The sequence below is a fragment of the Pseudarthrobacter sp. Pseusp20 genome, from assembly GCF_059492155.1.
This window is the reverse complement of record NZ_CP168521.1, coordinates 2204410-2319752: the sequence shown is the minus strand read 5'-3', so window position 1 is coordinate 2319752 and position 115343 is coordinate 2204410. Positions and strand designations below refer to the sequence as shown.

The following is a 115343-nucleotide window of genomic DNA, read 5'->3' as shown; positions in this document are numbered from 1 at the left end:
ACGTCTGGGCTGCCGCGACAATCCTGCCGGTGGTCGGCAGCAGCGCATCCTGCAGTGCAGGCGCCGATGGCATGCGCACATCCGGGGTACCCACCCGCTGGACTGGAGCGGTGAGTTTCTCGAAGTGCAGTTCTGTAATCCTTGCGGCGACTTCAGCGCCGAACCCCCCACTGGTGTGGGCCTCATGGACGACAAGGATGCGTCCAGCAGAAGCACTGACTGCGCGGGCAATGGCATCCAGGTCCAATGGCCGCAACCATCGAAGGTCGAGAACTCCGGCGGAAATCCCGTCTCGTTCCAATTCCTCTGCGGCTTCCAACGCCAGGGAAAGTGTGCTTCCCCACGTGATGATAGTGAGATCCTTGCCGTCGCGGTGGTGACGGGCGCCCTCCGCACGTTCAACTACCCCACCAAAGTTCACCGGAGTGGAGACCTGATACAGCGCACGGTTCTCGAGGAGGATGGTTGGGTCTGGGTCTGCAATGGCCGCTCGTGTCATGTTGTATGCATCCTGCGGTGTCGCCGGCAGACCTACCTTGATACCCGGGATGTGGGCCAGGATCGCCTCTATGCTCTGGGAGTGTTGGGCACACGACCCCGGCGTGACGCCCTGCTGCATCCGAATGGTCAAGGGGGCATGGATGGCTGACCGGTTGATGTACCTGACGTTCGAAGCCTGGTTGATGATCTGGTCCAGAGCAACGAATACGAAATCAGCCCACATGATTTCCGTAACCGTCCGTACTCCCTCCATGCCGGCCCCGACGGCAGAACCGAGAATTGCGGACTCAGAGATGGGGGTGTCGAAGACGCGCTCTTCGCCATACTTCTTCTGAAGACCGCGGGAGACGCCGAAGATGCCGCCTGCAAACCCGACATCCTCGCCGTAGACCAGAAGGTCCGGCCTGCTGTCCAGTTCATCCGCGAGTGCCTGGTTGACCGCTCGCTGGTATGTGAGCTCTTTAGACTGGGTGTGCTTGGCATTGGCATCGAGTTCTACGGCGGCCCCGTAGAGGTGATCCTGCGCAGTCGCCGGGTTTGGAGCTGGCATAGCCAGAACGCTTTGCACAATTTCTTCGATTTCGGCTGCGATTTCGGCGTCAATTGCCGCGACCGCGTCCTCATTCAGCGCGCCGCTGGAACGGAGGCGGGTGAGCGGCTCGGTGTCGATAGCGTTCTGCTTGTCGGCCTTAGGGCGGTAGTGTTCGATGTCCCGGTTGTAGTGTCCGCTCAACCTGACGGTCTTGCACTCGAGCAGTACTGGGCCCTCGCCGCGCCTGCAGGTTTCTGCTGCTGCTGCGACTGCGTCGCGAACAGCGAACGGGTCGCCACCGTCTACGACGTGACTTTCAATGCCCAGGCCTTCTCCCCGCATGGCGAGATCGGGGCCCCGGGTTGTTCTGTCCTGCGGTGTCATCTCGGCCCAGCCGTTGTTTTCGCAGATAAAGATAACGGGAAGATTATTCGCAGCCGCGAAGATCATGCCTTCGGTGGTTGCGCCTTGGTTCATGGCACCGTCGCCGAAGGTGGTGACAACGACCCGGTCGGAGCCTTGAGTTTTGGCTGCCAGGGCGACACCAGAGGCAATGGGGGATCCGGCGCCCACAATGGAATTTTCCCCAAGGAAACCTACTGCCGGGTCGCTGAGCAGCGGAGAACCGGCACGGCCCCCATTAACCCCGCCTTCCCGCTGTGCGATTTCGGCGAGAACCCCGGTAGGGCTGCTGCCGCGAGCGATCGCCCACCCATGTCCTCTATAGGTAGCAAGAACGCGGTCGGCCGGCCCGAGCGCCGCCAAGGCTCCAACAGGAATGGCCTCCTGGCCGAGGCACAGGTGCACTGAGCCTGCTACGTGGCCGTCAAGCGACAACGCCAGTACACGTTCTTCGAATGCGCGAATGAGCGCCATCCGCCGGTAGGCCTCAAGGGGTGTCAATTCGCTGGAAATGGTCATTCTTCCTCACTTCGTGTTTACTTGCCGGACTGCGGAGCGCCGACGGATCTTGCGCAAGCCCACGCCCTCCAGGACTCCGCAATCAACAAGGTGCGGCGGATACGGGATGTTTCACGGAAGAGTCGCTTGCACGGACGGAAGTATGCAGAGGTGCCCTCGTTAGCGTGAACTTACCGAAGACCCTGCGGCTAAAAGTTGCCTCACCCCGGCTGACACGCTCACCGGCCTGTTGCAGCCAATTGCCTCTGCGAGGCCTGCAGCGGCGAGTGACGTCCGTCGGGCAGGACGCAAAGTCCCAAGCCGACGCGCAAGGCACAGCCGTGTGCCCGCCTGCCGCATGCTCCTGTTTCCATCCGACCTCGATGTCGTTCACCTTAGGAAGTCTGGCAGGGAGGCAGATATCTTGTCAATATCTTGAATCCTGTCAAGATAGTTATAGGAGCTTGGAGCCGGGGTGGACTAGCCTTCCCCTCGGTATTGCTATCTGAAAGTAATTTCATATATTTACAGTTGCAAGCGTTGTCGGCTATTCTTGCTGAAGTCCTAAGTCCGCCTGATTGACTGCCGCCCCAAAGCCGTGGAGGTTCCCTTATGCCCAGTATGTCTGCCATCGTGAAGCTCAGCCCGGGCAGGGGCGCTATGTTCCTGACAGAGGTCGAACGGCCCACTCCAGGACCAGGTCAGGTTGTCGTTGAGGTCTATGGTGCTGGACTCTGCGGTACTGACCTGCACATCATGGACGGAGAGTGGCCTACTAACCCTCCCGTCGTGCTTGGGCACGAAGTTGCCGGCATTGTCCGCCAGCTTGGTCCAGGCGTGGACGAAGCCTGGCGGGATTCCCCTGTCGCCCTCGAAAGTTTCTTTTCCACATGCGGGCACTGCCCATCCTGCCTGTCCGGTCACCGCAATCTATGTCCAGAGCGGGTCTCCATCGGCAGCCATGTCAACGGGGGCTTTGCTTCAGAAGTGCTCGTCCCCGTCCGAAACCTGCACCGCCTTCCGGACGGGATGGACCTGCACCATGCGGCACTGCTGGAACCCCTGGGGTCCGTGGCGAACTGCCTGTTGGATCCGCCCATCATCAACCCCGGCGATTCCGTTCTTGTCACGGGGCCCGGCACGATGGGGATTCTCGCGGCTCAGATCGCACAGTCATCGGGAGCCCAAGTAACCGTCGTCGGTACCGCCCGAGACGCCCAACGGCTGCATATCGCCAACTCCCTCGGTTTGGCCACGGCTACCGACGAAAGCTATAGGCCAGGGACACGCCCTGCCGACGTCGTTATCGAATGCTCCGGCCACCCTTCAGGTGCTGCTCTGTGCCTTGAAAACGTGGGACCCCGCGGAGCCTACGTTCAGGTGGGAGTATTCGGAAAGCCCGTGACTGTCCCACTGGACAAAGTGCTGATGAAGGAATTGACCATCACATCTGGTCTGGCCTCTCCGACCGCTGCCTGGCACCGAGCCATCGCACTGGTCACGAGCGGAAAAGTTTCCCTGGGGCCCCTCGTGACCGAAGTCGCCGGCCTGGGTGACTGGGAACGCATTTTCAAAGCCACCCGTGAGGGAGACGGGATGAAGTTCGTTTTCGATCCCCACCTGTAGGACTAAGTAACGACTAGCAGCTAAGAGGAGACCAGTGCGCATCCGTGTCATCGCCGACCTGAAAACAAGCCTCGGAGAAGGCCCGCTCTGGGACGCGGAGCAGCAGATGCTCTATTTCATTGACTCCGCCGACGGCCGGATTTTCCGATCCACAGCGGACGGTCAGCAAATCAAGGCATGGGATGTCCGCGAAAAGATCGGGTCCATGGCGCTCCGCGCGGACGGGCAGAGCGCAATCGTGGCTCTTCAGCACGGACTGTACAGTTTCGACTTCAAACACGACCGGCTCGAGCTGCTCCACTCCCCCGAGTCCGATATTCCGTCCAACCGCTTCAACGACGGCAAGGTCGATTCCCGAGGCCGATTTGTCGTCGGGTCAATGGACACTAACGAAAAGGCCGGCACCGGAAAGCTGTACAGCCTTGACCCTGACCTCACCCTCACCACCCTGGACTCGGGGATCGTCTGCTCAAACGGACCTTGCTGGAGCCCTGACGAAAAGACCTTCTACTTCACCGACTCATGGGGCAACGACATCTGGGCCTACGACTACGACCCGGAAACCGGAGCCGTATCGAACCGTAGGAGCTTTGTCGGCATGGACAAATCAGACGGTGGAGTCGCGGACGGTATGACGGTCGACGCCGAAGGCTATCTTTGGGAAGCTCATGTCTTCGGAGGCAAACTAAACCGCTACGCACCAGACGGATCCCTGGACCGCACCGTGCCCATGCCGGTCAAGAAGGTCACAAGCGTCATGTTCGGTGGCCCCAATCTCGACATTCTGTACGTGACGAGCATGGGCCGACCACCCCTGCCTGGGCTGCCCGACGACGGCCCTATGCGAGGCGCCGTTTTCGCTATTGACGGCCTCGGCGTTAAAGGCCTGCCCGCGCATCGTTTTGGTTCCTGATTCATAAGTGGACGACGGTTAACGGTAAAGCGGGCAAGAATTGAGTGCCGGCCGCAAATAGATCTTAAGGCTGAGGTTGCCGGAGTAATGCGTCTCGGCAGCTGGTATCTTGCGCCGTAAGCACCTCTCCTCTAAGTCCAGGCTTGAGGCCCCTCTTCCGTGTGCTCCCCCGGCCAAGTCATAAGTCACGGAATTCACCGAATTGGCCATCAGGCGCTGAGCGGGGTGCCCCGCAACGTCCATGATCCGCCCATGTACCACCTAGACTGGACCCGCTTCAAGCGGAAACCGGGCGGAGATGACCGCTAGCTTCCGGTGCTGGATAAGGTGTGCTTCTTAATGTACGGCTGACTCCCCCGATCCGGCAGCGCGGTTCGACATTTCCCATCCTCTTTCACCGGCTGATCATAATGAGAACGTCCCGGGACATCCTCCGCCTTTCCAGCTCTGCCGATTGCAGGCCCCTAAGGCGCTCAGGTTTCGTAGCAATGGAGCAAAGGCCCTAACGCTGCCGATCACGGAACGCACAAAGGAGATCGGCGCGGGCCCAGCCCACGCCGATCTCCTTCTACGTCAGCTGAGGCAGCAGCTCGGGTTCATTCAAGCCGTTGGCTGCGGATCAGCGTACCTTGGGCCGCTGTTTTCCTCAATGGTGCCCCGCCCCCCTCTGATGCCTGTCGATACACAATCTCTTGTCGTGCACCGGTTGTTGCTGATCGCTCGATGGCATCAGTAACCTCGGCGCAGCGGTATCCGTCCTCGAGGGAAGCACCATGGGGCCCGATCTCTGTGTCATCGGCGATGGCTTGCAGCAGGTGGCCGAGTTCGTGGACGAAGCTGTCCTCCCACCCGATCATGTGGCCATGTGGCCACCAGTGTTCCCAATACGGGTGGTAACTTTCGGAAACGAGAACCGTACGGAAGCCTTGTGCTTTCGGGCCTGGTGTCGAGTCGGCCAGGTGCAGTTCGATCTCGTTCATCCGTTCCTGATCGAAGATCACCGTGCCTTTCGTTGTACTGATCTCGAAGCGCATGTGATTTTTACGGCCTGGCGCAACCCGGGTTGCTTCCAAGGTGCCGAGAGCGCCGGTGTCAAAGGTGATGATGGCGTCGAACGCGTCGTCAACGTCCACGTGCCCGCCAGGACGGTCCTCCACAAACGTCTTCATGTTTGCTGACACGCTTACGGGCTCACCAACGAGATACCGGGAAAGGTCGATGATGTGGGCACCGAGGTCCCCGAGCGCTCCTGAACCTGCGATGCTCTTGTCCAGCCTCCATGAGGTAGGGCTCTTCGGGTCAACCAGCCACTCCTGGTGATACCTGGCCCGGAAATGGCGGACTTCACCCAGTGTCCCGTCGTCAAGCATCTCCTTGATCAGGCGGATTGCCGGAAAGAATCTGTAGTTGAAGGCGGTCATCGCCTTAACGCCGGTCTTCGCGACTTCGGTCCAGATCTCGTATGCCTCATCGGCAGTTCGACCGAGGGGCTTCTCACATATAACGTGCTTGCCGGCCCTGGCTGCGGCGATGGTTGGTTCCTTGTGCTGGTCATTCGGCCCGGTGTTGTCGAATAGCCCGATCGCAGGATCTTCGACCAGCTCGCGCCAATCGGTCGTTGACTTGGCATAACCGTATCGACGGGCTGCTTCATCGACCGCACTTTGGGTGCGGCCTGCGATTCCAACCAATTCCGGCTGCATCGGCGGCGGCCAGTAGGTATACGTGATCTTCTTCAAGGCATTCGTATGTGCCCTGCCCATGAACGAATAGCCGAGCATGCCGACGCCGATGGCCGGGACTTCCCGGTGATCATCTTTCATCAGCCCCTGGGTGAAAAAGGCTGGTAAATCCTGTGTCATCGTAATCTTCCCTTTTTCTTGTCTCAGACGAGCCAGAAGTGGTGGGCTTCGGGATCCATCGGCTCTTTCACGATGAGGGGACGCAGGTAGTCAATGGCCTTTTCGGCACCATCGCGTTCGCTCATTACCGGGTCCTCATGCTCGTAGGACATGACATAGTCGTAACCCACCTCCAGCAACGCAGTGATGACCCTCTTCCACGGCACCTGGCCCCATCCAACCACGCGGTACCGTGCTGCCCGGTGCATGTTCCGCCATGATCCGGTGGAGAGCACCCCGTCGCGTCGGATTTCGTCTTCCTGCACTTCAAAGTCCTTGGCATGTACGTGGAGGATCCGGTTGCCGAAGGTCTTAATGAAGACGACAGGGTCGATCTGCTGCCAGATGAAATGGCTGGGATCGAAATTGAAACCCCAGTCGTCACGACCAAGCTTCTCGACAGCAGTCTGGGCTGTGGTGATGTTGTAAGCGATCTCGGTCGGGTGGACCTCGTGGGCGAACTTCACCCCGAGTTTGGCGAATTCATCCAGGATGGGATTCCAACGCTCCACAAAGAGGTCCCAGCCTTCGTTGTAAAGCTCCAGGTGCTTCGGAGGCCAGGTGTACCAGGAGCCCCAGACGGTCGAGCCAAAGAAGCCGTTGACCACCGGGATTTCAAGATCTGATGCCGCTCGTGCGGTGTTCAGTAGGTGCTGCTTCCCGTATTCGAACATCTCCTGCTTGTCGGTTGTCGGCGACCAGTCATCGAAACTGGCGTCCTTGGGCGGAAGCACCTGCTGTGCTGACAGGTGGTCCGAGAGAGCCGAGATGGACAGTCCTCGCGAGTTCAACATCTTCTTCAAATTTCGGCTGTACTGCGGGTCTGAGATGGCCTGATCGAGATCGAAATGGCCAGAGCCTGCCCAGGTGGTGAGTTCGACCGCTTCGTAGCCGAGATCAGCTACATAATTTGCTACCTCGTCCAGCGGCTTGGCGTCGAACAGTGCGGTCAGGATTCCGATTTTCATTGCTTTACCTCTTCTTTGAGATGGGATTTTCAGTGGAACGGTGCGGGCGTGGGTCTTTTCAGAGCGCCCAGGTGCGAGAAACACTGGCCAACGCCTCGACGCGGGCCCAGTCCAGGGGAAGGTACAGACCTTCGTGCTGGGGCGGTGACCATTTGCCGTCAACAATGGGCAGATCCTCCAGAAGGAGGTCGACGATAGGGTCGGCTCCTACGTATCGGGGGATGGTTTCGATCATTGCGACACGACTTGAAGTGTGTGAGAGCGGGTGGTGGATATGGGGCCAAACATGAGGGGCGACCCAGGCTGCCGCGTCTTCCGCGGCGGCGACACTCTTCATAGCGGCGGTGTATCCGCCGGTGGCTGTCGCGTCCGCCCGAAGGTAACTGACGCCGCCGTCCAACAGCGCGCGGTGTGCCGCCGGGGTCATTACATCTTCACCTGCAGCGGCAGGTGTGCCTGCGGCTCTTGCGAAGGCCGACACCATATCGCTCTCGTAGCTTGGAAAGGCGTCCTCGATGAACCGGAGTCCGCAATCTGACAAGCCTTCGCTGTATTGCACTGCCTCGTCGACGGAGTGAAAGGCTCCATGGAAATCAGCTGCGAGCGTGACCCCGGATGGAAGGATCTGGTTGATGTCGCCGATCAGGTCCAGGTCGTGCTCCAGGTTATGGCCAGGGATGATGAGCTTGATGGTCGTGTAGCCCTCGGCGACAAAACGCTCGATTTCCTCCACAACGGCCGACTTTCCTCTGGCTTCCAGGAAATAGCCGGCGACCGCCATCAACGGGACGGGCTCGTTCCGCGTTCCCATGAAGTCTTCCAGCGATTGCTGTCTGGCCTTGGCATTTATGTCCCATAGGGCTATGTCGATCAGAGATGCTGCCCGGACGAGCGAGCCCCATCCAGGAGAGAAACGGCCTTTCAGGGTGCGCTGCACCTCGCCTGGCTCAAGTCCGAGGCCCTTTATCTGGGGGACCAGGATTTCGAGGGCTTCGATCAAGGGGGTGTGTCGTGTGTAGCCCACCGCCACACCCGTGAGCCCTGATGCGGTCGTCAACCGCAGGACGACGTAGTCGCGGGTTTTGTAGGTTATGGGCCCGAGCACCAGTTCGTAGGGCATGGGCAGGTGTACCAGCCATGCCTCGGCCGCGGTGATCCGGTCAGTCATGGTGCACCGTTCCGTCCTGATCCATGCCAATCACTGGCTTTTCTCCCCCAGGGAGCAGAGTCAGAGTGAACCAGGATGACTGCGCACCCCCGGGCCCGAGGGTTAAGGCCTGGCCGCGGTCGATCGCTCCTTTCAGCCCGTCGAAGGGCCAAGCGCGCTGGGGTTCAATCCCTATCATCCGGGCACGCCCGTACCAAGGGAACCCGTCAGCCCCGTCGAGAGTCCACAACCAAAGGTGTGGATACGCATTGACATCCCACGCCATCGCTATGCTTGGGGAGCCCGCGTCCGGATGACGAAGCGCCGCCCACCCTTCGGGGAGGTCCTGAAGGTACACCAACCGCTCGGTCTGCTCTCCAGGAGAACGGCTCAGGTCTTCCCACGTTCCGTCTTGGCCACTGAGTCGTGGCCACTGCCCGGATTGGAGCAGATGGCCCCCCGCTTTGCTGGGTTCCACCTTAACCGTCGATGGTGGCGCGTCAATCACGCTTCCTTCCGTGAGGGGAAACACCGGGTGATGGCCCCAGATAAAAGAGGCAGGCCCGATTCCTATGTTGTGGACTGCATCTTCGACCTGCACGGTAGGGGAATCTTCCAGGATCCGGACGGTTCTGGTCAGCTCGAGAGGAAGCCGGGAGCCAATCGATATTGTGCACGAGGTGGCGGTTTGTTCGATCACCTGTGCCCGGGAGATTGAGCCCTCCCCATGGAAGGCGACCGGGAGGCCGTCAACGAGGCATTCCGCTCCAGCATTCGGGAACAGCACCTGCCATCCGCCACGGTACCCGGCCAACCAGTCGAGTTCGGTGGATCCGTAACGGATATTTTGATCGGGCGGGTTCGGGGTCGTCCACGCATAGTGCGCCAGCCCGTTGGCTTCACCCGGGCGGGCGAAGCGTACTATTTCTCCTCCCCTTTCGGGATCCATCACCAGTTCTACGTGCTCATTTTCCAGAACTACGGTCATTTCGCCGGCTCCGCCGCGGCAAGTCGTTTGTGACCGACGGAACCGTTGAGCAGGAGGCCACCATCCACTGAAACCGTCTGACCGGTTACATATCGTGCCGCCTCGGATGCGAAGAACAAGGCGACATCGGCAATCTCCTCCGGGGTGGCGATGCGGCCCAGGGGAATACGGTCGCGATAGGTCGCACGCACATCCTCAGTCCAGCTATCGGTGTTCAGCGGCGTCTCGGTGGCACCGGGCGCGACAGAATTTACTGTCACGCCCAAGGGGCCAAGTTCGACAGCCAACGAGCGAGTCAGGCCCGAGATGCCACCCTTGGCGACCACGTATCCTGTCATTTCAGTGGGTGGTTGATCAGCCACTACCGAGCTGATGTTTACTATGCTTCCGCGCCCCGCCGGAACCATGACGGCGGCAGCCGCACGTGCACCTCTGATATACCCCATCAAATTCGAATTGATGATGGCCATCCAGTCGTCATCTGTCATAGACAGAAATGGCTGGACCAGAAGGGCGGCCGCGTTATTGATCCACACGTCGATGCCGCCGAAACGATCGGAGACAGCGTCAGCCAGGCGGTCGACATCCGATGTCGACCCGGTGTCGCCTGTCAAGATCAGCGGTGTGCCACCGGCTGCCGAGATTTCCGCTGAGAGATGCTCGGTAGCTTCCGGGTCACTTCCACGGTGGATGCCTGCCACGCAAGCCCCTTGGGCTGCTGCGCGCAGTGCGATAGCCCTCCCGATCCCCTTGGAGATCCCCGTGACCACTACAATCTGTCCCTCTTGCATCTGCATCCTTCCTGCCGACAAATGCGTCGTATCGTTGCTGCTTCTGGCGCCCAAAATTTCGGAGCGTTCGCGCAGGTGTGCTGATTTCCGCGCTGCTTTCGAGAATCAGGCAGCGTGTTCCCAGGACCAGCCCGGAGGGCGGCCCTGGCCAAGGAGTCCTCGCACAGAATCCTCTTGCCCAAGTCGGGGGTGTAGTTCCGACTGCTGGTCCCTGTTCGCAGCACCCTCGCACGGGAGGCCGTCCAAGTTAACTACGGCACGATATGTCAGAGGTCTAGTCATGGAGCATCATTGCTTTCTCAGTGACGGCAGCTGGCAGGATTGCGGGAGTAGCCTTGTCTCTATCTTGAATTCATTTCAAATAGTAGCGCCATATGCGCGACATGTGAACCGCAGCACAACGAAAAGGTGGAGCTGGGCGCGCGTAGCGGGGACGCTTGCCCACAGGGGGCGGTTGGTTTGCAGGCCCTTGTGAACCCTGTCGGCGACCCCTGCCCCGGTGAAGTGGCCAAGTTGCGGCGGCCGCAGCACAAGGGCTGCATGCGACAAGGCAGGAACCCGAACGCAGGGCGTCCAGACGGCACCACGGAACGGGACATGAAGCAATTCAATATAGTGAAAGGTACACTAGGGCTGTGGTTACAAATATGGGAGATCCCGACCTCAAAAGTCAGACCCGCATTCAGTCGGTTAGCCGTGCGGTGCAGATTCTGCTTGCTGTGGCTGAATCTGAGGGCCTTCAAGCCAAACAGGTGTCCGAGCGCTTCGGACTGTCCCTCCCCACTACTTACCACCTGCTCACCACGCTTGCGGCTGAGGGTATGGTGACAAAGGACGATCGGCGCTACTTCCGTCTTGGACCGAGGGCGGCGATCATCTCCGACGCGTATGCGCGGGCGGACGTTGTACCGGCCAGCTATGCACGGGCCATCAACTCCCTGGCGCAAAGCACTGGGGAAACCACCTATCTGAGCGTCTGGCGCGGTGGCGCTGTGAAGGTGCTGGCCACCGCAGAAGGTGCCCATGCAGTCCGCGTTGTCGGTTTGGACACCGGCTACTCCGACAATGTTCATGCTCGTGCCAGCGGCAAATTGCTGTTAGCTTTCGCACCAGTGGATGTCCGGGAGGCAGCAATAGAGCGGATGCGCTTTACGCCTCTCACCCCGAACACCATCACAAAGAAGAAAGAATTCCGCCAGGAACTCGAAGCAATACGTGAGCGGGGTTATTCTTTCGATCGACAAGAGTTTCAACTCGGAGTGGACTGCGTTTGCTTTCCGATCTTTCAGGCCGAGCACGTAGTTGCCTGCATTACGATCTCATCGCCTTCCACCAGGTTTGTGGATACGGAGCAAGACCTTATCGCCAAGCTCGCTGAAATTACCGCCACACTCAGCGTCAACTGAGGCGCACGTGCCCTATCGAGCCAACAGCAGTGGTGGGCCAGGGTTCTTGAAGCGTTTGTGCCCTTGCGGCCACCGCCAAACTTCTAGGGGCCAGTAGAGGTTTCTGCACGATGGAACCGATTTTGAAGAGTTTGGCCCTGCATTTTCCTTGCTGAGTAGCAAATGTATCCGTTACGCTGTGGCGCGGATGCGGTTGCGTCTGAGTGAAGCATTTATCGGAAGCCCTCAGCTCCTTTAGCATATACCCCCAACTCCCCGCCGACGGCATTGGGCGTTGGGGCGAGCTAAGTTGCGCATTTACCCGAAACTTGTTGTAAAGCATGTCCAGCCAGGCACTACGACCTGCGGCGAGGGCCAGTTGACCGGCAGTTAGCAACAACAGGCATAGCCCGACTCTGCTTCGATACTTTTCCGATTTGACGACAACAGCTTCCCCGATGGGTTCCGAACAACGCAGCCCACCCCACCAACTCCCCTATCCCTTAGCGCCGTCGGCGCAGGACCATAACGAGGAAAATTATGAGAGCAGCACGCTATTACGGCCGCGGGAATATTCAGATCGATGACGTTCCTGAGCCGGACGTGGCGCCAGGCACCGTAGGTATTGATGTCGCATGGTGCGGCATTTGCGGCACCGACCTCCACGAGTACCTTGAGGGACCCATTTTTTGTCCCCAGCCCGGTGAGCGACACCCTGCGTCCGGAGAATCTTTGCCTGTTACCTTGGGCCACGAGTTCGCGGGAACCGTATACGCAGTAGGTCAGGGCGTAGACGATGTTGTCCCAGGCCAGCGAGTCGCGGTGGAACCATATATCGCACGCGACGACATCAATACCGGACCTGACAGCACGGATTATCACCTTTCAGAAGGCTTAGGTGTAATCGGCCTAAGCGGCGGAGGCGGCGGGCTCGCAGAGAAAATCGCGGTTCCACGCCGCTGGGTGCACCCCATCCCCGACTCTGTCCCCCTTGACCACGCCGCTCTGATCGAACCGCTGTCCGTGGGATACCACGCCGTAGAGCGATCCGGGGCTAAAGCCGGACAGGTTGCCCTCGTTGGGGGCGCCGGCCCGATCGGTCTGCTGACGTCCGCCCTGCTAAAGGCTTTGGGCGTCACCGTCATCGTTTCAGAGCTCAGTTCCCTGCGCCGGAAGAAGGCCTCGGACGCGGGGGTCGCCGATCACGTTTTGGACCCGAGGGAGGTCGACGTAGCCGAGGAAGTGCGCCGGCTAACCAAGGGCCGGGGCGCCGACGTGGCATTTGAGTGCAGCAGTGCACAAGCAGTTCTGGACACCCTTATTGACGCTGTCCGCCCGGCCGGAACCCTAGTCGTTATCGGAATTTGGGGAAATCGGGCGGCCATCGACTTATTTAAACTTGTCGTAAAGGAAATCGATCTACGTGGTGCCTTCGCGTACGTCAATTCCTACCCCGCCGTCATCGAACTGCTGGGTTCGGGAAGGATTGACCTTGAGCCGTTCGTGACGCATAGGATCGGCCTTGACGGGCTGATCCAAGAGGGCTTTAACACCTTGATCCACCATGGCGAGACTGCCGTAAAGATTATTGTTTCGCCCTCGGGCAAGGGACTCTGACACCGCAATCCTGTTCCCTCCGCTGGTCCCGCAGAGCATCCCCATGCAGCCTAGGGCGTGGAGTTATACCACACCACAAATGTGGCTTTTGGTGGCGCACGAGCGTGTGAAAGCTAACGAAAATGGCGAGGCTGCTGGCGCATGCATCCGCATGGGAGGCACTCAAGGCGGCTTGAAGAGTCTCCTGCCAACCAAGTTGCGGCCCGTAACGCCTTGAGGTGTTTCCCAAGGCCAGGCGAAAATCTCCTCCGCCAGTGGAGAGTGATATGGGCCTTTTCAAGGCCCTGCCTGGCTCTTGCTGCATCGACATGGTCCGAACCGGTGACGGTGAGCACGGGCCCCGATACCGGGGATGGGCGCCGACGCCGATGAACCGGTCCGGGCAGCAGAAAAGGCGGCCTTCCCAGTTGTCTGTTCGACCTTCTCCCCCTCTCCGGTCCGGGTGGTCAGAGCTGGGCAATCCGTGCGGCTTGGAGCCCAAATTCCTTGCTTCGCAGGCAGTCGTATTTCATATTATGAAAGAGCTTCAAAATAGTGATTGTTATTACAGTCTTTTCCCAGTATCGTGACAGCACGAGGGCGCCTGCCCTGCACGTAGAGAGGATTCAATGAAGAACCTACGCTTCACAAAAATCGCCGCTAGCAGCCTCTCAGCGGTGTTTACCGCCGCATTACTTACGGCCTGCACCGGCGCCGGAGGCAGCGGCGGAACGACTGGCGACGTCACCCTTAATCTCGCCACGCCAAGCTTCTCCCAGATGAAAGACATGGAGAAGCTTGCTCCGGAATTTGAAAAGTCCCACCCGGGTATCAAGGTGAAATTCACTTTCCTCGAGGAGAGCGATCTTCGTGACGCCGTCACCAAAGACGTCGCCACGAAGGGAGGCCAGTATGACGTCGTCACGATCGGAGCCTACGAGACTCCAATCTGGGCCGCGAACGGTTGGCTCTCTGACATTGGCGCCCGCGCAGAAAAGACCGACGGCTACGACGTCAACGACATCTTCCAGCCGGTACGGGATGGCAGCTCATACGAAGGGAAAATGTACTCAGCCCCGTTCTACAGCGAGTCTTCCTTCCTGATGTATCGAAAGGACCTCTTCGAAGCTGCTGGCTTGACTATGCCTGCACACCCCACCTGGGACCAGGTTGCCAGCCTCGCCGCCACTCTGAACGACCCCGCCAAGGGCGTTTCGGGAATTATCCTCCGAGGCAAACCAGGATGGGGCGAGTCCCTGGCGCCCCTAAACACGGTAGTCAACACCTTCGGCGGTCAGTGGTTCGATAAAGACTGGAATGCCAAGCTCACCTCTCCAGCGTTCACCGAAGCGACGAAGTTTTACGTCAATCTGCTGAAGTCGGCTGGACAGCCGGACCCGGTCTCGTATGGTTTCGCAGAGTCTCTCAATCTTTTCACGCAAGGAAAAGCGGCAATGTGGTACGACTCAACGTCGGCCGGTGGAGTCGTTGAAGACCCAGCTACTTCAAAAATAGCCGGCAAGGTGGGCTACGTACACGCACCCACCAAAAAGACCGCCGAGTCTGGCTGGTTCTGGTCGTGGAATCTCGCTATCCCCGCAACTTCAAAAAAGCAGGATGCTGCATGGGACTTCATCTCATGGGCGACTTCAAAGGAGTACGTGAAGCTGGTGGGTGAAAAAATCGGCTGGACCCAGGCTCCTCCTGGAACCCGGGAATCAACCTACTCCATCCCTGAGTACCTCAAAGCCGCAGGTTCCTTCGCCCCGCTGACGAAAGAAGTAATGCTCAACGTCAACACGCTGCAACCCGGAACTGAGCCCCAGAACTGGGTCGGCGTGCAATACGTCGGTATTCCGGAGTTCCAAGACATAGGCAACCAAATCTCCCAAGGGTTCGCCGACGTTATATCCGGCAAGACTGATGTTGACACATTCTTGGCGAACTCGGAGAAAATCGCCCAAGCCGCGGGCGACGCCCACAAATAGCAATCGTGCGAGAGGGTCCCGAAGCATTCGGGACCCTCTCCAAAACCCTCGAAGACGAGACCAATGACTTCCCTTACTATCCCGCTCGCCGATCCTCCCTCTGAGGGCCCCGATGACGACAAGATCGTAGTTAAAACCCCTCGTGCTACCAGTAGGAGAGGTATCGGACTTGCTCGGGCACTGCTCTGGCCAGCCCTCACGGTGTCGATCGTTCTCACCCAGCTCCCTTTCCTGTTTACGATCTACTACTCGTTCCAGTCCTGGAATCTGCTGAAACCCACTCAGCAAGGCTTTGCGGGCTTCGCGAATTATGTGACCGTTTTCTCTAACGGCGTGTTTTTATCTTCGTTGTTCAACACAGCCCTTATCACGGCGGCTGCTGTATTGCTCTCATGCTTCTTCGGTCTGGTGCTCGCTGTGTTGCTCGATCGCCCCTTCCGAGGTCGAGCCTTAGCTCGTACACTCCTTATCACGCCGTTTCTTATCATGCCTGCCGCTGCAGCATTGATCTGGAAGTGGTCCATGCTTGAAGCAAGCACCGGCATAGTCAACTGGTTCACCGGGCTGGCAGGCATCCCGCCCGTAGCATGGAACACCGATATCCCAGTCGTTACGGTCATCATGGTGCTCGCCTGGCAGTACACGCCATTCTTCATGCTGATCATCCTTGCCGGGCTGCAGTCTCAGTCGAAAGAGGTGCTCGAGGCGTCAGCTGTCGATGGGGCCGGACCCTTCCGGACCTTTGCCTTCGTTACCCTCCCGCACCTCCGGCAGTACATCGAAATCGCTGTACTGCTGGGGTCGATCCAACTTGTGCAGGTCTTCGACCCAATCGCCATCATGACGCGTGGTACTGGCGGAACAAAAACCCTTGCGTATCTAATTTACGAGCGTGCATTCGTCGGCCTCGAAGTCGGTGAGGCCGCCGCGTACGGGGTTGTCACGGTCACAATCACCCTCCTCATAGCAAGTGTCGCCCTTCGCACGCTGTTTAAGATCTTCACGGAAGGAACGAAATGATATCCTCCGTCACTTCGACCAATGCACGCACCACTCGCGTCGTTGCACAGTCCGGCCGCGCCAAGAAGCGCATTCGGGGGTCGGCCGTAACTCTTATGACCTGGTGCTTTGTGATGCTCTTCTTCTTCCCCGTCCTCTGGATGATTCTCACGTCCTTCAAACCAGAGACCCAAGCCGCGACAAGCCCGCCTACCTTCTTTGCTGACTGGACGATGGAGAACTTCCAGGCCGTATTCTCCAGCGAAATGGCACCATATTTGATCAACTCGTTCAGCGCCTCGCTGGTATCGACCGTGATAGTGCTAATGCTGGCTATCCCTGCGGCCTACGCCCTGAGCATCCGTCCAGTGGTCAAAGTACGCGACGCTCTTCTCTTCTTCATTTCGACAAGATTCATGCCCGTCGCGGCATCCATCATCCCCGTATACCTGATCCTGCAGTCACTCGACCTGCTTGACAACATCACGGCCCTAAGTGTGCTCTACGTGGGTGTCAATCTTCCGATCGCGGTCTGGATGATGCGCTCCTTCTTCTCAGAGGTGCCAATCGAGATCGTCGAGGCTGGGCAAATTGATGGCGCCAACCTACGTACAGAGCTATTTAGGATTGTGCTGCCAGTCGTCCTACCTGGTGTGGCTGCGGCAGGCCTCATCTGCTTCATTTTCGCTTGGAACGAATACTTCTTGGCGAACCTGCTGACGTCCTCGATGGCCCGAACTGCACCCCCGTTCCTGTCGAGCTTCGTTGACGGACGGGGACTATTCCTATCCGTACTTTCCGCAGCTTCAACGGTGGCCGTCCTCCCGGTGGTCATCGCCGGTTGGTTCGCACAGAAGCAGCTAGTGCGCGGCCTCGCAATGGGAGCTATTAAATAAGGAGGCACACCCCCCCAAACGTCGTTAGGACACCAACAAGGAAATTTGCACGAAGGACATAGGCGGCCAACTGAGCTGAAACGGCTCATCCTGTATTCGGACCGGAAGTAAGGATTACAGCACGATGGCAATCAATGAAAACCTTATCCAAGGTCTCGTAAAGGCACTCGGCCATGGGGTGGACCAAGTGGCCCTTTTAGTTGAAGACCTGGATAGCTCCCTCGAACTGTGGACTGGCCTGGGCATATCTGACTGGCGTATCTACACCTACAGCCAGGACAACATTGCCACTCCGACGTACCGCGGCAAGCCAGGAGAGTTCAAGTTCCGTTTGGCACTCGGTGGCAGCTCTCCCCAGGTGGAGCTTATTCAACCGTTGCGAGGGCCGAGTATTTACCACGACTGGATCGCCGAACATGGATACGGGCTTCATCACCTAGGCTTCTTCGTACCATCGATCGAAAAGTCAATCGAAGAATTCGAAAACGCTGGTCTTGACGTCATCCAGTCGGGCCGGGGATACGGGGTGGACCTGGACGGAGGCTTTGCCTATATAGACCTTCCAGGCTCACCCCTGGTCTTGGAAGCGATCGAAGTACCAAAACGACGCCGGCCGTCGGAAAGCCTATGACCACGCAGTCAATCCCCTCGATTCTGCGGCTTGGAGCTGAACGTTGAGGACTAGGCACCAACAAATCGCCAATGGTCCCGGCTAACGGAGCCGTTCTTTGCGTCTAAAGAGCTTGGCGAGCAGGATCTGCCCGCTCTCCTGTTCCTTCGTCGATCTTGTCAGGTGGATCGTCTTCCGATGAACTCGTCACTGCTGCTGAGGGAAATTCCGTGTGATTCGACCCGGCTCCTGTAGGCAGGGCGCGGTTCAAAGGACGACAAAGTCGCCGCTGGTCTGGCATGCGTGGTGCAGGGGCCGGACCACGATTTCCGTGGCCGGGGCATGAGTCCGTCGAAGTTGGCCTCGTGGAGATTCGAGGAGATCGCGGCTGAGCGTTGTTTCTAGTAGGCGGCGTCCACGACTCTCCTGAGTCCTTTGGCGGCGTCGGTGCCATTGGGAGGAGCCCGAGGTCATCGACAACGACGAGTTCGCCGCGGAGGATTCCCGTTAAGGCCTTGGTGACGCTGTCGTCGGTGGGTGTGCAATTCTCGCTTCGGCTGGGGAAGTTCCGACGCTCGCGCTGCCCTGTGCCCAGCCGCGTCTGCTAGCGCGTGATGGAGCGAACCTGCCATTCGTCCAAGACAAGTCCCTAAACCTCAACTTTCACCAAATGAATTTAATTCCATATGTTGACTATAATCCTTGGTCCATGCGAGTATTGATTATCGTCCAATGAGGCACGTATTAGGGCCCTCAAGGATGAGGAACACAGAATGCCGCCCGCCGACGGACCCATTCGGTACTCCGCTTCTAGACCTACCCGTTAGCTGGTGTTTGCAAGCGGGCAAACGGAGGTCACGGGCGCAAAATCCTCGTCTTGTGCGCTAAGTCATGCCGTCCGAGGACTTTCATACCCGTGGAGAAATCAATGTCACGCAGCAAACCCCTGACCCCTGATGTGGAATGGCTCGAGTTGGCCACCACGGCCCAGGACTGGAAAAAAGCTGATCCGTCCTTGCTGAAAACGATGCTCGTACAAATGCAGATCATCCGATCTTTTGAAGAATCTGTGCTGGAGCTGGCTGCCGAAGGACTTGTCCATGGCCCCGCACACTCAAGCATTGGGCAGGAAGGTGGCGCTGTAGGCTCTGCAGTGATGCTGCGCCCCGGCGATGGCGTCAACGGTTCTCACCGCGGCCACCACCAGTTCCTCGCCAAAGGGCTTGCTTATCTGGCGCGCACCACCGGTGGCACCATGGATCCGGTGGACCCGGTAAGCGCAGAGGTCCAGGCATATCTTCAGCGGACCTTGGCAGAAATTCTCGGCCTTGACCAGGGTTTCAGCCATGGACGAGGCGGATCCATGCACCTGCAGTGGATGGAAGCGGGGGCGCTTGGCACGAACGCCATTGTCGGCGGAGGTGTCCCACTCGCGGCCGGTAACGCCTGGGCGCAAAAGCATTCCCCTACATCCGACGCAGGGACCGACATTACCGTTTCCTACTTCGGTGACGGGGCAACCAATATAGGTTCCGTCCTGGAAACCATGAACCTTGCAGCGGCCTGGAAGTTGCCCCTTTGCTTCTTTATCGAAAACAACCTCTATGCCGTGTCCACGCATGTTAAGGAAGTAACAGCCGAATCTCGTCTCTCCGGACGAGGCCCAGGTTTCGGAATCCGTTCCTGGCGTGTAGACGGTATGGATCCCCTGGCTGTGCACCTTGCGATGGAACAGGCCACTGAGCACATGCGCTCAGGTGGAGGTCCTACCCTCATTGAGGCCGAGGTCTACCGCTACTTCCACCAGAACGGCCCTTTCTCTGGCAGTGCCTTCGGCTACCGCACCAAGGACGAGGAGAACGCATGGCGTAAACGCGATCCCATCGTGCGCATGACGAAGGAAATGAAAAAGCTCGGATATCTCGATGATGCAGTCATTACCCAAATGACAGACAACATCAAACAAGCCTGCACCTTGGCTGTAGCGGAACTAACCGAACAGGACCCGGACGGCAAGATCGGAAAGCGACGCATCCGACCAGCTCTATGGCCTGACGCATCCTTCGTCGATATCGGGATCCGGAGCGATCTTTCAGAACTGGAATCTGCCAGGACGGAGGAAGAGTCCTCCTTCACCGGTGAGCTCGCGAAGGGCAAGTTCATTGATGCGGTAGCCGATGTCATGCAGGCGCGTATGGACGCCGACAAGTCGATCGTGGTCATAGGCGAAGACGTCCACCGCCTCAAGGGTGGAACCAATGGCGCAACCCGCGGACTCAAAGAAGCACACCCTGAACGGGTTTTGGGGACACCTATCAGCGAAAACGCGTTTGCCGGCCTGGCAGGTGGCATTGCTATGGACGGCCGATTCAAGCCAGTCATTGAATTCATGTACGCCGACTTCATGTGGGTCGCCGGCGACCAACTCTTCAATCAAATCGCCAAGGAAAGGCACATGTTCGGCGGCAGAGGTGAAATGCCCCTCGTCCTTCGCTCTAAAGTGGCCATGGGAACCGGCTACGGTTCACAACACTCCATGGACCCGGCCGGCATCTTCGCTACATCTGCCGGATGGCGAATAGTAGCCCCCTCCACGCCCTTCGACTACGTCGGGCTTATGAACGCCGCTTTGGCAATCAACGATCCAGTGGTGATCATCGAACACGTTGACCTCTACACCAGCACCGGGACAGTACCGGTCCAAGACTTCGACTTCCAAATCCCCTTCGGCAAGGCCGCCATCCGTCGGACCGGTAAAGCCTTGACTATCCTGACCTACGGTGCGATGGTCCACCCCACCCTTGATGCCGTCGGTGACACCGGAACGGACGCGGAGGTCGTCGATCTCCGCTGGCTCGACAAGGCAAGCATCGACTGGGACACCATTGCGGCCAGTATTAAAAAGACGAACAACATCCTTATTGTCGAGCAGGGCACCCGGGGGACGTCGTATGGCGGCTGGCTCAGCGACGAAATCCAACGACGGTACTTTGACTACTTGGACTACCCGATCCAGCGGGTCTCAGGCGGAGAAGCCTCCCCCAGCATCTCAAAAGTTCTGGAACGGGCGGCCTTCGCCGGACGACCCGAAATAGCTGCAGCCCTGAAGACCATCAAAAAAGACCAGAGCCTCTAAGCAGAGCCCCAAGAAATCACTGGAGAAAATAATGCCCGCATTGATGAATATGCCAGAAGTCATGGCGAACGCCACGGAGGCGGCGCTGTCCACTTGGCTGAAACGCGAAGGCGATAAAGTTTCCGTCGGCGAATCGATAGCAGAAGTGGAAACTGAAAAAGCCACCGTCGAAATCGAAGCCGAGTCCGAAGGAATTGTCGCCCGGCTGCTCGTGGAAGAAGGAACCAACGTCGACGTTGGTGCACCAATCCTCATTATTAGGGCTAGCGGGGACACCGACGCAGAAGTTGCTGCGCTCCTGGAGAGCGTCCAGAACCCGACCGACAGCACTGATAGCCCCTCCGGTACTGCCCCGCAAGTCCCAAGCGAAACGACCCCCGCTGAAGCGACAGAAACCAACACACCCATTGTAGAAAGCCCCATAACTCAAGAGCGAGATGTCACTCCTCCCCCTGTCAACACCGGCAACGTCCACGGGCGCATCTTTGCTTCGCCTCTTGCCCGGCGCGTTGCAAAGGACAACGACCTCGATGTAGCCTCCATCGCCGGAACAGGTCCGAATGGTCGAATCATACGACGCGACGTCGAAAAAGCGGTTCAATCCAAGACATCCCCAACAGTTGATGAGGGCGCGGGAACCACAGCTTCCCCCACGAGCACTGTGACCCCCGACGCCGCACCGCAGCATGCCGCAGCAGAGCAACCCCGCCCAGGAGCAGGACCCGTATCTGTCCCCCACACCAGGATGCGTCGAACCATAGCCCGGCGTCTCACCGAGTCGAAGAGCACCGTCCCCCACTTCTATCTCACCGCTGACGTCAAGATGGATGCTCTCCTGGCACTGCGGCAGCAGATCAACACCGCCGCCACACGGCGCATCACCGTCAACGACCTCGTCGTCAAGGCGGCCGGCCTTGCCCTACACGATGTCCCGGAGGCAAATGTCAGTTGGACGGAGGACGCCCAACTGCAATACGCTACCGCAGATATTTCCGTTGCCATCGCAGTGGACGGCGGCCTGCTGACGCCGGTCGTAAGGGCTGTGGAATCGCAGCCCCTCATCAGCATCAGCACCACCATTGGTGATTTCGTCGAACGGGCCAAGGCCGGCAAGATCCGCCAAGATGAACTGGCGGGCGGGAGCTTTTCGATCACCAACCTCGGCATGTTTGGTACCAAGCAGTTCTCGGCGATCCTCAACCCGCCGCAGTCAGCAATCCTCGCCGTGGGGGCGGCGGAACCCCGAGCCGTAGTCAATGATGGGGAACTGGTCATCGCCAACATTATGACCTGCACCCTTTCAGCAGATCACAGAGTCATCGATGGGGCCGTAGCGGCGCAATGGATGAACGCCTTCAAATCGCGCGTGGAAAACCCCTTGACGATGCTCCTATAAATCCGCCGTTGGACGGACGAAGAGGGTCAGTTCCACTAAATACGACACTTACTGCTCCCCGATTGGCCCCTGCCCAGGAGAATAAGATGAACAGCTTTACTGACAGCCTCACGATGAGTGGCATCATCTGCACCGGTCAACCCGTGCGCCGGCAGGACGAGGTGCTGACGCCGGAGGCCCTGAGGTTTCTGGCCGAGCTGCACCGGGCTACTGCTCAGCGTAGGCAGGAGCTGCTTGCGGCCCGTCCCGCACGCCGGGCCGCGATAGCGGCGTGGCAGGATCCGCGGTTCCTGCGCGAGACCGAGCACATCCGCAACGACCCGTCCTGGCGCGTCGCTCCCCCGGCGCCCGGCCTGGAGGACCGCCGTGTGGAGATCACCGGCCCGGTGGACAAGAAGATGACCATCAACGCCCTGAACTCCGGCGCCAAGGTCTGGCTTGCTGACATGGAAGACTCCTCCACCCCCACCTGGCGGAACGTCATCAAGGGCCAGCTGAACCTCACCGACGCCCTGGAACGCCGGATCGACTTCACCACCGAAGAAGGCAAGGAATACAAGCTGAAGGCGGACGGCGACCTGCCCACCATTGTGGTCCGCCCCCGCGGCTGGCACCTGCCGGAAAAGCACATGCTCATCGACGGCCAGCCCATCGCCGGCGGCATCGTGGACTTTGGCCTGTTCTTCTTCCACAACGCCCGCCGCCTCCTCGCCCAGGGCAAGGGCCCCTACTTCTACCTGCCCAAGATCGAGAACCACCTCGAAGCCCGGCTGTGGAACGACATCTTCATCCTGGCCCAGGACCTGCTCGGCATCCCGCAGGGCACCATCCGCGCCACCGTGCTGATCGAAACCATCACCGCAGCGTTCGAAATGGAGGAGATCCTCTACGAACTCCGCGACCACGCCTCGGGCCTGAACGCCGGCCGCTGGGACTACATCTTCTCCCTGATCAAGAACTTCCGCACCCGCGGCCCCCGCTTCGTCCTCCCGGACCGCGGCCAGGTCACCATGACGCAGCCGTTCATGCGCGCCTACACCGAACAGCTGGTCCGGGCCTGCCACAAGCGCGGTGCCATGGCCATCGGCGGCATGGCCGCAGCCGTTCCCAACCGCAAGGACCCCGAAGCCAACGCCAACGCCCTCGAAAAGGTCCGTGCGGACAAGACCCGCGAGGCCAACGACGGGTTCGACGGCTCCTGGGTGGCCCACCCCGACCTGGTGCCCGTCTGCCGCGAAGTGTTCGACGGCGTCCTCGGCAGCAAGCCCAACCAGCTGGACCGGCTCCGCGAGGACGTCACCCCCGATGACCGCGCCCTGATCAACGTCGCTGCCACCACCGGCACCATCACCGAGCAGGGCATTCGGAACAACATCGAAGTGGGCATCCGCTACATCGAGTCCTGGCTGCGCGGCAACGGCGGCGTAGCCATCCACAACCTGATGGAGGACGCCGCCACCGCCGAGATCTCCCGGTCCCAGCTGTGGCAGTGGATCTACGCCCGGGCCATCACGGACCACGGCGAGATCATCAGCCACGAATGGGTGGAGGAACTCCTGGACGAGGAATTCGCCCGGCTGGAGCGCTTCGACGGCGACCGCTTCGAGGACGCCCGGGACATCTTCGAGGAAGTCACCCTCAGCCGTGAGTTCCCTTCCTTCCTCACCCTCCCCGCCTACGCCCGCTACCTGACCGAGGCCCGCGAAAAGGCCACCGTCGAGGAACTCGCCGCGGCATAGCAGGAAATCACACTTCAACGAACCATGGACCGTGGCCGTGTGGTCCGTCCAGCAAAGGAGAAATTGTGTCCAATGCTCCGCTTCTCGGCTCGGACCTTATGTCGAACTCGGTGCTTCCGCTTTCCCTTGAAGTGATCGTGAAGGAGTCCGCAAGCAGGGATGAACAGCTCAACCGTGCCGTCAATGTGCTCATACCCGGCGCCCTAGAGCGGGGACAGGGCATTGCCGTGATACAACGCGACTATGACAAATACACCGTCCGCGTTGATGAGAAAGTGCCATGCGGCACGATACATGAATCACGTCAGTAGACCTCGAGGAACTTGGTGCCTGGTGAATGCATGAAATAGGTAAACCATATGAATGCGCCGCAAAACACCTTTCTTTGTTCGGCAGGCTCTCTAAACGTCGATTAACCCAAGAGGCTCATGAGATCGGAGTGCGCCCCTGATGAGCTACACCTCAACCCAACGTTATAGCGCCTGATTAGGACTGATTCGCCTGCGGTGGAGTCCCAGGCTGCTTGCCAGACAGGTGCAGGACCGCCAGAGTTGGCATGGCGGGGCCAGCCCCCACTGGTTACAGTCAAACCCCACACTTCGGCTATTTCACTTATGGCTTGGCGGGTTCACCCCTCAGCTTCCTGCCCCTCGAACTGTCAGTGTGGGATCTCTGAGAACAGTTGAGCGGCTGTCAGTGAAGCGGATTTGCACGCAATTCTGACGCAAACGTTGGCTCATCGAACGACATCAGGAAACCTCGCAGGGTACCGGCACGCACCTTTCGGCTAATTGACGGAATCTGCATTATCAGCCTTTGAAAACAGACAAGGGAGTGCTCGGTAGGGCTACTTCCGGCCGATATCGTGACGGTTTCTGCTCAAGCTCTCCCAGTCCAAACTGCCCCGCCCTGCGTCTAGCCGCCGGGCGGGGCCACGACCAGGCCGCGAAACGCTCCCTTTTGTTTATCAGGCCGGAATGAGGGAGGACATCTCGTCGAGGCGTTGGATTTCCAGTTCCGTGAGGGTCAGGGAGGCTGCTGCCATGAGGTCGGGCAACTGTTCCGCGGTGCGGGCGCTGGCGATTGGGGCGGCGATATTGGGTCGGGTGAGGAGCCATGCGAGAGCTGCTGTCGCAATAGTGGTGCCTCTCTCCTGTGCGATGTCGTCGAGGACGGAGATGACCCGCAAGCCTTCGGTACTGAAGTAACTGCCTGCCATCCGTTCTCGGGGTGTGCCTACGAGGTCTTCACGGGTCCGGTATTTGCCGGTGAGGAATCCGCTAGCGAGGGACCAGTAGGGGATGACCCCGAGCCCGTTGGCAGCAGCCAGTGAAGCGAGTTCGCCCTCGAAGCCGGTTCTGTGTACCAGGTTGTAGTGCGGCTGCAGGGCCACGGGACGGTCATAGCCGTTTTCGTCAGCGATCCTGATCCACTCCCTGATCCGGTCCGCGCTGTAGTTTGAGAGGCCGACGTGACGGATTTTTCCGGCAATAACGAGATCATCGAAGGCTCCGACGGTCTCCTCCAGAGGAGTGGTCTCGTCATCGAAGTGCGCATAGTAGAGGTCGATGTAGTCGCTGCCTAGCCGTCGCAGGGATGCTTCGGAGGCTGCCACGATGTTCTTCCGGGACAGGCCTGGAAAACCGGGGTGCTGGCTGACTTTCGTTCCGATGATGACCTGAGACCTGTTGGAGCGCCGTGCCATCCAGTCTCCGATGATCGTCTCGGATTCCCCTCCGGTGTTGCCCTCGGCCCAGGCCGAGTAGCTGTCTGCTGTGTCGACGAAGTTTCCGCCCTGCTCAGTGAAGGCGTCCAGGACAGCGCGGGACTCTGTTTCATTGGAGGTCCACCCGAAGGTGTTTCCGCCCAGGGCGATCGGAAAGATGGTCAGGTCGGAATGACCAACGGTAGGCATGAGATGTCCTTGAGGTGTCGGGGTCAGTCGGAGAGCGCGTCGATGGCTTCCATCTCGGCCGTGTTTAGGGTGAAGCCGTTCAAGTCGAGGTTCTGGACGATGCGTGCGGGATTGGTTGAACGCGGGATTGTCACGATCCGCTTTTGGAGCATCCAGAGAAGGACGATCTGGGCGACGCTGACGTCATGGTCTTCGGCCAGATGAAGCAGTGTCTTGTTTTGCAGGACGGGACCGCCCTGACCCAGCGGTGACCAGGCTGTCGTGACGATGCCGCGTGCGGTATTTTCCGCAACCAGGCTCTTGCGCTGCCGTAGAGGGTTTAGTTCGATCTGGTTTACCGCAGGGGTGACGTCCGAGTGCTGGGCCAGGAGGTCAAGATCGGCGGCTTCGAAGTTTGAAACACCGATGGAGCGGACGGTTCCGCGTTCCAGGAGCTTTTCCATGGCCCGCCAGGTTTCGGCGACCAGTCGGGAGTCGGGCTGGGGCCAGTGGATGAGATAGAGGTCGATGACGTCGGCATCGAGCAGGCGGCGTGAGGTGTCGAACGCTTTCAGGGTTTGAGCGTAGCCCATGTCGGCGCGCCATACCTTGGTGGTGAGGAAGACGTCTTCGGGGGTTAGCCCTGCGTCGCGGATGCCCTGACCTACGGCCTGTTCGTTCGCGTAGAAGGTTGCGGTGTCAAAGGCGCGGTATCCGGCGCGCGCGGCGGCGGCAATATCGGCGCGGGCGGTCTGCCAGCATCCGTATCCGACCGGTGGGATGCTCGCTCCGGTATTCAGCTGGATGCTTCCTGCGGTGGTCATGCTGTGATCCTTTTCTTGCCAGGGTTTGGTGTGGTGCGTTTCTGGTGCGTTGCGGACGCGAACCAGATAACGAGGGCTATGAGAACGAAGGCGCCAGCCTGCACGCCGACGAGGGGCATCCCTCCGGCGCTGAAGGCGACCGTGCCCGTAAAGGCTCCGGCTGAGCCGCCCAGGAACACTGCGAACATGAAGACCGTGTTGGCCTGGGCTGATTGGAACGGGTTCGCCGCCAGGGTCCGGGCCTGGTTAGCGGAGAGGATTGTCTGGTTGGCCCAGGTGATGACGAACATGCTCGCACCAAACAGGACGGCCGACGAGGGATCTATGATCACCGACAGCACGCCCAGGAGCAGGACCAGCAAGAACACGAGACCGACCGGAAGGGGCCCGAAACGGTCAACGAAGCGACCGCTGAATGGGGTAGCGATTCCGGCGGCAAGTCCGACGGCCCCGAAAAGGCCGGCCGAGAGGACGCTCCAGCCGAAGCCAGGTCCGGTGAGGTGCAGCACCGTGACCGTCCACAGGGAGTTGAAGGTGGCGAACACGAAGAACTGCATCAGCGCAGACTGGATCAGTTCAGGGCTCCGCCGGCTCAGCTGAAGGGTCGAGGCCAGCAGGTGCCGGTAATTGCCGCCGGCGGAGTGCAGCTCGAGCTCTGTGGCCAGGGCAGTGCGCAGGAACGGCAGCACGGCCAGGACCAGGGCGGCGAAAGACAAGACGACCCACCGCCATCCGATGGTCTGGACGAGCAGGCTTGCGATGATCCGGCCGCCAAAAATTCCGATCAGCAGGGCGCCGGCCACTGTTGCCAAGGCAGCGCCCTCCTTCCCTTTGGGGGCTAACCGGCTCGCGGCCGGGATGAGGATCTGGGCAATGTTTGCCACCAGGCCCACTGCCAGGAATCCCAATGTGACTCCCACAATCTCGGGCAGCACCGCCGTTACCGCAAGGGCCGCGGCAAGGAGAACCGCCTGAATCGTGACCTGCCGCCGGGGCTGAACGCGGTCAGCGAGGGGAACCAGCAGGAATATGCCGATGGCGTAACCGGCCTGAACGCTGGTCGCGATGACACCGGCCGCTGCCGGGGCCACGCCAAAACGAGCCGCCAGCACCGTCAGCATGGCCTGTGGCAGGTAAATAACGCTGACCGCTGTAGCTGCGGCGACCGCGAGAACGATCAGTCTGGCGGCCCAGGACCATTCCCGCGCATTTCCCATCAGGGCACGTACCTTTCTGATGACTGGCTGCTTAGCACAACGGGCGGAATGATCCGATCGGCCTCAAGTTCACGGAAGAGTTCCAGGAACCGGTCTTCGCTGTCGAGGCAGTCGGTGAAGCCGGCCTGCCGGGCCTTAATGGTGGAGGAGACGTTGTCGAACCCGGACCGCAGCAGGAAGTCGCCGAATTCCCATCCGACCAGGTCTTCATACGGAGTCGGGACCAACGAGTGCCGGGCCACCAGCCGCTCCCAGACGTTTTTGAGCTGAGGCATCGCCTCAGCCAGGGGCACCGGCTGGGGTTCGGCGTAATCCATGCAGAGGTGACGGGCGAAGGCCGGCCACAGCTGGCGCCAACGGAACTGGTCACCGTTGGTGATGTTGAAGACTTCGCCGGCGGCCTGTGGATCCGAGCCCGCCCATACTGTGGCCCGGGCAAGCAGCCCTGCATCGGTGACCTGATAGAGGGCGTCAAAGGCGGCAATCGTGCCGGGAAATCGTAGCGGCTGGCCCAGTTCACGACAGATGCTGGCGTAGACGGCGATTACCATCAGCAGGTTCATTGGGTTGCCGACAGCGTAGCCGACTACCCCTTCGGGACGCAGGATGGTCAGGTCAAAGCCGCGCTCCGCTGCGGTTTGACGCAGCAGGTCCTCCTGGTCGTAGTAAAAGTTCGGCTGCACGAGGCGCGGGTCCCGCTCCTTGGCCGGTGTGTTGAAGTAACCCAGATGCGCCCCGTAGGGCTTTCCGCCCTGATACAGGGTGACGTGACGCAGTGGGGCACCGGCGCTGTAAAGGCCATCAAGGGTATTGCGCAGCAATCCGACGTTGGTCTCTGAAAGTTCCCGGGACGTCGGGCGCTCGGCGTAAGCGCCGAAGACCAGATGCGTTGTGTCTTCGGCCTCAGCCAGACCTGAAGCGGAGGCTGCGGGATCGCTGAGATCTACCGACAAGTGGTCCCAGCCGGCGCCCTGGACGGGGCGCCGGCTGATGCCGCGAACCTGCCAGCCCTGACGTGCATACTCATCGGCGGCATGCCGTCCGATCACTCCCCCGGCCCCGGCAACAAGCACGCTGCCCTTCCGGCGGGGCTGGTCCGGATCCCTGAGGTGCTGCTCAGACAAGGCGGGCTCCGCCGTCAACGTGGTGGATTGTTCCGGTCGTGAAGCCGTTATCGATCAGGTGCAGGACTGTAGAGGCGAGATCCTCAGGACGTCCGATGCGGCCGGTCGGCAAGGATATGGCCTGCTGTTCAAAAGCTGCTGCCTTTTGGTCGTCGGGGAGGTGGGACCAGCCCTCGGTGTCGGTCATGCCCGGGCTGACGGCGTTAACCCGCACGGGAGCTAGTTCGACGGCGAGAGAGCGGGTGAGGCCTTCGACGGCGGCATTCACTGCTGTCACGGCGACCGTGCCGGGCGCGGGGCGGTCGGCGGCGACGCCGGAGAAGAAAGTGATGCTGCCGGTGTCCGGCAGCAACGGCCCGAAGACCTGGACGGCGCGGTAGTAACCCCAGAATTTTGCTTCGAAGACGTTCCGGGCGTCGTCGATGGCAAGTTCCCGGAAGGGGGCATAGTCCAGGGCGGCGGCGGAGAGGACCATGTGGTCGATGGGGCCTGTTGCCGCAGCGGCTGCCCGGATGCTGTCCATGTCAGTGAGGTCAATCTCGAGGCCGACGGCGCCGCCGCCAATGTCCCGGGCCGTGGCCTGCGCGCGGGATTGCGTGCGGCCGGCAACGATTACCGCGTCACCGCGTGATGCCAGCAGTTTCGCGGTGTCGCGACCTATGCCGGAGGTTCCGCCGATGATCAGTACTGTCTGCGAGGTGCTCATGCTGATGTCCTATGGGTTCGGGCCGCGAAGGCAAATTGGTCAGTTACGGGGTGGTGCACAGGGCGCCGGTGGAACCCGGATCCCTGGTGACGTATGACCAGGCATGGTTTTTCAATAGGCGGGCCGCCGCGGCGGCTTGACCCGCTTCGAGGGCTGCCATGATTGCGGCGTGTTCTTCCACCGAGTTGGGGAAGCCCACCTGGTCGTGGGCGGCGCCTACGAGGGTGAGCATTTCGATTCCCAGGGCGTTCCAGGCCCGGGTGAGTGCATCGTTGCCGGCGCTTTCAACGATGTGGCGATGGAAGCGTGTGCTGTGGAAGCACAGCCCGATGAGATCGCCGTTTTCCTGTGCGGCCCGCATTCCATCCAGCGCGCTGGCCAAGTCCGTTGTCTTGCCCTTCAGATGACGTGCAGCGGAATGTCCGGCGATTTCCTCGAGGGCGGCCCGGACGGGGTGGGCCTGTCGCAGGTCCTCGCTGTCCAGTTCCCGAACGCGGCAGCCCTTGTTGGGTTCGGACTCTACAAAGCCCATGCCCGCAAGGTCCCGCAGCGCCTCCCGCGCAGGTGTCTGGCTGGTGCCCAGGCTCCGGGCTATCTCCAGTTCTGTCAGGCGCTGGCCCGGGACATAGGTCCCGTCCACGATCCTGGCCGCGATGTGGTCGCGGACGCGGACGCGCAAGGGCGTGGCAACCAGGGGGGCCGCCGGAAGAGGAGTCCGGATCCTTCACGGTGGACTCCCCCGCTGTCACTGTCATTTGTTGCTTACTTCCCTTAGATAAGCCTTACCAACCTAGATACTACATTATCGATAATGGATAATTGATTTGTGACTAAAGAAGAGATCGATCCCACGCTCACCGACCATGGTCCCGCGCCTTATGTCCTGGACATCGAGAGTGCTACGGAGGCCAACGATGACTACCGAAGGACAATCTGGACGGGCGGCCGGCTACAGCTCACCGTCATGGCCATTGCCCCGGCGGACGACATCGGACTGGAAGTGCACCAGGACGTGGACCAGTTCCTGCGGGTGGAGAGCGGACAGGGCAAGGTCCAGATGGGTCCGGCAGCCGGGAACCTGATCAATGAATGGGACGCTCGGGACGGCGATGCGATCTTTGTTCCGGCCGGAACCTGGCACAACGTCACAGCCGTCGGCGCTGTCCCCCTTAGCTCTACTCGATCTATTCACCACCGGAACACCCGCACGGCACTGTGCAGACCACAAAATCCGATCCCGAATAACTGACCACACATCGAAACGGTCGGACGCCTGCGGCGGATCAACGTCCGACAATGCGGATCCCGATCCGAAAGGAACGCCGAGCTCATGTCTGAAAGAAGCATTTCCCGGCTGACGGCCGTGGCCGTGACCCTGGCTGTCGTCATGGACCTGCTGGATACCACCGTGGTCAATATCGCGGTGCCTACCCTTCAGGAGGAGTTTGACGCCGGCCCCGGGCCGGTCCAGTGGGTGATCACCTCCTATCTTTTGGCGATCGCGGTGTCACTGCCGATGAGTGGCTGGATCAGCCGCCGTATGGGCCAGGGCCGGGCATTCCTGATCGCGCTGGGAATCTTCGGGATGGCCTCGGCCCTCACTGCCTTGGCATGGTCCCTGCCGGTCCTCATCGCGTTCCGGGCTCTACAGGGTCTGGGCGGAGGTTTGATCCTCCCGATCGGCATGGCCATGCTTTTCGCCGCGTTCCCCTCCGACCAGCGGGCGAAGGCCTCCGCGCTCATTTCGGTGCCGGCGGCCCTCGCCCCGGTCCTGGGCCCGCTGATCGGTGGGTGGTTTGTGCAGGACATCGGCTGGCGGTGCGTCTTCTGGCTTAACGTGCCCATCGCCCTCGCCGCCATTCTGACCGGCCTGCGTTTGCCGGCGCAGCGGCCGGCCACCCCCGGTGCCCGGTTCGACGGCGTTGGCCTTGTACTTGTCTCGGCCGGCCTTGTGCTTTTGGTGCTGGGTCTTACCGAAGCCGAGAACGGATACCCCGCCGCTCTGCCCCTGATCGCCATCGCCACCGCAGTGCTGCTCCTGGCCGGATTCGCCGTGCGGCAGCTCCGCCGCGAAGATCCCCTGCTCAATGTCCGGCTGCTCGTCAAGCGGGAGATCTGGAGCAGCAACCTCGCCTTCCTCCTGACCGCCCTGTCCTATGGGGCGCTACTGTTCCTGCTCCCGCTGTATCTCCAGGGCCACAGCGGGATGTCCCCGCTGGACAGCGGATTCATGACAGCCCTGCATGCCGTCGGCATCCTGCTGGCCACCCCGGTCACCACGCGCCTTACCCGGCGCACGGGCCCGCGTGCGCCGCTGGCTGCAGGGTTGGGTCTCATGGCAGCGGGAGCGGGTGCCCTGTCACTGGCGGGCCAGGCAACGCCGGGGTGGCTGACGGCAGCCGCGATTCTGGTTGCGGGTGCGGGTTTCGGCACAACCATCGTCCCGCTGCAGACGGCTACCGTCACCGGACTGCACGGTCCGGAGCTGGCCGACGGTTCGACAATCGTGAATATGGCCCGGCAGATCGGCATGGCGGTCGGCGTAGCCGCCGCCGCTGCTGCCCTCAATGCCTTGAACGGCACCAACGGCCCCGGTTCCGGATATGCTGGCGCCTTTCTCCTCGCCGCGGCCCTGGCAGCGCTGGCCATTGTCCCCAGCCTGGCCTTCAGGGACCCCAAGCCCGCACCGCGAGATCCAGAACATGCCCCGAAACGGCCTGAACGGACGGGCGCCACGAGAGCATCATGAAAGACTGGGGAAATGGCGGTATCAGCAGCATTTGAGAACGAGAGCCTCTCGGAAAAGGTCAAGCGCACCATCGTGGACAGGGTCGTTGACGGCACCTACCCTCCCGGTATGCGCCTCGTGGAGCTCCAGCTCGCCAAAGAATTCGGCGTCAGCCAAGCGCCGGTCCGCGAGGCCCTGCGGGAGCTGTCCTCCACGCGGCTGGTCGAAAACATCCCCCGCCGCGGAACCTTCGTCCGGTCCGCCTCCCAGGATGACCTCGCCGAAGTCTACTTCGTCCGCCTCGCGCTGGAGGGAACCGCCGCCGCCGCCGCATATCCGGCACTGCATGCCGACCCGACCCCGCTGCGGGAGGCCCTGGCCGGCATGCGTGAGGCCGCGGCGACGAACGATGCCCACGGCATCGCCAAGTACAGTACCGACTTCCACCGGGCTGTTGTGGTTGCGACCGGGAACCGGCTGATGCTGGAGATCTGGGATTCCCTGTATGTCGAGGCCCGCACCATGGCCACCGTCGTGCGCGGCCACGTCGACCTGCACACAGCGGCCGAAGCCCACGTCCCGATCCTGGAAGCCTTCGAGAGCGGCACACCGGACCTCTGCACCAAGCTCGTCATCGAACACCAGCACGAGTACTCCATCCTCCCCCAGGAATAGGCCCCTTCCTCCTCCCCCGGAAGGGCCCGCACCCCACCCAATAAAAAATTATCGATAATCGTTTGTGATGCCAGTCACGATCGTGTAGAGTCGACCCATCAATTATCGATAATCGATTCGAAGGGGAATCACTTTGAAACTCGTTACTTTCCGCCACAACGGCACCCAGCGGACCGGCGTCCTCAACGAGGACGCCTCTACGGTGACTGCAGTACCGGGCGGGCAGGACCTGCTTTCGCTCATCGACAGTTGGGACAGCGCCGCGGCCCAGCTCGCCGCCGTGACCGGCGAAGCAATCCCCGCGACCGAGATTGAGCTGCTGGCCCCGATCCCGCTCCCCCGCCGCAACATCTTCTGCGTGGGCCGCAACTACGTCGAACACGCCAAAGAGTTCGCCAACTCCGGCTATGACGCCACCGCCAGCGCCACCGCGCAACCGGAATACCCGGTGGTGTTCACCAAAGCACCTTCTACCGTCATTGGCACCAACGCCGACGTTGACCCGCACACCGGCGTCACCTCCGAACTGGACTACGAAGCCGAGCTCGGTGTCATTATCGGCGCGGGCGGCCGGGGCATCAGCAAGGCGGATGCGCTGGACCACGTCTGGGGTTACACGATCATCAACGACGTTACCGCCCGTGACCTGCAGAAAGACCACAAGCAGTGGTTCCTGGGCAAGAGCCTCGACACCCACTGCCCCATGGGCCCCTGGGCCGTAACCCGCGATGAAGTCGGCGACGGTCCCCTGGACCTGCTCTGCACCGTCAACGGTGAAACCCGCCAGAAGGCCACGACAGCAGACCTGATCTTCGACATCCCCACCATCATCGAAACGATCAGCGCCGGCATCACGCTCCAGCCTGGGGACATCATCGCGACCGGCACCCCGGTCGGCGTCGGCATCGGCTTCACTCCGCCGCGGTTCCTGACCAGCGGAGACGTCGTGGAGATCACCATCAGCAAGCTCGGCACGCTGCGGAACCGGATCGGAGAAGGCCGATGAGCACCGCGACCATCCCCGCAGGACTGACAGCAGTCGGAACGAAACACCTGTTCGTCGAAACCACAGGCACCGGCGATGATGTTGTCCTGGTCCACGGATTGGGCGGCACCACCAGCTTCTACGAACCCCTCGTCGCCTCACTGGCCGAACGGTTCCGCGTCACCCGCTACGACTTTGCCGGGCACGGACGCTCGCCCCGCGAAGACGAACTGAGCCTGGGATCCCTGACCGCTGAACTGGCCCTGGTCATCGAAACCCAGACCACCTCAGGCCGCGCCCACCTCGTCGCCCACTCGATGGGAACCCTCATCGCCCAGCAGCTGGCCTCAACCCGCCCTGACCTGGTCCGGGAAATAGTCCTGCTCGGCCCGGTCCGGGAACAGGCCCAGGCGGCCAAGGACGCCACCCGGGCACGCGCGGCCCTCGTCCGCGAAAAGGGCATGGCCGCGGTCGCTGACACCGTCGCCAACGCCGCCACCGCCGACCACGCAGCACTGGCGAACCCGCTGGTGCGCCCCTTCGTCCGCGAACTGCTCCTGGGCCAGGACCCGAAAGCCTACGCCCAGGCCTGCGAAGCCCTCGCGGCCGCCACCAACCCGGACCTGGCCAGGATCCAGTCCAAAGTCCTGCTGCTCACCGGCAGCGAAGACAAAGTCAGCACCCCGGCCGCCAACGAGGCCATCGCCGCGGAGCTGGGCCAGGCCGAACTCCTGGTCGCCCCGGGCACCGGCCACTGGACCGTCCCCGAGGCGCCGGACTTCGTCACCGCCGCGGTCCTGGACTTCCTCACCGACTCCACGCTCAAACCGGAGACGAAGAAGACGTGCGCCTGCAGCAGCCCCAGCCCCGGCTGCCAGTCGCGCCGACAGCAGACCATCACCATGCAGATCCGCAAAGCCCCCTAACAACCGCACCACCGTCTCCATCTCAAGATAAGGACAACGAAGTCATGTCGAAAACCCTCTTCACCAACGTCAACATCCTCGACAGCACCGGCGCCCAGCCCTTCCTCGGCGAAGTGCTCGTCATCGATGAGCGCATCACCGACGTCCGTCCCGGCACGGGCAACCTGCCCCGCGAAGGCGCCCGGGTCATCGACGGCCGCGGCCAGACCCTGATGTCGGGCCTGTGCGACGCACACACCCACTTCACCTGGAACGATGGGGACCTCAACAGCCTCGAAACCATGAACGTCGAGGAACACCTGCTGCACACCGTCGAGTCAGCCAAGTACTACATCGACTACGGGTACACCATGTGCTTCGGCGCGGCCAGCGCCAAGAAGCGGCTCGATGTCGTCGTACGCGACGCCATCAACGCCGGCCGGATCCCAGGCCCCCGCTACCTGGCCAACGGCCAGGAAATCGCGACCACCGCAGGGGACCTCGTGCCCGGCATCACCCAGATCGCCGACGGCGTGGAGGAAATGCGCAAAGTGGTTCGTGAAACCATCGGACTGGGCGTGGACCAGATCAAACTCAGCATCTCCGGTGAGGAAATCACCGGCACCAAGGCAGCCACCGACACCTACATCACCGAAGAAGAACTCCAGGTCGCCGTCGACGAGGCGCACCGCCGGCACGTGCGCGTCTGCACCCACGCCCGCAGCCGCGACTCTGTGCTCATTTCCCTGAAAACCGGCGTCGACATGATCTACCACGCCTCCTACATTGATGACGAAGGCATGGACCTCCTCGAGGCCGCCAAGGACCGCGTCTTCGTCGCCCCTGCCATCAACTGGCTGGTCGCAACGCTCCAAGACGCCGAAGCGTTCGGCTACTCCCACGAGGCGGCCGAACAGGCCGGCTACGCCCGCGAACTCGACATCGCCGTCAAGGCAATGCAGGAGATGCGCCGCCGCGGCATCCGCGTGCTGCCCGGCGGAGACTACGGCTTCGCCTGGACGCCCCGCGGAACGTACGCCCGGGACCTGGACCACTTCGTGAAGCTCTTCGGCTACACCGAAATGGAAGCCATCATCGCTGCCACCGCCCTCGGCGGGGAACTCTTCGAAAAGCCCAACGAACTCGGCAAGGTCCTGCCCGGCTTCTACGCCGACATGATCCTCGTCGACGGCAACCCGCTCGAAGACATCACCATCCTGCAGGACATCAACAAGATCACCGCAGTGATGAAGAACGGCGAGTTTCACCGCGCACCGGTGGAACCCACGCCTGCGACTCCCGACAACGCGGACCCCGCCGACCTCGCCCTGACCCACCTCTAAAACACTCCCCACGTAGTACGGCCCCGGCGTCCTTGCCGGGGCCGTACCGCCAGATTCACCCGCACCCGAAAGAGCTAACACCCGCTCCGCGTTCTGCGCACTTCAGCGAAGCCTGCACATTCACACTCCCTCAGCTTTCCTTTTCAAAAAGACAATGACGCCATTTTGACCCTAAGGAACTACCCATGAAGCCCCTCGTCATCATCGGAATCACCGCCGGCATCCTCGCCGGGCTCTGGACCCAATTCAGCACACCCTTGGGCCTTATAACCTGGGTCGGATTCCTCTCCTGGGCATGCTTCTTCGCAGCCGGCGGAAAACGCGCCGCACTCCTCAAAACGATCCCTGCCAACCTCTCCGGAGTCCTCTGGGGCGCCATCATCGTCTGGGGAGCGGCGAACCTCCCCATCCCCGGCGCGCTCGGCATCTCCGTCGCCGTCGCAGCGTTCGCCATGTGCGTCCAGGCCCGCTGGAGCCTCCTGGGCTTCATCCCCGGAGCGTTTGCCGGATGCGCCGCCTACTTTGGCGCCACCTTCGACGTGGCCGGCACCTGTCTGGCCTTAATCGTCGGCGCCTGCCTTGGGTGGCTCTCCGAATACACCGCGGGGCTCCTCACCACGGCTAAAAAGGACCAGGCATCCGTCCCGGTCGCGGACACGCAACCCGTCGCCTGAACCACAGCAAGCCTGCTCGACCCGCCAACCCCTCTCAGGTGCCACCGGCCAGCTCCCCGGCGGTCGGTGGCACCTGACCCCACCCCTGCCCGCCGCCACCTGAGGAACCGTGATGAACGCACCAACAGCCCATGCTGCGGCCGGGTCCTTCCCGATCGAACGCAGAACCTTCACCCCCCACCCGCCACAGTCCTACCGGCTCGATGACTGGTTCCATCTCCCGACAACAGCAACAGTGGAAATCCGCCGAAACGGCACATACGTCAGAACCGCGCGCATCGAAGATGCCACCCCCGACTCCCGAATGCTGTGGCTCGCACCCGAAGGCGTCGACTCACGCATCCTCATCGACAAACTCGACGGATACGAAGTGTGGATTGACGCCGAGCAGCTCTACTACATCCAGCAACACCGGTAACCGAAGGAGGCAGCCATGACTATCGTTACCGAACGGCCCGGCACTCTCGATCCCACCCACGTGCGGGACACCATGTCCATGGTGCCCACCAGCGTCGCCGTCGTCGCCGGACAGTCTGAACTCACCGGTGACCGTGCCGCAATGATCGTCGGATCGTTCGTCTTTATCTCCCTGGACCCGTGCGTGGTCGGCTTCTTCATCGGCCACGAGTCTTCCAGCTGGCCACAACTCAACAAGGCCACCGTGCTGGGCATCAGCGCTCTTGCATCAACACAGGCGCAGTTCTGCCGCAAGCTGGGTAAAAGGACGCGGACCGCTTCGATGACAGCTTCTGGATCCAAGGAGCATACGGTGCCCCACTGGTCGCAGGCGCAGTCGCGGCCTTGGAATGCCAAATCGAGAACGTCACGCCCATCGGGGACCACGCCTTTGTCCTGGCCAGGGTCCTGGGCCTCAACACCGGGAACGCCAAAGATCCCTTGGTCTTCCAAAACCATGAATTCGCGGGACTCCTCCCCCGCTAAGGCCCTTTGCGTCCGCGCGCAGCAGCTTGAAATGCATTCACCTCGCACTAGGCCAGGGCACCGGACGCCGCCGGAGGGAAAGGCAGGGGCACGATGGTCCACACGATGGAAGCCGGCCTGAATGCCTGTGCCATCAGCATCGCCGGAAACGTCAACTAAATGCCAACGACGGATCAACTAAAATGGGACGCTCCCGCGTGTGGAGCACACCCCACCCTCACAACGTCTCCTGGGTCGTCGGATGTCAGCGAAGCCGGAAGGCTTCGACCATCCGGGCGACGTGAAGGGTCAGGTATGTCACTTCGTATTCGGTCAGTTACCCGACAATCCAGGCCGAGCTGTTCCCGGCCTCTGTCCGGGTCTCCGGAATCGGCTTCGCACACCAGATCGTCATCGCCGTCTTTGGCGGCACCGCACCACTGATCGCCGCCGCGTTCGTCGGCGCCGGACAGCCCATGTTCGTCGCGGTATACATGATCGCCATCGTCGCCCTCTGCCTCGTCGTTTACTTCACACTCCCCGAGACCGGCAGCCGGGGCGGACGTGCCACCGTCGCTCCGGCAGACCCCGAAGTGCTGAAGGGCGAGCACCTGCTCGCCGAGACTCCCCACAGCGGGATCCAGGCGCATAATTCCAAGCCGTAGACCTCCATCTCCTCCACAAGTCTGGACGTGAGGAAGGCCCTCGACCGACTCCGGTCGAGGGCTTTCCCCTTCCCCGCTAGGGCCGGCTCCAAGATGGAGTTAGACCCTAAGTTGACGTAAGGCCGCACGTCAGGCAGGGCTTGAATGAGGTGTGGTCGTTCATTTCCCACGTTGTCTTGGAAAAGCTCTTAGATCGAACCCTGCCACTTCTGTCTTAGCGCAACGTTGACCCCGCCGGGTCCCGATCACTGCAAACTGCAACGCGGAGTCTCTCGAGCCGGGACGACCGTAGGCCCAATCCCCGGCGCTTGGTCCAAGCACTCGGTGTGTCAGAAGGCCGAGCCCGTTCCTGGGCGTCGTAGTGGCCCGCTCCCCCACAATTTTGTGCGACCTGCAGCCAAGCCTGCTTCGCCTTTATCCTTCTGTTCTTCACTGGGCCGTTCCCCGCCGCAGTCAGGGCGGCACCTGGGGCCCTTGATCCGACATGCCCTTCCGTGCTCCTAGCCAGCAGGGACTCTCATAAAGCAGACGTAAGTGTGGACACTGTCCACACCCAATTTGGCAGGACAAATCGAGCGCATACGGCTCCGGCGGCGGTTGCAAGGAGCCCTTCAAGAAAATTGCCGTACCAACGGCGGCTACGTCATGTTGTACCCGCCACCTCGGACCATGAATAGGTGTTGGGCAACCACGCCCACCACACAGAACCGAAACGAGGAAGCATCTAACCGCACCACAGCAGGCGGAAGGCCCACCAGCTAGGGACTTGAACCCGCCACCCCACACACCTGAACAGGCCCCGCGGCGGCCAGGCACCAGCCCGCGACCCACCCGCCAGAGCGACGCGAAACAAGCTTTGTCAAGACGTCAAAGCAAAAAAGCCCCTGACGAGGGAAAACACTGTGCCCGAGGTGGGACTCGAACTACATTCCAGGCCCTGCAAACACGGGGAACCCGCGAAAACATGCGGAATCCGTGCCCGTTCGGAGACAGTACGGGCTAATCCGAGGCCAGGAGTGTGCACATTGTCCACACTCCTGGCTCGGGATTTCTTTGCTTGGTTTCCCTTACTTTGCGTAGGCGGCCGGGACCTCGTAGTTCGCGGCCAGCGGAGGGAGCTTCGGGACCGGGTGCGGACCGCTGGAAAGCCAATCGTTGCTGATTTCGGTGGCTTTAGCGGCGTGGAGGACGAGCTGTGCCGCGAGGGCAGAACCGGTGATTTTGGCGTAGGCTACGGCGGTCTCACCGACTGCCTCGGTGTGTTCGAGGAGCGGGAGCAGGTGTGCTGAAGTGACGTTGCTGAGTTTCCCAACCCGTTTGCCGTCGAGTTCGTACCTCGACCAGCGGGCGCTGTGTGCCGTTTTTCAACGTGTTGATCGCTTTGTGCAGGCTGACCAGCAGGAGGCCTCGACGGTCGGTTGGGACGTGGCTGGACAGCATGTCGAAGTGGTTCTCTTCCTTCAGGACCTGAATTCCTGATCCCCACGGCAAGAGCGTGCTCACGCCTGTGGGGGCCGCGTTGAGTGGAGTGATCAGTTCCGGTTCTGGCAGCGCAATGGTGACGCGTGCACGAAGCTGGGCGCCGTCGTCGTATCCCCAAATGCGAGCGGTAGTTGCAGCGAGCAGTCCGCTGGCGATGCTTCTCCTGATTGGTTGTTTATAGCGAAGCGCGTCCTCACGACTGAGATAACCAAGCACCCGGCCTCTCCACCGAACACTGATGGCATTAGCATCGTGCGGGTTGTCCGGCTCAGCAACCAACTCCACCTCAACACCTTCAACTTCACCGTCGGACCCGCGAATGGATATGGCTCCGTTGGCGAGGAGCGCGGTCTTGATTGCCTTAGCGTAGGCGTGCTCACCAACGACCTCCACGTTCGACCACGCAGCGCGACCAAGGGAAACAGGATACGAGCGCTTAGGGGAGGAAGAAGGCTGATTGACCGCTGCAATTGGTTCCAGTGGCACCGCGTACGACGAATCCTGATGAGGCGAAGCGGCATTGTCGGGCTGACTTTCGTGCTGCGAAAGCGCCGTCGTGACCGCCAGGCGTGGGAGGACGCCACCTATTCAGCCACTACTGAAGAATCTCTCAGGGTCCCTGGTGGCGGTATCGAAAACTTGGCTGATGACGCCGCGTCCGCCCGCGTTCAGCCTCGCCGGGCTTTCGCCGACGAAGGTAAGGAGGTTTGCTGCCTCTCGAATAGGAGACCCCAATCTTGGGGATCCTCACCGTAGTTATTGTGCGACGCATTGCCGACTTCGTGACCCGGAAGGGGCCGCCCCCCAACGCTTGCGCTCAATCCGCGCTTCGATGCGGTGATCCGCACCGGCCTGATTATGGCAGTTTGATTCAGGACCGGTGTGACGGCTTGAACCAGGACCACCCACGACTCGCCGGTTGCTTGTGACGGTTTGAGTCAGGACCACCCCCAGTGTTGTTTTCATCTGATGAAAGCGAGCATTGGGAGGTCCGGATGAGGGTGCGTATGGAGCTGTTCGCCAAGATCCGCAGAGACGCCCGCGTTGAGGGCCTGTCGATCCGTGGGCTGGCAAAGCGGTATCAAATCGGCAGGGACACAGTCCGGCAGGCATTGTCGGATCCTCTCCCGCCGGCGCGGAAGACGCCAATGAGGTCATCGCCCCGGCTGGACCCTTTCAAGACGGCGATCGATGCCATGCTGACCGAGGACACCACCGCGCCGAGGAAGCAGCGCCATACCGCCCGCAGGATCCTGGCCCGGCTCATTGAGGAGCACGGAGCGGCCGATCTGTCGTATTCGACGGTGCGAGACTACGTGCGGGTCCGCCGGGCGCGGATAGATGTCGAGGCCGGCCGCCGGGTGGAAGTGTTTGTCCCGCAGGAACACGCCCCGGGCGCGGAGGCAGAGGTGGACTTCGGGGAACTCTGGGTCGTCCTGAATGGGGTGAAGACCAAGTGCCACATGTTCGTCTTTCGGCTCTCGAACTCCGGCAAGGCCATCCACCGGATCTACCCGACGCAGGCCCAGGAAGCATTCCTGGAAGGCCACATCGAGGCGTTCAACGAGATCGGTGGCGTGCCGGTCCGGCATATCCGCTATGACAACCTCACCAGCGCGGTCACCGCGGTGGTGTTCGGGCAGGGCCGGCAGCGCCAGGAGAACGACCGGTGGGTTCTGTTCCGCTCCCACTACGGCTTCGACCCCTTCTACTGCCAGCCCGGCATCGCCGGGGCTCACGAAAAGGGCGGCGTCGAAGGAGAAGTCGGCTGGTTCCGCCGCAACCGGCTCTCCCCGATGCCTGTTACTGCATCCCTGGATGAGCTCAACAACCGAATCCGGGAATGGGAAGCGCAGGACGATGCCCGGCGGATCAATGACAGGATCCGCACCATCGGCCAGGACCTCGCCGCCGAGCGGCCGTTCCTGGCGTCGCTGCCGGGAGAGATTTTCGACCCGGGGCTCGTCCTGACGCCGCGCGTGGACAGGTCTTCGATGATCACGGTGAGGATGGTGAAATACTCCGTCCCGGCCCGGTTCATCGGCAGGAAAGTCCGGGTGTCCCTGCGGGCGTCCGAGGTCGTGGTGTTCGACGGCCGTGCCGTGGCCGCCAGGCATCCGCGAATCGTTGCCAAAGGTGGGCAATCGGTCCAGCTGGATCACTACCTCGAGGTGCTTAAGACCAAACCGGGCGCGCTGCCCGGTTCGACCGCGCTGGCCAGGGCACGCGAGTCCGGGGCGTTCACCAACGCCCATGAAGCGTTCTGGGCCGCTGCCCGCAGGGTCAACGGCGATGCCGACGGCACCCGTGAACTCATCGACGTGCTGCTGCTCCACCGTTCCATGGACGCCCGCGACGTCCAGGCAGGGATCGCGGCGGCGCTGGGAGTGGGTGCTGTCAGTGCCGATGTCGTCGCAGTCGAAGCCCGCAGACACGCAACGGTTGCTTCCGGGGGTGGGTCCGGTTCGGACCGTCATCCCGGTGCTCACGATGAAGTCAATGTGCAACGGGTTGTCAGTCTCACCCAGCGCCGACTCATGGACCCGGCCGCCGTCATCGCAGGGCTCCCGCCGGACACACGGCCCATGCCATCGGTCAGCACCTACGACGAGCTGCTGGCCAAACGCACCGAACATCCCGCAGGAATAGCGTCGAAGGAGAACATCTCATGAGTCCCACCGCATCGGCCGTCACCATTACCCCGACCCTGCGCCGGCGGCGCGGACTGACCGAGCAAGCCGCGGTCGCGGCCGTGGACCAGGCCTGCCGCCGGCTCCGCCTGCCCACGGTCCGGGCAGTCCTGGACGAGGCCCTGACCGTCGCCGGCAAAGAACAACTCAGCTATCAGGGGTTCCTGGCCGAGCTGCTGCTGGCCGAGTGCGATGACCGGGACCGGCGCTCCTCCATCCGCCGCGTCAAAGCCGCCAACTTCCCCCGGGACAAATGGCTCGGGGATTTCGACTTCGATGCGAACCCGAGCATCAACCCCGCCACCATCCACACCCTCGCGACCGGGGACTGGATCCGCAAAGGTGCACCACTTTGCCTCATCGGGGACTCCGGGACGGGAAAATCCCATCTGCTCATCGGCCTTGGAACGGCCGCGGCAGAGAAGGGCTACCGGGTCAAATACACCCTGGCGACCAGGCTCGTGAACGAACTCGTCGAAGCCGCCGACGAAAAGATGCTGGCCAAAACAATCGCCCGCTACGGCCGCGTCGACCTGCTCTGCATCGACGAACTCGGCTATATGGAACTGGACCGCCGCGGCGCCGAACTCCTCTTCCAGGTCCTCACCGAACGCGAAGAGAAGAACTCCATCGCCATCGCAAGCAACGAATCATTCTCCGGCTGGACCAAAACCTTCACCGACCCTAGGCTGTGCGCCGCGATCGTGGACAGGCTTACGTTCAATGGAGCCATCATCGAAACCGGGACAGACTCCTACCGTCTGGCACACACCATGGCCCAACAAACCGGAGGCTAGCCGGGTGCCCCTGGACTACTGATACGAACTATCCGCGAGTGGGATCCTCGGTAAGGTGCCGATTCCGCGACTCGATTAGCTTTTGAAGGTAGCGGGCCAGCACCAGCCTCTCCACCAGACGCCCTAGGGGGCCGAACGGTGCCGCGAACTCGATCCGATCAATCATCGTGGTGCCCGCCGCGTCCTGACTGAACTCATGGACGTGCCGGAACCGCCGAAACGGACCTTTGACCTGCTCATCCACAAAATAGTTCGGCGACTCCATCTCGGTGATCCGGCTCGTCATGTGAAGCGGAACGCCGAAGTGCCAAGCTCGCCACGTGACTTCCTCACCCAAAGAGATGAGCCCGGACGTGACGCCGGCAACCGCCTCTTCACGAGACTGCGCCATCGAGTCCTTGTGGGCGTCGATACTCCGGGCACGATCAAACAGTTCCGATTGGGGCGTGCTCGACCGTGTCGTGCACTCAAAGTAAACGGCCATTGTCAGAGTATGGCAGTTCGTTCATGGTCTGCTTGAACCTCGGAGGCCCCAGCCTGCTGCGCCCGTCGCCTCCCGAGGTGGCAAGGTCCAGCACTCAGGCCAGCTGGGTAGTGGACGGTCCTGGATCAGGCCGCCTCAGTGGTCCTGAAACAAGTTGACATACTCACCGGCCCAAAACTCTTTGACTTGTGGTAACGAAACCCCAAAGCCGTACCCCCGATAAATCTGGCATACGAAAGCCAGTTCTCCTCATACGAGAGATTCTATGCATCAGCAATCCGTCCAGGACCAAACGGCCACCAAGCGAAATCTCCACGCCGCTGCAAAAAAGCCTGAGCGCCCTCAACAACCGCCGAAGTCATGCGGTCCCATTCTTCAAAACCCATGGAAAAGAACAAACTCATCGCTGCTTGTCATTCTGATATGTCCCATGGTCGCTGGGCGGGCCCTCCGCGCAACCAGGGCGCTACACGCCGACCCCGGAACCGAAAACTTCCCAGACCGGAGTCGGATGGCGCCGGGACGAAGTTTTCAGCCCCGGCGCCGGTCCCCCAAGTTGCACTCCGTCCCCTCAGCCCAGCGGATGGTCCCCTACCAGAACGACGATCACGACCAACAACCGCAGACAAAACAGAAATCAAGGGTGAAGGAAACGGGATCATGGAAAAGCTCACGATCAAAACACCATCGGATGTCCTCAGCTTCATCGGGCACACCCTGGGCTTCTGGCCCCAGGAAAGCCTGGTGTGCATCACGATGAACGACAACAGCATCGGTGCCACTCTCCGTATCGACCTCCCCCACCAACCGGGCCAGGAGCTCAACTACGCACGAACGGTCGCCCACTACCTCACCAGTGACACCACTGCAACATCGATCCTCTTCGCGGTCTACACCAGCGAAACCACCCAGCCCGGGGAGGCCAGGCCGCAGGCCGGAACGATCGCCGCCCTCACCGGGGTCCTCGCCGAGCAGGGAATCACCATCCGGGACGGCCTCCTCATCGGCGACGAAACCTTCTCCCCCTACGACGGGGAACCAGGCACCAGCCTCGCCCTGCCCGTCAATTCCACCCAGACCAGCGCCATCAACGCGGAATTCATCTACCGCGGCAGCTATGTCCAACCCACCGACCGCATCACCCTTCCAGCCACCGGCCCGACAGCAGCGAAAGCCGCCGCGGTTGAAAGCCACATGGACTCCATCAAGTCTCAACCGGCCGAAACGGCCCTCCTTCACGGAAGGGAACTCTGGGGCAACATGCTCGGCTCGACAGACTTCCCCAGCGACGACGACTGCCACGCCCTCGTCGCGAACCTGCAATTCCCCGCCATCCGAGACAGGCTCATAGCCGACATCCCTGGGATGGACGAACCCATGCAGCACATCCTGTTCGCCCAAACCACACAGGCCCCGAAGTGGTCGCGCATCGAATGGGCACAACATCTCCTCCTGCACGCGTACACCCGGACCTCCCCCGAACACGCAGCACCGGTCCTCACTGCGATTGGCTACATCAACTGGTGGGAAGGCAAGGGCAGCAAAGCACACCAATTCCTCCAACTCGCCCTCGATACCGACCCCGCCTACCGCCTCGCCCGCCTCAGCGACCAAATGGTCGGCTCCGGCATCGTCGCAGGCTGGAACATGGACAAGAGCACGGCTTACAAAGCACTACCGTTCGACATGCCCTAATTCATGTCCCCGTAAGACGAAGGCAGTGTACTTCCTGTTAACTAGTGACAGTGAATCTTCCCTCCCGGCGGCTTCGCCAGCGAGCCACGGCTCCGACATCCCGCTACCGAGCAGATGTGGTTGACGGAATCTCCATTATCGGTTCTGGGAAATGGCCGAGGCAGGGAGCCCTGGAAGGGGCTCCAGGAGTACTCTTCGCTGCTGTCCGGTTCGGCCCATTCCCGGGCCGCGACGAGGTGTCCCTCAGCGGGCAGGCCCTGCTTTTTTGCAGCCGGGAATCTGCTGTAGGTGCGGCCGACGACCGTTTTGTCTGAGTTTGACCGGCCAAGGCTGCAGCGGAAGCTGCGGGAACTCTTGCTTCCTGCAGATCGGATGCCGACCGTTATGGCCATGCCTATGGACTAGTTTGTCGTATCGCAGAATGCACGCTGTGGCAGTGAAGAATTCAAGCCGCCATGATCTCTATCGGGCCGCTGCCTGGTGGGAAGCTTTACTGTTCCTGCAAGTAGTAAGTAACCGCACTTTGCGGGTGGGGCGTCCAGCAGTGAGGCATCGCACTCCAGACCCACCTACACGGCGGTGGCGTCGGCGCCATCTGCACGCCAGCTCCCCCGGCCCGTGCCAGGTCGAGGTCAAGCGGCTTCACGTAGACAGCCGAGGGATTAAAGGTGGGTGTGCGAGTCCAGTGCGACGCGAAGTGGTCAACATTCCTAGGGACTCAGTTACTGCGGGTACCGATTCCGGAACCTTTTCGGCTGGGGAGCAAATGAATGGAACCGCTCAGAGTTGGCGGTGGCAAGGGTGTTGTGGGTCTCGAGCCACCAGGTCTTATCCACCTTGTCTGGGATCCCGATGTTCGTTTCCGAGCTGTCAGCGCGCTCCGAAGCTCCCATTGCTTGCTGGACACCCACATCAACAACTTGCTAGACAGCCCCTTTTAACCCGGTCTCTAATCCCATCAGCTTTGTGTACACCCCAAACTGACAAACCCGAGTGTTAGGTCGGACCTTCCTCTGAGAAGACCTTAGAACACTGTCGGAAAGGACGAGGGTCGGAGGCTGTGGTCAACCGCTGCCGGCTCGGCCTGAGGCGATGTTGGTCGCCGAGGAAAGGTCATCATTTAGGCTCTGGTATGAAGGACCTTGACGTGCCTTGTAGGTGTCTTCTCGACGAGGCGTCGGTGCTGTGGGCCTTCCATCGTCAGCCAGAGGACGTGCCCGTTTGTTGTCACGTCCTCCACGTGGCCTTTGTCGAGGATCTTTCCCTGTTCGTAGATCTCAATGTTCTGGCCAACGAGCAGCGTCCAATCGTCTTCAGGTTGCCGCATGGTGAAGTCACCCGTCGTGGGAGCGTGCTGGGAATGACTGCGGGAGGTGGTGTCCATGAGGATTCCTGGTAGTCGATGCCGTGCGGAGCCAGCGGGTGTTCCCGACCTGCGGGGACTCTGTGGTGCAGCGGGAAGGCGCCGGCAGCCATGCGGGCACCTCCCCGGAGCCTTCCGGAACTGGCTCTTATTGCACGGACCAGGCACCGTCTGAGGGCAGGACAGCGCCGGAGATGTTCGTTCCGTCATCACTAAGCAAGAAGGTTATCGATGCGGCTAACTGGGATGCCTCTGCCACGGGAGGAATCATCTGCATGAACGGGCCGAGACGTTTCGCGCCGAGTTCTGAGCGGAAGGTGGCTTCGATTCTCGTCGCGACCGGACCCGGGGCTACTGCATTGACCCTGATACCTTGCGGGGCGTACATGAAGGCGGTACTGCGCGTCATGCCGAGAACGGCATGTTTGGAGGCGGTGTAGGCCACTCCGGCGGAGTTGCCGCGCAGGGCGGCCTCGGACGCAACGTTGACAATTGATCCCCGTTCCGCGGCGATCATCGCGGGGATCACGGCCCGGGTCAGGCGGAACATCCCATCGACGTTGACCGCGAACACTCTGGTCCAGACGTCGTCGGACACTTCATGCAGCGGCGTCATGTCGTCCATAATCCCTGCGACGTTTGCGAGGGCGTCAATCCGTGCTCCGGCTGCGTTGATGATCCTGGCAATGTCCTGATCCTGGGTGATGTCCGCCTGCACCGGGACGATGTCCGCCTCGGGGTGGGCACTGGCCAGCTCGTCGAGCCGGTCAGCGGCGATGTCTACAGCGACGACCCTCCCCCCTTCCCGCGCGATCCTGGAAGCGGTGGCGCGTCCGATGCCCGAGGCGGCCCCGGTGACGATCACGGTCTTGCCGGAGAACCGCCCGTCCGAGATCCGTTCAGCCCACTGCCCTGCCTGCGCAGTGGCGTCGTCGTCTTCCGTGTCGTTCTCTGGGAGTACTCCCGCGTTGACTTCGCGCACCAAGTGATCCAGGTCTGCTTGCGGAAACTGGGCCCCGCCCAGTTCGACCAGCTTTTGGAGGGCGAAGTGTTCGATGGGTTTGAGGGCTGTTTCGTCCTGCCCTGCAGCCGCGAGCATTCCCCTCAGCAGCGGGCCGCCCGCCGGATGGTCAAGCCATTCCCGGATGGAACGGGAACCGGTGAGTGCTTGTGTGGTTTCGGTCATTTTGCTCCTTCCAGAGCGTGTACGGAGGAAGTTGTTGTCTTTTCGTTGTCGGGTGCTGCTGTTTGGTTGGCTGAGGGTTTGGTGCCGGCGAGTCCGGTCCAGCGGGAGCGGAGGGTGTGGGCTGCGGCTTTCGGCTTGCGGTCCCTGGTGAAGATGCCTTTTCTGTTGCCGTCCACACGGTGGATGCCGTTGGAGGTTTGGAAGTCGGCGAAATTCCAGACGTGTTCTCCGATGAAGGCCTCGATCCTGTCAAAGACGCGGTGGTTCATGGTGAGGTAGGACTGCTGGTATTCCTCGCTCCAGGGCAGGTCCCACACCGAGTGCTGCCCTGGCATGGTGTCCGCCCCGTACTCGCTCATCATGACGGGTTTGCCGAACGCCTCCACCCAGCCGCGCAGATCGGCTTCGAGGTACTGCTCGGCCGTTGCAAGGTCACCGGTGAATACGTACCAGCCGTAGTAGCGGTTGATGCTGAGGACGTCGAAGAGGTCGGCGATCTTGTCGTTCTGGAAGGTGGCGAACATAACCGCCGCGTAGGTCAGCGGACGGGTGGGATCCAGTTCCCGCGCGAGCTTCACAAGAGGTTCGAAGAATTCCCGGGCTCCTTCCTCGTTGGAGGCCGGCTCGTTGGCGATGCTCCACATCACCACGCTGGGGTGGTTCTTGTCCCGGGCGATCACTTCACGAAGGTGCTGCGCGTGCGCGGCCTGGGTCTCATGGTTGAAAGTTTCGGGAGAGAAGGTCGGCTTGGGGCCTATCCCGGTGAGTCCGCCCTGGACTCCCAGGTTCAGGCCGACGGCAGCCGTCTCGTCGACGACAACGATGCCGTGGCGGTCCGCGAATTCCAGAACCTCCTCGGCGTAGGGGTAGTGCGAGGTTCTGAACGAGTTCGCGCCCACCCAGTCCAGGAGCTGGAAGTCGTGTACCAGGTAGGCGTTGTCGTGACCCTTGCCACGGACTGCCGTGTCCTCGTGTTTGCCGAACCCGGTGAAGTAAAACGGTTTGCCGTTGATGAGGAATTCGGTCCCAGTGACCTCGAGGGTCCTGACGCCAAACGGTTCGGTGTAACTGTCAATCACCTCGTTGCCCTCGACGAGCTCGACCACAAGGTCGTAGAGGTAGGCGGCGCCCGGCTGCCAGAGATTGACGCTGTCGATGGCGAGAGTTCCGCTGCTTCCGTGCGCCGTGGCGACTTCATGTCCTGCGGCGTCGATGGCGCGGACACGGACGCCGGTTTCGTGGCTGGCCGTTACGGAATAATCGACGATACCGGTCTGGCCGATGACACCGGTGACGATGGTGATGTCGCTGATGTGGCGTCGTGGTTTGCTGTAGAGCCACACCGACCTTGCCAGGCCGGCGTAGTTGTAGAAGTCATGCAGGTAGGTTTGCTGGCGCCGCCCGTCCCGGGTGGCGGTGATGCTGCCCGGGGGAATGGTCTCGCTGGTCAGCTCGTTGTTCACCCCGACCGTGAGACGAAATTCCCCGCCGGGGGTGACGTGGTCGGTGATGTCGGCCTCGAAGGGCGTGTAGCCACCGACGTGCCGGGCGACCAGAACGTCGTCGACGTAGACTTTTCCTTCGTGGGTGGCTGCGTCCAGGCGGAGAAGCACGCGCTCCCCTGCCCAACCCCGCGGCACACGGACTGTTCGCTGGTACCACACCCATCCCACGTGGTCGCGGATCTTCTGATCGGTGAAGAGGTCGTTGTAACTGGCCGGCACGGGGGCCTCAAGCTGGGTTTCCAGGGTCCCGGTCCAGGGCTCGCGGACATCTGCGTCGGCGACGGCGAAACGCCAGAGCCCGTCGAGGTTTACAAGTTCTCGGGTGGTGGTGGGGCGGGGTTTTAGCACTGGGTGTCCTCCTGGTGATTATTGGTACGGGTTGATGATGTGGGGTGGTTCGCGCAGCAGCGGGCCATCCTTCGATTCAGGCGTGTGTGATGTGGCCATCACTTTCAGAGGTTGCGGCGGCTTCCTCAACCTGATGGCGGATGGTGTCCAGGGTTCGGAATACGGCAATGGTGTGGGACGCGGGATGTGTCGGGTGCTGGGTTGCTCCGGAGCGGATCGCTTCGCCGGCGGCGCGGAGCATGGGGACGTATCCGTTGCCTTCGCGGTGATGTTGTATCGGGTCCGGGGCGAACATTGTGGCCCAGGATCCCCCATGGACAAGGAGGGTTGTCGATGTCCAAAACATGCCCGGGAGTGTGATCCATCCCTTGGTGCCGGTGATCGCAGCGGACGGATCGAGGAATTCGGTCATTGAACTCGCGCATTGGGCGAACCGGCCGTCCTCGAACTCAAGGGTGAAGTGTTCGGCGAAGTCGAGGCCGTCGGCTCTGAGCCGTCCGCGGGCGTGGATGCTTGCCGGTTCACCAAAGATGGTGTGGGCCAGCGTGACAGGGTAGATGCCCTGATCCAGAAGTGTTCCGCCGCTGCGTGCCACGTCCCACCTGCTGCCGCCGTCGGGGATCAGGGGAAAGCCGAACCCGGCACGCAGGCTTGCTGGTGTTCCGATGATCCCGGACTCCAGGAGTTCAACAAGGTGCTGGAACGCGGGATTGAACTTCATCCACATGGCCTCCAGGAGGAACAGGCCCCGGTGTTCAGCGAGGGCGAAGAGTTCCTGGACCTCGCGCGTGTTCGTGGCCATGGGCTTTTCGATGATCACATGTTTGCCGGCGTTCAGCGCTTGGCGGGCCATCGCAGCGTGGGTGGCAAAGGGCGTGGCGAGATACAGCGCGTCAACCAGGGGATCGGTGATCAGTGATGTGTAGTCGTTGGTCGAACGCGGGAGACCAAATTCCTCGGCGAACCGGGCCGCCTTGGTGTGGTCCCTGCTGAACACAACCTCTACGTGGTTGCCGGGAATGAGCTGCAGATCGGGCACGATGCTGCGGGAGATGGTGCCGGTCCCGGCGATGGCCCACCGCAAAGTGCCGTGGGGATGAGACGACGTTCCGTTCATGGGTTTCCCTATCAAAGTCGGGGGTTTATGGGTTGAAGAAACTCGTTAGGAAGGGCACCTGCTGCCCGACGTAGCCGCCTATGACCCGGCAGAGGGGTCCGTGGCATCTGCCAGGTATTCGAAGCGCTCCACGCGCGCCGGTCCGTCAAGGGCTTCCAGTCCGATGACTCTTCCCGTGAATCCGCCGGCGACTTCCGTGGACAGGTACCGGCCATCAATGGTCGCCAACACGTGGAAGTTGTCCGCTATGTAGCCCAGCTCAACCCGGTCCGGCCCTGTACGGGCACCATGCTGCTGCGGATTTCCTCGTGTCCGGAGCGCCAAAGGCGCTGTCGGCGGGATGCCGGTCGCTGATGCGAGAGTCTGGTCCAGAGGCCCAATGACAGCACGGGCGGATATGACGTTACCGCGGCGCTCAACCCCCGCCCAGTGTGAGTCGTCGATGCGGAGGATGAGGGCCAGGTTACCGGCGGGCGCGTCCACGGTCACCTGCCACTGGGCGTCCTGTGCCCTGACGGCGAGCAGCCGTTTGGCTTCCCTGTCCTCGGCCCTGCGTCCTGGGTCCAGGGTGAGGCCTCCGTTTCCGTTGGACCGGCAGAAACTGCCGGGAGGAACGCCCGGGGAAATCCAGCGCGGATGCAATTCCGGCTTGGTGAAGTCGTCAATGAAAGAGGTGGTTGTCTGGGGTTCCGGGTAACGGTCCGGGATGATTACGGGCCACTCGTTGGACCAGTCCACGCCGGAGAGGAACGTCTCGCGTCCGTTGACGTGGAAGCGCGGGAATTCCCCTCGTGGACGGACGCCCAGATAGACCATGGCCCAGGTGCCGGCGCGGAGTTCGACCAGGTCGGCGTGGCCGGTGTTCTGTACCGGGTGGGAGGTGCTGCGGTGCGTGAGGATCGGGCCGTCGGGATGAGCCTCGTAGGGCCCCGTGACCGTACGGGCGCGGCCTATGGTGACCGCGTGGCCGGGACCTGTTCCGCCTTCTGCGACGAGGAGATACCACCACCCGTTCTTGCGGAACAGGTGCGGGCCTTCCGGGGAGGAGAGCCCGGTTCCCCGCCAGATCAGTTCGGTTTCGGACAACAACTGGCCGGTGAGCGGATTGACCAGGGCGTGCGCGATGCCGCCCCTTGGGTCAGCCCAGGCGAGGTGGCAGTTGCCGTCTTCATCCCAGGACAGGTCCGGGTCCCAGCCGATGGCACCTGTGGTGTAGACGGGGTCACTCCAGGGGCCGGACGGGTCCTGGGCGTGAACGATGAGGTGCCCCTTGGCAACGTCCGTGATGTTGGTCGTTGCCATCCAGAACCTTCCGTCGTGAAAACGGATGGTGGGCGCGTAGATGCCTTTGCCGGCCCCGGAGAGGCCGGGGCTGACATTGAGCTGGCTTTCGCGGTCCAGGACGTTACCGATCTGTCGCCAGGTGCGCAGATCCCTGCTGGTGAATATTGGTACGCCCGGGAAGTACTCGAAGCTGGAGTTGATGAGGTAAAAGTCATCACCTGCCCGGCAGATCGACGGGTCAGGGTGGAAACCCGGAAGTATGGGTGCTGCCCCCATTATGCGACTCCAGCCTGGACGTTCTGTTCGCGGTGGAGCTCGGCGAGCCGGTGGCGTTCGGCGCGGCGTTTCTCCTGTTCCACGGGGTCTGCGATCGGCGCCGCGAGCAGCAGTTTCTGTGTATACGGGTGTTCCGGGGTGGACGTGACCAAGTCCGCTGGTCCTGTTTCCACGACGTCTCCCCTGTAGACGACACTGACGCGGTGGCTGATGTGGCGTACGGCTGCCAGGTCGTGGGAGATGAACAGGTAGGCGACTCCGGTCTGGCGTTGAATGTCGATAAAGAGATTCATGACCCGGGCTTGGGTGGAAAGGTCCAGGGCCGAGACGGGCTCATCGCAGACGATGAGTTTGGGTTCGGGGGCCAGGGCGCGGGCGATGGCGACTCTTTGACGCTGGCCGCCGCTGAACTCCCGCGGCAGGCGCTCGGCAGCGTCGCGCGGGAGACCTACCTGGTCCAGCAGCTTTTGGACGCGGGTTCGTGCTTCGCGGGCTGCTGCTCCTTGGACTATGAGGGGTTCGCTCAGGGTATCCCCGATGGTCAGTGAGGGGTTCAGCGAGGTATAGGGGTCCTGGAAGACGACCTGGATGTCTTTGGACAGGATTCGGCGGTCTTTAGGGCTGGCGTGGGTGATGTCGGAGCCTTGAAAGGTGATCCGTCCCCCGCTGGGCTTCACCAGACCCAGGACCGCCCGGCCGATGGTGGTTTTCCCGGATCCGGATTCGCCCACGACGCCGAGCGTTTCTCCCTCGCCGATGCTCAGGGAAACCCCATGCAGGACCTCGGTGGACTTGGGACGGAATCCGCGGTCGGTGAATGCGACGCGAAGGTCAGTCACGTCCAGTAGTGGCGTCGTCATGATTTTCTCTCCCCAGAAGCCGCCGCGACGGGCACGGGCGGGTCGGTTCGTACGGTGTGTTCGTCAAGGATCGAGCCCAGGAGCAGTTGGGTGTATGGGTGCTTGGGTTCGCGGAGCAGCTCCATGGCCGTGCCCGACTCGACAATCTGGCCGTCCTGCATGACGGCGATCCGGTCGCAGATGTCCGCGACCACGCCGAAGTTGTGGGTGACGAGCAGGACCGCCATGTTCAGTTCGGCCTGGAGGTCCCGTAGCAGGTCCAGGATTTCGGCCTGGACTGTCACATCGAGCGCGGTGGTGGGTTCATCGGCGATGAGAAGCTTCGGACGGCTTGCCACCGCTCCGGCAATCAGGACGCGCTGCGCCATTCCGCCGGAAATCTGGTGCGGGTAGGACCCGAACGTTCGCGGGGGATCCTGGATTCCGACGCGCTCCAACAGTGCGAGCACCCTGGCTTTCGCTTCCGCCCCGGAGATGCGGGCGGATGCGCGGAGGCCCTCCACGAGTTGCGCGCCGACAGTGTACGAGGGGTCAAGGTTCGACATGGGTTCCTGCGGTATGTAGGAGATCCCGCGGCCGCGCAGGGCGCGCAGGTCCTGCTCCCGGAGGCCGAGCAGTTCCCGTCCCTCGACCTGAATGGAGCCACGGACCACCACCGCCTCCGACGGGAGCACCCCCAGGACAGAGAAGGCGGTTTGGGTCTTCCCTGAACCGGACTCACCGACCAGGCCGAGGATCTCCCCTGCGCGAAGGTTGAGGCTGACCCCTTTTACGACCTCCTTCAGTTGCCCCGACGGCGTGGGGTAGGCAATTGCCAGGTCCTTCACGGACAACAGCTCTCCTGAACCGTCGCTGCCGGCGCCCTGTGTTGTGTTCTGGACACTGGGCCTGGCCGATTTTGCGGGTTTCAGTTTCACACCCTCGAAGGCGTCCCGCAGGGAGTTGCCGAGCAGTACGAGGGATGCCGTGAGGGTTCCGAGCAGGACACTGGGCCAGATGAATTGGGTCGGGTCCACGTACAGGTTGGTGAAGCCGTCCGCGATCATCGCGCCGAAGCTGGGAACGAGGTGCGACCCGACTCCCAGGAAGGCCAGGCCGGACTGGAGGCTGATGGCGGAACCGGCCAGGAAGGCGGTGGCGATGATGATGGGGCCGCGGACCACGAAGAGGACGTGCCGGCCCAGGATGCGGAGGTTGGAGAGCCCGGATACTCGGGCGGCATCCACGTACAGTTCATTCTTCACCCCGACAACGAGGTTCCGTACGAGGCGGTAAATCCCGGGTGAGAGCAACACACCAAAGATGAGCATGGTGGCGCGGTAGTCGCCCTTGGTGATCGGCATCAGGACGATGAGCAGCAGCAGCCCGGGGAAGGTCATAATGAGGCTGAAGACCCATTCTGTCGCGCTGCGCAGCCGCCGTCCGAAGTAGCCCCCGATCAGGCCGAAGGTCACGCCAATGACGAGGGCGACGCTCGCGCCGATGAGGGCTGCGATGATGCTTGTGTTGATTGAATGCAGGAGCCGGGACGCGATGTCGCGGCCGTTCTGATCAGCGCCCAGCGGGTACCCGGGCGTTCCTGGCACTGCGTTGATTGCGTTGAGTTGGGCCTCGTTGGGGTCGTGGGGGCCGATCCATGGGGTCAGGAGTCCGAGGACGATGATGACCAGCAGCAGCGCGGAGGTGATGACCGCTTGGGGGTCCCTGAGGAGTTTCCGCAAGGGAGATTTCCTTGGCGGGGTGGCCAGCCCGGGGTCGACGCTGAGTTCTTCGATGCTCAATAGATTCTCGCCTTCGGGTTGAGCCAGCCGTTTGCTACATCGGTAATGAGGTTCACCGTCACCACGAGCATGACGCCGAACAAAGTGATGCCCATGATGACGGGGATGTCGCCTTGGAGGGAGGCGTTGAACGCGTACTGGCCGTACCCGGGCAGCGCGAATACGTTTTCGATGATGAGCGCGCCGCCGAGCATTTGGATGAATTCGAGGGACAGGACGGTCAGTGCCGGGCTCGCTGCGTTCCGCAGCGCGTGGCGGAGCACGATGGACCGCGTCCGGATTCCACGTGTTCGCAGCGTGCGTACGTAGTCCTTGCGGAGTTCACCGATCATCGATCCGCGTATTTGCGCGGCCATGTTGGCCACTCCTCCGATGACGAGCACGATCACCGGAATGGTGATCGAAGCCGCCCACTTTGCGGGGTTTTGCGCGAAGGGGGTGAACCCGGTTGCCGGAAGCAGCTTCAGGTTCACAGCGAGGACTGCCACGAGGGCGATGGCAATGAGCAGCCCGGGAACGATGTGGCCAATCAGTGACAAGCCCTGGGATACTTTGTCGGCCACGCCGCCGCGTGAGGCTGCCCAGACCCCCAGGGCGACGCTGATGATCACCGTGATGATCAGCGCGGTAACGACCAGCGAAAGGGTGACACCCAAACGCGAAGCGACTGCGGGTGCTACGGGTTGGCTGGTGAAGAGGGAAGTGCCGAAGTTGCCAGTCAGTACTGATCCGAGCCAATCCAGGTATTGGACAAGGGAGGGCCGGTCGAAGCCGAGCTGGGTCATAAGGTCTTTGATGGACTCGGGAGTCGCTGCGCTCCCCAGCCGTTCGCGGGCCACGGATTCCAGCGAGCCGCTGAGGAGGAAGAACGTGATCATGGTAACCAGCAGCGCGAGGACGATGCCTGCGCCAAGGCGGCGCAGCGCGTACCCGATCATGCGCTGCCCCGGGATGTTTCCACTGGCATCTTTGAGCTCCTTGTGGTGGGGGTGACGGAAACGAGGGATGGCTGGCAAGGCCCGGCCCGCGCCGGGCCTTGCCAGGTTGTGAAGCTAGTGGCCCGATACCGCGAAGTCACGGACGGTAGGCAAAACGACCACCGAGGGGAGGAAGTCGACGCCGGGGGCGGTCGCCCAGAGGGTGCCGACATAGGCGATAGGGGCGTTCAGCGCGTGCTTGACGGTGTATTCGCTGATCTTTTTGTAGAGGTCCGCTCGTGCGCTGTCATTTGGCTCGTTGGCGACGTCCTGGAGCAACTTGTCGAATGCAGGGTCCTCCCACTTGAAGGGGTTCAGGAACGCCTGGGGGGTGTACATGTCCCCCACTTCCCGGCCCGCTTCGTTCAGGCCCGCAAACCAGAGCACGGCGGGATACTTTTTGGAGGCAACGGACGCGGCGGTGTTCTGCGGGGGTACCGGCTCCCACGTGACCTTGATCCCGATGTCAGCCAATGCCTGGGTGATGACGGGCTCAAAGTTCTGCGAGACGACGGTGCTGGGCATCGTCATCGAGAACCCGTCCGGGTAGCCGGCCTCTGCGAGAAGTTTGCGCGCCTTCTCCTTATCGAACCCATAGGTGCCCTCGAGGGCGGAGTTGTATGCGTCCCCGTTGGGGTTGAATACCTGGTCCGTCGGTTTGCCGACGCCGTTCAGGAGCGCTTTCACGATCTGCTCCCGGTCAAAGGCCAAGTTGATGGCCTGTCGGACCCTCTCATCTGCCAGTGCCGGGACGAGTTCGCCCTTCCGGTCAGCCAGGACCAGCACGAGGGCAGCAGTAGCCTGCACCTCCTTCACCGTGAACCCGGCGCCTTCGGCCTGTTTCCGCTGCGGAGCCTGGATCAGAGCCGCTTTGACTTCGCCTGCCTGGAGCGCGTTGTATTGTGCGGTCCGGTCCGCGATGACCTTCACCTTGACCGTTTTGAAGGGGAATGCTGCCGCGTTCCAATAGTCGTCACGCCGCTCCATGACGTACTCGGTACCGTCAGTTGTGGCGTCGGACAACACGTAGGGACCCGACCCGGTCGGGCGAAGCTTCGTTGTTGCCGAGGACAATGATTGAGCATCCCCGATGACGCCCGTCGCCTGTGCCAGGTAGTTCAACAGGGACGGCTCCGGTGAGGACAGTTGAAGAACAACTGTTGAAGCGTCGGGCGCCGAAACGGATGTCACTTTTGCAAGCTTGGACTGCTGCTGGCCAGGAGTGGTCCGTGTGCGTTCGAGGGTGGCGACAACGTCCTTGGACGTCACCGGAGCCCCGGTACTGAACTTCAGGTCGCCACGAAGTTTGAGGGTCAAGGTGCGCAGGTCATCCGAGTATTTCCAGCTTTCAGCCGCGTTGGGCTGGACCTTTCCGTTCTTGTCAACCATCAGCAGTGTGTCGAAGATCGACGCCCACACGTAGGACTGCTGCCCCTCGGCAAGTTGTGATGGGTCCAGGGACGCCGGCGGCGCCTGCACGGCAATGCTCAGCTCTTGATCACGGGACGGTGCCTGCTGCGGGGACGAGTCAGCGGCGGGCGATGAGCAGGCCGCGGTCGCCAGCAGCGCAGCAACAGCCGTTCCGGCGGACGCCGCGCGTGTCAGCGATTTCACTCGGGACAAGATGGAAATCATGTCGGGAGACTCCTTTGTCATTTGGGGTGTAAGGACAGTGCGTATTTGTGGACCAAAGTCGGATCATGGAATTTGTGGTGAGCCGCATCACAATGAAAGCATTCAAAGATCTTTAAGACAATCGGTTGACAACAAATTTCAGCAAATTTGTTTCCGTGTCATAAACAGTGCCCAAAAGATTAATTGGGCGCAGCAAAACAGCCCACAAGTCGCGCATTTGCACGGCGCAGCGCAGGCCACCAGAAGAAATATTGGAGAATTATGGCAACGGCTAAGGTTGACCGGCCGGGTTAACTGGGTGCCCCAATTGCACCAGCAGGGCATGAAAATACTAGATTTGGGATATTACCTCTGTAATTTTTCGCTGAGCTTCCATTACGGGCTGCCCCGTCAGTGCTTTAAACGCTTGAGAAACTTCCGACGCCACGTCGAAGGTGGGATTGATCAGCCATTGCAAGCGCAGCCCGCTCCAAACGGCCACCACCTGGCGGGCGACGACCTGAGGATCCAAGCCCGGCAGTGCAAAACCGTCGGCCTGCCGCCTTTGGATACCCTTGGCGAACTCGGCAACTGCGCGCTCCTGGTGGTCTTTGAGGAAGTTGTGTGCCGGATGGTCGGGGTTCACCGCTTCGGCGCTGAGCGCGAAGAAGAGCCGCGTCACGGCACGATCCTCCGAGCTAAGTCCCGCAAGCGCCCGCGAAGGCCACTCATGCCTTTGCCCGTCACTGCCCAGGAACTGCTGCGTCAGCAAGGCCCGGCTGTCCTGATTGGCCAACTCCATGGCCGCAACGAGGATGTGATCACGCGTAGGGAAGTGGTACAGCATTGCGGTCTCGCTCATACCGGAACGGGACGCAACTTCGGACGTCGTGAGGGCGCGATGACCCTTCTCAAGAACGATGTCCAGGGCGGCACGCGCAATTGCCGACCGCCGTTCAACTGTCTTGGCGTAAGGCTTTCGCGTCCGCGTCGTCGACTCCATAGCTGAATATTATCGGAAAACCGAGCAGCACACTATAGTTATCCGCTTCCAATCCAGATACACCGCACGGGAAAGTACCTCTGAAGCTAAAAACAGAACCGTACTCAGAAATGGCGTTCGAATGACGGCGCCGGCGTTCGCCAGCTGCATACCTTCCTGACCGCGGCAGCCCGAGCGAACCCTATGCTGCCAGGAGGCGCCCACTGGAGCCGCGCAGGACCAGCTCCGTTTCAGCGAGGAGTGTTTGGGTCTCGCCTTGAGATCCACCCAGGAGGTCCAGCATCAGCCGGGTCGCCAGAGAACCACATTCGCCCAAGGGAGAGCGAATGGTCGTCAAGGCCGGGGTGGTGAAGTCGGCGCCAAAGATGTCATCAAACCCCACGATGCTCAGGGCATCGGGCACCAGGATTCCCGCAGCCTGCAGCTCCTGCATCAACCCTATGGCCAGGAGATCGTTATAGGTCATGACAGCAGTGGCACCGCTTTCCAACACCGCCCGGGCGGCCCGACGGCCACCTTCCAGAGTGGGCTTCGTCGACTCCAGCCGTGTGGCCGCCAGCTTCGACCACTCACACGCCGCCTGAATTCCCTCCCACCGGCGGTCAGACATCCAGGAGCGGGGAGGACCGGCAACATACACCAGCTTCTTATGGCCATGGGAGGCCAGGGCCCGGACAGCTTGGCCTATCCCCTTTGCTGTATCCGGGACAACGCAGGTGACGCCCTGAATCTCCCGGTGGATCACCACGACATGCTTGTCACGGGCAAGACCCCGAATGTCCTCGTCTTCCATGCGGGGACTGGCGAGGATGACGCCATCCACAGTTCCAAGCATGCGGCGCGCCGCCGTCAATTCCGCGACCCCGGACTCGTCCGATTCGGCAAGCACCAGGGTGTAATCCTGCCCGGCAGCAGACTTTGCCGCACCCCGGATAATTTCGAAGAACGTTGGATTGGTAATATCAGCGACGATCAATCCCAAGTTTTTGGTCTGCCCGGACTGAAGTGCACGAGCAAAAGGGTTCGCGCGGAAGTCCAATTCTTGAACCGCGTCCTCGACGAGTTTCTGTGTTTTCAGACTGACCCGGCCGGGCTTATTAAGTGCTCGGGAAACCGTTGATGGATTTACGCCTGCCAATTTAGCAATATCGTATATTGTTACCGACGATGATCCCCCGCCCCCACTCGCCTTAAGCGCTTTCACCTGCGTTCGATCGACCTCTTTTCCGTGGTCAGGGGTCATAGCACAATGGGGCTTTCCTGAAGGCGGTATTTAGGCGGCCGCGCGAAGAGCAGAAGTCCGGTTCCATGGCGGTCATACAATTCTTCTCCGAGTGGTTTTCTGGTATCAGATGGTTTGTCCTGCGTCGGCGAGGAGTGTGCTGCCGGTCATGATGGTTGACAGGTCGCTTGCGCAGAAGAGGACGACGCGCGCGATGTCATCCGGGGTGCCCATGCGGCCGATGAGGCTGTTGGTCATCACCGCCATGGTTTGGCCGGAGTCTTCGTGTGGCGCGTGTGCTGCTGCCGCGGCCATATTGCCCTCGGTGGGAACGAAGGTGGGTGCGACGCCGAGGACGCGGATTCCGAGGGGCGCGAATTCGAGGGCCATCTGTTTGGTCATTCCGCGGACGGCGTGTTTGGATCCGACGTAGGCGGAGAGCCCGGGAGCTGTCCCGGTGAATCCTGCGGTGGAGACGATGTTGATGATCACCCCGCCGCGGTTGTCGCCGGTCATGTGCCGTGCTGCTTCCCGGGACCCGTTGAAGACGCCGCGGGTGTTCACGGCGAAGACCTGTTCCCAGGTGCCGTCCGGTGTTGCCAGGATCGGAAGGCTGGGAAAGATTCCGGCGTTGTTCACCCAGATATCGATGCCATCAAATTCTTCGGATGCTGTTTTAGCGGCGGCGCCGACCGATTGTGAGTCGGTAACGTCCATGGCTGCCCCCAGTGAGCGCACCGGGAAGCGGGCAGCAATATCGTCGGCACTGGCCTGGGCCCGTTCGGCGTTGATGTCGCCGATGAGGATGTTGGCACCGGCTTCTGCAAGCCGGAGCGCGATCGCTTTTCCGAGCCCTTGCGCCCCGCCCGTGACGACGGCGTTCCGGCCGGCCAGTGAAAGGAGGTTTGCCAGTGGTGTTGCGGACACGTCCGCGAAGGCGGTTGTCATGAGCGGACCCCGGCGCCCAGTTCGTTGTGCTGGGCCACGCGGCCGAGCCAGGCGAGGCTTGGTTTGGGGGTGCGGGTGAAGGAGTCCCTGTCGACGGATACCAGGCCGAAGGTGGGCTCCCAGTGTCCCCATTCGAAGTTGTCCAGGAGTGACCAGTGAAGGTAGCCGCGCACGTCGATTCCTTCAGCGATGGTTTCGTGAAGGCCGGCGAGTGCTTCGGTGGTGTAGCGGATCCTTTGGTTGTCATCGGCGGTCGCGATCCCGTTCTCGGTGACAAGGACGGGAACGCCTTCGGTGATGTCCCAGGCGTGGCGGACAGCCATGCTGAGTGCGTCGGGGCGGTAGGCCGTGCCGACCAGGGTGTTGTCGGGGCGGGGCGGGTGCGGGACGAGGCCGTTGGCGTCCACTTCCTGGCTGGAGTAGGCCTGGACGCCAACGAAGTCGTCGCCGCGGCTGCCCTCCCAGTAGACGTCCTCTTTGCCGTACCGGATTTCACGGAGCTTTTCCTCCCCGCCGGGGGCCGGGGTGAGGGCTCCGGCGGCGATGGTCCATCCGACCTTGGCGGTGGTGCGTGCCCGAATGATGTCCCGGGCGGCATGGTGGATCGCGGTGAAGGTGCGGCCGATTTCGGGATCCGCGTACGTGAGGAATTCACCGTGCGACTGTTTCTGCTCGCCTTCACCTTCAACGGTGGGGCTTTGCCATTGGGCTCCTTGGGTCTGCTGCATCCGACGCATGGCGGTCATGATGGCCGCCTGCATGTTCGGCTCGTTCATAGTCACCACCCACTTGACGCCCTCCAGGATGCCCGTGGCTGCGGTGACGTAGCGCTGGAACTTTTCGGAGGCATCCGGTGCCAGCCAGCCGCCGTCGTTCGCGAACCATTGCGGAGTGGTGAAGTGCTGCAGGGTGACCACCGGCGTAACGTTCCGCTCGAAGCAGTACTCGATCATGCGGCGGTAGTGGGCGAGCTCGGCCTTGGAGAAGTGCCCGGGGACCGGTTCGATCCGGGACCATTCGAGGCTGAACCGGTAGGACGTCAGGCCGGCGTCGGCGAGGAGCGCGATGTCCTCCCGGTGGCGGTGGTAGCTGTCGCAGGCGTCGCCGGAGAGTTCCATGCCGGGCATGGTCAGTTCTCGGGCCCACCAGTCGCTGTTCACGTTGTTGCCTTCAATTTGGTGGCCGGCAGTTGCGGCGCCCCATAGGAAGCCGTCGGGGAAAGTAGCCATATCATCCTCTTCGTTAAGTGTCGTGCCGCCCTGTCGGGGGCAGTTTTCAAACTGTTGCCGCTGAGCGGCGCGGGTCTGCTGTGCTTGTTTGCGCGAAAGCGCCGGCGGCACGAAACCTGCCGGGGCCAGCGGCGTATTCGGTGCCGTTGGGGAAGACGATGCGGGCGGTAGTGCCCGCGGGTATGTCGGCGTCGATACGTATTTCGTCACCGTCGAGCTGCCAGTGAACGCTGATCGTCCCGTTTGGCGTTTCGTGCGATCCGCGAGCCCACGTGAGGCTTGGACCAGGGGTTGGGGCGATGACGATGGACCGCCAGGCCACCGATCCGGAATCCTGCCGCAGGCCGAGCGTGTATTCGTGGAGGAATCGGAGAACGGTGCCCTTGCTGTAGTGGTTCAGGGAATCGTGGGCGTTGCCCTCGTGGTCGATGCCTTCCCAGGATTCCCAGATGGTGGTGGCGCCCTTGTCTACCATGTACAGCCACGACGGCGAACTGCTCTGCAGGAGCAGCTCGTACGCGACGTCCTCACGGCCGGCCTCAACGAGCACCGGCAGGAGGTCCCCCGTGGAGAGGAAACCCGTTCCCACATGTGTGTCCGCGTACCGGATCAGCTCGACGAGGCGGTTGGCGGCAGTGGCGCGGGCTACGTCGGGCAGGAGGTCGAATGAGAGCGCCCGGACATAGCTGGCCTGGCTGTCCGCGGCAGTGGTGCCGTCCTCGCGAAGGTAGGCGGCCTGCCATGCCTGCCGGACGGACTCCGCAACGGCCGCATACGTGGCTGCCTCTTCCGTCCGTCCCAGAACGTGGGCTGCCCGGGAAAGTGTTGCCGCGGACCGGTAGAGGTACGCGGTGCCGACCTCGCCCTTGTCTTCCATGAACCAGGCCATCGGGTTGTCCTGGACGGGGTCGATCAGTTTCCCGCTGGCGTCGCGCTTTTTCGGTTCGGTCCATTCGCCCCAGTGGAAGGTACCGTCCCAGAGGTACTCCTCGAAGGGTTCCGGTTCGGAAGCCGTCTGGGCCCGGGTGTGGTGGCGGCTGGTGCGTGCCTTGTCGAGGGCCCATTGGACCCACCGGGTCATGGCGTCCCAGTTCTCGGCGAGAACCGCCTCGTCCCCGTACTCCTCATAAAGGGCCCAGGGAACCGCGACGATCGCGTCCCCCCACCCGGCAGACCCGGTCATCATTGCGAACTGGTCATCGAGGTTTTTTTTAATGCGGCGACCGTCGGGGGAAAAGTTGGTGATCCGTCCGTCCTCAAGCTGGTCGTCGCGCACGGACCTCAGCCATTTCCGGCTGAACCCGAGCACGTCCCGCAATCTGGTGGCGGTGGAAATGAACACCTGGTAGTCCCCCGTCCAGGCCAACCGTTCCCGGGTGGGGCAGTCGGTCGGGACGTCGACGGCGTTCCCGAGGAAGCTCCATTCCCCGATGCTGTGCAGGCGGTTCACGTCCTCGTTGCTGCACGAGAAGTCTCCGGTCCGGCGAAGGTCCGTATGAACCACCTGCATGCTCAGCGTCGACGGATCCAAGGTGGCTCCGTCACGGCTGATGCGGGCGTATTGGAAGCCGTGGACCGTGTGCCGGGGTTCGAACACTGCGGCGGAGGGTCCGGCTGTCACTTCATCACGCTGCAGGAAGACTCGTATCGGTTCTCCCGGCCGGCGGGAATCAAGGTGGGAGGTTGAGAGGTCACCGTCCGGGCCGAGGTGTTCGCCGTACTCGATCACGGTGCGCGTGCCGTCTGGTCCGAGGTTCCCGAGGCGGATCCAGCCGGACGCGTTCTGGCCGAAGTCGGCCACCCATACACCCGGCCTGATCTCAGAAATGTGTTCCGGCGGGCGGGAGTCAATGACTCGGACCGGCGGTGCCGGTGACCAGTCGATGGGTGGTGTCTCTACCTGGCCGACGAGTACTTTTGACGTTGGTTGAGCAGGCTTGCGGAAGTCAACGCTTTGACCATCCATCAAGTCGGCGCGGGTCGTGGTCGAGGAGGCGCTCGTCCAGGTGCCATCCGTGAGGATCACCCGGCGGGTTCCGTCGCTGAGTTCGATATGCAGTTCTGCGCGTGTCCCGAGGGTGGTGCCCCAGCCGGCGGGCAGCCGGAACGCGCCGACCTGACCGCGGTACCAGCCATCGGACAGCTCAAAATCCACCTGGTTGTGCCCCGGCACCAGTGAGGACGCCACGTCGAAAGCCTGCGCGTATAGTGTGCGGTCATACGACGTCGACCCAGGGGAAAGTTCCGCGGTACCTGCCCGCTCGCCGTTGACAAACGCCGTGTAGACGCCGAGGGCTGTGGCGTAAAGCCGGGCTGATTTCACCTCAACCGGCAAGTCGAAGTGGGTACTGAGGATGTGTGCGGGCCGGTGGCCGTAGCCCGGGTCCACCGGCTCAGCCGGGGAGATCCAGGATGCGGTCCAGTCTGCGTCCAGCAGTCCGGCTTCGAAAGCGGACCAATCAGACCAGTCATCCGAGGCTGCTGCCCGAACCCGCCACTGGACCCGCTGTCCGCTGCGAAGAGGCCGCCAGGGCCAGAAGACGTACAGTCGCTGGTCCGTCGTCATGGTGGGCTGGGGTACGCCGTCGATGGTCGATTCGAGTTCGTACGGAGCGGTGGTAGCCGCCGGAGTCTTCCATGACAGCCGGGGGGCAGGTCCCGTGACGGGGAACTGGTCTCCACCGCTGTCGACGGCAAGATCGTAAGGCACTGCGCCCATGGGTGGTTCCTTCTTCCTTGGTGCAGCCGGTGCTACCGGACTGATTTGACCTTGAGTGCGATCACTGTGCCGCCCAGCAGGGCCAAGACGGCGCCGCTGAGGTAAAGGAGCGTGTAGTTCTTCTCCGCCCCGATGGCGCCGAGCGTGATAACCACGGACGCGATGAGGGGTGCTACTGCGCTGGGGATCTTCTGTGCGAAGGCCACCACCGCCATGTAGCGGCCAGTTTCGGTGCGGTCGGGCAGGATCGCGAAAATAATGGCTTGGTCAACTGTTGCGAACACTGCGATCGAGGTCTGCATGAGCACCGCGCCGATGATCAGCTGGGGCAAGGACCATGCGGTTGCCTCCGCCAAGGCTCCCCCGACAAAGAGGACCGCGGAGATCACCACGAACAGGCGGCGGCGCCGCAGTTTGTCGGACAGGAAACCGCCCAGCAGAGCGCCGGCCGCGGCAGCGACCACGCCCAGCATCCCGATGGTGGCCACGACCCCGGCCACTTCCCGGACGGGGAGGTTGAGGCGCTGTGCGTAAAAGAAGGTGCCGAACGTGGTGTTGAAGTACAACCCCATGAAGAACACGAACCGGCCCAGCCAGTTCCAAGCAAAGTCGGGGTACCTGCGCACGTTGAAGCCGTAGCTGGCCACCACCGACTTCGCAGTAACCTGCGAAGTTACGGCAAGGTCCTTCGAGCTGCCCTCGGGCTTGATGATCGGAAGCAGAGCCAGGAGCACCGCGCCAATCACGCCAGGGATAACGAAGACCAGCAAGGTGTTCGACGAAACGGCGTAGGCCACCCCGATACCCAGGACGGGCGCGATCTGAGTCATGAGCCCCGTGAGTGCAGAGACCTTTCCACGCTGTTGCTCCGGCAGCTTATCGGCCATCAAGTTCTGGATCGCGGCGCCGGAAATGGACCAGCCGGACATGCCCAAGACCCAGCCCGCTCCGACGATCATCAGGTTCGGGGCAAGCCCCATCACGACCAGACCCGCCAGACCGATGCCCGTCCCCAGGAAGATGAACGGGGTACGGCGGCCAAAACCGGACCGCATCCGGTCACTCCAGATTCCCACCATCGGGCTGATGACCAGATAAATCAATTGGGCCGTGCCGGTGATGTAACCCAGCACCTCTTCATGGCCTGGAGCCAGTTCGCTGATCCGCACCGCGATGCCATACGAGAGGGGCACCATCATGGCGATGGATGCGCCGAAGCTGGCGAGCATCAGCCAAAGAATGTAACTCCTGCTCACAGGTGACTGAGGTTCCTCGGGGAGGGCCCTAACACCGTCGGAGGCTTCGCCGGGATTTTGGTTTCCGGGCACCGGCTGCGCGGCCGCAACGCCGCCAGCGAAACGAGAAGCCTCTTGTTCGTTCGTAGTCACCTATGACTCCTTAATCGAATGGCTTTCAGCCCTGCGGCAACGCGGACTCCGGACGACAACGGTGTCGAAAGCCAAGTAAATAGTAACCATTATGGTTAGTCTTCGAGAAATAGTAGTCACGATGGTTACAATTGGCAATACCCTCACCACGGAATAGCGAGCATCAGAAATGAGACGATCTTCGTGACCACGACTGCAGAGCAAGAGAACGAGATGAAGGCAGCCCCACGACGGCGCGGCCCGTACGCGTCAACGCCCGCACGACGGACGGAGATCGTCAGGGCCGCTTCAGCAAGCTTCGCCGAGCATGGCTACGAAAGGGCATCCCTGCGGGATATTGCTGCCCGGGCAAACTTGACCCACGCCGCATTGCTCCGCCACTTCGCCACGAAGGATGATCTTCTGCTGTCAGCCCTCGCCCAGCGCGACGCCGACGATGAGGAATTCGCCCGACGGATCCTTGAATCCAAGGTGCCCAAGGAAAAGGTCATGAGCAACATCCTTCAGGAGGAATTTGCCCACCCTGAACAGCTGCGGAACTGGCTGGCCATCACCATCGCAGCAACAAACCCCAACCACCCCGCGCACGATTTCTTCATCGCCCGCCGAGAACGCATGCGCCAACACTTCACGAGCAAGAGACTCGCGACCACGCAGGACAGTAAGGAACTCAGCGCAGACGACAAAGTGACCATGGTGATGGCGATGGTCGACGGCCTCCGGATACAGTTCCTCCTCGACCCGCAACGGGCGACACTGCACCTCATGGACACCCTCATGCAGTTCATCGCCTCACCAGAGCAAACCCAAAGTCAGTCCGATTGATCCAAGGAATACCCGCTCGGGGAGCTGATTGATACCGACGGGAGAGTTCGGCGCACGGACGGCGAGCTAAAACCAAGGCTCTGTCGGGAGTCGGATGACGCGGGACAAACCGTCTGCCGACGTCCGGCCAAAACCAAGGCACGGGACACGGGCACCGCCGAAGAATGTGTGAATGTTTCGTTCCGCACGGGGCGGCAAACTGCACTTCAACCGCCGCAGGTGCCGTAACGGGGGCTCCGACGCTAAGGTTCAGGCTGCTCTTCTGGCGGGGTCAGTGCGTGTGGGCCAAGAACCGTAGAGTTGCGTCCACCCGAATGTCGTCAGATGGGACTCAGAGCCACGCAGGTTGCAAGGGGCGGGAGGCTGTGCCAAGGGGTTCACCTTTTAGCGCTTGCCCTGGGCGATTTCAGGGCCGGTACAGAAGCGACTCTCTTCTTTGGCCCGGTCGTCCGCGGATGGACCAAGTCTCAGTCGTCATTAGAACGGTCCTCATAAACGGTGTACCCGCAGGCAACATCCGCAGCGGTTTCGACAGTGTATTTTCCCGGTCCTCGTCGGGTTACTCTGATGCCATGTTTCAGATCGAGGGCATCGGGGATGACTTTGCTGACAGCCGAGTTCAGAAGATCGTCAACTTGGGAGGCGTCCGTCGTCGTAACGCGGCAGATCGTGCCAAGGTTTTGAATCATTGCTCTTTCTTATCTTTTTCGCCAAAGCTTTTGTGCCTTCAGGCGGCACCCGGGTCTTTGCCGCGTCTTATCATCCAAAGGATGCTTCGGTCTGCTGCGGTCATGTTAACCGTGCCGGGGATGGCCGGGAGGTTAGGCGAAATTACCTGAATTGTGTCTTGGCGGCCAAGCGTCGACCAGTTGGGGGTGGGAGTGGTCATCTCTTTTTCGCGCTCCATACGCCTGGGTTAACCAGAGGGATGACTGTTTTACCATTTCCGACTCTGCAACCGGTTCTGTTGAAGCTTCGGCCCTTGAAATGCTTTTGCCCTACTCTTGACAGTGCTCCTTTGCTGCGCGAAGAAGATGATCGCCTATTCTGGTTAGTTCGCTACGGAGTCTGATGATTTCTCTTGCATGGGCGGCCAGCCTCCGATCTTCCGCTGTTTGTTCGGGGATTGCCGTTGGAACAGTCTGGCGCTCGTCGACCGTAAAGATCATCATGCATCGTGTGGTCAGGGAGAGTTTGTCTGGACCCTGTTGAGGGGCTGACCTCACGAGGATGCTGATGTGGATGTCGCGGCCGTTGACCAGGATGGCACGGGCATCAACTTCGACGATGTCTCCGATGCGTATTGGGTGGTGGAAGTGGATGCCTCCCGAGTATGTGGCATGCACCCCTTCTGGGCTGCAGAGCACGGCACAGGTTGCAGCTGCCTCGTGGATCCACCGCATGACGGTCCCCCCGTGGGCGTTCCCTGCCCAGTTCGCGGTGTCAGACCCGGCAACGAACCTGAGGGTGCTTCTGGATGCGGTGCCTTCTTCGGAGTACTGCTCGGCCAGCATTGCGTCTTTGATCCGGGTCCGCACCGGTATTCGTTCCAAGGCGAGTTTCTGCCGTGCGGAGTCTTCGAGGCTTTGAGGTTTCCAGGGCCTGACGCGGTGTGGTCTGCCCTGTTCGTTCACGGCGACGAGTACCAGGATGCAGTGCATGGCGCGGCTGAATTCTGACTCCTGGAGTCCCCGGGCGTGTACGGAAACCAAGACGTGGATGCTGGAGCTGCCGGTGTGGATGACTTTGGCGTCGACCTCGACCACATCGCCGGGGCCTATGTTCCCGTCGTAGTGGACGTTTCCGACATATGCGGTGACGCAATAGCTAGTACTCCAGGCAGCGGCGCAGGCGTAGCCGGCCCGGTCTATCCATTCAAGAACGCGGCCTGCCTGCACATGCATACCGGTGTGGTCCATGTCTTGGGGTGAGGTAAGGAAGCGCAGCGTCAGCTGGTCTTCTGCGGCCGGCCGGTCGGGGGTTGTTGTGCTGGCAGTGATGGTCTTGTCCGTTCTCGTGGCCGGTCAGCCAGAGCGGCTGAGATGGGCGCGGATGGCACGTGCTGGAGGTGTTGAAAGCGTTGGCCCATCATGGAGGTGGGCCAACGTTGATGGGCGGGATCCCCGGTTGGTTTAGTCTGTCTCGGGCGCCCGGCGGTAGTGGCAGTCAGGGTCGCATGCCTCGGCCGGCGCGCCTTGGGGCATGGTTCGGTTCCTTGCTGGTTTGGCGGGTGCTGTGCGTGGCAAGAGTCCTGGTCCTGGTCCTGGTTATGTTTTTGGTCTTTTTGTGGTGGAGGCGGCCCGCTCAGCGTGTCGTAAAGGCTGCGGTGCGCAAGCTCCGCAGGGCACGCAGGACGATGGTGAGGATTTCAAAGTCCCTGTTCGTTGCTGTTTCGCTGGCGCTGAGTTCTGAGAGGGCGTCCGAGATCAGCCTGAGCCGGTTTTCAATGACCAGATGGGTCACCTGGGTCGAGCTGACCGCCTGGGGTAGGGCCAGCGCGACGGAGGCACTGGAAAGGACATCATAGAAATCCTCGCGCAGGGCAGCCCGTGCCATAGTTTCCCAAGGGTCGTTGCGAGGCAGCGAATCAATCCTGCTCAGCAGGCGGCTGCCTTCGATTTGCTCGAAGAGATCAAAGTACGTGGTGGCGAGCAGGGACGGAACAACACCTGTTGCCGCCGCTGCATCAGCTATGTCCAGCAATGGGTACTGGTAGAGCAGCGCTGCACTCTGCCGCGCAAAATCCTCTGGCACTCCCCTGGCCTTGAGTTCGGCGGCGCTTTCCTCGATCCCCTGAACCTGGCCAGGATGCAGAAGCGCCTCCAGCTGAGCCGACAGTTTTTCCACCGGACGCCGGTATTTTTCGATCTCCGCCAGGACGTCGAGAGTTTCGGTCTGGTGTTTGAGGAACCACCTGCTTGATCGGTCGAGCAGGCGCCGCATCATGCGGTCCATCCGCTCCTGCACGATGGCCGGGACCTTGCCGTCCAGTCCTCGGATATAGCTGAAGAAGGCTGGCTGGTTCCAGATTCCGGCAGATATGAAATATGCCCTAACCGCGTCTGCTTCGCTGGCACCCGTTTCCTCGCACAGGCGGAACACGAATGTGATGCCTGAGTGGTTGAGGATCCTGTTTGCCAGGGAGGTCGCGATGATCTCCCTCTTCAGGGGATGGCCTTGGAGGTGCTTACGGCCTTTTTGCAGAAGCTGGTCAGGGAAGTACTCCTCAAGTTCCTGTTGGGCCCACGCTTCGTCGGGTATGGTGCTGGCGAGGATTTCCTGGCTCAATGACGATTTCATGTGGGCGAGGAGCAAGCAGATCTCAGGCCGGGTTAGGCTCTTTCCGCTGTCCAGCCGGCGAAGGACTTCCTCATTGCTGGGCATGGTGTCCAACTCACGGTGAAGGCGGCCTTTGGCTTCCATGAAGTCTATTGCCCGCAGGTACACCTGTGTCATGGACTGGGTGTGGTCGACAGTCGTTCCGAGCGCGAAGTTTTGCTCGTAGTTGTTGGCAAGGACCGATTTCGCCACATCGTCGGTCATGGCGCGCAGGAGGCCTGCGCGTTCGGATACGGCGATGTCCCCTGCGGTTACGGCGGAGTCAAGCAGGATCTTGATGTTCACTTCATGATCAGAGCAGTCCACGCCCGCCGAGTTGTCGACGGCGTCGGTATTGATCCGAACCCCGGCCAACGATGCCTCGATCCGACCCCGGGGAGTGACTCCTAGATTTCCGCCTTCACCGACGATGTCAACCCTGAGCTCGTTGGCGTCGATGCGCACGGAGTCATTGACCTTGTCCATCACGTCAACATGGGATTCGCGGCTGGCTTTGACGTAAGTTCCGACGCCCCCGTTGAACAGCAGGGTCGCCTGGGCTTTCAGAATCGCCTTGATGAGCTCCTCGGGTGTGAGGGTGACGGGTCCTTCATACCGCAGGGCGTGCGCCGCTTCGGGTGAGATGCGGATGAGTTTGGCCTGGCGGGAGAACACTCCCCCACCAGCGGAGAGTTTGGTGCGGTCATATTCGTCCCAGGATGAACGTTCGAGGTTGAAGAGACGTGAGCGTTCCTCATAGGACTGGGCCGGGTCAGGGGTTGGATCGAGGAAGATGTGGCGGTGGTCGAAAGCAGCCTTCAGCGCGATTTTGTCGGTATAGAGCATGCCGTTGCCGAAAACGTCACCGCTCATGTCGCCGATGCCGATGGTGTCAATCGCGGCTGTATCCCATGGGAAGCCCGCTTCCATGAGGTGTCGTTTCACGGACTCCCACGCTCCTCTGGCGGTGATGCCCATGGCTTTGTGGTCGTAGCCGACCGTCCCCCCAGATGCGAAGGCGTCGTTGAGCCAGAATCCGCGTTCGACGGCGACTGCGTTGGCCAGGTCCGAGAAGCGCGCGGTACCTTTATCTGCCGCGACCACGAGGTACGGGTCCTCTGCGTCATACCTGACGACGTCAACCGGGGGCTGGATCACCGTCGCGTCGCCTGTGGCCACCACATTGTCGGTGAGGTCCAGCAAACCATTGATGAAAGTTGTGTAGGCTTCCCGCCCGGCGTTCGCGGGGTCGGTTCCTGCTGAACCTTTGACGTAGAAGCAGCCCTTGGCCCCTGTGGGCACGATGACGGCGTTTTTGACGACCTGTGCTTTTACAAGATCGAGCGCCTCGGTGCGGAAATCCTCCCGCCGGTCACTCCAGCGAAGGCCACCCCGTGCGATGGATCCAAAACGCAGGTGGATGCCCTCGACTGTGGCGGCATACACCCAGATTTCGTGTTCCGGGCGCGGCTCGGGCAGCAATGGCAGATCGCCGGAGGCAAGTTTCAGTGCGATGTAGGCTTTGGGTTCGGCATTGAGGCCGCGCTGGTAGAAGTTGGTTCTGACGGTTGCCTTCATCGCTGCCAGATAGGAGCGGATGATCTTGTCGTCGTCCCGGGCGGTGATGTCGTCAAGGGTTTCCAAGATGCCGGTCAGCCTCGCCTGGGCCACGCTGCTGTCAGGGGTTTTGCCCGGGTTGAAGCGGCTGTCAAAGTACGCGATCAAGCGCGCGGCGATGTTGCCGTGGCCTGCCAGCACGTGGGCGACGCGTTCCAATGAGAACCCGAGCCCGCTCTGCCGAAGGTAGCGGAAGTACGCGCGCAGCAGCAGAGCGTCGCGGTAAGAGAGACCGACCGCGGTGATGAGGCCGTGGAAGGCATCGGACTCGGTCTTTCCGGCCCAGACTGCCCGGATCGTTTGTTCGATCTGGGCGTGGTTTCCTTCGCCGGTGGTTTCACTGTCGGCGCTGTCAATGCCAAGGTCGTAGATCCAGGCCGGCCGCTCATCCTGCGTGACGACCCGATATGGCCTCTCATCCAGGATGGCGATGCCCAGATCGCGGAACGGCGGCACAAGGTCCTCCAGGGACAGTTCCACCGGACTGATGATTTTGAGCCGTTGACGGCCTTCGCCCGCTCCCGGGCGGTAGAACTTAAGGGTGTACTCCCCGGCCGCACCTGACCAGTCCTCAATGGCAAGGCAGTCCCGGACTGCTTCCGCGGCGCCGAACACTTCACGGTAGGACAGCGGGATCGCCCCGAGCCAGCGGCGAGTCAGAATATCTGCCTGGCCGGCTCCAAGGGCGCGGCGGGCCTCAGCCGTGAAGGAGGTATTCCATTCTGCGACCCAGTCGGCCAGGTTCGTCGAAATGCCGCCAGGAGCAGCGTTAGGTGGTGGTGTTTCTTCGCCTTCGCGGGGGCGGTTTCGGGCTTGATCTTCGGTCAGGTGCGGCATTGGGGAGCTTCTTTGATCCTTGCTTGGGGGCCTATGCGACGGACAGGCCCGGCCTGATGAGGGCGGAGAGGAGTTCCACTACGGCCAGGTGCGTGGTGACGTCGATGTTGTCGACCTTGGGGTCGACGATGCCAACGACGGAGTTGATGAGCCCGACGTCGACGCCCCTGCGCAGGAGTGCGGCTTCCAGATCGGGGGTGTGGAGGATTCTCGGGTTCCGCAGGCGCGCAGCCAAGGCTGCCGTGATCGCGTAGCAGCCCCAGTTGGAACATGCTGCCGTCACCAGCGCCTGGACCTGGGTTGTTGCCCCCAGGCCGCCGCCGCATGCCGTAGACCCGTCGGCGCCGTGTGGGATGTGGGCCGCGACGGCGTCGGCGACGTTGCCCATGCCGATTTCGTTGCCTCCGTCTCCGACGGCGACCGTGGGGATACCGCGTTCGAAGGCGAGGTCGAAGACGCGGTCTACGCGGGCGCGGTCCTGGCCGAAGTTGATCCCGCGCATGTTGTAGTAGAACCCGTTCTTGTTCCGGCCGACCCGTTCGGTGGAGAACAGCAGGGAGGGCTTGTACTCGTCGAGGACCTGCTGCGCGGCGGCGGGTGCTTCATCATCGCTGGTGGTAAAGGGAACGAGTGCCACGGCCAGCAGTGTTCCGCCGGTGTTCGCTTCGATGGCTTTTCCCGGGGGCAGGACGGTCAGTCCGGCTGTTTCGAAAATGGGGCCAAGGGCGGGGATGAGGGTCTCCTCGGCCAGGACGACGGGTGTGGCCCCCTTGCCGAGCGCCAGTGCACGTGCAATGACAGCCGCGCCGGCGGGGCCGTCGTTTTCGCCGATGGTCGGGGAGATCCAAGCGCGCGAGACTGAGCCGGTGGTCATCAGGACCGTGGATTTCTCCGGGACGGCTGCGAGAAGTTCCGCGGCGCGGCCCACGAGGGACCAGCCGTCCTGACGCTGCAGGGCTGCCTCGAAGAGGTGCTCGACGCCGCGGCCGCCGAAGTCGATGTTGACGATGCGGTCCAGCCGGTTATCCTGGGCGGCGAGTGTCCGGCTCAGGGCGCTGGGTTCGTAAGTGGTCAGTTCAGGCATGGGTGTCAGCTCCCGAGGATCAGGGTGGAAATAGCGTTGGTGTCGTGAAGTTGGGCGGCCAGGGCGTCCAGTGATTTGTCGACTGCGGCGGCGACTTTCAGTGGTCCGCCGGTCCGGCGAAGGGCGTCCAGGGTGGGTTTAAGACGAAGGGACACCCTTGCTCCCGGCTGTCCGTGGGTGTTGACGGTGAGGATGCCGTGGTCCCGGAGCAGGAGGGCGCCGAGCGCGGAGGCGGTCTCGGAGGGAACCAGGGTGCTTTCTTCCCGGCCGGACCGTTGCATGGCGATGGCGTGAATGTCGTCTTCGTGGACCATCGGGCCCAGGTCGCTGCGTTCCACGACGGCGCCAAGGAGTGCTTCGAGCGCGTCGGAGATCTGCTGCCCGGATATGGATTCGGTGCGCAGATCCTCCGGGTCGAAGCTTTGCAGGGACCGGAGGGCGCCGGCGGCAATCGGTGCGCGGGCTTCGGCGCCGACTTCCGAGGCCTGGGCTGAGGCAGCTGCGACCAGGGGCGGGCGGCCGACCAGAATCCCGGCGCGCGGTCCGGCGAGGCCGGCCTTGTCGCAGTTGGTGATGCTCAGGTCGGCGCCGAGTTGCAGCGAAGGCTTGCCTCCGTGCAGGACGGTGCGCAGGCGGGCACCATAGGCTTCATCGAGCAGGACCACAGCATTTTCGGCCTGGGCGAACTTGACCGCGGCGGCGGTACCTTCATCTTCCAGCCGTTCCAAGCTGGACGTGACGGTGGTGACGACAACCAGGGCAGGCTTGTGGGTTCGGATCAGGTCCTGCCAGTCCCCGTCGATGCCGGATTCAAGGCAAGGGACGCCGGCGAGCCGGGAACCGCGCGGAAGTGAGGCGTGGGAGCGGGCGTTAACGGGAACGATCGAGATCACCGGTTTGCCGGCCGAGAGGGCGCAGATGACTGCGATGATGCCTGCTGTGGTGCGGTTGAACACCGCGGCCGCATCGTCTGGGCGACCGCCGAGGTGGCCGATGGCTGCCTTGCGCAGTTCTTCGGCGAACAGGCCGGGGCCCACCCATTCCTCGGCGTAGGTGGCAAGGTCTTCCACCCGGAGAGGAAGGTCCCGCTGGTTGCCTGTGTAAACGGCGACCGCGTCTGCACCCGCGGCCCGGACGCGTTCGGCGGCGACGGCCTGTCCATGGCGGAGGCGGCGGCCTTCGGCGATGCTGGAGTCGATGATGGCACCGCGGGCGTAGCCGACCATGGGGTCGATGGGGTTGCCGAACCGGTCGGTCCTGACCGATGGTGACGCGGACTGGCTAGCAGACAAGACGAGGGCCTTTCGTTGTGGCGGTGTTGAAGATGTGGATGGGTTGGGGCTCGACGGTCTGGGCGCGGGAGGCGGTGGTCGCCGCGACAGCCTCCATCAGTGCTATGACGTGCTGGTGGGTTGCCAACGGAATACCATCGGTCTGCAGTGCCGATGTGCCCGTTGCACCGTCCCGGGCGCCGGCCTCCAGGCAGGCTTTGAGGAGGATCTCTTCGGCGGCGCCTGTGTGGCAGGCCTCCGGCAACCGAAAGCTTGCCGCCAGTGCCGCGGCGAGGGCGTAGGCTCCCCAGTTGGAGACGGAGGCGCTGACGGTGACCTGGGTCTTGGTCACCGTGTAGATGCCTGAATCGCATCCTGCCCGGCAGATCCCGTCGCCAGGAAGGCGGCTGGCGATGCGGCGCCGGTGGGCGCCGAATCCGATCTCATTCCCGCCGTCGCCGATCCCGATGGTCAGGATTGAGGACCTTGCAGCGAGGTTGGCCAGGTGATGCAGCTGGGCGACATCGTCGGCGGACCGGCAGTCCCCCCGCACACCGTGGAAGCGGCCCTGTGATCCTGGACCGTCGCGTTCGACGAAGACCACCGCTGCGGGGTGATAAAGGGTGACCAAGCGTTGGGACGCCTGGCGTCCTTCGCGTTCCCCGGGTTCCACTAATTCGATTTCGGGTTTGAAGCCTGCCGGATAGGTCAGGGCATCCACTGCCGCCCTGACGGCGGGAGCGTGGCGGGCTTCGGTAACCATGACGACCTTGGCGCGGAGGGTCAGGGTGATTGCCCTGCCCAAGGCTGCTGCGCCCATGGGTCCGTCCGTCTCGCCCTGGGGCAGCCATGGGCCGATGCCTGCCCCAGTGGCGATCAGGACTGTTGAATTGTTTGCTACGGATTCCCGCAGGCGCCGCTCGGCGACACCTGTGAGGGGTTCCCCGAAATAGTCCCGGCAGGCACCGTAGAGTCCCGCGACGATTCCGGCAGGGAGTTTGCCGTCAGCGGGCCGGATCTCGATGCTCATGAGCCGGTCAAGGCTCTCCATGATTGCGGCGAGGTGCCGCTCGTCTGCCACGGGGGCGGCGGTTGGTGCTTCTGCGCTGTGGGTTTTCGGGGAGGTGTTCATGATCTAGACGTCAATCCGGCTCTTGTAGGTCTCTTTCAGCAGGAAGGTGCAGGTGACGCTGATGACTGCTGCGATGATCACGTACACAGCGACCAGCTTTGACTGGCCGGTGGTGCTGACCAGCCAGGCTGCCACGATCGGGGTCGGTGCGCTGGAGATGATGCCTGAGAGTTGGTAGGCCAGCGAGGACCCGGTGTAGCGGTACCGGGACGGGTACTGCTCGGCGTAGATCACTGCGTGGAGGGAGCCGGTTGAGGCGTGGCCGATGCCGAGGCCGAGGATCAGGGCCAGCCAGACCAGGGGCTCGGAGGCTGACTCCAGGAGCCAGAAGAAGGGGAAGGCGTAGAGGCCGAGGAACAACGAGCCTGCACCGTAGACCTTCTTGCGGCCAAAGCGGTCCGACAGCCAGCCGAAAACGGGCTGCAAGCAGAGGTCCACGGCTGCGGCGATCAACAGGCCGGTTACCGCCCAAGTCCTGGGCAGGTGCAGGTTTTCGGTGACGTAAACCAGGGAGTATACGGTGATGAGGAAGTAACCAACGTTGGCCGCGCTCTGCAGGAAAACAAGGTTCAGTGTGCGGCGCTTGTCGTTGGCAAAAACCTCGCGGATGGGAAGCTTGGCGATCTTGCCTTCCTCCTGGACCTTCTTGAATGCGTCAGATTCGGTCACGGCCAGACGGATGTACATACCGATAGCGAGCAGGAGGAAGCTTGCCAGGAACGGGATGCGCCAGCCCCAGCTGAAGAAGTCCTGGTCAGGCATGGACGAAACGGCTGCGAAAGCACCGGTGGAAAGTAGCAGACCAGCCGGAACACCCATCTGCATGGTAGCCCCGAACAGTCCGCGGCGGCCGGCGGGTGCGTGCTCGACCGACATCAGGGCTGCACCGCCCCATTCACCGCCGAGGGCGAAACCCTGGAAAACGCGCAGGATGATCAGCAGGATGGGGGCCCAGATCCCGATGGTCTGCTCCTCGGGAATAAATCCGATAAGCCCGGTGCAGAGTCCCATCACCGACAGCGTCAGGATCAGCATCTTTTTGCGGCCGAGCTTGTCGCCGAAGTGCCCGATGACGACGCCGCCGACCGGGCGCAGCAGGAAGGCCACGGCGAAGGTTGCCAGGGAACTGAGCGTGGCAACCGAGGGCTCCATGTTGGCGAAGAAGACCTTGGGGAAGATCAGTGACGCCGCGGTGCCGTAGAGAAAGTAGTCGTACCACTCGATGGTGGTTCCAATGAAGGAGCTGGCAGCTGCCTTGACGGAAACCCTGCCCTTGGTGTCGACCGGTACCGGTTCGATTACACCTTGACTGCTCATGATGGGTCCTTTCGGTTCCGGCGTCGTTGCCGGAACACCTGATGGAGGATCTGGGATGGCCAAGCACCTTTTGTGCATGGATCTGGTGGTGGATGGCGAGAGAAGGCGGTTGCGAGAGTCCTGTCGCCTTCTCCCGCCGGCTATTAGAGAGCGATGGTGATGCTCTTGCGCTGGGTGTAGCTTTCGAGTGCTCCTTCGATGGAGTACTCGGCACCGATGCCGCTCTGCTTGCGGCCGCCGTAGGACATTCCGGGAAGCTGGCCGCCGGCGCGGTTGATCTGAACCCATCCAGCGTCGATGTTTTCCGCCATCCGGAGGGCGGTGTTGAGGTCCTGGGTGAAGACGTAGGCGGCGAGGCCGTAGTGGGTGTCGTTCGCCCAGGCGACAACGTCGTCTTCGGTCTTCCACGGGATCGCCACCAGGACCGGGCCGAACACTTCTTCCCGCGAGATTCGCCAGTTGTTGTCGACGCCGGCGATGACCGCGGGCGTCAGGCGCAGCGGTGTGTCCGCGTCCAGGGCCTCCGAAGGACCGCCGGCCAGGAACTGTGCTCCCTGGTCCGCTGCTTCCTGGACGAATTCGGAAATCTCTTGGTAGCGGGTCGGGTTGATAACCGCGCCCATGTCGGTGGCCTCATCGAGAGCGTCGCCGATGACGAGTTCGTTCACGGCGGCGACGACCTTCGGCATGAAGTCATCCCAGATGTCGGCGTGGACGAACAACCGGGAGCCTGCGGTGCAGGACTGGCCCTGACGTGCGAACCGCATTGCCGCAACGACGTTCTTGGCAGTTTCGTCGGTGTTGCTGTCCGGGAAGACGATGGCGGGGCTCTTGCCGCCGAGTTCCAGCGTCGCGTGGCCGATACGGTCGGCGACCGCGTGCAGGACACCGCGTCCGACTTCGCTCGATCCGGTGAAGGACACCTTGGCGACATCCGGGTGCTGTGACAGTGCGGCGCCTGCCTCGGAGCCGCGGCCGGTGACGACGTTCAGGACGCCGGTCGGCAGGATCTCGGCGGCCAGTTCGCAGACGCGGATAACGGCCAGGGGCGCGTCTTCGGCGGGCTTGAGGATCAGGGTGTTGCCGGTGGCCAGGGCCATGCCGATCTTCACGGCCCCCAGGACCAGGGGTGAGTTCCACGGAATGATGGCCGCTACAACGCCCAGCGGGTCGCGGGTGGAGTAGCTGAACAGTCCCTGGCCCAGCGGGAGGGTTTCTCCCTTTTGCTCGGAGGCGGTGCCGCCGTAGTAGCGGAGCACTTCGGCGGTGGAGGCTACCTCTCCGCGGGACTGGGTGCGGATCGCGTTTCCGGTTTCCGCGGCGAGGAGGCGGGCGATGTCTTCGGCGTTGTCCGCCACCGCATTGCCCAGACGGGTCAGGAAGGCCCCACGCTCCCTGGCCGGAAGCTGCCGCCAGGTGCGGAACGCTTTCTGGGAGGATGCGACTGCCTGGTCCACGTCCGCTGCGGTGCTGCGGCCGATCGTGGTGATGATGCTCCGGTTGCTGGGGTTGTGGACGTCGAGGGTGCCGCCGTCCTTGGGATCAATCCACTGGCCGTCGATCAGGAGACCGGTTGAGCCCTTGCTGGGGAGCACGAGGGTGGGCTGGGTCGTCATGCGTTGTTCTCCTTCGCGTCGGCGCGCAGTTGCAGGCCGAACAGTTCCTCGTAGATTTCATTGACTCCGGTGGAGTCCTGTCCGCCAAGCCCTTTGGCACGTGCGGCGTTGTAGGTCTGCATGACCAGCTGGCTTACCGGCATCGGGAACTGGCCAAACTCCTTAAGGCACAGGCTGATATCTTTGTGCATTAGGTCCAGCGCGAACAGCGGTGGCCGCTCTTCGGTGAACAGTGTCTTGCCGAAGTGGTCCAGCATCTTGCTGCCGGCAAGACCGGCGCTGTAAACCTCGGTGAGGGTTTTCAGGTTGCCGCCGGCCTTGATAGCTGCGGCGAGAACCTCGCCCGCTGCAACCGTGTTGATGGCGACAAGCATGTTGTGGCTGAGTTTGGTCAGCTGACCGGCCCCGACCGGACCGCAATGCACGATCCGGGACGAAATCTGCTCCAGGTACGGGCGGACCTTCTCCAGGTCCTCCGGGCTGGCTCCCACCATCAGCAGGAGCGTCCCGGCAGCTGCAGCAGCGACGCCGCCGCTGACGGGCGAATCCACGAAGCGGCCGCCCTTTGCCTCTGCAGCGGCCGCCAGGGAACGAGCGGTTTCCGGGTCGACCGTGCTCATATCGATGATCGTCACACCAGCGAGGTCGGCTGCGAGGACACCACCGGGGCCTTCAATGGCGTCGCGGAGGATCGCCGGGTTGGGCAGGCTGGTGAAAACAACATCAGCGCCTTGGGCTGCCTTTGCCGGAGACTGCGTGGCGATAGCGCCCTGCCGGACAAGTGCCTCCACTGCCGCAGTCTTAGGGTCGAAGATCTGGACGGCGTGGCCGGCTTCGAGAAGCCGGGCTGCCATGCCGGACCCCATGCGGCCGACGCCGATAAATGAAAGTGTCGCCATTCTAGTGTCTCTTTCTTGTCCGTATCCCTGGAACGGTGCGTTGCAGGGACAGCAGAGCGGGTATTTCAGTACCGACGTCCCTGAGGCTGAATTTGGACACCCTGTTGAAGTAGGGAAAGCGGTACTTACGATTTGCGGGACTTTGATGAGTTGATCCAGGTCACATCATCGCCGCCTAGAAAAAGGTTACGCATCAAAAACAGTCGGTACAAGCTTCTTTTAGTTGCACTAAGGGAAAGAAAGTCTTTCCTCTACCTGCGGGCGCCGCGGACTTCCCCAATAGTCCGCCCGTGAGCGTCAAGACGAGCCACCCGTAAGGTAGAGTTCGCTGAAAGACGCTCATAGGGGCAGTTTTTCTGACTCTCCGAAGATGAAGGTCGAACAGGCACAATGATCAACGTTCAGCGACTGAGGCTGCTGCGGGAGCTGTCCTTCCTAGGGACGATCTCGGCCGTGGCGGACTCACTGGGCCTGACTAGGCCAGCCGTCTCACAGCAGCTGTCCCAACTGGAAAAGGACACCGGACTGGTCCTCGTGGAGCGCGCCGGACGTAGCGTGCAACTTACGGGCGCCGGGATGCGGCTCGTCGAGCAAAGCCACGAGGTTTTCGAGTCCCTCGAACGCATAGATGCGGAACTCGCCGTGACGAGGGAATCCATTTCCGGTGACCTGCGAATAGCGGCCTTTCCGTCTTTTTCGGCGACGGTACTCCCCGGCGCGATGTCCTTGCTGCGTTCCTCGCACGCGCAGCTAAAGGTCTCCATGGTTGAGCATGAGCCCGCCGAAGCCATTGTGGACCTGATGACCAAACGGGCCGACGTAGCGGTGCTTGATAACCTGTCCCGACACGACCCGCGCAACGAAGCGGTGATGTACCAGCCCCTCTTCGGGGATGACTTCTACGTGGTGATGCCAGAAAAGCACCCTTATCGCAAGCTCGACACCGTGCCCTTGGCGCATCTCGCAGAAGAGGACTGGGCCCTGAACAGGTCGGCCCGGGTCTACCACTCGCTGGTCTCCGACGCCTGCCTCGCCGAAGGGTTTGCCCCTAACATCACCTGCGACTGCAAGGACACCACAACCGTCCTGCAAATGGTGAGGGCCGGTTTGGCAATCTCTATCCTGCCCGGACTGGCTCTCACCGGGCACCAACAAGGAATCGCCATACGACCCCTGGAGCCACTTCTCAAACGTGAAGTTCTCTTCGCCACCCTCAAAGGCCGCGCCGGCCATCCAGCCATCCAAGAATGCTTCCGCGCCATGAGGTCCTCATACGCCCGTAGGAGCCAGCCCAGCCTTCTGGGGCTGTCCAACGAAACGTCGGAGACGGCATGACCTTCCTGCCGCCAGCATTCGGGATCGGCCCGAGCAGCTTTCTGAAGGTAGCCCGGCGGCAAGTAGATGCCACGATCTGAGACCCAGGCGAACCGGACGGGGTTCATAACAAGGGCCGCATCGCAACAGGTGTCGCCCGTTTTTCAGGGAACCTGCTGCGAGCCTGAGCACATGAAGTACACCGAAATCTGTCGTCCGAGCGCTCGACCAGGGTGGATGTCGCCTGTCAGCCCGGCCTAGTCTTGCATGACACGGCTATTGACCGAATCCCCCTTGTAGCCATTTATGCAACAGGTGTAGAAAGTAGCTCCGAGAACTCCCAACCCCTAGCGGATTCTAAACGCGGAACATCAGCGCATCCCCACCCGCGCAGCGGGACACAGATGGCCGCTGAGGTGGTTAACGAGGGGCAGCATTGCTGCTTTTGGTTCACCGGCTCCGGAAATCCATTCGATGTTCCAGTTTGTGCTAGCTTGGCGCAGTTCAACACAGGGAAGTGACGCACCGAGGGTGGCCATGAGTGACCGACTGAAGGAGCAGGGTGCGGGCAAGATAATCAGTCCGTCCACCCTTCGAGCGATCATGGAGCGGATAGCGCGGCCCTCTTTGTCAACGTCGCTCCGTGAGCAGCTCAGGATTAGATGGACTCCCTTGGGGGTCAGAAATCCTTCGACTTCCTGAACTAGCTGGCTCACGTTGGAATGCACGATTTCCGGGACGATGATTCCCAATGCACCGCTTCGTGAACTGCGCAAGGCGGCTGCGACCGCGTTGCTCGTGTAGCCCAGTTCTTGTGCTGCGCGGGTCACAGCTGAATGAAGTTCAGGGGAGACGTAGCCGCCACCGTTTAAAGCGCGTGACACTGTTGCCGTTGACACCCCTGCCTGCTCGGCCACAGTTTTGATAGTTATGGCATGCCTGCGTTTGTCGCGGTTGTGCGCCTCGACGTCCGCCCGCTCAGGCTTTCGCATAGCTTTCCACCCCTCCCCATTAGATCGAGGATTTGTCAGGCGCGGGGCGGGCCAGGTCATCGATAGCAGCCATCAGCCATTCCGGATTGGCTCGACCATCACAGACGGCAACTCGCATTTCTAGTACAAGATCCTCGTTGACAGGCAGGCAGCGCCGTCCGTGGACGGCAATTGCCGGGCAGAAGCCAACATAGTCTTCGTCTCGGGCAAACCAAGGAAACCCCGAGGGATTCCAAGCGACCAGCGTTGCGACATCGGTGATGACGGCCAGCCACGGCGAAGTCGACCCATGGGCGTTTTGAATTCCTTCCCCGTCTGTTGTGACGAAGTCCGCGTACACAAAAGGCGTGCGCCAAAACAGGCCGCCGTAAAAGGCCCCCTCTTTTCCATTCGTATGAGGGCTGCCAAAAGTGACATCATCGCCGCACGCAGAGAGTGTCGAACGCCAGTCAAGCCTCCAGCCGGCATTGGCTTGGCGTAGGACTAGCGTCCGCTTTTCTCTCAGCAAAACAGTGCTATCCGGGGCGACCCACTCAATCAACTCATCAATCGTGTCGTCGGACTTCCTCCGTTCGACCACGGCCTGGACTCCATGATTGTCAAGCATCACGGAACCGACCTCGCGAACAAAGGTTCGACCGCCCCAAAAGCTGACACCATTAACATCGGGCAGGGCAGCACTGACCCCAACATGATGGGCATGGTCCGGGGCGAACAGTTGCGTGACGGCGATCCCACCAGTAGTCCTAGCCTGGAGATAGGGACGGGGCGAGAGATGCCGTGGCATGTTGGTCCCCTCCTCATATGTCGCAACCTCGAATTCGGCTAGGCGCAAGGTGCTGGTCATTGCCGTGGCCCCGTTGTTTGTCGGATCATGAGCTCGGGGCGAAATATGGCGGGTGCGACGTGGGCTTCACCCTTGAGCTCGGCTCGAAGAGCGACCCAGGCAGCTTCACCTAAGGATGGCTTCGGAAGTTTCATTGTCGTCAGAGGGGGCGAGGCGAACCGGGCGAAGTGAATGTCGTCAAAACCGGCGATCGAGACGCGTCCAGGCACTGGGACGCGATCTTCATTTAGTCGGCCGAGTAAGCCCAAGGCGAGAAGGTCATTGAATGCGAGGACTCCCGTGACGGTGGTGTCCTTTAAGGTATCCCACGCATAGTAACCATCTGAGAGCGACGAACCGCAGGGCACTTTCCTGATGGTCACTCCGGGGTGGGCCATCTCGACCTCACGGAAAAGGGTATCGAGAGTGGTTTGTGAGTTTCTGATGGCTGGACCGTCAAGGTAGGCAATCCGCGTGTGCCCGAGTGCTATCAGGTGTTCCGCAAGGGTGCGAATGCCGAAGATGAAGTCAGCGGAGACAGATGCCTCCGTTTGGAAGTGGGCTTCGCGTGTGATCACAATCGCTGGTTTCACTGTGGGCAGTAGTTCAGCCAACTGTTCCTCGGACATTCTCGGCGAGCACAAGAGGACAGCGTCGGTCCGGTTGCGGGCGTCCAAGACGAGTGCGGCCTCGTCGTCTACCTCTTCGTGGCTATCGGTGACGAGGATGCGATACCCATCGGCGGCAGCTGCGCTGTTGAAGCCTTGAAGGATCTGCTGGAAAGTGGGGTTGGAGAGATCTGGAACTAATACACCCACGGTTTTGCTCTGGCCCAGAGAAAGAGATCGAGCTGTATCACTGGGTGAATAGCCAAGTTCTCCCACGACAGTCCGGACCCTGTCGGCAATCTCGCCGTTCACTGTCGGGACGCCATTCATCACGCGTGAGACGGTGGCGCGGGAAACCCTGGCAGCAGCCGCCACATCAGCTATGGTTACGGCACGAACAGTCACAGTGTGCCTACGTTGCGTCCCCATGCGCCTTCCCTTCGTCTTCAGAAACAATGATGTCGAATGGACCGAACCGGCCGCTGGCCGGTTGGGGCCCCCGAGGCGCTGCTGCGAAAAGACCCAGTTCCGCGCCAATCCACTGGCCGGATTCTGCAGTGAAGATATCGCACAGTTCCTTCTGAAAACCGTCGGCCTCAAGCACGATCGAAACATTGGCAACAGCGTCTGTGGATAGGCGAACCGTTAGCGAGGTCGGCGGCACGCAAGCTCTTCGGCTCCGCACCCGGCAGGCCGGTGGGCCGCAAAGCGCCTCAACAGCAAGTCGGCCTGCCGCTGGCAGGCCAGCAAACTGATTTTAGTCAGCCTGGAGAGAGGAACGGACATCAAAGTCCCGACCACACTCGGGGAAAACTCATTAGGGTGGTCACGGACATGATGTTACGGGCCCTCCGCATATTCGGCCCTCGGGTCAGGCCGGCCCATGCCGGCAACCAGCCAGTGAAGCTCAAAAGCTGAATATGTCCACGTTGGCAGTAAATACGGAAAAGAGTGGGGAATTCGGCTACGGAACAACTGCTACGACGTCGGCAGCGTTGGGTACACCGGTAGCGAATGGACACTCACGTTTCAGGCCCCCAAGGCCTCAAACCCGGTCTCTTTGGCTGAGCCTTCGACAGATGTCCGATACGACACCGCCGTACCCGGCAAGACCACGACAGGCTGTGTGATTCCGGGTATCACTCCGGGCATCACGTATAACTCCGCCTACTACCCGTCCTTCACCGGGCACATCTCAAAGGCTCAGAAGAGCGGCCTTCCAGGAGGCTGGGATGGAATTCCCCTGCCCGGCTCGTCGACACAACGTTGCAAGCTGAAAACAAGAACAATGCATGCCCTTCGTCTTGCATCCGACCTGAGGGTCAATCATGTGATGACTATCCGTTCGCCAGCACATTTAGCGGTGCTTATCATTGGGCCGTGCGAAAGTCATGGCACCGGCAGGGATGCCGCTGCTACCGGGTTGGTAAGGCTTCCGATTCCTTGGATCTCCACCGTGGTCTCATCGCCCGGGGCGAGGAACCTGGGAGGAGTCATGAACCCGCCACACCCGGATGGGGTACCGGTGAGAATCACGTCTCCGGGGCGCAGGGTGAAGTGCCTGCTCAGGTAAGAGATAAGCGCCCTCACGCCGAAAACCATGTGCGCTGTGTTTCCGTCCTGAACGATGTTCCCGTTGACCCAGGTCCTGATCCGGACGTTCTGCGGGTCGGGAATTTCGTCGGCAGTGACGATGACAGGGCCGATGGGACAGAATGTGTCCAGTCCTTTGCCCCGCACCCATTGGGGATCAGCCCGCTGAACGTCCCGGGCCGAAATGTCGTTCGCCGCCGTGTATCCGAAGACGAATTCCAGGGCGTTTTCTTCCGGGATGTTGCGGGCCGTTTTGCCGATGATGACCGCGAGCTCGCCCTCCCAGTCAGCCTCTGTCGTCACGTCCGCGTCAAGAATGATGGGGTCTCCGGGCCCGACGACACTGGAGGAGAGTTTCGGGAAAAGATACGGCGTCTCTGGGATCGGGAATCCCATGTCCCTGATGGTGTCCCTGTAGTTGAGGCCGATCCCGAAAATGGTTCCTCCCGGATACGGGGCCAAGAATGCGTGGTGGGTCAGGGGTTCCTCGGCGGTATCTATTTCAGGTGCTTCCCCCGCCGTGATGGCGCCCAGGTCTGTCTGGGTTAGGACCCGCCATTCCCCAGCATCCTCGACAGCGATGCGGGTGCGTTCCTGCAGGGATATTCGTGCAATTCTCAAGCTATTTTCTCGTTCCTGCGGTAGGAGATGTGGCGTAGTTGATCGCCGGGTCATAGCCGAGACGGCGAGATATGGCTTCGGCGGTGCTGGCAACTACGGCGCCGATACGCGAAAGTTCAGGGCTGATTCGATCGGTTACCCCGGCAACGCTGATGGCGGCCACGGGCCGGCCCATGTTGTCGCGGATGGCGGCACCGCAACAAGTGCTCGACGGATCGATTTCACCATGGTCCTCGGACCAGCCGCGTTCGATGGTGCGTCGAACCTCTTCCTCCAAAGCCTGACGCGTGGTGATGGTGTGGGGTGTGAAGCGGTGATAGATCATCTTGGAAAGGATCTGCTCCCGCTCCTCCTGCGGCAGCGCGGCCAGGTATGCCTTGCCGACGGATGTGCAGTGCATGGGCCTCCGCGCCCCGACGTCGCCATGAACGGCGACAGTCTGGGGTCCTTTATCCCGGTAGATGAAGACCATCTCCGTACCGCGGGGGACGCCCAGATTGACTGACTCGCGGGTCTGCTGGACAAGCATCCTCAGGTATTCAGGCGCGACCTGAGCGACATCACTTGACTGCACGGCGGCAAGCGCCAGGCGGGCCGCAGCCGGACCCAGGTGCCAGATCCCAGCATGGCCGATGTCATCAACGTAGCCACGCTGCCGCAGGCGCTCCACCAGTCGGTACGTGGTGCTGCGACTCACGTGAACGGCTGCGGCGATCTCCCCGGTAGTCGCTCCCCGGGTCGTCGCCAAGAAATCAAGAATGGAAAGACTCCGGTCCAGGGCCGAAGCAGCTGCTTGGTCCTTCGCCCCACTCATACCCTCCTTCGTCTCACTGGATGGGACTTCGCGGTGGGTACTGTCCCGCTCCTCGATAAGTTCGCTCATTCCGGTGCTTCACCTCACAATCCGCTAGGTATTTCCTCGGTCTCTTGTCTAGCATCGATCCTAACAGGAATCCCGATAAACGAGACAGCTTCCCAGAAAATGAAACTTTTGAAGCGAAAAGGAGCAGGAATTGAGCATCCAATCCCAGCAGGTGGACCCGCAGGTCCTGGAAACCCTTAAGAAGGTCAGCACCGCGACGCTGGCAACCCAGCTGTTCAAGCACGGCCTGCGGCAGCAGTTTCTGGTCGGCGTGGCATCCGTGGGCCAGGTCAAGGAACCGTTCGCCGGAGAGGCGTTCACAATGCGCTTCATCCCTGCCCGCGAGGATCTGGACACCCTTGAGGGGCTCGCCGATGAGGACAACCTTCAGTGGGCCGGAGTTGAACAGCTTCAGCCGGGCCACGTCATGATCATCGACAGCCGCAGCGACATCAGCGCCGCCTCCGCCGGTGACATGCTTGTGACCCGCGCCATGCACCGGGGGGCGAAGGCCTTCATCACCGATGGTGCCTTCCGTGACGGCTATGTCCTGGAAACCCTCGACATTCCGACCTATGCCCGGGCCATCACCGCAACCACTCGCCTCACCAGCTTTCACGTGGCCGATCTCCAGGTTCCCGTCGGTTGCGCGGGCGTCGCCGTCTATCCCGGCGACATCGTCGTGGGGGACCCCGACGGCGTGATTATCGTTCCGCGGTCATTGGCCCCGATCATCGCCGAGGACGCCCTGGAGCAGGAGACGCGCGAGGCCTACCTTCATACCCGCGTACACAACGGAGAGTCCCTGCTCGGCCTCTACCCCCCGAACGAGAAGACGATGGCCGAGTACCAGGAATGGAAGGCATCACGATGACGGCACCCGCCAACCTCGCCACCCAGTACGAAGCCCTCATCAGGACCTACTTTGATGGCTGCAACGAAGCCGACGTGGAAAAAATGGCCGGATGCTTCACCGAAGATGCTGTCCACTACTTCCCCCCGAGCATGTACGGCGGGGCCTGGCACGGCCACCGGCTGATCGCCGAACGATGGGCGCATTTTGTCGCTACCAAGGGCTCGGCATGGACCATCGACCGCCTGGTCGTCGCACCCGAATCACACCAGGCCGTCATCGAATGGACCCACTACAAAACCCTCGAAGGCACCATCCTTCGCGGCGACGAATGGTACGTCTTCGACGAGAAGACCGGCCTGATCAAGGAAATTCGCGCCTACTACGCCGCGGCCCAACACCCCGGTGTCCCCGTCACAGAGCTCGAAGGGTTCGACTACGCCGGCCGCGGCTATTACCTCACCTGCCCAGTCCCCCGCCCTGCAGCCTCCGAGACTGCTGACGCCTAAATCCCACTTCAGCCCGCCGAAGACGACGGGCACGAGACAACGGAGACTCCAATGAAGTACTTGAAGACCCTTGCCGCCATCTCACTGGCCGGTGCCATGCTGGTCACCGGATGCGGCGCACCTAAACCCCCCGCCGCAGCCGATGCTCCCGCCGGTGCAGTCGCCTTGCCTACTGAGCCGCTGACCATCAACGTCGTGGACGTCGCAGGGAACCTCCAGCTGAGCCAGAAGATCTTTGACAACTACCAGAAGGAACACCCCAACCTGGTCAAGGAATTCACTTTCCAGAAGGTCAACGCCCCCGAACTTGTCGGCAAGCTTCAGGCGCAGCAAAAGGCCGGACGACTCGACATCGACCTGGTCCTGACAGGTTCTGACGGGATGGCCTCAGGCCTGAAACAGGACGTTTGGTACGACCTCCTCGGACAGCAGAAAGCCAACCTTCCAGACACCGCCACCCTCTACGACGCGAACGTCAGTAAGTTTCAGAAGCTCGCCCAGGGCAAAGGCCTTTCCTTCGTCTTCTACCCCGGCGGTCCCCTTCTGGAATTCGATCCCGCCAAGGTGCCTAACCCGCCCAAAACACCCCAGGAACTTCTGGACTGGGCGAAGGCCAATCCCAACAAGTTCTTCTACGCCCGGCCTGCCAACTCAGGCATAGGACGGGCGTTCCTTATGGGGCTGCCCTACATGCTTGGCGACAAGGACCCCAAAGACCCCGTCAACGGTTGGGAAAAGACCTGGGCCTACCTGGCGGAACTGAACCATTACATCGACTACTACCCCACTGGCACCGCCCAGACAATGAGCGAGCTGGCGCAGGGAAACCGGTGGATGGTTCCCACCACGACGGGCTGGGACATCAACCCACGTGCCATCGGCCAAGTACCCGCTGAGATGCAGGTCAGCGCATTCAAGAACTTCACCTGGGTCGGTGACGGCCATTTCATGACCGTACCGAAGGGCATCGAAGGCCAGCGCCTGGCCGTCGTCCTGGACTTCATGAAGTATGCGCTGAAACCTGAGCAGCAGGCCCTCACCTACGATTCCGGCTACCTGTACCCGGGACCTGCCGTCAAGGATGTGCCGTTGTCCATGGCTCCCCAGGAGAGCCAAGACCTGATCAAGAAGTTCGGCCGCCCCATCTATGACGAGCTGATCAAGAGCCAGCCGCTGGAAATCCCGCTCGAAGCTGATGCCATGGTCTCTGCCTTTGACCTCTGGGACAGGAACATCGGCGGCGCCAAGGTGCAGAAAAAGTAACCGGCGAAGTATTAATCCCTAGGAGACAACGACGTGACCAGCATTAATACCAAACCCCAGCTCGGACAACTCCGGCTGCAGGGCGTCACCCGAAAATTCGGGCCCATCACAGCCCTGGATCATTTGAACCTGACCATCGAAGGCGGAGAGTTCATCGCTCTCCTCGGCCCGTCCGGCTGCGGAAAGTCCACGGCTCTGAGCTGCCTCGCCGGCTTGCTGCCGCTCAGCGAAGGCGCCATCTGGGCCGACGACGTCAGGATCGACACCCTGCCCTCGGAACGACGTGAGTTCGGCATGGTGTTCCAGAACTACGCGCTCTTTCCCCACCTCAGCATCCGCGACAACGTCGGCTTTGGCCTGAAGGTCCGGGGAGTGAACAAACAGGAAATGCGCTCCCGGGTCGATGAGGCCCTGGCGATGGTGGACCTGCAGGAGCACGCTTCCAAGCTCCCCGGCCAACTATCGGGCGGCCAGCAGCAGCGCGTGGCAATAGCCCGCGCCGTGGTCCTCCGGCCCCGCCTCGTTCTCATGGACGAGCCCCTCTCCAACCTGGACGCCAAGCTCAGACTTCAGATGCGCACAGAAATCCGGCGGCTGCATCAGAGCCTGAAGCTCACCACGATCTACGTCACGCACGACCAGGAAGAGGCACTGGCCCTCGCTGACCGAGTGGTGGTTCTGCGCCGTTCTAAGGTCGACCAGGTGGGGCCGCCCGAAGAGGTCTACAACCGGCCGATCAACACCTACGTCGCGTCCTTCATGGGGTTCCGGAACCTGTTCTCTGTCGAGGCCTCCTCACCAACGGGTCAGCAGGGAATCGTAGACGCCCGCTCCCACGGCAATTCCTTCCAAGTCATGGCCCAGCGCCCGATCCAGGGAGGCAACGCCATCATGGCCATCCGCCCGGAAGATTTCCAGCTCGGCCCCGTGGACGGAAACTCATTGCGAGTCCGTGCGGTAGTCGTGGAGTTCTCCGGACACAGCTTTGTCGTCGAAGGCGTCACGGAGGCCGGAGAGGTCATCCACCTCCGCCTCAAGGACCGCGTCAGCGCCGGTGACACGTTCGAAGTAGGGTTCTCCCCCTACAGTGCGCTGCTCTTCACCGGCGATGAATGCTCTGATGACGTCGTCCAGGCTGCGGCAGCCGTCCAGGTCGAGGTCTTCTCGTGACCACCACTACCAACCGCACGGACGCCCCTACGCTGAATTTCCGGCACAAGCTGGCGGACCGCGGCATCGACCCTTTGCTGGTGTTGTTGCTCCCGGCCGTTCTGCTCCTCGGCGGACTCTTCGTGTACCCGATGTTCTACGGCGTCAGCATCTCGATGGACCCGCTCCAAGGTGGCGGGCCATTCGTCAACTACGTGAACTTCTTCACTGACCCGTTCCAGTCCTCCACCATTTGGAAGACATTGGGGCTGGCACTGCCGGCCGCGCTGATCAACGTCGGCGCATCCGTCCCCATTGCGATGCAAATGCGCCGGAAGTTCCGCGGCAAGCGGCTCCTCACCGCAGTCCTGGTACTGCCCGTCAGCCTCGGCACGGTGCTCGTCGCCGATGGCCTGCTCCGCTATTTCTCCCCCACCGGGTGGTTCAACCAGGCACTCCTGGGCCTCGGGCTCGTCGATGAACCGGTACGGCTGATCTACAACTACGCAGGCGTGCTCTTTTCCCTGATCATCACCGGCTTTCCCTTTGCCTTCCTGCTGACCCTGTCCTACCTTTCCGGCATTGACCCGACACTGGAGCGGGCCGCCGCCACCCTCGGTGCAACCAAGTGGCAGCGCACCAAGTACATCGTGATGCCGCTGCTCGCACCGGGTCTGGCGATGACCTTCTGCCTGACGTTCGTCCTGGCATTCGGCGTCTTCCCCTCAGCGAACCTCGTGGGCGAACCGACCGGTTCGACACGCGTGTTGTCCATCGCGGCATATCAGGCAGCGTTCGAACAATACGACTTCTCGCTCGCCTCGGCCATTGCCGTCATTATGGGTGTAGTGGAGATGGTCATCATCGGCGCGGTCCTGTTCCTGCGCAGCCGCTTTTATGAAGGATCCACAGCAGGAGGCAAGGGCTGACCATGACAACCACAACAACCCCCTCAAGCACGTCCCGCAGGGCCAGCGAGGCGCCACCGGCACCTGTAAAGAACAAACGCTCGCTGCTCCAGATCACCGTCTGGGTCGCCGTCGGCTTCTTCCTCCTGAACCTCGCCGGGATCATCCTCTCCGTCATCGTCAACGCCCTCGGAACAACATGGTTCAAGGGACCGCTCCCCGAAGGCTTCACGGTCCAGTGGTTCGGCCAAGCATGGCAGGATTTTAACCTCGCCCAGGTGCTGGTTACCACGCTCCAAGTGACCTTCAGCGTGCTGGCACTGTCCCTGGCATTCGGTGTGCCGGCCGCCTACGCCCTCGCCCGACGGGACTTCCCCGGCAAGAAGCTGGTCATGCTGCTGATGCTGCTGCCGGTCATGCTCCCTCCCATCACCTACGGCGTCCCCCTGGCGACACTGATGTACCAGCTTCAGCTGACCGGCTCCCTCACGGGGGTCATCCTCGTGAACCTCGTTCCGGCCCTGCCGTTCGTCATCCTTGTCATGACCCCATTCATCGGCCAGCTGGACAGGAACCTGGAGTCCGCGGCCCGCATGTGCGGGGCCAACACATGGAAAATGTTCCGGATGGTCCTTGTCCCGCTGCTCACCCCAGGCATCCTGGCGGCAGGCGTGCTGATCCTCGTCCGGACCGTGGCCATGTTCGAACTGACGTTCCTTGTCGCCGGGCCCAAGAGCGAAACGCTCATCGTCGCCCTCTACTCGGCTGCATTCTCCACCGGAATCCGGAGCGCCCAGACTATTGATGCGATGGCCGTCATCTACACCGTTATGACTTCGGTGCTGCTGATGATCGCGCTTCGCTTCGTCAACCCCACCCAGATTGTCGGTCAAGTGAAGGGTGCCGCAGACGATGACTAGGCCGAGCACCATCGAGCGGATCGAAATTTTTCCGCTCGAGCACAAGCTGAAGGACGGCGGCTTCGGCACCTCCAAGGTCCGGGTTGCGGCCAGGACGGCGACCCTGGTCAGGGTCACGACCTCGGACGGGATCATCGGCTGGGGCGAATCTTTCGGGCCGCCCCGCGTCGTCGCGGCCCACCTCGAAGATCTGGGCCGGGCAGTCATCGGCCAGCCACTGGAACTCAGGGAAGGTGCCTGGCTGAGCCGGCTCAACGCCGGGTACCACCTGACCAAGGGCGGCCTGCACGTTGCAGCCATCAGTGGCCTGGATACCGCGATGTGGGACGCTGCCGCGCGAACGTACGGTGTTGCAGTTTCGGCCCTGCTCGGTGGACGGATCCGTGATGAGGTAACCGCATACGCCTCCACCGGCTACTACCATGAATCGGACGACATCGGGATCCTCCGGGACTACATCGAAGAAGCCGTCGACGAAGGTTTCACTGCCGCGAAAATCAAGGTCGGTTCGGGCGTCCATGACGATGTCGAACGCACAGGCCTCACCAGGGACCTCTTGGGGCAGGGGGGGCTGGTCATGGTGGACTACAACGCCAACGCCACGGTGGACACGGTCCTGGCTTCACTGCGTGAGGTAAAGGAGTTTAGTCCCTCCTGGATCGAGGAGCCCCTGCCGCCGGACGAAACACACGGGTGGGCCATGCTGCGCAACAATACGGACCTTCCGTTGGCGGCAGGAGAGGCCCTTTACACCCGGTTCGGGTTCCGCGACTACATCGCGGAAAAGCGCGTCGACATTGTCCAGCCCAACCTTTCCGTCTGCGGGGGGTTCACGGAGGCGAAGGTCATCGCACAAATGGCCACCGCGTGGAACCTCCGCGTCACCCCTCATGTCTGGGGGACCGGCGTTCTGATGGCCGCCACCTTGCAACTGCTCTCCACCCTCCCGGCATCACCTTTCGGTGAAAGGAACGCCTACCCGCCACTGCTTGAATACGACCGGGGAGAGAATCCCTTCCGTGAAGGCGTTCTAGAGGAGCCGATACTGGCTCGAAGCGGCCAGGTCACCATTCCGACAGGGAACGGCCTTGGCGTTGACATCAACGAAGATGCAGTGAGGATGTGGGCTTTGCCCACACACACACTGGACATCACCTCCCCGTGAAAGAGAAGGCATGAACAACCAGCAACCCACCACCTGGGCTTCCCCCGGCATCACCACAGGGCACGGGGCCCTCACAGCCCGGACCGCGTTCGTCACCGGAGCAGGGCGGAACATCGGCCGTGCCATTGCGATCCGGTGCGGATCCGAAGGCGCGCGCGTCGCCGTCAACGACGTTGATGCGGCGGCAGCTGAGGCCGTCGTACATGAGCTGCGGGACGCCGGCGTGGAAGCATTCGCCGCGATTGGCGATATGTCCGACTTCACTCAGGTCGACCGGGTTTTCGCGGAAACCGAGGAAGCTCTGGGCACAGTCGACATTCTGGTCAACAACGCCTATGTCCGCTGTGGTGACACCGCATGGGGCAATTTCCTGTCAGTGGAACCATCCGACTGGGAACTGTTCGTGAGTAAGAACATGAACATGCTCTATGGATGTACGCAGCGCACAGCGCGCGCCCTGGCCGCCCAGGAGAAGAAGGGGTCGATCATCAACATCAGCTCCCACGGAGCCGAACGCGCCCACCGCAATCACATCCCCTACGACTCGGTCAAAGGCGCGATGGAGTCCTTCACCCGCGCCGTCGGCGTCGACCTCGCCCCGTGGGGCATCCGGGTCAACGCCCTGCGCCCCGGCGCAATCGCCGTCGAGGGAGAACCGCCCATGTGGGACGGCAAGAAGGACCTGCGCGCCGCCCAAATCCCATTGGGGAGGGCAGGAACACCCGAAGACATCGCAGCCGGAGTCATCTTCCTGGCCTCCAATGAATCAGCGTTTGTCACCGGACAGGCCTTCAACATCGACGGCGGCATGCTGGCCCAGGGACGTGCACCCCAGGTCGAAGGCGTGCCGGTAATGCACCCGGGAAACGCCACGCCGGTTCCCCCCACACTCTTCCACTGACCCGTCCCCCAGAGCCAAGGACCCCAGCATCATGACCACCATCGCAGGCACCAACCCCTACACCGGAGCCCTCCTGGACCCGGTAGCAGAAGAAAGCAACCCCGCGGATGTTGACCGCATCGTCGAGAGCGCGGGCAAGGCCTTCGCCTACCTGGAGGGCATCGGCAGGGTAGGCCGGGCCGGGCTGCTTCAGGTCCTCGCGGACAGCCTGGACCTGAACGCGGAAGAACTGATCCAGGCCGCTGACGAGGAGACCGGAATCGGCCCGACCCGGTTGACCGGGGAACTGAAAAGGGCGAGCTTCCAGATGCGGTTCTTCGCCGAAGTACTGCTGGAGGGCAGCTACCTCGAGGCGACCATCGACACCGCCGGCGAGACTCCAATGGGACCGCGCCCGGACCTGCGCCGGATGCTCCAGCCTATCGGCCCGGTGGCCGTTTTCGGATCCAGCAACTTTCCCTTCGCCTTCTCCGTCATCGGCGGCGACACAGCATCGGCCCTCGCCACAGGCTGCTCCGTGGTGCTCAAAGCGCACAGCTCCCACCCCCGAACCTCCAAAATCTCCTACGAGATCATGGCCGCAGCGGCCATCAACTACGGGGCGCCTGAAGGGACCCTGGGAATGGTCTTCGGCCAAAAAGCGGGGACAGCGCTGGTCAGTCACCCCCTCATTCAAGCTGTCGGGTTCACAGGGTCCCTTGGCGGCGGCGACGCCCTCATGGAAGCGATCAACCGCCGGGAACAGCCCATCCCCTTCTACGGCGAACTCAGCAGCATCAACCCCTTGGTTGTCGCCCCGGGCGCCGCCGCCGAACGGGGCGCGGACATCGGTGCCGGCCTTGCCGCCTCCATCACGACCTCCGCCGGGCAGCTGTGCACCAAACCCGGCGTCGTGTTCGTGCCGCACGGCCCCGAAGGCGACAGCCTCGTCTCCAGGCTCACGGAAGATCTGTCGTCCACCAGCGTCTCACCCCTGCTGAACCGCAGGATTTTCGAAAGCTACGCCGCCATCACCCGCGCACTGGAGGACCAGGAGGACGTGGCCAAGGTCGCCACCGGCAAAGTCCCCGACGAAGGCGGGTTCCGTGTTTCTCCCGCCGTCTACAGCATCGACGCCACACGGCTGCGCCGGGAGACGGTCGAGGAATGCTTCGGCCCCTCTGCTATCATCGTCCGCTACGGGACGCTACCCGAACTCGAACAGGCACTGTCGATGATCGAGGACTCCCTAACCATGACCATCCACTTGGGCGAAGACGACGACGACCTGGCCCACCGGCTCACCGAACTCGGAAGGGCCCGGGCCGGCCGGATCATCTACAACGGCTACCCGACGGGCGTCAGCGTGGCCTGGGCCCAAACCCACGGCGGGCCTTGGCCATCGACTAACTCCCTGCACACCTCCGTCGGAGCAACCGCCATTCGCCGCTTCCTGCGCCCGGTCACCTATCAGGACGCCCCGGTCAGCGTCCTCCCGGACGAGCTCAAGGACGGAAAAATCACTATTCCCACCCGAATCAACGGGCACCTTAACCTGCCCCAACCATCGGCCTGACCATGACCACAGAACTCCTGCTGACCCGGCAAGAAGACAGCGCCTACCAGGCACAGCAATGGCAGTGCCCGGATAACTGCGACTACTGCACCAGCCCGGAAACGGACTGATGAAGGTCCACCTCCAGACCGACCAGCTCCGCGCCGTACTGGACTCCCTCGGCGCGGAGCTGGTCTCCCTCCAAAACAGCACTGGCAAAGAACTGCTCTGGTCAGCAGGGCCCGAATGGCCCCGACACGCCCCGGTACTGTTCCCAATCATCGGGCGGGTCCCCAGTGAAGTCCTGCACTACGAGGGCCGGAACTACCCGATGACACAGCACGGATTCGCACGGGACAACCATTTCACGGTCCTGGAAACCACTGCCCACACTGCCCGCTTCCTTCTGCGCAACAGCCCGGTAACAGAAGCGATGTTCCCGTTTCCCTTTTCGTTGGAAAGCAGCTGGTCGATCTCCGGGCCCTCCCTCGACCTCACCCTCTCTCTCACCAATACGGGCACCGGCCCCATGCCGGCATCCCTCGGCTGGCACCCGGCTTTTCGGTGGGATCCATCCCCGGGATCGCAGCTACTCTTCGACAAGGAGGAAACTGCTGACACCCGGCGGGTTGATGCCCACGTGCAGCTCACAGCTGCCCGGTTTCCGACACCGGTGCACCAAAAGGTCCTGACGCTGACCGAAGACCTGTTCGCCGACGGAGCGATCATTTTTGAGTCAATGAAAAGCCGTACCGTCCGGTACGTCTCGCCTCAAGGCCCGGTACTTGACCTGGCTCTCGCTGGCTTCGCGCAGTTCACGGTGTGGAAGCAGCCCGGGGCGGACTTCGTGTGCCTTGAGCCTTGGGCAGGCCTGCCGGCACCGGCGTCCTATCGCGGAGAAGTACTGGCAAGCCCAGGACAAATGCTGGTCCAACCAGGCGAGGAACGCAGTTTTAGCTGCCGGCTCACTACTCATCCGTAATCGCTCACAGGATCAGCAACAAGCGGTTACCAACAAACGATGCAGCAACAGAGATGGATCCATGGAAGGTCTGTGATAACAATGACCCTTGATATGTCCCATTGGAGAAGCCTCAGCCGCGGCGAGGAGATTGAAGTCCTCGATGACGCCCTCGTCATCGCACGCGGTGTGGTCGATGATTTCACTCACGATCGGCGCATTCTCTGGCTCCACCTGACTTATGGTGGCGGCAGGCGGATGTTTCACCACGAAGACGGCTGGCACGTCCGGGCCGCACGCCGGGAACAGTAGCGCCGCCCGATCATGGCTTCCTCAGAGACTCCATCAGAAGGTTGAACAGCCCGTACGTCGTTCACTAATTGCGACGTTCGTATCCCAGTTGGCGGGAAATGGCGGCCGCGGTTGCCGAGACCAGAGGACCAAAAGTAGCCGTCTGCTCCTGCATTCGATTGGCAGGACCGGCGACACTGATCGCTGCCACGACGTGCCCGGAGTGATCGAAAACCGGGGCGCCGCAACAGGTGCTGGAGAGATCGAACTCCTGGTGTTCCTCAGTCCATCCGCGCTCCAACGAGAGCCTGATGTCATCCTCCAGCCTCGCCTTTGAGGTGATCGTGTGGGGAGTGTGTGGGCGGAGCTCGAGCTGGCGAATCAGCACTGAGCGCTCATGCTCTCCCATCCCCGACAAGTAGGCCTTACCGATGGAAGTTGCGTGCAGCGGGCGGCGAGCTCCCAGTTCGGCACTAACCCGAACTGACTGAGGTCCAAGCTCGCGGTAGACGAAGACAATTTCCTGACTATTGAGTACGCCGAGGCTCACACTCTCACGTGTTTGCTGAGCCAGCGCCCGAAGTAACTCCGGAGCAACGTCCATCACTTCGACCGATTGCACCGCAGCCATGGCCAGGCGGGCGATGGAAGGGCCGAGTCTCCACTGGCCGCCGGGGGTCTGGATGATGTACTGATCTTCATGCAAGCGCTCCACGAGCCGGTAGGTAGCACTGCGGCTGATTCCCAGCGCTTGGACCAGGTCGGCCGTGGAAGCTTCTTTGGTTCGGGCAAGGTGGTTGAACAGTTCCAATCCGCGGTCCAAAGACCCCTTTCCCACCGTCGCAGTGGATGCCATACCGTTTCCTCTCCCGTGGTTCACGCCCTTCGGAGAGTCCCTATGGACTCGGCATAGAGCGAGAAACCAATGGGTCCTGAACCTAGGGGCCGGATTGTCGTCCCAGTCCTTGGAACATCCTAGTCCCGATCAATGGGACTTGTTGCCGTTGTACTCTATGAAGGCTTCGAGGCATCCCGGGCAGGCTTGACGGCTCCTTTTTAAACCAGGCGTTCGGTTTTAGGGATGGCTCTCCTCCGTTACTGCTGATGGGTGAAGCGAAGAAGAAGAGTGCTTTTAACCTCTAGGGCTCGTCTCGTCATGATTCGGTCGCGGTGGTCGGACGTGTGATCAATGAGTAGTCGCAGCGACTTTCGCGTCATGGCGGTCGTGGAGGTCCTGTTCAATCTGCTCCAGGCTGCGGCCCTTCGTTTCAGGGACAAACTTGAGGCAGAACAAGAATCCGACGATATTGCATGCCACGAAAAGCACCATCGTCCCGGCGAGACCGATCGACTCCCGCAACAGAGGGAAGCCGAAGGTAACTGCTAGCGTCGCGAACCATGTGACCATGCTGGCCATGCCCATGGCGGCGCCACGGACGCGGAGGGGGAAGATCTCTCCGAGGACAACCCAGTTAACCGGGCCCCAGGTAAGGGAGTAGCTGACAAACATGACGGACATAGCGATCAGCATTGACATCGCGTTAGCCTGATCGCCTTTACCCGCCTCCAAGGCCATTGCGGCCATGCAGATGGCCATGCATGCGCTGCCACCGACCAACAGGGTCCTGCGGCCGACCCGGTCGATGAACTGCAGCCCGATGGCCACGGATACCACCTTGATCGTTCCAAGAATAATCGTGAATACCAGCGCATTCTCGTGCGGCAAATTCAGGCTTTCGAAAATCGTGGGTGCGTAGTAGGTCACCATGTTCAGCCCAGTGGCCTGGCACAGGACGGGAATGCCTACACCGACGATGACGGCCGGGCGTACCCATCTGGCCAGGAGTTCTCTATGCGAGCTTCTGGCGTCTACGCGGCTGATCGCTTCAATGTCGGAAGCCGCTTCCTCCGCGGAACGGGTGGCATAGAGCAGGCGCGCCGCCTCCTCTGTACGCCCCTTGGTCATCAGCCAACGCGGGCTCTCAGGCAGGAAGGGAAGGCCGGCAACGAGCAGCAGTGCCGGGAGCGCGCCGCTGGCGAGCATGAGCCGCCAGTTTTCGGTATGGGCAAGGAGGAAATTAACACAGTAGCCAAGCAGTAAACCGGTGACGATCATCAGCTGGTTGAGACCTGCGAGGCGGCCGCGCGCCTTCGCAGGCGCCATCTCTGACAGATATACGGGCACCAGCGCTGAGCATCCACCCACCCCGAGTCCGAGGAAGACTCGCCCGGCAATTAGAGCACCGCTGTTCGGTACGACGGCGCAGACCACTGAGCCGACAATGAAAACAATTCCCAGAGCCAGGAGTACGCGGCGACGGCCGATACGGTCCGACAACCGGCCTGCACTAACCGCTCCAACTATTGCACCAATGGAAATCCCACCGACGATCAAGCCGGTGGTGAGGGCATCTTGGGGGAACCCCGGAGTCTTATAGATGTAGGACAAAGCTCCGGCGATGATCCCGGTTTCATACCCAAAGAGGATGCCTCCCAGGGCCCCGAAGAAGTAAATCAGGGCGGCCTTAGGTACCGGGCTGGTCCGTCCCACGGTGGAGGGCCCTTTGGTAATAGATGACATTGAAAAACCTTCCGGGGCCGAGCGGTGGCCGAGGGACAAAGGAGGAGCATCCCGTTAAGCGGGATATGCGTACGCTCACTGGGATTGTGTCATCGAATACGCTAGCTTAGCGTTGCGCCCGTCACAAGTCTTAGCGACGAGGAGAACCCGCACCAAGGCTTGGGGATTGCAGCCAGTGTCCGCGCCACGCTAGCGGGCTCGCGCAATGGGAGCGTTCGCGATTGCTTTCAGGCATAAGCCGGCGCCTCTCAAGGAGGGCGACCTCCCGCCGCCATGTTCCTTGGCAGGGGCGCCTAGTTACTCGGAGGTCGTAGGGTGAGATCTCGGTCCGCCAGCCGTGGCTGCGGAAGGAGTCGAGCCGGAGTCTGACGACTTGCAGCAGCACAAGAGGAGAGAGCCGATCGAGAAGCTCCTCCCCATGGCAGGGATACCGTGCTGGCCCATCGGGCAGCGCCCCAGAGTGTCGCAAAGTAGCCGAGAGCCGGCACGTTATGGTGACGGACGTGAACCGGGCTTAGGGAGTATTTACGGTGGTCTGCCAAGCAGTGCGGCCCAACCCCTACAAATGCAAGGTCGAGATGGGGAACACCCCAACCTGACGTCACGCAGCTGCGGAAAAGCGCGTCAGAATAGGGTACGAAAAGCAGTTCCTGAACATGCCCACTGTTGAGTCTTAGAGTCCGACCTGACAACCAGCTCGGAGGTGCCGACGACGGCAGCCCGAAGCGCAGAGTTATGCTCAACGAGGCTGGAGATGTCGAAAATGCCTTCCTTGGTTGCCTCGCGAGGCCGCTGGAGCAGGGCGTGCTGGAGTTGGTGCCAAGATATTAATATGAAGTCTCGCCTCTTCGACCTCAACTCCACCTGGCAGCTCCCGGCCTCGCCCAACGAGGTATGGGCCGTCATCGCAGACACCGACATGAGTTGGCCCCAGTGGTGGCCGCACTGCACCTTCGCTACGCCCTTGGAGCGAACCGAAGCCGCGAGCAACGCGCAGGAGGATATCCTGATGACCACCACGGCCCACCTAAACTTCAAGGCGTTCCTGGGTTACACGCTCACCATTACCATTCATCCCACGAAGGTCGCCATGCCACGTGAGATAGAGTTCGACGCCGGCGGGCACTTGCAGGGGACCGGGCGGGTAAGCCTCGTCCCCCAGGAACAAGGCCAGACAACTCGTATGGACATAGAGTGGCGCGTGCGGCCTACGCAGCGCTGGATGAACGTACTAACACCGGTTGCCGCTCCGGCCTTCGTAGCAGCACATGCCCTGATGATGCGGCAGGGGGAAAAGGGCTTGCAGCGAGAACTGGCCAACAACCGCGCCAAGAAACCTGCGTAGACCCGTCTACATTCACCTAGCCAGCTGAGGACAACAGTTCTAGGATGTAAGCAAGTTAGCCGAGCTGGGGAGCCTTCGCAGCCCACAGTTCGAGCGTGCAGTAGCAAGCACTATGAACGGGGGCCACGATGAAGATTCATCCCACCCTCGCTGACAGCCTCCGGCGCCAGGAGAGCCCTTCCTCGAACGACTGGGAAACCACCTTCCGCACCATGGTCCTCTACGATCTGGCGGCAGACATTGAACTTGGCTTCTTCCTCTCGTACTACCGGAATTTTGCTATCCCGCGCATAGCGGCCACTCTCTACCGGAACGGCGAAATCCTGGAGCGTCCCATGAAGCGCTCTTACGACACTGCAGTCGTCATTTACGAGCTCATCGCAAGCGGCCTCGATAGCGACCGGGGAGAGCACATGGTCGCCCTGCTCAATCGCGCTCACCGCAACGTCCCCGGCAGCGCGGACGATTACCTCTACGTCCTTCTGACCCTGCTGGTCGTCCCGGTTCGCTGGGCCCAGCAGCATGGGTGGCGCCCGCCCACAGGAGCAGAGCTAACCGCTGCAGCCCGTTTTTTCGCAGAGTTGGGATCCCGGATGAACGTACAGGGTATGCCGGAGACCTATGCCGAAGCGGAGCGTTTCTTCGACCAATACGAGGCAACCCATGTCTCTGCATCGATTGAAGGCCAAAAGCTGATGGACGCGACAGTTCAGGTCTTTCAGAGCCGTCTGCCGCTTCCTCTACGACCCTTCGCTGCAAGAATGATCAGTGTAATGCTCGCTGATGACCGGCTCGTTGGCGCCCTCGGGCTCCCCCGCAGCGGCCGAGGCTCCCGAGCCACCTTGGGAATTATTCTGGCAGTCCGCAACGCCCTCCACCGCCGGCTGCCGTTGCAGCGAAAGCCTCATTTCACGCCAGGAAAGGCCGGCTCGTCTTTGTACCCGGGCGGCTACTCGCTCGATCAAATCGGCCCCGTCAAGGTCCCTGACCCGTCAACCTTCCAAAGCAATGAACTATCGTGAAGCTCGAAAAGTAGCCCGCAAGGCCGAGCAAGGCTTTGGGTTGCCCAAGGCGCCAACGCTCCAGCTCATTCAGGACAAACTGGAACGGCAAAGAAGCCGCCCCATCATTGTCGACGAACTACCCGGCCTATCCGGATCGGAACTCTGCGGGGTCTGGCTCATCTGCGCTGACCGGGACATCGTGTTGCATGCCCCCGTGAAGTCGGCCTGGCACCGGCAGCAGATCGTCCTTCACGAGTTCAGCCACATGATTCTCTGTCATGACCTCGAACAAAGTAGCGCAGACCTTGCCGCGACCTTCCTGCCTGACCTGAGCCAGGACGTACTCCGCGTGCTCGGACGCAGCAGCTACACAGACGGCGCAGAACTCATGGCTGAAGTCTTGGCCGACCAACTCGCTACTCGGATCATCAACAGCGACGTCGATGCCATGCCCGAGCCCTTGGCATTTCGACAAGTATTCGGCTGATGGAAGCGGTCCCTGCCGCCGCACTCTGGGTCCTGACCGTTCTCAGGCTTCCAACAGCGCTCGATGCTCACCGTGGAAGCGTCTTCCGCGCCACTATCCTCGCTGCGATCGCCTGTACCCTTTATGTCCCAGCGGTCTACTACACCGTCGATCCATTACTTGGCGGACACAACCGCGTCGGGCTGGTTACCCTCTTGTCCTTGCTCCTGGGGTTCTGGCAGTTTCGCACGGCGATTCTGCTGGCAGCGGTTACAGATACAGAAGTACGACGGCGGCAGCTCGTCTTGGGCAGATTCGCTGCTGCCGCCGTGTGCACCACAGTGACGGCCGGGTTTCTCGCCAGCCGCGTGGATGGCACCGATCCCAACTTGCCGCTGACCTACGCCGACCAGCCCGGGATGGCAGTCTTCCTCTGGACAGGCTCCGCTTTCATCATGTGGGTCTGCCTCGACATAGCCCGGGTCTGCCGCAGCAACGTCCCGCACATGCACGCACCGGCCTTCCGGTCGGCTTTTTCCCTCATCGCAGGGGGATGCGTCCTCTTCGCACTTGTCCTGCTGGACCGGCTGATCTACGGCGCTGTGTTTGCAGCTGAAGGCGCCGACAGTCAAACAGCTGCCGCACTGACAGGCTTCTACTGGATCGGAGAGACGGCTGCTGTGCTCCTGGTCAGTCTTGGACTACTTCTCCCCCGCATGGCGGGACGCCTCCGGCAGGGCATCTTCGCGCTGCGGGCAAGGCTACTTCTCATGCAGATCAAGCCAATTTGGAATGACGTGACAAGTTGCCAGCGTGAGCTGGTCCTGCAGGACCACCGCCCCGGTTTGCTCGTGTTCTTCTCCCGCCACGCGGAAGCCCAGCTTCACCGGCATCTAGTCGAAATCCTAGACTGTGAATTGGCGAGTCCCCTAGCCCGCGAGCGCCTCAACGTACACCACTTGTCGGTAGTCGAACGCGCCGAGCTCTTACTCGAGAGCCGCTCCACGCCCCACCTTCCTCGTTAGAATCCAGCCCTCACACCTCTGGCATCCAAGGCGCCAGCGTTAGATGCTGTCACGGCCAGTCATGTTGCCCCGCTGAGCCTCGCTGATGAATCAACGTGAACCAGAAGAATTGCGAAGAGTGCCGTACCACTTTCGAAGCGACGCGGAGGAGCCACCGGTTCTGCTCCCAACGTTGCGCGAACAGGCACCGGAGTCGTCGCCACCGAGCCACAATTCGACCTTCTACAGTGCCGGCAACAACTTTGAGCTCGCCGCTCCTCAAAGCGCAGTTGCAGGCTACGAAGCGTCGTCTGGAGTCCGAGAGGATATCCTGCGAGCGCCAACGCCAAGTGGTTCAGTCCAAGCTCCGCTCTCAAGCCGCAGAGATCGACCGGCTCGAAGCCGAGAGTTCGGAACAGCGGCTGAGCATCAACCTCCTCCAGTCGGAGGTCGCACGCCTTAAACGAGCTCAACGGACTAATGTGCAGGACCTGGCGCACACCGCGGCCTTGCTTGTCTCAATCTCCCGTGCCAAGGGAGTGGCCCTTGACGTCCGAACCTTGGACATCCTCCGCCGGCGGGGTTGGGATCCAAGCAAACAGCAAGCAGGGGCACCCCGACTGTGACCATGTCTATCGCACGTCTGTCTGCCCAGTCGGGTCTGCGCTACCTGTTCAAGACGACGATGATGGATGACTTTTCCGGTTCTCCCCCGGACCCCACCACGTACTACATGAAGGCGGGCACACCCCAGGGGCGTTGGATTGGCGGCGGACTAAACGGCATCGGTAAGACGCTGGGTGACGCCGTTACGGAAACCGACGCAAGAGCGGTATTTGACATGGCGGTGCATCCGCAGACCGGCACTCCCCTGGGCAGGCCGCACGCCCAATCTGCCGCTGTCGAGAACAAGGCCGGCCAATCAGCTCAACGGCGTGCGGTCGTTGGCTTCGACCTGACGTTCAGCGTGCCAAAGTCGGTGTCCGTACTCTGGGCGCTGAGCCCGCACAGCAAGCAGCAGCAGATCCTGCGAACCCACCACGAAGCGGTAGAGGCGACCCTTGCGTGGCTGGAAAAGAACGTCATCCACACAAGGGCCGGCCGTAACGGAGTCGCCCATATCGGCACGCAAGGAGCTGTTGCCGCCGCGTTCGACCATTGGGAGTCACGAACCGGGGATCCGCAGCTCCACACCCACCTTGTTATCGCCAACCGCACACAACGTGTCACGGACGGAGCCTGGGTCACCCTCGACTCCCGGGCTCTGTACAAAGCAGCGGTCGCGGCGAGCGAACACTACAACGGCCTGCTGTTCGACGCCCTCCAACGGGACCTTGGGTGCGACCCCGAGATCCGCGCTCCCCTCACCACAACGCACAACCCCAGCCAACAGCTCACCGGGATCCATGAAGAACTCATCCGCGAATTCTCCAATCGCTCCCGCCTCATTGACTTGGAAACTGATCGTCTTGTGGCAGCGTGGAGCAAGGATCACGGTCAGACTCCCTCGGTTACGACCACCATCAAACTCCGCCAGCAGGCTACCCTTTCTACTCGCGCCCCGAAGCCCGAGTGTCCCACACCGCTGCACCAGCTCTCTGAACAATGGCAGACTCGAGCAATTGCCAAAGGTTTTCAGCCATCCGACGTCCTCGCCCACACCATCAACCGCTCCCGCGGCGCCCCTTTTACCTTCCTGGACTTCACTCCCGACTGGACCTCCGCTGTCGCGACCATCGCCAGGGAACGGGTTGCCGGAAAACGCTCAACCTGGAACCGCTGGAACCTACTTGCAGAAGCGGAGAGAGTCTGCGCCCAAATCCGTTGCAGCACCTCATCAGACCGGGCCGCTCTGATAGATGCAGTCGCAACCGCTGCCGAACAACAATCAGTGCCCCTGAACGAGTACCGCTACTCCCTTCCACCGAACGCTGGCCCGGACCTGCAGCTCAACCAGCGGAGCGTTTTCGACTTCCATGGGTCACGCCTCTACACCGACGCTTCAACACTCGCTTGCGAGGACGCCATCATGACAGCAAGGAAGGACAAGGGCGGACCGGCTGTCCGCCCAGCAGTCATCATGGACTCGCTGGACAGCGGCGGCCGTCTGCAAGTGCCGAGGCTACATGCCGATCAGCGCGCGGCAGTTGCGGACGTCGTCCTTAGCGGAAACCGGCTGGACGCCATCGCCGGTCCGGCGGGAACGGGAAAAACCACCACGTTGAGTGCAGTGAAGGCTTTATGGGAAGCAGAGCATGGAGCTGGGAGTGTCATCGGGCTTGCTCCAGCTGCGGCGAGCGCAGCTGTGCTGAGCCACGAACTGCACGTAACCACCGAGAACGTCGCCAAGTGGCTGCACGAGTCAATGGGTCAGGGTGCAGCTACCAGGGCTGAGCGCTTCTTCCACATTCAGGAACTCCTAGGTTCGTCCACGTACAGTGACCGCCGGAGCATCGCATGTGCCCAGGAAGCTGCCCGGCTAGCCGCAACCCAACAGCGCTGGTGCTTCCACCCGAACCAACTTGTCATCATTGACGAAGCGTCCATGGTGTCCACCTTTCAGCTTGCTGGCCTCGTGCAGCAAGCAAAGGAAGCCGGTGGGAAGATCCTCCTGGTGGGAGACCCAGGCCAGTTGGACGCAATCGACGCTGGCGGCGTCCTCGGCTGGCTTGACCGCCAGGGATTAGCGACGCGCCTCAGGACTATCTGGAGGTTCCACGAGGAGTGGGAGCGCTCATCGTCCCTCAAGCTTCGGGCGGGAGACTACTCAGCCATCGAGGACTACGAGCAGCATCGGCGGATCCGGCACGGATCCTACCTAGGCATGCTGGACCAGGCGTATCTTGCGTGGCAGGCCGACATGCAGTCGGGGAAGTCGTCAATCCTGATCGCCGCTGACAACGAGACCGTGAACATGCTCAACGAGCGCGCAAGAGCGGACCTGGTTGCCCAGGGAGTTGTGGACGCAGAGTTAACTGCCCACCTCACCGATGGCCTGCAGGCTGGCTCCGGCGACACCATCATCGCCCGCGGCAACAATCGCCGACTAATCGACAGCGAAGGCGAATTTGTCCGAAACGGCACGTTGTTCGATGTCAGGGCCGTCAACAGGCACGATGGTTCGGTTCTCGCAGTGCGGCGGCAGACTGGGGCGAGCGTCGTACTCCCCCGGGCCTATCTGGAGAGGTACGTTGAGCTCGGCTACGCGACTACGGCCCACCGATCCCAAGGCCTTACGGTCGATACCGGGCACACCGTGGTCACCCAAGGACGGCTGACCCGCGAACTGCTCTACGTGAGCATGACCCGCGGCCGGTCCGGGAACTTCGCGTATGTCAGCGAGGGCGACGACTCTGACCATCAGGCCGTGGATCCTTCGCAGCATTTGTCGTGGCGCAGCATCCTCGGTGAGGTGCTGGCCGCAGAGGGGGCGGAGCGGACTGCACACGAGGTCCGTGAAACAGAGAGGATGAAGGCGGACAACCTTGAACGGCTGTACGCCGAGTACGACTATCTGGCGCAGATTGCTGCTGGCGAGGACCTCAGACGTTGTCTGGGAAAAATTGACCCGGTTGCAGTCCCCGGGCTAAGCGCGTCACCGTCGTGGGGCGCCGCAGTTGCGGCCTGGCGCAAAGCCACAGCATGGGGCCGTCACGGCGCAGAGCGAGTCATGGAGCGGACCGTGCAGGACAGACATTCAGTGCACGACCCGATGGCGCACCTCAGCGCGCGGCTTCGTCGCTGCGCAAAAGGAACACCATCGACGGCGATAGACCCTTTGCGCGAATCGTTCCCTGTGCTTGGACCCGAGTTGACAGACATGATCGTCCAGGTCCGCGAACGCATCAGGCAAAGGACGGAAATTGTCACTTGGGCTGCCCTGACGCAGGATGTTCCGTGGAAGGACGAGCTAACAGCGGCCGTGGGTGCTACAGACTCCTTCGGCCAGCTGGTTCGTGACGTTGCCCTGTTCCGGGACAGATGGGGAATCTACGATTCTCACCTGCCGTTGGGAGGTCGCCCGGCGGACTACGAGTGGGAACAGCTGGGCCAGCGGCAAAGACTCCACGAAGCAATTGAGAGAGCCAGACGCTGTCAGGCTGCCCCTCATCCAGAGATGAGTCCACCCGATATGCATCGATCCCAGCAAGTCGTCCTTACTAGTTCAGACTGGCAGATCTAAGCTGATGTAGAGGCAGAACATTGGTCGTGAACCCAGCGGTGAAACCGAGAGTTGCGACAGCCGGGTTGGTACTGGCCAGCGTGGCTGTTCTAACCGCGGCTGCCCTTTGTCTGGTTCTCCTGCCCTCCGCCGGCGTCCCCGTCTTTGGAAAGTTATTGGGCGAGGCCACACTGTTCGCGGTTGCATCGCTTACCGGATGGCAATGGTGGCGACGGACTAGACAACGTCGGGCCTGGCAGGAACAGGCGACGGAACAGTGGAGATCCTTCAGCAATGCCAAAGCGCTTGGCGGCACATCAGCGGAGGTGACGCTGGTTAGCGTTGACGCAGTGCAGCCCACCGGCTCCTGGGTCACGATCAGATGGAATCGCTTCAACCACACTCAGCGGGCCTGGCTGGAGTCGCTTCCGGAACCGATCTGGCCCGGATCGGTCCTGCTCATCTCCCCGGACCCAGCCCAGGTTATGCCTGGCGCGCCATGGCCGGACACGTACTTCATTCAGGCGGTCGATTGTTTGGCCTGGGCTCCTGCCGAAGGGCGCGGGGCGGCTCCTGTAACGCCATCCGTTGCGAGGGTGCGGAATACCTGAAGCTCCTGCCGCTGACTTGGTCCCAAACCCTTGTTCGAACATATGTTCTATAGTTGTTTGCGTGATCAAGTCCGGCTCGCCAGAAGACCTCGAGCGCATGACGGCCCGGATGGACGCTGAGTCCAGCCGTCCGATCGATGATCCGGCGCCTATTCGGGACTTCCCGAAGTATGCCCGGCCGTTAGTGTATGTCGGCGGAATCTATGGCAAGGCCGTTGGCTGGACCCACAAGTACGGTCTTATCGAATGGCTGGATTCCTCCGGCAAGTACCACATGGGATGGGCCCACTCTTCGAGCATCAAGCGGGTGGAACCGGACGAATGGAAGGGCAGTTCGCGGCTATAGCAAGCATCGCGGTCCATCAGCGTGACAGCAAGACAATGGCCCGGTCCTCCGCGGAAGGACCAGGCCATTGCCATGTCTCACTCGCGGGCAAGCCCAGGAGACTCACCCAACGGCGCAGGGTCAGAGACTAACCTCATTCCGTGCCGGCTCGCCGAAACGGGATACCGACACCGGCCCCTTGGTTGCGATGTTGTACGTCGGCTCCGGCGCCTCCTGCAGGCCTGCCTCGGTGGAAGCGCCAGGCCCAGCGGCACGCGCAGAACGTTGGTATGCAGCGGTACCAAAGCGAAGGTCCGGGCCAATGGTCTCGGCTACGATCCGACGAGCCTCACGCCGCTCCCCACCCTTTTCAAAGGAACGGAATTCCAGCTCACCCGAAACGGTGACGGGGTCGCCCTTCTTCAGCGAATTGGAGGCGTTCTCGGCGAGCGCCCGGAACGCGGAGACGTTGTGAAAAACAGGTTCCCCGTCATGCCAGGATCCGTCTGGCCCCTGGACACGCTGGTTCACCGCAACGCGGAGCTTGGTGTGGGCCACCCCCGACTCACCGTAGGTCAGATCCGGATCTGCTACGAGGTTGCCGGCGATGTTGATCGGTATTTTGGTGCTCATATCGTGCGTCCTTCCTTCGCGGACGGGACTTTCCCATCCCACGCTTCAAAGCCGGTCTTACGGGCCAGAAATCTCCAGGCCACGCGATGGTTCCTCTGCCGGTTTCACGCCCGCATATGTTTCCTGGCCTTCAACGTGCAGGGAGGCTTCCGCAGCCGGAACCTTCCCGCCCAGTCCTGGCGGATCGGTCATTTCAAGAATTTCCTTGCTTGCGGCCGTCACCCGGCCGAGCACTGATTTGGCAATATCCACGCGTGAGGCCGGCGACTTTCCAGAAGTAGCCTCGGCTGCTGACTGCTCCGCTTCGATAACTGCATCAGCCCAGCCCGACAGATAGCTTGCTGATTGAGGCCCTCTATCAATTCCGTGCGCCTTAAGCACCGTGTAGGCCACTGACTCCGCCTCGACTTCGGCCAGCCCGCGGTGGTCCACGCTGCTTCCATACAACTTGCCCACATTGTCGTTCGGGCCGTGGAGCAAAACGTGCCCGAGCTCATGCGCGAGCACCGCTGCGCGTTCCTCTGAGTTCAGCCAGCCACCCACCTGAACGCAATGCTGGGCAAAGTCCGTGAAGCCGCTTGTGAGCCCGAACTGCGAGTCCGTGACTTGCACTGAGAAGCCGTGAGCGCGGGCAACTTCAGCCAGCGACTCCCACAGCCGCGGCACCTCGACTGACGTGAGCCCAGCTGATCGAGGAACCAGCAGCGGGGTACCCTCGGTCTGGGAGACGTCGAAGACAGCCTGGCCCCGCCAGCCAGTGATGAGCGTCTTCTTCCCCTCGTCAACGGCGCCGTTGGGAGCCTTGTCGCCAACAGGGATGCGGTGACGCGTGCCGTCCGGCAAGAGCAGCTGTTGAACGCGGGCCGTCCTTGGCGCAATCACCCACAAGGCATGCTCACCACGAATAACATTCCGCCCGTGCCGCTCCCATTCCTTGAAGCCCGCCACGAGCGTGGGCTCATCGGTACCGCGCTGTGCCATCTGCATCATCAGCAGGGCAACATTCCCGCCGGAATAGCGCCACAGGCTGGCGGAAGCGTCAAGGAGAACCTGCCAATGTGATGGCGCCTCGACAGCCTTTTCAAGAATCGAGTGCAGTCCGTCCATCAAGGCAGCAACACGTTCCTCGGGCGCCAGTCGCTGAGGCTCCAACTGGGAGTTCGGGCCAGCGGAGGGGCTTGACGGAACTTCGGGTGCAGCGGCCACGACAGCCACCCTTCTGTTTCTTGGACCGCAGCTCAGCTGCGCAGACACCAGTTCATGGCGACCAGGTCATTGGAGCGACATGACTCAGAATTCGGGAACCAATTGATGGGCCGCCTTGCACCAGTCGAGGAAGGCCGGATCGTCGGTCGCAAGCATGCGCGGTGCGGGATCCTTGTGTGCCTGCAGTCCTACGCATCCGGCCGCCCTGGTGTGCGTCCTAAGACGTTCGACGGCGTGTGGGAGCCTTTCATGGAAGGCGAGCGGCCCGAAGCCAGGATCGTCCGTTGTGTAGGAGGCCAACTCCGCGCGGTGAAGCGCGTACAACTCAGCCACGATCTCAGGGTGACGCCACCAGCAGTCCGGGACGACCGACGTCGTCAGTTGGTAGGTGGCCACGAGCCATCGCACCCACGCAAATAGCGATCGCCATGCCTCCTGTGATTGCTCGGTCGTCATCTCCCGCCAGCGGCGGGTCACGGACTTGGGCCCAGCCTGTCCGGCAAATGCCGACCTGAAAAGTTGTGCAGTAATCTCGTCGTCCCCAAAGGAACCCGAGGAGGGAACATCAAACTCGTCGACGTTGTCACGGCTATGCATCAGGAGCCCCTTCGGTCTTCTGTTGACGCTGCTTGTGCCCGTCGGCCAACAGGCGCTCCATCTCAGCCTTCAGGCGGCGCAGTTCCCCGGCGTCCTTGCGCTTGTGCCATTCCAGGAGATCCAACAAAATAGGCCGCGTGCGCCGACCCAGCATGAGTGCGGTGCCAGCAGGGAGGCGTCGAATCTCGTCCAAGGCGATCACCGGACGGTCGCGAAGCTGTTCACCGTCCTGCCGGCCCTGTGACGACCAGGAACGCGTGGTGAGCGTCAGGCTGCGCTCGCCGAGCAGACCGGCGAGCGATCGGAGGTCGTGTTCGTCAGATCCGCCTCCGAAAATCACCTTGATGATGGCGGAGTCCCATATTGTTGACGCTTCATCGATGGACCAGCCCGAACGGGCCTGAGAAAGGGATTGGAGGACGACGAGGGTGGAGATGCCGATGCCGCCGCCATCAGCCAGCGCCACGGGTAGGCCCGGCCAGGGAGCCAGGTTGGCGATCTCATCGAGTATGAGGGACAGCGGCGGCTCAAGCCTGCCGCCTGGCGAAACGAACGCCATTTCGCGTGCCGCGCTGTCAATGTCGTCGATCAGGGCGGACAGGTATGGACCGGCAGCAGCCGCGCCTGCGCGCGTGCCGATCAAATAGAGCGTGCCCCGTTCCCGAATGAACGCCTTCGGATCAAACTCCTCGGACTCATCCTGCGGGTTCAGTGCAGCCAAAACCTTCGGTGAAGACAGCGGGGCAACCGCTGCCGAGACACCGATCCAGGAGTTCGAGGTATTCCGCGGGTCGTCTTCCAGGATTCCCATCAGGTCTGACTGCCAACCAAGCGCCGCGCCAGGCGTGCCCAGGACTTCCAGCGCTTCCCGGGCAAGCACAGGGCTGGAGGACCAGCGTCGGAATGCAGCCACTCCCTCGCCGGACAGGGCAGCAGCATGGAGCAGGCATTGGAGGACGATCAGCGAGCGCTTCTGCCACGCAGCGTTTTCGCCCTTCATCTCCGTGTCCGCGGTAATGACCAGCGCTCGCCGGGTGGCAACGTCCGGGTCCTCACATCCCCGCACCGGTGACCAGCGGAGGGACGACGGCAAGCCTGACATGCCTTGGGGATCGAACACCGTCACCGGGCGCCCGTCAGAAGCCCTTGCCTTCATGGTCACTACAAGGTTGTCAGCCCGCGTAGACGTCGTTACGACGGCACCGGGCGCGTCGAGGATCGCATTGATGACCACGTAGAGGCCCTTGCCGGACCGGGGAGCACCCTGGATCACCATCGATTCTTCAGTGGAAACGTGGACCGTGACGCCGCGGGATCGGCCCAGGGTCCAGGACAGATCCTGCACCGAAGGCTTCACCAGTCCCGGGCGCGTGAACTTCCCCCGCTTCTGCACCGCCCTCGCCCCAAAATCGTGGACGATTTCGGCGCGACGGGCAACGCCGTCCCGGTTCAGGATGTCCTGCCGGAGCCATGCCCCCGATTGCTTCCACCGCCTCCACGCAACCAGCGCAGCCACGGCGAGCGCTCCGACCAGCAGCAGGGCCGGAGCCAGGATCCACCAAACGCTGTCCGTGCCGACTGCGCAGTCCCCACTGCGGATGACTATCCAGTCCATCCTGTTGGCCAAAAGTCCGACGACGGCACCCGGGTTGAAGGGCGACGGCGGCAAGGCGCCGCAGTGCCAAGAGGTCGCGAGCTGCGCCGCGGCCTGCACCAACGCGCAGAGAGTTACGTAAGCCGCCGCTCCAACGAGGGCAGCGGTGACGAGCGGATTGTCGCTGGCAGCCCGGGAACTCACTGGCTGTCTCACAGCATCCTGCCGTCAGTCCCGAAAACGTCCAACTCGTCCGTTGTCACCCGGTTGGCAACGATGAAGGAGCGGTTGCCGACCTTCCAGAGACCGACGCCCTTCGGAAGATTCTCAACGTGCTCGCACTCGGCTTCGGTAAGGCCCAGCGCTTCCTTGGTAAGCCGCATTGCGTCGTGCTTCTGGCGGTAGATGATCCTGGTGTCCGCTTCGGTGAGGAGACCCAGGGCTTTCTGCCGATGTCCGCTGGTGCTGTCACCGATCTCGTTGAGGTCAGCGACTTTATGCATGATCAGCAGGTTGGCGATGCCGTAAGTTCTGGCCAAACGCCACTGTTCGCTCATCTTCGCCAGCATGTAAGGATCAGCGAGCATCCGCCAACCTTCGTCGTAGACGACAAGGCGCTTGCCGCCGTCGGGATTGGTGATCGCCGCCTCCAGCCAGGTAGCGCCGCAAGCGGCCGCTAACGACAGGGCTTGCTCCGAAGCCCCAATGAGCGCCGAAGTGTCCATCACCATCATTGGGGCGTCCGCGTCGAAGGCTACGGTGGACGGAGCATCAAACATGCCCTCTAGATCACCGGACACCGTGCGTCTAAGGGAATGGCTGACGGCGGTTCCGCCCTCGACCCCGACGAGAGCCACCATCTCCTTCGACGGTCGCAGCAAATGGTCAAGCACCATGGGCAGCGTGGGGTTGGAGTTTTCCGCCATTGTTTCCATGAGGGCGATATCCAAGGCCGTGTGCTCGACGGGTCGGAGCGGCATTCCTTGACGCATGAGGGAGACAAGTGCCACCAGGAGATACCGGCGCCGCTGGCGAACGACAGCCTGCCACTGTGCTTCAGTGAGGGCGCTTGACCGTGGCCCGGCGTCCAGTGGATTTACTCGTGCGGGACGGCCTGGTCCGACGGAAATGACCTTTCCGCCTACAGCTTTGGCGACGGCAACCCACTCACCCTTGGGATCGGAGGCGACGGCGGCTTTCCTGCCCAATGTGATGGACCGCGCGACGAGCGACTTGCCGCACATCGACTTGCCTGTGCCGACGGTTCCGATAACGACGATGGATGGGCCGCTGATGATCCCTTTGTCGTAAAGGATCCAGGGATCGTAGGAGAAGGCTCCTGACCCGAAGACATCGGTTCCGATGTAGGTGCCTTCATGCCCCAGCCCGGACTCTGTGAGGAACGGGTAGGCGGCCGCGAATGTCATGGTCGAGGCGCGGTGCGGCGCCGGACGCAACCGGTGTGGGCCCCGGAGCGAGTTCGGCTCCTTGCTCCCCCAATCTCCCGTGAAGCGAAGCTTCTGAAGTCCCGGCTGTTCATCCTCCGACGGAGCACTCGCCCGCTTGGACGCCCAAGGTGCGGACCGCCGTCGTGCTTTCTGATCCCCCCGACTTACCCCCGACGGAAGGTACTCGAAGCTGCCATTCGTCTTGTTCATCGCAGTCCTCTTCCCAAGGGCAAGGCGCTCGCAACGAAAGCCGCCCATTGCTGTCCGTAGAGAAGCCGCAGCTCAACGAAAGCTCCCGCTGCCGCGGACTCAAGCTCCTGGCGGTGTCGTGCCAAGTCCTCCAGTGAGGTCGCTGTGACGGTCATATAAGAGGCCGGACGGACGTCACCGTGGCCGGCGACAATCTCTTCCTCCCTCTGTGTCACTTCTTCTTCCTCGGCCCTTTGCTCACGCGTGAGCGGCCTGTCGAAGCGGGCATTGATACGGCGACGGGTCTCGTGGGCTTCCTGGGCTGAACGGATGTCGCGCAGAGCTTCAGCG

The 115343-nt window shown here is 61.7% G+C and carries 95 protein-coding genes and 1 pseudogene (2 of these 96 only partly in view); 44 read left to right on the top strand and 52 right to left on the bottom strand.

The window, feature by feature from the left end; genetic code table 11:
- Positions 1 to 1954: the 5' portion of an alpha-ketoacid dehydrogenase subunit alpha/beta gene (locus ACEN9K_RS10685; RefSeq protein ID WP_018771266.1), read on the bottom strand. It extends 41 nt beyond the left edge of the window; only the first 1954 of its 1995 coding nucleotides appear in the window; the start codon lies at positions 1952 to 1954; its stop codon lies beyond the left edge, outside the window.
- Between the two features lie 591 nt (positions 1955 to 2545).
- On the opposite strand from ACEN9K_RS10685, the gene ACEN9K_RS10680 reads away from it, so the two are divergent.
- Both ACEN9K_RS10680 and ACEN9K_RS10675 read left to right on the top strand, forming a co-directional pair.
- Positions 2546 to 3559 (top strand): zinc-dependent alcohol dehydrogenase, encoded by a 1014-nt coding sequence (locus ACEN9K_RS10680; protein ID WP_331274165.1) that lies wholly within the window; start codon positions 2546 to 2548, stop codon positions 3557 to 3559.
- Between the two features lie 34 nt (positions 3560 to 3593).
- A complete protein-coding gene (locus ACEN9K_RS10675) occupies positions 3594 to 4472 on the top strand; it encodes an SMP-30/gluconolactonase/LRE family protein (protein ID WP_018771264.1) in 879 nt (292 codons plus the stop codon).
- Between the two features lie 596 nt (positions 4473 to 5068).
- Here ACEN9K_RS10675 and ACEN9K_RS10670 read toward each other — a convergent pair.
- Genes ACEN9K_RS10670 through ACEN9K_RS10650 form a run of 5 tightly spaced genes read right to left on the bottom strand, consistent with a single transcriptional unit; the run spans position 5069 to position 10267 of the window.
- On the bottom strand, positions 5069 to 6334 hold the full coding sequence (locus ACEN9K_RS10670; protein WP_018771263.1) for a Gfo/Idh/MocA family protein: 1266 nt from the start codon (positions 6332 to 6334) through the stop codon (positions 5069 to 5071).
- A gap of 23 nt (positions 6335 to 6357) precedes the next feature.
- Positions 6358 to 7341, bottom strand: a complete 984-nt coding sequence (locus ACEN9K_RS10665) for a sugar phosphate isomerase/epimerase family protein (protein WP_018771262.1) — start codon at positions 7339 to 7341, stop codon at positions 6358 to 6360.
- Positions 7342 to 7399: 58 nt separating this feature from the next.
- On the bottom strand, positions 7400 to 8509 hold the full coding sequence (locus ACEN9K_RS10660; RefSeq protein ID WP_018771261.1) for an enolase C-terminal domain-like protein: 1110 nt from the start codon (positions 8507 to 8509) through the stop codon (positions 7400 to 7402).
- Entirely contained in the window at positions 8502 to 9476 is a 975-nt protein-coding gene (locus ACEN9K_RS10655; RefSeq protein WP_018771260.1) for an aldose epimerase family protein, read from the bottom strand. Before ACEN9K_RS10655 ends, ACEN9K_RS10660 begins: the two co-directional genes overlap by 8 nt.
- On the bottom strand, positions 9473 to 10267 hold the full coding sequence (locus ACEN9K_RS10650; protein ID WP_224084425.1) for an SDR family NAD(P)-dependent oxidoreductase: 795 nt from the start codon (positions 10265 to 10267) through the stop codon (positions 9473 to 9475). The genes ACEN9K_RS10655 and ACEN9K_RS10650 overlap by 4 nt, the downstream gene beginning before the upstream one ends.
- A 647-nt stretch (positions 10268 to 10914) precedes the next feature.
- On the opposite strand from ACEN9K_RS10650, the gene ACEN9K_RS10645 reads away from it, so the two are divergent.
- The 10 genes from ACEN9K_RS10645 to ACEN9K_RS10600 all read left to right on the top strand — a co-directional run bounded on the left by ACEN9K_RS10645 (position 10915) and on the right by ACEN9K_RS10600 (position 24323).
- On the top strand, positions 10915 to 11673 hold the full coding sequence (locus ACEN9K_RS10645; RefSeq protein WP_018771258.1) for an IclR family transcriptional regulator: 759 nt from the start codon (positions 10915 to 10917) through the stop codon (positions 11671 to 11673).
- Positions 11674 to 12192: 519 nt separating this feature from the next.
- Complete coding sequence (locus tag ACEN9K_RS10640; protein WP_026266070.1) at positions 12193 to 13269, top strand: 2,3-butanediol dehydrogenase; 1077 nt, start codon at positions 12193 to 12195, stop codon at positions 13267 to 13269.
- Positions 13270 to 13877: 608 nt separating this feature from the next.
- Positions 13878 to 15236 (top strand): ABC transporter substrate-binding protein, encoded by a 1359-nt coding sequence (locus ACEN9K_RS10635; RefSeq protein WP_018771256.1) that lies wholly within the window; start codon positions 13878 to 13880, stop codon positions 15234 to 15236.
- Positions 15237 to 15299: 63 nt separating this feature from the next.
- Positions 15300 to 16256, top strand: coding sequence for a carbohydrate ABC transporter permease (locus tag ACEN9K_RS10630; protein WP_081620244.1), 957 nt, complete (start codon positions 15300 to 15302; stop codon positions 16254 to 16256).
- A complete protein-coding gene (locus tag ACEN9K_RS10625) occupies positions 16253 to 17131 on the top strand; it encodes a carbohydrate ABC transporter permease (RefSeq protein ID WP_018771254.1) in 879 nt (292 codons plus the stop codon). The genes ACEN9K_RS10630 and ACEN9K_RS10625 overlap by 4 nt, the downstream gene beginning before the upstream one ends.
- 124 nt (positions 17132 to 17255) lie before the next feature.
- Positions 17256 to 17762 carry a VOC family protein gene (locus ACEN9K_RS10620; protein ID WP_018771253.1) on the top strand — a complete coding sequence of 169 codons (507 nt, stop codon included), beginning with the start codon at positions 17256 to 17258 and terminating at the stop codon, positions 17760 to 17762.
- A gap of 907 nt (positions 17763 to 18669) precedes the next feature.
- Positions 18670 to 20877, top strand: coding sequence for an alpha-ketoacid dehydrogenase subunit alpha/beta (locus tag ACEN9K_RS10615; RefSeq protein WP_495634380.1), 2208 nt, complete (start codon positions 18670 to 18672; stop codon positions 20875 to 20877).
- A gap of 31 nt (positions 20878 to 20908) precedes the next feature.
- On the top strand, positions 20909 to 22273 hold the full coding sequence (locus ACEN9K_RS10610) for a pyruvate dehydrogenase complex dihydrolipoamide acetyltransferase (protein WP_043425410.1): 1365 nt from the start codon (positions 20909 to 20911) through the stop codon (positions 22271 to 22273).
- A gap of 86 nt (positions 22274 to 22359) precedes the next feature.
- Entirely contained in the window at positions 22360 to 24012 is a 1653-nt protein-coding gene (gene aceB, locus ACEN9K_RS10605; RefSeq protein WP_224084424.1) for a malate synthase A, read from the top strand.
- A 65-nt stretch (positions 24013 to 24077) separates the two neighbouring features.
- On the top strand, positions 24078 to 24323 hold the full coding sequence (locus ACEN9K_RS10600) for a hypothetical protein (RefSeq protein WP_018770807.1): 246 nt from the start codon (positions 24078 to 24080) through the stop codon (positions 24321 to 24323).
- A gap of 656 nt (positions 24324 to 24979) precedes the next feature.
- On the opposite strand, the gene ACEN9K_RS10595 is transcribed toward ACEN9K_RS10600, so the two are convergent.
- From ACEN9K_RS10595 to ACEN9K_RS10570, 6 genes are read right to left on the bottom strand one after another with little or no spacing between them, the layout of a single operon-like run.
- On the bottom strand, positions 24980 to 25927 hold the full coding sequence (locus tag ACEN9K_RS10595; RefSeq protein WP_018770806.1) for an aldo/keto reductase: 948 nt from the start codon (positions 25925 to 25927) through the stop codon (positions 24980 to 24982).
- Between the two features lie 23 nt (positions 25928 to 25950).
- Complete coding sequence (locus ACEN9K_RS10590; RefSeq protein WP_018770805.1) at positions 25951 to 26730, bottom strand: aldo/keto reductase; 780 nt, start codon at positions 26728 to 26730, stop codon at positions 25951 to 25953.
- Positions 26727 to 27947: an MFS transporter gene (locus ACEN9K_RS10585; RefSeq protein ID WP_018770804.1), complete on the bottom strand. Its 1221-nt coding sequence runs from the start codon at positions 27945 to 27947 to the stop codon at positions 26727 to 26729. The genes ACEN9K_RS10590 and ACEN9K_RS10585 overlap by 4 nt, the downstream gene beginning before the upstream one ends.
- Positions 27947 to 29020 (bottom strand): SDR family oxidoreductase, encoded by a 1074-nt coding sequence (locus tag ACEN9K_RS10580; protein WP_224084423.1) that lies wholly within the window; start codon positions 29018 to 29020, stop codon positions 27947 to 27949. Before ACEN9K_RS10580 ends, ACEN9K_RS10585 begins: the two co-directional genes overlap by 1 nt.
- Before the next feature lie 43 nt (positions 29021 to 29063).
- Positions 29064 to 29777 carry an SDR family oxidoreductase gene (locus ACEN9K_RS10575; protein ID WP_018770802.1) on the bottom strand — a complete coding sequence of 238 codons (714 nt, stop codon included), beginning with the start codon at positions 29775 to 29777 and terminating at the stop codon, positions 29064 to 29066.
- A 43-nt stretch (positions 29778 to 29820) separates the two neighbouring features.
- Complete coding sequence (locus ACEN9K_RS10570; RefSeq protein ID WP_018770801.1) at positions 29821 to 30456, bottom strand: GntR family transcriptional regulator; 636 nt, start codon at positions 30454 to 30456, stop codon at positions 29821 to 29823.
- 147 nt (positions 30457 to 30603) lie between these two features.
- Here ACEN9K_RS10570 and ACEN9K_RS10565 point away from each other — a divergent pair, with 147 nt between their 5' ends.
- The 10 genes and pseudogenes from ACEN9K_RS10565 to ACEN9K_RS10520 all read left to right on the top strand — a co-directional run bounded on the left by ACEN9K_RS10565 (position 30604) and on the right by ACEN9K_RS10520 (position 38673).
- The gene (locus ACEN9K_RS10565) at positions 30604 to 31026 is read left to right on the top strand and encodes a cupin domain-containing protein (RefSeq protein ID WP_495634379.1); all 423 of its coding nucleotides are present in this window, start codon (positions 30604 to 30606) and stop codon (positions 31024 to 31026) included.
- An 81-nt stretch (positions 31027 to 31107) separates the two neighbouring features.
- On the top strand, positions 31108 to 32526 hold the full coding sequence (locus ACEN9K_RS10560) for a DHA2 family efflux MFS transporter permease subunit (protein ID WP_018770800.1): 1419 nt from the start codon (positions 31108 to 31110) through the stop codon (positions 32524 to 32526).
- Positions 32527 to 32538: 12 nt separating this feature from the next.
- Positions 32539 to 33180: a GntR family transcriptional regulator gene (locus ACEN9K_RS10555; protein ID WP_018770799.1), complete on the top strand. Its 642-nt coding sequence runs from the start codon at positions 32539 to 32541 to the stop codon at positions 33178 to 33180.
- 133 nt (positions 33181 to 33313) lie between these two features.
- Positions 33314 to 34186 carry a fumarylacetoacetate hydrolase family protein gene (locus ACEN9K_RS10550; RefSeq protein ID WP_018770798.1) on the top strand — a complete coding sequence of 291 codons (873 nt, stop codon included), beginning with the start codon at positions 33314 to 33316 and terminating at the stop codon, positions 34184 to 34186.
- A complete protein-coding gene (locus tag ACEN9K_RS10545) occupies positions 34183 to 35091 on the top strand; it encodes an alpha/beta fold hydrolase (RefSeq protein WP_018770797.1) in 909 nt (302 codons plus the stop codon). Before ACEN9K_RS10550 ends, ACEN9K_RS10545 begins: the two co-directional genes overlap by 4 nt.
- Positions 35092 to 35135: 44 nt before the next feature.
- A complete protein-coding gene (locus ACEN9K_RS10540; protein ID WP_018770796.1) occupies positions 35136 to 36413 on the top strand; it encodes a metal-dependent hydrolase family protein in 1278 nt (425 codons plus the stop codon).
- A 185-nt stretch (positions 36414 to 36598) separates the two neighbouring features.
- Entirely contained in the window at positions 36599 to 37087 is a 489-nt protein-coding gene (locus tag ACEN9K_RS10535) for a DUF1097 domain-containing protein (RefSeq protein WP_018770795.1), read from the top strand.
- Positions 37088 to 37199: 112 nt separating this feature from the next.
- Entirely contained in the window at positions 37200 to 37505 is a 306-nt protein-coding gene (locus ACEN9K_RS10530; protein WP_018770794.1) for a ribosome maturation factor RimM, read from the top strand.
- Positions 37506 to 37520: 15 nt separating this feature from the next.
- Positions 37521 to 38029 (top strand): annotated as a pseudogene (locus ACEN9K_RS10525) (flavin reductase family protein).
- 455 nt (positions 38030 to 38484) lie between these two features.
- Complete coding sequence (locus tag ACEN9K_RS10520; protein ID WP_018763842.1) at positions 38485 to 38673, top strand: hypothetical protein; 189 nt, start codon at positions 38485 to 38487, stop codon at positions 38671 to 38673.
- Positions 38674 to 39915: 1242 nt separating this feature from the next.
- On the opposite strand, the gene ACEN9K_RS10515 is transcribed toward ACEN9K_RS10520, so the two are convergent.
- Positions 39916 to 40641, bottom strand: coding sequence for an HIRAN domain-containing protein (locus tag ACEN9K_RS10515; RefSeq protein WP_165838102.1), 726 nt, complete (start codon positions 40639 to 40641; stop codon positions 39916 to 39918).
- Between the two features lie 509 nt (positions 40642 to 41150).
- Here ACEN9K_RS10515 and istA point away from each other — a divergent pair.
- Both istA and istB read left to right on the top strand, forming a co-directional pair.
- Positions 41151 to 42827, top strand: coding sequence for an IS21 family transposase (gene istA / locus ACEN9K_RS10510; RefSeq protein ID WP_495634378.1), 1677 nt, complete (start codon positions 41151 to 41153; stop codon positions 42825 to 42827).
- Entirely contained in the window at positions 42824 to 43642 is an 819-nt protein-coding gene (gene istB / locus ACEN9K_RS10505) for an IS21-like element helper ATPase IstB (RefSeq protein ID WP_495634377.1), read from the top strand. Before istA ends, istB begins: the two co-directional genes overlap by 4 nt.
- A gap of 28 nt (positions 43643 to 43670) precedes the next feature.
- Here the strand turns inward: istB and ACEN9K_RS10500 are convergent, their stop codons facing one another.
- Positions 43671 to 44126: an SRPBCC family protein gene (locus tag ACEN9K_RS10500; RefSeq protein WP_495634376.1), complete on the bottom strand. Its 456-nt coding sequence runs from the start codon at positions 44124 to 44126 to the stop codon at positions 43671 to 43673.
- Positions 44127 to 44786: 660 nt separating this feature from the next.
- On the opposite strand from ACEN9K_RS10500, the gene ACEN9K_RS10495 reads away from it, so the two are divergent.
- Positions 44787 to 45821: a DUF4192 domain-containing protein gene (locus ACEN9K_RS10495; protein WP_134164230.1), complete on the top strand. Its 1035-nt coding sequence runs from the start codon at positions 44787 to 44789 to the stop codon at positions 45819 to 45821.
- Between the two features lie 1120 nt (positions 45822 to 46941).
- On the opposite strand, the gene ACEN9K_RS10490 is transcribed toward ACEN9K_RS10495, so the two are convergent.
- From ACEN9K_RS10490 to ACEN9K_RS10420, 15 genes are all read right to left on the bottom strand, one after another.
- A complete protein-coding gene (locus ACEN9K_RS10490; protein WP_134164231.1) occupies positions 46942 to 47205 on the bottom strand; it encodes a hypothetical protein in 264 nt (87 codons plus the stop codon).
- 127 nt (positions 47206 to 47332) lie between these two features.
- Complete coding sequence (locus ACEN9K_RS10485) at positions 47333 to 48370, bottom strand: SDR family NAD(P)-dependent oxidoreductase (RefSeq protein WP_134164232.1); 1038 nt, start codon at positions 48368 to 48370, stop codon at positions 47333 to 47335.
- Positions 48367 to 50223: a beta-glucuronidase gene (gene uidA, locus ACEN9K_RS10480; protein WP_134164233.1), complete on the bottom strand. Its 1857-nt coding sequence runs from the start codon at positions 50221 to 50223 to the stop codon at positions 48367 to 48369. Before uidA ends, ACEN9K_RS10485 begins: the two co-directional genes overlap by 4 nt.
- 76 nt (positions 50224 to 50299) lie before the next feature.
- A complete protein-coding gene (locus ACEN9K_RS10475; protein WP_495634375.1) occupies positions 50300 to 51340 on the bottom strand; it encodes a Gfo/Idh/MocA family protein in 1041 nt (346 codons plus the stop codon).
- 78 nt (positions 51341 to 51418) lie between these two features.
- On the bottom strand, positions 51419 to 52900 hold the full coding sequence (locus ACEN9K_RS10470; RefSeq protein WP_495634374.1) for a glycoside hydrolase family 43 protein: 1482 nt from the start codon (positions 52898 to 52900) through the stop codon (positions 51419 to 51421).
- Positions 52900 to 53760 carry an ATP-binding cassette domain-containing protein gene (locus ACEN9K_RS10465; protein WP_134164236.1) on the bottom strand — a complete coding sequence of 287 codons (861 nt, stop codon included), beginning with the start codon at positions 53758 to 53760 and terminating at the stop codon, positions 52900 to 52902. The genes ACEN9K_RS10470 and ACEN9K_RS10465 overlap by 1 nt, the downstream gene beginning before the upstream one ends.
- Positions 53757 to 55541 (bottom strand): dipeptide/oligopeptide/nickel ABC transporter permease/ATP-binding protein, encoded by a 1785-nt coding sequence (locus tag ACEN9K_RS10460; protein WP_488314708.1) that lies wholly within the window; start codon positions 55539 to 55541, stop codon positions 53757 to 53759. The genes ACEN9K_RS10465 and ACEN9K_RS10460 overlap by 4 nt, the downstream gene beginning before the upstream one ends.
- Entirely contained in the window at positions 55538 to 56479 is a 942-nt protein-coding gene (locus ACEN9K_RS10455) for an ABC transporter permease (RefSeq protein ID WP_134164237.1), read from the bottom strand. Before ACEN9K_RS10455 ends, ACEN9K_RS10460 begins: the two co-directional genes overlap by 4 nt.
- 114 nt (positions 56480 to 56593) lie before the next feature.
- Entirely contained in the window at positions 56594 to 58153 is a 1560-nt protein-coding gene (locus ACEN9K_RS10450) for an ABC transporter substrate-binding protein (protein WP_166673057.1), read from the bottom strand.
- Positions 58154 to 58484: 331 nt separating this feature from the next.
- Positions 58485 to 59135, bottom strand: a complete 651-nt coding sequence (locus ACEN9K_RS10445) for a TetR/AcrR family transcriptional regulator (RefSeq protein ID WP_134164239.1) — start codon at positions 59133 to 59135, stop codon at positions 58485 to 58487.
- A 181-nt stretch (positions 59136 to 59316) separates the two neighbouring features.
- Positions 59317 to 60378: a LacI family DNA-binding transcriptional regulator gene (locus ACEN9K_RS10440; protein WP_134164240.1), complete on the bottom strand. Its 1062-nt coding sequence runs from the start codon at positions 60376 to 60378 to the stop codon at positions 59317 to 59319.
- A 105-nt stretch (positions 60379 to 60483) separates the two neighbouring features.
- Positions 60484 to 61305, bottom strand: coding sequence for an SDR family NAD(P)-dependent oxidoreductase (locus ACEN9K_RS10435; protein WP_134164241.1), 822 nt, complete (start codon positions 61303 to 61305; stop codon positions 60484 to 60486).
- Positions 61302 to 62534 (bottom strand): glycoside hydrolase family 1 protein, encoded by a 1233-nt coding sequence (locus ACEN9K_RS10430; protein WP_134164242.1) that lies wholly within the window; start codon positions 62532 to 62534, stop codon positions 61302 to 61304. Before ACEN9K_RS10430 ends, ACEN9K_RS10435 begins: the two co-directional genes overlap by 4 nt.
- A 46-nt stretch (positions 62535 to 62580) precedes the next feature.
- Entirely contained in the window at positions 62581 to 65253 is a 2673-nt protein-coding gene (locus ACEN9K_RS10425; protein WP_134164243.1) for a family 78 glycoside hydrolase catalytic domain, read from the bottom strand.
- 32 nt (positions 65254 to 65285) lie between these two features.
- A complete protein-coding gene (locus ACEN9K_RS10420) occupies positions 65286 to 66509 on the bottom strand; it encodes an MFS transporter (RefSeq protein WP_488314710.1) in 1224 nt (407 codons plus the stop codon).
- Between the two features lie 315 nt (positions 66510 to 66824).
- On the opposite strand from ACEN9K_RS10420, the gene ACEN9K_RS10415 reads away from it, so the two are divergent.
- Complete coding sequence (locus ACEN9K_RS10415; RefSeq protein ID WP_488314711.1) at positions 66825 to 67466, top strand: TetR/AcrR family transcriptional regulator; 642 nt, start codon at positions 66825 to 66827, stop codon at positions 67464 to 67466.
- A 467-nt stretch (positions 67467 to 67933) separates the two neighbouring features.
- Here the strand turns inward: ACEN9K_RS10415 and ACEN9K_RS10410 are convergent, their stop codons facing one another.
- The 9 genes from ACEN9K_RS10410 to ACEN9K_RS10370 form a co-directional block, all read right to left on the bottom strand.
- The gene (locus tag ACEN9K_RS10410; protein ID WP_488314712.1) at positions 67934 to 68155 is read right to left on the bottom strand and encodes a hypothetical protein; all 222 of its coding nucleotides are present in this window, start codon (positions 68153 to 68155) and stop codon (positions 67934 to 67936) included.
- Positions 68156 to 68464: 309 nt separating this feature from the next.
- The gene (locus tag ACEN9K_RS10405) at positions 68465 to 69385 is read right to left on the bottom strand and encodes an acyl-CoA thioesterase (RefSeq protein WP_134164245.1); all 921 of its coding nucleotides are present in this window, start codon (positions 69383 to 69385) and stop codon (positions 68465 to 68467) included.
- 385 nt (positions 69386 to 69770) lie between these two features.
- The gene (locus tag ACEN9K_RS10400; RefSeq protein ID WP_495635659.1) at positions 69771 to 73238 is read right to left on the bottom strand and encodes an NAD-glutamate dehydrogenase domain-containing protein; all 3468 of its coding nucleotides are present in this window, start codon (positions 73236 to 73238) and stop codon (positions 69771 to 69773) included.
- Between the two features lie 31 nt (positions 73239 to 73269).
- Positions 73270 to 74322, bottom strand: coding sequence for a DUF4392 domain-containing protein (locus tag ACEN9K_RS10395; protein ID WP_134164247.1), 1053 nt, complete (start codon positions 74320 to 74322; stop codon positions 73270 to 73272).
- A 5-nt stretch (positions 74323 to 74327) separates the two neighbouring features.
- Positions 74328 to 75614, bottom strand: a complete 1287-nt coding sequence (locus ACEN9K_RS10390; protein WP_134164248.1) for an aminotransferase class I/II-fold pyridoxal phosphate-dependent enzyme — start codon at positions 75612 to 75614, stop codon at positions 74328 to 74330.
- Positions 75604 to 76725, bottom strand: a complete 1122-nt coding sequence (locus tag ACEN9K_RS10385) for a glutamate cyclase domain-containing protein (RefSeq protein ID WP_134164249.1) — start codon at positions 76723 to 76725, stop codon at positions 75604 to 75606. Before ACEN9K_RS10385 ends, ACEN9K_RS10390 begins: the two co-directional genes overlap by 11 nt.
- A 3-nt stretch (positions 76726 to 76728) precedes the next feature.
- The gene (locus ACEN9K_RS10380; protein WP_134164250.1) at positions 76729 to 78042 is read right to left on the bottom strand and encodes an MFS transporter; all 1314 of its coding nucleotides are present in this window, start codon (positions 78040 to 78042) and stop codon (positions 76729 to 76731) included.
- Between the two features lie 143 nt (positions 78043 to 78185).
- Complete coding sequence (locus ACEN9K_RS10375; RefSeq protein WP_134164251.1) at positions 78186 to 79658, bottom strand: aldehyde dehydrogenase family protein; 1473 nt, start codon at positions 79656 to 79658, stop codon at positions 78186 to 78188.
- Positions 79655 to 80557 (bottom strand): NAD(P)-dependent oxidoreductase, encoded by a 903-nt coding sequence (locus ACEN9K_RS10370; protein ID WP_134164252.1) that lies wholly within the window; start codon positions 80555 to 80557, stop codon positions 79655 to 79657. Before ACEN9K_RS10370 ends, ACEN9K_RS10375 begins: the two co-directional genes overlap by 4 nt.
- 390 nt (positions 80558 to 80947) lie before the next feature.
- Here ACEN9K_RS10370 and ACEN9K_RS10365 point away from each other — a divergent pair, with 390 nt between their 5' ends.
- Complete coding sequence (locus ACEN9K_RS10365) at positions 80948 to 81892, top strand: LysR family transcriptional regulator (RefSeq protein ID WP_134164253.1); 945 nt, start codon at positions 80948 to 80950, stop codon at positions 81890 to 81892.
- A 350-nt stretch (positions 81893 to 82242) separates the two neighbouring features.
- On the opposite strand, the gene ACEN9K_RS10360 is transcribed toward ACEN9K_RS10365, so the two are convergent.
- The 6 genes from ACEN9K_RS10360 to ACEN9K_RS10335 all read right to left on the bottom strand — a co-directional run bounded on the left by ACEN9K_RS10360 (position 82243) and on the right by ACEN9K_RS10335 (position 87394).
- Complete coding sequence (locus ACEN9K_RS10360) at positions 82243 to 82788, bottom strand: LacI family DNA-binding transcriptional regulator (RefSeq protein WP_166673058.1); 546 nt, start codon at positions 82786 to 82788, stop codon at positions 82243 to 82245.
- A gap of 94 nt (positions 82789 to 82882) precedes the next feature.
- On the bottom strand, positions 82883 to 83710 hold the full coding sequence (locus ACEN9K_RS10355; RefSeq protein ID WP_134164255.1) for a DUF6807 family protein: 828 nt from the start codon (positions 83708 to 83710) through the stop codon (positions 82883 to 82885).
- On the bottom strand, positions 83707 to 84702 hold the full coding sequence (locus ACEN9K_RS10350) for a LacI family DNA-binding transcriptional regulator (protein ID WP_166673059.1): 996 nt from the start codon (positions 84700 to 84702) through the stop codon (positions 83707 to 83709). The genes ACEN9K_RS10355 and ACEN9K_RS10350 overlap by 4 nt, the downstream gene beginning before the upstream one ends.
- 7 nt (positions 84703 to 84709) lie before the next feature.
- Complete coding sequence (locus ACEN9K_RS10345) at positions 84710 to 84901, bottom strand: hypothetical protein (RefSeq protein ID WP_495635658.1); 192 nt, start codon at positions 84899 to 84901, stop codon at positions 84710 to 84712.
- Between the two features lie 785 nt (positions 84902 to 85686).
- Positions 85687 to 86511: a fumarylacetoacetate hydrolase family protein gene (locus ACEN9K_RS10340; RefSeq protein WP_488314718.1), complete on the bottom strand. Its 825-nt coding sequence runs from the start codon at positions 86509 to 86511 to the stop codon at positions 85687 to 85689.
- A gap of 1 nt (position 86512) precedes the next feature.
- Positions 86513 to 87394, bottom strand: coding sequence for an IclR family transcriptional regulator (locus ACEN9K_RS10335; protein WP_134164269.1), 882 nt, complete (start codon positions 87392 to 87394; stop codon positions 86513 to 86515).
- A 130-nt stretch (positions 87395 to 87524) separates the two neighbouring features.
- Between ACEN9K_RS10335 and ACEN9K_RS10330 the strand changes: the two genes are divergently transcribed.
- The 11 genes from ACEN9K_RS10330 (at position 87525) to ACEN9K_RS10280 (ending at position 97848) form a co-directional block, all read left to right on the top strand.
- A complete protein-coding gene (locus ACEN9K_RS10330) occupies positions 87525 to 88247 on the top strand; it encodes a ribonuclease activity regulator RraA (RefSeq protein WP_208324238.1) in 723 nt (240 codons plus the stop codon).
- Positions 88244 to 88735: a nuclear transport factor 2 family protein gene (locus ACEN9K_RS10325; RefSeq protein WP_134164270.1), complete on the top strand. Its 492-nt coding sequence runs from the start codon at positions 88244 to 88246 to the stop codon at positions 88733 to 88735. Before ACEN9K_RS10330 ends, ACEN9K_RS10325 begins: the two co-directional genes overlap by 4 nt.
- Positions 88736 to 88786: 51 nt before the next feature.
- Positions 88787 to 89998 (top strand): extracellular solute-binding protein, encoded by a 1212-nt coding sequence (locus ACEN9K_RS10320; protein ID WP_134164271.1) that lies wholly within the window; start codon positions 88787 to 88789, stop codon positions 89996 to 89998.
- 33 nt (positions 89999 to 90031) lie between these two features.
- Positions 90032 to 91168 carry an ABC transporter ATP-binding protein gene (locus tag ACEN9K_RS10315; RefSeq protein ID WP_285246602.1) on the top strand — a complete coding sequence of 379 codons (1137 nt, stop codon included), beginning with the start codon at positions 90032 to 90034 and terminating at the stop codon, positions 91166 to 91168.
- Positions 91165 to 92076 carry an ABC transporter permease gene (locus ACEN9K_RS10310; protein WP_208324239.1) on the top strand — a complete coding sequence of 304 codons (912 nt, stop codon included), beginning with the start codon at positions 91165 to 91167 and terminating at the stop codon, positions 92074 to 92076. Before ACEN9K_RS10315 ends, ACEN9K_RS10310 begins: the two co-directional genes overlap by 4 nt.
- 2 nt (positions 92077 to 92078) lie before the next feature.
- Positions 92079 to 92975, top strand: coding sequence for an ABC transporter permease (locus ACEN9K_RS10305; protein WP_134164272.1), 897 nt, complete (start codon positions 92079 to 92081; stop codon positions 92973 to 92975).
- Positions 92968 to 94140, top strand: coding sequence for a mandelate racemase/muconate lactonizing enzyme family protein (locus tag ACEN9K_RS10300; RefSeq protein WP_134164273.1), 1173 nt, complete (start codon positions 92968 to 92970; stop codon positions 94138 to 94140). Before ACEN9K_RS10305 ends, ACEN9K_RS10300 begins: the two co-directional genes overlap by 8 nt.
- Positions 94141 to 94150: 10 nt before the next feature.
- On the top strand, positions 94151 to 95041 hold the full coding sequence (locus ACEN9K_RS10295) for an SDR family NAD(P)-dependent oxidoreductase (RefSeq protein ID WP_134164274.1): 891 nt from the start codon (positions 94151 to 94153) through the stop codon (positions 95039 to 95041).
- Positions 95042 to 95072: 31 nt separating this feature from the next.
- Positions 95073 to 96596 (top strand): aldehyde dehydrogenase (NADP(+)), encoded by a 1524-nt coding sequence (locus ACEN9K_RS10290; RefSeq protein ID WP_134164275.1) that lies wholly within the window; start codon positions 95073 to 95075, stop codon positions 96594 to 96596.
- 109 nt (positions 96597 to 96705) lie between these two features.
- Entirely contained in the window at positions 96706 to 97557 is an 852-nt protein-coding gene (locus ACEN9K_RS10285) for an aldose 1-epimerase family protein (RefSeq protein ID WP_134164276.1), read from the top strand.
- An 81-nt stretch (positions 97558 to 97638) separates the two neighbouring features.
- Positions 97639 to 97848, top strand: a complete 210-nt coding sequence (locus tag ACEN9K_RS10280; RefSeq protein WP_134164277.1) for a hypothetical protein — start codon at positions 97639 to 97641, stop codon at positions 97846 to 97848.
- A gap of 64 nt (positions 97849 to 97912) precedes the next feature.
- On the opposite strand, the gene ACEN9K_RS10275 is transcribed toward ACEN9K_RS10280, so the two are convergent.
- Both ACEN9K_RS10275 and ACEN9K_RS10270 read right to left on the bottom strand, forming a co-directional pair.
- On the bottom strand, positions 97913 to 98683 hold the full coding sequence (locus tag ACEN9K_RS10275) for an IclR family transcriptional regulator (protein WP_134164278.1): 771 nt from the start codon (positions 98681 to 98683) through the stop codon (positions 97913 to 97915).
- A gap of 330 nt (positions 98684 to 99013) precedes the next feature.
- Positions 99014 to 100408, bottom strand: coding sequence for a sugar porter family MFS transporter (locus ACEN9K_RS10270; protein ID WP_495635657.1), 1395 nt, complete (start codon positions 100406 to 100408; stop codon positions 99014 to 99016).
- Positions 100409 to 101240: 832 nt separating this feature from the next.
- Between ACEN9K_RS10270 and ACEN9K_RS10265 the strand changes: the two genes are divergently transcribed.
- The 6 genes from ACEN9K_RS10265 (at position 101241) to ACEN9K_RS10240 (ending at position 109346) form a co-directional block, all read left to right on the top strand.
- Positions 101241 to 101753, top strand: coding sequence for an SRPBCC family protein (locus ACEN9K_RS10265; protein ID WP_166673061.1), 513 nt, complete (start codon positions 101241 to 101243; stop codon positions 101751 to 101753).
- Between the two features lie 128 nt (positions 101754 to 101881).
- Complete coding sequence (locus ACEN9K_RS10260; protein WP_495635656.1) at positions 101882 to 102775, top strand: oxygenase MpaB family protein; 894 nt, start codon at positions 101882 to 101884, stop codon at positions 102773 to 102775.
- On the top strand, positions 102762 to 103244 hold the full coding sequence (locus tag ACEN9K_RS10255) for a hypothetical protein (RefSeq protein ID WP_134164281.1): 483 nt from the start codon (positions 102762 to 102764) through the stop codon (positions 103242 to 103244). Before ACEN9K_RS10260 ends, ACEN9K_RS10255 begins: the two co-directional genes overlap by 14 nt.
- Entirely contained in the window at positions 103244 to 104248 is a 1005-nt protein-coding gene (locus tag ACEN9K_RS10250; protein WP_134164282.1) for a hypothetical protein, read from the top strand. The genes ACEN9K_RS10255 and ACEN9K_RS10250 overlap by 1 nt, the downstream gene beginning before the upstream one ends.
- A 607-nt stretch (positions 104249 to 104855) precedes the next feature.
- Positions 104856 to 108410, top strand: a complete 3555-nt coding sequence (mobF, locus tag ACEN9K_RS10245; RefSeq protein WP_134164283.1) for a MobF family relaxase — start codon at positions 104856 to 104858, stop codon at positions 108408 to 108410.
- A gap of 651 nt (positions 108411 to 109061) precedes the next feature.
- Positions 109062 to 109346: a hypothetical protein gene (locus ACEN9K_RS10240; protein WP_141181338.1), complete on the top strand. Its 285-nt coding sequence runs from the start codon at positions 109062 to 109064 to the stop codon at positions 109344 to 109346.
- Positions 109347 to 109466: 120 nt separating this feature from the next.
- On the opposite strand, the gene ACEN9K_RS10235 is transcribed toward ACEN9K_RS10240, so the two are convergent.
- From ACEN9K_RS10235 to ACEN9K_RS10210, 6 genes are all read right to left on the bottom strand, one after another.
- Entirely contained in the window at positions 109467 to 109958 is a 492-nt protein-coding gene (locus ACEN9K_RS10235; protein ID WP_134164285.1) for a single-stranded DNA-binding protein, read from the bottom strand.
- Between the two features lie 57 nt (positions 109959 to 110015).
- Positions 110016 to 111164 (bottom strand): ArdC-like ssDNA-binding domain-containing protein, encoded by a 1149-nt coding sequence (locus ACEN9K_RS10230; protein ID WP_134164286.1) that lies wholly within the window; start codon positions 111162 to 111164, stop codon positions 110016 to 110018.
- Between the two features lie 84 nt (positions 111165 to 111248).
- Complete coding sequence (locus tag ACEN9K_RS10225; RefSeq protein ID WP_134164287.1) at positions 111249 to 111761, bottom strand: hypothetical protein; 513 nt, start codon at positions 111759 to 111761, stop codon at positions 111249 to 111251.
- Complete coding sequence (locus ACEN9K_RS10220) at positions 111754 to 113559, bottom strand: type IV secretory system conjugative DNA transfer family protein (RefSeq protein ID WP_495635655.1); 1806 nt, start codon at positions 113557 to 113559, stop codon at positions 111754 to 111756. The genes ACEN9K_RS10225 and ACEN9K_RS10220 overlap by 8 nt, the downstream gene beginning before the upstream one ends.
- An 8-nt stretch (positions 113560 to 113567) precedes the next feature.
- Positions 113568 to 114782: a putative type IV secretion/conjugal transfer ATPase gene (locus ACEN9K_RS10215; RefSeq protein WP_133247125.1), complete on the bottom strand. Its 1215-nt coding sequence runs from the start codon at positions 114780 to 114782 to the stop codon at positions 113568 to 113570.
- 227 nt (positions 114783 to 115009) lie between these two features.
- On the bottom strand, positions 115010 to 115343 hold the 3' end of the coding sequence (locus ACEN9K_RS10210; RefSeq protein WP_495635654.1) for an SCO6880 family protein. It continues 1166 nt past the right edge of the window; only the last 334 of its 1500 coding nucleotides appear in the window; its start codon lies beyond the right edge, outside the window; it ends in the stop codon at positions 115010 to 115012.

Bases quoted from the DNA above. Each gene is read 5' to 3' on its own strand.
- ACEN9K_RS10275 (WP_134164278.1), bottom strand. From the start codon at position 98,683: ATGGCATCCACTGCGACGGTGGGAAAGGGGTCTTTGGACCGCGGATTG.
- ACEN9K_RS10630 (WP_081620244.1), top strand. From the start codon at position 15,300: ATGACTTCCCTTACTATCCCGCTCGCCGATCCTCCCTCTGAGGGCCCC.
- ACEN9K_RS10365 (WP_134164253.1), top strand. From the start codon at position 80,948: ATGATCAACGTTCAGCGACTGAGGCTGCTGCGGGAGCTGTCCTTCCTA.
- mobF (WP_134164283.1), top strand. From the start codon at position 104,856: ATGTCTATCGCACGTCTGTCTGCCCAGTCGGGTCTGCGCTACCTGTTC.
- ACEN9K_RS10670 (WP_018771263.1), bottom strand. From the start codon at position 6,334: ATGACACAGGATTTACCAGCCTTTTTCACCCAGGGGCTGATGAAAGAT.
- ACEN9K_RS10585 (WP_018770804.1), bottom strand. From the start codon at position 27,947: ATGGGAAATGCGCGGGAATGGTCCTGGGCCGCCAGACTGATCGTTCTC.
- ACEN9K_RS10490 (WP_134164231.1), bottom strand. From the start codon at position 47,205: ATGGACACCACCTCCCGCAGTCATTCCCAGCACGCTCCCACGACGGGT.
- ACEN9K_RS10405 (WP_134164245.1), bottom strand. From the start codon at position 69,385: ATGGACCACACCGGTATGCATGTGCAGGCAGGCCGCGTTCTTGAATGG.
- ACEN9K_RS10255 (WP_134164281.1), top strand. From the start codon at position 102,762: ATGAACTATCGTGAAGCTCGAAAAGTAGCCCGCAAGGCCGAGCAAGGC.
- ACEN9K_RS10465 (WP_134164236.1), bottom strand. From the start codon at position 53,760: ATGACGACGCCACTACTGGACGTGACTGACCTTCGCGTCGCATTCACC.
- ACEN9K_RS10425 (WP_134164243.1), bottom strand. From the start codon at position 65,253: ATGGGCGCAGTGCCTTACGATCTTGCCGTCGACAGCGGTGGAGACCAG.
- ACEN9K_RS10280 (WP_134164277.1), top strand. From the start codon at position 97,639: ATGACCCTTGATATGTCCCATTGGAGAAGCCTCAGCCGCGGCGAGGAG.
- ACEN9K_RS10215 (WP_133247125.1), bottom strand. From the start codon at position 114,782: ATGACATTCGCGGCCGCCTACCCGTTCCTCACAGAGTCCGGGCTGGGG.
- istA (WP_495634378.1), top strand. From the start codon at position 41,151: ATGAGGGTGCGTATGGAGCTGTTCGCCAAGATCCGCAGAGACGCCCGC.
- ACEN9K_RS10430 (WP_134164242.1), bottom strand. From the start codon at position 62,534: ATGGCTACTTTCCCCGACGGCTTCCTATGGGGCGCCGCAACTGCCGGC.
- ACEN9K_RS10660 (WP_018771261.1), bottom strand. From the start codon at position 8,509: ATGACTGACCGGATCACCGCGGCCGAGGCATGGCTGGTACACCTGCCC.
- ACEN9K_RS10555 (WP_018770799.1), top strand. From the start codon at position 32,539: ATGGCGGTATCAGCAGCATTTGAGAACGAGAGCCTCTCGGAAAAGGTC.
- ACEN9K_RS10235 (WP_134164285.1), bottom strand. From the start codon at position 109,958: ATGAGCACCAAAATACCGATCAACATCGCCGGCAACCTCGTAGCAGAT.
- ACEN9K_RS10615 (WP_495634380.1), top strand. From the start codon at position 18,670: ATGTCACGCAGCAAACCCCTGACCCCTGATGTGGAATGGCTCGAGTTG.
- ACEN9K_RS10530 (WP_018770794.1), top strand. From the start codon at position 37,200: ATGAACGCACCAACAGCCCATGCTGCGGCCGGGTCCTTCCCGATCGAA.
- ACEN9K_RS10375 (WP_134164251.1), bottom strand. From the start codon at position 79,658: ATGACGACCCAGCCCACCCTCGTGCTCCCCAGCAAGGGCTCAACCGGT.
- ACEN9K_RS10385 (WP_134164249.1), bottom strand. From the start codon at position 76,725: ATGAACACCTCCCCGAAAACCCACAGCGCAGAAGCACCAACCGCCGCC.
- ACEN9K_RS10300 (WP_134164273.1), top strand. From the start codon at position 92,968: ATGACTAGGCCGAGCACCATCGAGCGGATCGAAATTTTTCCGCTCGAG.
- ACEN9K_RS10305 (WP_134164272.1), top strand. From the start codon at position 92,079: ATGACAACCACAACAACCCCCTCAAGCACGTCCCGCAGGGCCAGCGAG.
- ACEN9K_RS10325 (WP_134164270.1), top strand. From the start codon at position 88,244: ATGACGGCACCCGCCAACCTCGCCACCCAGTACGAAGCCCTCATCAGG.
- ACEN9K_RS10470 (WP_495634374.1), bottom strand. From the start codon at position 52,900: ATGGGGGCAGCACCCATACTTCCGGGTTTCCACCCTGACCCGTCGATC.
- ACEN9K_RS10400 (WP_495635659.1), bottom strand. From the start codon at position 73,238: ATGCCGCACCTGACCGAAGATCAAGCCCGAAACCGCCCCCGCGAAGGC.
- ACEN9K_RS10625 (WP_018771254.1), top strand. From the start codon at position 16,253: ATGATATCCTCCGTCACTTCGACCAATGCACGCACCACTCGCGTCGTT.
- ACEN9K_RS10225 (WP_134164287.1), bottom strand. From the start codon at position 111,761: ATGCATAGCCGTGACAACGTCGACGAGTTTGATGTTCCCTCCTCGGGT.
- ACEN9K_RS10435 (WP_134164241.1), bottom strand. From the start codon at position 61,305: ATGACAACCGCCTTCGCGGACGTGTCCGCAACACCACTGGCAAACCTC.
- ACEN9K_RS10485 (WP_134164232.1), bottom strand. From the start codon at position 48,370: ATGACCGAAACCACACAAGCACTCACCGGTTCCCGTTCCATCCGGGAA.
- ACEN9K_RS10500 (WP_495634376.1), bottom strand. From the start codon at position 44,126: ATGGCCGTTTACTTTGAGTGCACGACACGGTCGAGCACGCCCCAATCG.
- istB (WP_495634377.1), top strand. From the start codon at position 42,824: ATGAGTCCCACCGCATCGGCCGTCACCATTACCCCGACCCTGCGCCGG.
- ACEN9K_RS10475 (WP_495634375.1), bottom strand. From the start codon at position 51,340: ATGAACGGAACGTCGTCTCATCCCCACGGCACTTTGCGGTGGGCCATC.
- ACEN9K_RS10590 (WP_018770805.1), bottom strand. From the start codon at position 26,730: ATGACCACCGCAGGAAGCATCCAGCTGAATACCGGAGCGAGCATCCCA.
- ACEN9K_RS10640 (WP_026266070.1), top strand. From the start codon at position 12,193: ATGAGAGCAGCACGCTATTACGGCCGCGGGAATATTCAGATCGATGAC.
- ACEN9K_RS10665 (WP_018771262.1), bottom strand. From the start codon at position 7,341: ATGAAAATCGGAATCCTGACCGCACTGTTCGACGCCAAGCCGCTGGAC.
- ACEN9K_RS10610 (WP_043425410.1), top strand. From the start codon at position 20,909: ATGCCCGCATTGATGAATATGCCAGAAGTCATGGCGAACGCCACGGAG.
- ACEN9K_RS10395 (WP_134164247.1), bottom strand. From the start codon at position 74,322: ATGCCTGAACTGACCACTTACGAACCCAGCGCCCTGAGCCGGACACTC.
- ACEN9K_RS10560 (WP_018770800.1), top strand. From the start codon at position 31,108: ATGTCTGAAAGAAGCATTTCCCGGCTGACGGCCGTGGCCGTGACCCTG.
- ACEN9K_RS10680 (WP_331274165.1), top strand. From the start codon at position 2,546: ATGCCCAGTATGTCTGCCATCGTGAAGCTCAGCCCGGGCAGGGGCGCT.
- ACEN9K_RS10645 (WP_018771258.1), top strand. From the start codon at position 10,915: ATGGGAGATCCCGACCTCAAAAGTCAGACCCGCATTCAGTCGGTTAGC.
- ACEN9K_RS10635 (WP_018771256.1), top strand. From the start codon at position 13,878: ATGAAGAACCTACGCTTCACAAAAATCGCCGCTAGCAGCCTCTCAGCG.
- ACEN9K_RS10295 (WP_134164274.1), top strand. From the start codon at position 94,151: ATGAACAACCAGCAACCCACCACCTGGGCTTCCCCCGGCATCACCACA.
- ACEN9K_RS10380 (WP_134164250.1), bottom strand. From the start codon at position 78,042: ATGAGCAGTCAAGGTGTAATCGAACCGGTACCGGTCGACACCAAGGGC.
- ACEN9K_RS10355 (WP_134164255.1), bottom strand. From the start codon at position 83,710: ATGACCAGCACCTTGCGCCTAGCCGAATTCGAGGTTGCGACATATGAG.
- ACEN9K_RS10260 (WP_495635656.1), top strand. From the start codon at position 101,882: ATGAAGATTCATCCCACCCTCGCTGACAGCCTCCGGCGCCAGGAGAGC.
- ACEN9K_RS10620 (WP_018771253.1), top strand. From the start codon at position 17,256: ATGGCAATCAATGAAAACCTTATCCAAGGTCTCGTAAAGGCACTCGGC.
- ACEN9K_RS10440 (WP_134164240.1), bottom strand. From the start codon at position 60,378: ATGACCCCTGACCACGGAAAAGAGGTCGATCGAACGCAGGTGAAAGCG.
- ACEN9K_RS10540 (WP_018770796.1), top strand. From the start codon at position 35,136: ATGTCGAAAACCCTCTTCACCAACGTCAACATCCTCGACAGCACCGGC.
- ACEN9K_RS10335 (WP_134164269.1), bottom strand. From the start codon at position 87,394: ATGAGCGAACTTATCGAGGAGCGGGACAGTACCCACCGCGAAGTCCCA.
- ACEN9K_RS10455 (WP_134164237.1), bottom strand. From the start codon at position 56,479: ATGATCGGGTACGCGCTGCGCCGCCTTGGCGCAGGCATCGTCCTCGCG.
- ACEN9K_RS10545 (WP_018770797.1), top strand. From the start codon at position 34,183: ATGAGCACCGCGACCATCCCCGCAGGACTGACAGCAGTCGGAACGAAA.
- ACEN9K_RS10450 (WP_166673057.1), bottom strand. From the start codon at position 58,153: ATGATTTCCATCTTGTCCCGAGTGAAATCGCTGACACGCGCGGCGTCC.
- ACEN9K_RS10270 (WP_495635657.1), bottom strand. From the start codon at position 100,408: ATGTCATCTATTACCAAAGGGCCCTCCACCGTGGGACGGACCAGCCCG.
- ACEN9K_RS10290 (WP_134164275.1), top strand. From the start codon at position 95,073: ATGACCACCATCGCAGGCACCAACCCCTACACCGGAGCCCTCCTGGAC.
- ACEN9K_RS10495 (WP_134164230.1), top strand. From the start codon at position 44,787: ATGGAAAAGCTCACGATCAAAACACCATCGGATGTCCTCAGCTTCATC.
- ACEN9K_RS10650 (WP_224084425.1), bottom strand. From the start codon at position 10,267: ATGCAAGAGGGACAGATTGTAGTGGTCACGGGGATCTCCAAGGGGATC.
- ACEN9K_RS10520 (WP_018763842.1), top strand. From the start codon at position 38,485: ATGTTCGTCGCGGTATACATGATCGCCATCGTCGCCCTCTGCCTCGTC.
- ACEN9K_RS10595 (WP_018770806.1), bottom strand. From the start codon at position 25,927: ATGCCTACCGTTGGTCATTCCGACCTGACCATCTTTCCGATCGCCCTG.
- ACEN9K_RS10370 (WP_134164252.1), bottom strand. From the start codon at position 80,557: ATGGCGACACTTTCATTTATCGGCGTCGGCCGCATGGGGTCCGGCATG.
- ACEN9K_RS10575 (WP_018770802.1), bottom strand. From the start codon at position 29,777: ATGAGCACCTCGCAGACAGTACTGATCATCGGCGGAACCTCCGGCATA.
- ACEN9K_RS10285 (WP_134164276.1), top strand. From the start codon at position 96,706: ATGAAGGTCCACCTCCAGACCGACCAGCTCCGCGCCGTACTGGACTCC.
- ACEN9K_RS10320 (WP_134164271.1), top strand. From the start codon at position 88,787: ATGAAGTACTTGAAGACCCTTGCCGCCATCTCACTGGCCGGTGCCATG.
- aceB (WP_224084424.1), top strand. From the start codon at position 22,360: ATGAACAGCTTTACTGACAGCCTCACGATGAGTGGCATCATCTGCACC.
- ACEN9K_RS10445 (WP_134164239.1), bottom strand. From the start codon at position 59,135: ATGGAGTCGACGACGCGGACGCGAAAGCCTTACGCCAAGACAGTTGAA.
- ACEN9K_RS10265 (WP_166673061.1), top strand. From the start codon at position 101,241: ATGAAGTCTCGCCTCTTCGACCTCAACTCCACCTGGCAGCTCCCGGCC.
- ACEN9K_RS10250 (WP_134164282.1), top strand. From the start codon at position 103,244: ATGGAAGCGGTCCCTGCCGCCGCACTCTGGGTCCTGACCGTTCTCAGG.
- ACEN9K_RS10655 (WP_018771260.1), bottom strand. From the start codon at position 9,476: ATGACCGTAGTTCTGGAAAATGAGCACGTAGAACTGGTGATGGATCCC.
- ACEN9K_RS10535 (WP_018770795.1), top strand. From the start codon at position 36,599: ATGAAGCCCCTCGTCATCATCGGAATCACCGCCGGCATCCTCGCCGGG.
- ACEN9K_RS10410 (WP_488314712.1), bottom strand. From the start codon at position 68,155: ATGATTCAAAACCTTGGCACGATCTGCCGCGTTACGACGACGGACGCC.